General features: G+C 44.9%; 107 protein-coding genes, 1 tRNA gene and 2 pseudogenes (2 of these 110 running past the window's edge). 68 read left to right on the forward strand and 42 right to left on the reverse strand.

Going from position 1 to position 115,343, the window contains the following annotated elements:
• Positions 1-98, reverse strand: the start of a protein-coding gene (locus SEDOR53_RS0106780) for an anhydro-N-acetylmuramic acid kinase (protein WP_026769049.1). 1,102 nt of this gene lie to the left of the window's left edge; the window shows 98 of its 1,200 coding nt (coding positions 1-98); the start codon lies at positions 96-98; its stop codon lies off the left edge, out of view.
• A 110-nt stretch (positions 99-208) separates the two neighbouring features.
• On the opposite strand from SEDOR53_RS0106780, the gene SEDOR53_RS0106785 reads away from it, so the two are divergent.
• From SEDOR53_RS0106785 to SEDOR53_RS0106810, 6 genes are all read left to right on the forward strand, one after another.
• A complete protein-coding gene (locus SEDOR53_RS0106785; protein WP_026769050.1) occupies positions 209-952 on the forward strand; it encodes a DeoR/GlpR family DNA-binding transcription regulator in 744 nt (247 codons plus the stop codon).
• Positions 953-972: 20 nt separating this feature from the next.
• The gene (locus SEDOR53_RS0106790) at positions 973-4,086 is read left to right on the forward strand and encodes a SusC/RagA family TonB-linked outer membrane protein (protein WP_037360719.1); all 3,114 of its coding nucleotides are present in this window, start codon (positions 973-975) and stop codon (positions 4,084-4,086) included.
• A gap of 18 nt (positions 4,087-4,104) precedes the next feature.
• A complete protein-coding gene (locus SEDOR53_RS0106795) occupies positions 4,105-5,400 on the forward strand; it encodes a RagB/SusD family nutrient uptake outer membrane protein (RefSeq protein WP_026769052.1) in 1,296 nt (431 codons plus the stop codon).
• Between the two features lie 73 nt (positions 5,401-5,473).
• Complete coding sequence (locus SEDOR53_RS0106800) at positions 5,474-8,848, forward strand: response regulator (protein ID WP_026769053.1); 3,375 nt, start codon at positions 5,474-5,476, stop codon at positions 8,846-8,848.
• A 1-nt stretch (position 8,849) separates the two neighbouring features.
• Positions 8,850-9,674, forward strand: a complete 825-nt coding sequence (locus SEDOR53_RS0106805) for a protein-glutamate O-methyltransferase CheR (protein WP_026769054.1) — start codon at positions 8,850-8,852, stop codon at positions 9,672-9,674.
• Between the two features lie 19 nt (positions 9,675-9,693).
• Positions 9,694-10,806 (forward strand): ATP-binding protein, encoded by a 1,113-nt coding sequence (locus SEDOR53_RS0106810; protein ID WP_026769055.1) that lies wholly within the window; start codon positions 9,694-9,696, stop codon positions 10,804-10,806.
• Position 10,807: 1 nt separating this feature from the next.
• On the opposite strand, the gene SEDOR53_RS0106815 is transcribed toward SEDOR53_RS0106810, so the two are convergent.
• Genes SEDOR53_RS0106815 through SEDOR53_RS0106835 form a run of 5 tightly spaced genes read right to left on the reverse strand, consistent with a single transcriptional unit; the run spans position 10,808 to position 16,050 of the window.
• Positions 10,808-11,419: an ATP-binding cassette domain-containing protein gene (locus tag SEDOR53_RS0106815; protein ID WP_026769056.1), complete on the reverse strand. Its 612-nt coding sequence runs from the start codon at positions 11,417-11,419 to the stop codon at positions 10,808-10,810.
• A gap of 25 nt (positions 11,420-11,444) precedes the next feature.
• Complete coding sequence (gene lpxA / locus SEDOR53_RS0106820) at positions 11,445-12,242, reverse strand: acyl-ACP--UDP-N-acetylglucosamine O-acyltransferase (RefSeq protein ID WP_026769057.1); 798 nt, start codon at positions 12,240-12,242, stop codon at positions 11,445-11,447.
• A gap of 52 nt (positions 12,243-12,294) precedes the next feature.
• A complete protein-coding gene (locus tag SEDOR53_RS0106825) occupies positions 12,295-13,701 on the reverse strand; it encodes a bifunctional UDP-3-O-[3-hydroxymyristoyl] N-acetylglucosamine deacetylase/3-hydroxyacyl-ACP dehydratase (RefSeq protein WP_026769058.1) in 1,407 nt (468 codons plus the stop codon).
• 39 nt (positions 13,702-13,740) lie between these two features.
• Positions 13,741-14,796: a UDP-3-O-(3-hydroxymyristoyl)glucosamine N-acyltransferase gene (gene lpxD / locus SEDOR53_RS0106830; protein WP_026769059.1), complete on the reverse strand. Its 1,056-nt coding sequence runs from the start codon at positions 14,794-14,796 to the stop codon at positions 13,741-13,743.
• 39 nt (positions 14,797-14,835) lie between these two features.
• Complete coding sequence (locus SEDOR53_RS0106835) at positions 14,836-16,050, reverse strand: HD domain-containing protein (RefSeq protein ID WP_026769060.1); 1,215 nt, start codon at positions 16,048-16,050, stop codon at positions 14,836-14,838.
• A 120-nt stretch (positions 16,051-16,170) separates the two neighbouring features.
• On the opposite strand from SEDOR53_RS0106835, the gene SEDOR53_RS0106840 reads away from it, so the two are divergent.
• From SEDOR53_RS0106840 to SEDOR53_RS0106860, 5 genes are all read left to right on the forward strand, one after another.
• Positions 16,171-17,730, forward strand: a complete 1,560-nt coding sequence (locus SEDOR53_RS0106840; RefSeq protein WP_026769061.1) for a bifunctional response regulator/alkaline phosphatase family protein — start codon at positions 16,171-16,173, stop codon at positions 17,728-17,730.
• A gap of 65 nt (positions 17,731-17,795) precedes the next feature.
• Positions 17,796-18,065 carry a hypothetical protein gene (locus tag SEDOR53_RS0106845; protein ID WP_026769062.1) on the forward strand — a complete coding sequence of 90 codons (270 nt, stop codon included), beginning with the start codon at positions 17,796-17,798 and terminating at the stop codon, positions 18,063-18,065.
• A complete protein-coding gene (locus tag SEDOR53_RS0106850) occupies positions 18,062-18,841 on the forward strand; it encodes an MBL fold metallo-hydrolase (RefSeq protein WP_232214731.1) in 780 nt (259 codons plus the stop codon). Before SEDOR53_RS0106845 ends, SEDOR53_RS0106850 begins: the two co-directional genes overlap by 4 nt.
• Before the next feature lie 54 nt (positions 18,842-18,895).
• Positions 18,896-19,564, forward strand: coding sequence for a helix-hairpin-helix domain-containing protein (locus SEDOR53_RS17300; RefSeq protein WP_051416530.1), 669 nt, complete (start codon positions 18,896-18,898; stop codon positions 19,562-19,564).
• A gap of 116 nt (positions 19,565-19,680) precedes the next feature.
• On the forward strand, positions 19,681-20,823 hold the full coding sequence (locus SEDOR53_RS0106860; protein WP_026769064.1) for an acyl-CoA dehydrogenase family protein: 1,143 nt from the start codon (positions 19,681-19,683) through the stop codon (positions 20,821-20,823).
• A gap of 52 nt (positions 20,824-20,875) precedes the next feature.
• Here SEDOR53_RS0106860 and SEDOR53_RS19225 read toward each other — a convergent pair whose 3' ends face one another.
• From SEDOR53_RS19225 to tig, 5 genes are all read right to left on the reverse strand, one after another.
• Positions 20,876-21,037, reverse strand: a complete 162-nt coding sequence (locus SEDOR53_RS19225; protein ID WP_198018829.1) for a hypothetical protein — start codon at positions 21,035-21,037, stop codon at positions 20,876-20,878.
• A gap of 25 nt (positions 21,038-21,062) precedes the next feature.
• Positions 21,063-22,304 (reverse strand): ATP-dependent Clp protease ATP-binding subunit ClpX, encoded by a 1,242-nt coding sequence (clpX, locus tag SEDOR53_RS0106870; protein ID WP_026769065.1) that lies wholly within the window; start codon positions 22,302-22,304, stop codon positions 21,063-21,065.
• 84 nt (positions 22,305-22,388) lie between these two features.
• Positions 22,389-23,012 carry a ClpP family protease gene (locus tag SEDOR53_RS0106875; protein WP_232214732.1) on the reverse strand — a complete coding sequence of 208 codons (624 nt, stop codon included), beginning with the start codon at positions 23,010-23,012 and terminating at the stop codon, positions 22,389-22,391.
• Between the two features lie 30 nt (positions 23,013-23,042).
• Entirely contained in the window at positions 23,043-23,735 is a 693-nt protein-coding gene (locus SEDOR53_RS0106880; protein WP_026769067.1) for a ClpP family protease, read from the reverse strand.
• 150 nt (positions 23,736-23,885) lie between these two features.
• Positions 23,886-25,247 carry a trigger factor gene (gene tig, locus SEDOR53_RS0106885; RefSeq protein ID WP_026769068.1) on the reverse strand — a complete coding sequence of 454 codons (1,362 nt, stop codon included), beginning with the start codon at positions 25,245-25,247 and terminating at the stop codon, positions 23,886-23,888.
• A 228-nt stretch (positions 25,248-25,475) separates the two neighbouring features.
• Here tig and SEDOR53_RS18515 point away from each other — a divergent pair, with 228 nt between their 5' ends.
• The 8 genes from SEDOR53_RS18515 (at position 25,476) to SEDOR53_RS0106925 (ending at position 34,005) form a co-directional block, all read left to right on the forward strand.
• Positions 25,476-25,877, forward strand: coding sequence for a hypothetical protein (locus tag SEDOR53_RS18515; RefSeq protein WP_051416531.1), 402 nt, complete (start codon positions 25,476-25,478; stop codon positions 25,875-25,877).
• 217 nt (positions 25,878-26,094) lie between these two features.
• The gene (locus SEDOR53_RS0106895; RefSeq protein WP_026769069.1) at positions 26,095-26,445 is read left to right on the forward strand and encodes a heavy-metal-associated domain-containing protein; all 351 of its coding nucleotides are present in this window, start codon (positions 26,095-26,097) and stop codon (positions 26,443-26,445) included.
• Positions 26,446-26,662: 217 nt separating this feature from the next.
• The gene (locus SEDOR53_RS19365; RefSeq protein WP_026769070.1) at positions 26,663-27,955 is read left to right on the forward strand and encodes an efflux RND transporter permease subunit; all 1,293 of its coding nucleotides are present in this window, start codon (positions 26,663-26,665) and stop codon (positions 27,953-27,955) included.
• A 10-nt stretch (positions 27,956-27,965) separates the two neighbouring features.
• Positions 27,966-29,900 (forward strand): efflux RND transporter permease subunit, encoded by a 1,935-nt coding sequence (locus SEDOR53_RS19370; RefSeq protein ID WP_026769071.1) that lies wholly within the window; start codon positions 27,966-27,968, stop codon positions 29,898-29,900.
• Positions 29,884-31,134, forward strand: coding sequence for a TolC family protein (locus SEDOR53_RS0106910; protein WP_037360723.1), 1,251 nt, complete (start codon positions 29,884-29,886; stop codon positions 31,132-31,134). Before SEDOR53_RS19370 ends, SEDOR53_RS0106910 begins: the two co-directional genes overlap by 17 nt.
• Complete coding sequence (locus tag SEDOR53_RS0106915; RefSeq protein ID WP_026769073.1) at positions 31,112-32,230, forward strand: efflux RND transporter periplasmic adaptor subunit; 1,119 nt, start codon at positions 31,112-31,114, stop codon at positions 32,228-32,230. The genes SEDOR53_RS0106910 and SEDOR53_RS0106915 overlap by 23 nt, the downstream gene beginning before the upstream one ends.
• Positions 32,227-33,429: an efflux RND transporter periplasmic adaptor subunit gene (locus tag SEDOR53_RS0106920; protein ID WP_026769074.1), complete on the forward strand. Its 1,203-nt coding sequence runs from the start codon at positions 32,227-32,229 to the stop codon at positions 33,427-33,429. The genes SEDOR53_RS0106915 and SEDOR53_RS0106920 overlap by 4 nt, the downstream gene beginning before the upstream one ends.
• Positions 33,430-33,501: 72 nt before the next feature.
• Positions 33,502-34,005 (forward strand): DUF4251 domain-containing protein, encoded by a 504-nt coding sequence (locus tag SEDOR53_RS0106925; protein ID WP_157576726.1) that lies wholly within the window; start codon positions 33,502-33,504, stop codon positions 34,003-34,005.
• 8 nt (positions 34,006-34,013) lie between these two features.
• Here the strand turns inward: SEDOR53_RS0106925 and SEDOR53_RS17310 are convergent, their stop codons facing one another.
• Positions 34,014-34,703: an RNA polymerase sigma factor gene (locus SEDOR53_RS17310; RefSeq protein ID WP_051416532.1), complete on the reverse strand. Its 690-nt coding sequence runs from the start codon at positions 34,701-34,703 to the stop codon at positions 34,014-34,016.
• Between the two features lie 146 nt (positions 34,704-34,849).
• Here SEDOR53_RS17310 and folE point away from each other — a divergent pair, with 146 nt between their 5' ends.
• The 5 genes from folE to SEDOR53_RS0106955 all read left to right on the forward strand — a co-directional run bounded on the left by folE (position 34,850) and on the right by SEDOR53_RS0106955 (position 37,519).
• Positions 34,850-35,551 carry a GTP cyclohydrolase I FolE gene (gene folE / locus SEDOR53_RS0106935; RefSeq protein ID WP_026769076.1) on the forward strand — a complete coding sequence of 234 codons (702 nt, stop codon included), beginning with the start codon at positions 34,850-34,852 and terminating at the stop codon, positions 35,549-35,551.
• Positions 35,552-35,565: 14 nt separating this feature from the next.
• Positions 35,566-36,234, forward strand: coding sequence for a flavodoxin reductase (locus SEDOR53_RS0106940; RefSeq protein ID WP_026769077.1), 669 nt, complete (start codon positions 35,566-35,568; stop codon positions 36,232-36,234).
• 67 nt (positions 36,235-36,301) lie between these two features.
• Entirely contained in the window at positions 36,302-36,844 is a 543-nt protein-coding gene (locus SEDOR53_RS0106945) for a DUF4142 domain-containing protein (protein WP_026769078.1), read from the forward strand.
• Complete coding sequence (locus SEDOR53_RS0106950; RefSeq protein ID WP_026769079.1) at positions 36,841-37,158, forward strand: plastocyanin/azurin family copper-binding protein; 318 nt, start codon at positions 36,841-36,843, stop codon at positions 37,156-37,158. The genes SEDOR53_RS0106945 and SEDOR53_RS0106950 overlap by 4 nt, the downstream gene beginning before the upstream one ends.
• Positions 37,159-37,180: 22 nt before the next feature.
• Positions 37,181-37,519, forward strand: coding sequence for a hypothetical protein (locus SEDOR53_RS0106955; RefSeq protein WP_026769080.1), 339 nt, complete (start codon positions 37,181-37,183; stop codon positions 37,517-37,519).
• Between the two features lie 5 nt (positions 37,520-37,524).
• Here the strand turns inward: SEDOR53_RS0106955 and SEDOR53_RS17315 are convergent, their stop codons facing one another.
• The 7 genes from SEDOR53_RS17315 to SEDOR53_RS17325 all read right to left on the reverse strand — a co-directional run bounded on the left by SEDOR53_RS17315 (position 37,525) and on the right by SEDOR53_RS17325 (position 48,146).
• Positions 37,525-38,604, reverse strand: coding sequence for an efflux RND transporter periplasmic adaptor subunit (locus tag SEDOR53_RS17315; RefSeq protein ID WP_198018831.1), 1,080 nt, complete (start codon positions 38,602-38,604; stop codon positions 37,525-37,527).
• A 13-nt stretch (positions 38,605-38,617) separates the two neighbouring features.
• Complete coding sequence (locus SEDOR53_RS0106965; protein WP_026769081.1) at positions 38,618-41,758, reverse strand: efflux RND transporter permease subunit; 3,141 nt, start codon at positions 41,756-41,758, stop codon at positions 38,618-38,620.
• A 3-nt stretch (positions 41,759-41,761) separates the two neighbouring features.
• Positions 41,762-43,150 carry a TolC family protein gene (locus tag SEDOR53_RS0106970; RefSeq protein WP_026769082.1) on the reverse strand — a complete coding sequence of 463 codons (1,389 nt, stop codon included), beginning with the start codon at positions 43,148-43,150 and terminating at the stop codon, positions 41,762-41,764.
• A gap of 66 nt (positions 43,151-43,216) precedes the next feature.
• The gene (locus tag SEDOR53_RS0106975) at positions 43,217-44,476 is read right to left on the reverse strand and encodes a sensor histidine kinase KdpD (RefSeq protein ID WP_026769083.1); all 1,260 of its coding nucleotides are present in this window, start codon (positions 44,474-44,476) and stop codon (positions 43,217-43,219) included.
• On the reverse strand, positions 44,473-45,147 hold the full coding sequence (locus tag SEDOR53_RS0106980; RefSeq protein WP_026769084.1) for a response regulator transcription factor: 675 nt from the start codon (positions 45,145-45,147) through the stop codon (positions 44,473-44,475). Before SEDOR53_RS0106980 ends, SEDOR53_RS0106975 begins: the two co-directional genes overlap by 4 nt.
• A 54-nt stretch (positions 45,148-45,201) precedes the next feature.
• Entirely contained in the window at positions 45,202-46,701 is a 1,500-nt protein-coding gene (locus SEDOR53_RS17320) for a sulfatase (RefSeq protein WP_037360728.1), read from the reverse strand.
• A gap of 26 nt (positions 46,702-46,727) precedes the next feature.
• Positions 46,728-48,146 (reverse strand): arylsulfatase, encoded by a 1,419-nt coding sequence (locus SEDOR53_RS17325; RefSeq protein ID WP_084220394.1) that lies wholly within the window; start codon positions 48,144-48,146, stop codon positions 46,728-46,730.
• A gap of 215 nt (positions 48,147-48,361) precedes the next feature.
• On the opposite strand from SEDOR53_RS17325, the gene SEDOR53_RS17330 reads away from it, so the two are divergent.
• From SEDOR53_RS17330 to SEDOR53_RS0107005, 3 genes are read left to right on the forward strand one after another with little or no spacing between them, the layout of a single operon-like run.
• A complete protein-coding gene (locus SEDOR53_RS17330; RefSeq protein ID WP_037360731.1) occupies positions 48,362-48,601 on the forward strand; it encodes a type II toxin-antitoxin system Y4mF family antitoxin in 240 nt (79 codons plus the stop codon).
• Positions 48,598-48,930, forward strand: a complete 333-nt coding sequence (locus tag SEDOR53_RS0107000; protein WP_026769085.1) for a HipA N-terminal domain-containing protein — start codon at positions 48,598-48,600, stop codon at positions 48,928-48,930. The genes SEDOR53_RS17330 and SEDOR53_RS0107000 overlap by 4 nt, the downstream gene beginning before the upstream one ends.
• Positions 48,923-49,873 carry a HipA domain-containing protein gene (locus tag SEDOR53_RS0107005; protein WP_026769086.1) on the forward strand — a complete coding sequence of 317 codons (951 nt, stop codon included), beginning with the start codon at positions 48,923-48,925 and terminating at the stop codon, positions 49,871-49,873. The genes SEDOR53_RS0107000 and SEDOR53_RS0107005 overlap by 8 nt, the downstream gene beginning before the upstream one ends.
• A gap of 64 nt (positions 49,874-49,937) precedes the next feature.
• Here the strand turns inward: SEDOR53_RS0107005 and SEDOR53_RS0107010 are convergent.
• The 8 genes and pseudogenes from SEDOR53_RS0107010 to arfB form a co-directional block, all read right to left on the reverse strand.
• Positions 49,938-50,019 (reverse strand) — tRNA-Leu (locus tag SEDOR53_RS0107010).
• A 51-nt stretch (positions 50,020-50,070) separates the two neighbouring features.
• Entirely contained in the window at positions 50,071-51,291 is a 1,221-nt protein-coding gene (locus SEDOR53_RS0107015; protein WP_026769087.1) for a serine hydrolase, read from the reverse strand.
• Between the two features lie 40 nt (positions 51,292-51,331).
• Positions 51,332-52,597, reverse strand: coding sequence for a DEAD/DEAH box helicase (locus SEDOR53_RS17335; protein ID WP_037360734.1), 1,266 nt, complete (start codon positions 52,595-52,597; stop codon positions 51,332-51,334).
• A 164-nt stretch (positions 52,598-52,761) separates the two neighbouring features.
• Positions 52,762-53,232, reverse strand: a complete 471-nt coding sequence (locus SEDOR53_RS0107025; protein WP_026769088.1) for a GAF domain-containing protein — start codon at positions 53,230-53,232, stop codon at positions 52,762-52,764.
• A 98-nt stretch (positions 53,233-53,330) separates the two neighbouring features.
• A complete protein-coding gene (locus tag SEDOR53_RS0107030; protein WP_026769089.1) occupies positions 53,331-54,836 on the reverse strand; it encodes a lipopolysaccharide biosynthesis protein in 1,506 nt (501 codons plus the stop codon).
• Positions 54,837-54,975: 139 nt separating this feature from the next.
• Complete coding sequence (locus SEDOR53_RS0107035) at positions 54,976-56,049, reverse strand: cytochrome-c peroxidase (protein WP_026769090.1); 1,074 nt, start codon at positions 56,047-56,049, stop codon at positions 54,976-54,978.
• Positions 56,049-56,783, reverse strand: a complete 735-nt coding sequence (locus SEDOR53_RS0107040; protein WP_026769091.1) for an MbnP family protein — start codon at positions 56,781-56,783, stop codon at positions 56,049-56,051. The genes SEDOR53_RS0107035 and SEDOR53_RS0107040 overlap by 1 nt, the downstream gene beginning before the upstream one ends.
• Positions 56,783-57,190: pseudogene (arfB, locus tag SEDOR53_RS0107045) on the reverse strand (alternative ribosome rescue aminoacyl-tRNA hydrolase ArfB); the annotation flags it as partial. The pseudogene arfB and the gene SEDOR53_RS0107040, both read right to left, overlap by 1 nt.
• A gap of 34 nt (positions 57,191-57,224) precedes the next feature.
• On the opposite strand from arfB, the gene dtd reads away from it, so the two are divergent.
• The 3 genes from dtd to SEDOR53_RS0107060 all read left to right on the forward strand — a co-directional run bounded on the left by dtd (position 57,225) and on the right by SEDOR53_RS0107060 (position 59,643).
• Positions 57,225-57,677, forward strand: a complete 453-nt coding sequence (dtd, locus tag SEDOR53_RS0107050; RefSeq protein WP_026769093.1) for a D-aminoacyl-tRNA deacylase — start codon at positions 57,225-57,227, stop codon at positions 57,675-57,677.
• Between the two features lie 148 nt (positions 57,678-57,825).
• A complete protein-coding gene (locus SEDOR53_RS0107055; protein WP_026769094.1) occupies positions 57,826-58,152 on the forward strand; it encodes a nucleotide pyrophosphohydrolase in 327 nt (108 codons plus the stop codon).
• 27 nt (positions 58,153-58,179) lie between these two features.
• Positions 58,180-59,643, forward strand: a complete 1,464-nt coding sequence (locus tag SEDOR53_RS0107060) for a glycine--tRNA ligase (protein WP_026769095.1) — start codon at positions 58,180-58,182, stop codon at positions 59,641-59,643.
• Between the two features lie 100 nt (positions 59,644-59,743).
• On the opposite strand, the gene SEDOR53_RS0107065 is transcribed toward SEDOR53_RS0107060, so the two are convergent.
• Entirely contained in the window at positions 59,744-60,472 is a 729-nt protein-coding gene (locus SEDOR53_RS0107065; RefSeq protein ID WP_026769096.1) for a ferredoxin--NADP reductase, read from the reverse strand.
• Positions 60,473-60,679: 207 nt separating this feature from the next.
• Positions 60,680-63,214, reverse strand: coding sequence for a zinc-dependent metalloprotease (locus SEDOR53_RS0107070; RefSeq protein ID WP_026769097.1), 2,535 nt, complete (start codon positions 63,212-63,214; stop codon positions 60,680-60,682).
• A 277-nt stretch (positions 63,215-63,491) separates the two neighbouring features.
• Between SEDOR53_RS0107070 and SEDOR53_RS0107075 the strand changes: the two genes are divergently transcribed.
• From SEDOR53_RS0107075 to SEDOR53_RS0107110, 8 genes are all read left to right on the forward strand, one after another.
• The gene (locus SEDOR53_RS0107075) at positions 63,492-64,361 is read left to right on the forward strand and encodes a MotA/TolQ/ExbB proton channel family protein (protein ID WP_026769098.1); all 870 of its coding nucleotides are present in this window, start codon (positions 63,492-63,494) and stop codon (positions 64,359-64,361) included.
• A gap of 86 nt (positions 64,362-64,447) precedes the next feature.
• Complete coding sequence (locus SEDOR53_RS0107080) at positions 64,448-65,098, forward strand: biopolymer transporter ExbD (RefSeq protein ID WP_026769099.1); 651 nt, start codon at positions 64,448-64,450, stop codon at positions 65,096-65,098.
• 41 nt (positions 65,099-65,139) lie between these two features.
• A complete protein-coding gene (locus SEDOR53_RS0107085) occupies positions 65,140-65,691 on the forward strand; it encodes a biopolymer transporter ExbD (RefSeq protein WP_026769100.1) in 552 nt (183 codons plus the stop codon).
• A 25-nt stretch (positions 65,692-65,716) separates the two neighbouring features.
• Complete coding sequence (locus SEDOR53_RS0107090; RefSeq protein ID WP_026769101.1) at positions 65,717-66,550, forward strand: energy transducer TonB; 834 nt, start codon at positions 65,717-65,719, stop codon at positions 66,548-66,550.
• Between the two features lie 142 nt (positions 66,551-66,692).
• Positions 66,693-67,523, forward strand: coding sequence for an energy transducer TonB (locus SEDOR53_RS0107095; RefSeq protein WP_026769102.1), 831 nt, complete (start codon positions 66,693-66,695; stop codon positions 67,521-67,523).
• 96 nt (positions 67,524-67,619) lie between these two features.
• Complete coding sequence (mnmE, locus tag SEDOR53_RS0107100; protein ID WP_026769103.1) at positions 67,620-68,999, forward strand: tRNA uridine-5-carboxymethylaminomethyl(34) synthesis GTPase MnmE; 1,380 nt, start codon at positions 67,620-67,622, stop codon at positions 68,997-68,999.
• A gap of 427 nt (positions 69,000-69,426) precedes the next feature.
• Positions 69,427-70,335: a hypothetical protein gene (locus tag SEDOR53_RS0107105; protein WP_026769104.1), complete on the forward strand. Its 909-nt coding sequence runs from the start codon at positions 69,427-69,429 to the stop codon at positions 70,333-70,335.
• A 123-nt stretch (positions 70,336-70,458) separates the two neighbouring features.
• Positions 70,459-70,782 (forward strand): hypothetical protein, encoded by a 324-nt coding sequence (locus SEDOR53_RS0107110; protein WP_026769105.1) that lies wholly within the window; start codon positions 70,459-70,461, stop codon positions 70,780-70,782.
• Positions 70,783-71,126: 344 nt separating this feature from the next.
• On the opposite strand, the gene SEDOR53_RS0107115 is transcribed toward SEDOR53_RS0107110, so the two are convergent.
• Positions 71,127-71,390, reverse strand: coding sequence for a hypothetical protein (locus SEDOR53_RS0107115; protein WP_037360740.1), 264 nt, complete (start codon positions 71,388-71,390; stop codon positions 71,127-71,129).
• Positions 71,391-71,509: 119 nt separating this feature from the next.
• Between SEDOR53_RS0107115 and SEDOR53_RS17340 the strand changes: the two genes are divergently transcribed.
• The 4 genes from SEDOR53_RS17340 to SEDOR53_RS0107140 all read left to right on the forward strand — a co-directional run bounded on the left by SEDOR53_RS17340 (position 71,510) and on the right by SEDOR53_RS0107140 (position 76,348).
• Positions 71,510-71,872 carry a helix-turn-helix domain-containing protein gene (locus SEDOR53_RS17340; protein ID WP_051416534.1) on the forward strand — a complete coding sequence of 121 codons (363 nt, stop codon included), beginning with the start codon at positions 71,510-71,512 and terminating at the stop codon, positions 71,870-71,872.
• Between the two features lie 746 nt (positions 71,873-72,618).
• Complete coding sequence (locus SEDOR53_RS0107125) at positions 72,619-73,563, forward strand: site-specific integrase (protein WP_198018835.1); 945 nt, start codon at positions 72,619-72,621, stop codon at positions 73,561-73,563.
• A gap of 359 nt (positions 73,564-73,922) precedes the next feature.
• Positions 73,923-74,198 (forward strand): helix-turn-helix domain-containing protein, encoded by a 276-nt coding sequence (locus SEDOR53_RS17345; protein WP_051416535.1) that lies wholly within the window; start codon positions 73,923-73,925, stop codon positions 74,196-74,198.
• Positions 74,199-74,200: 2 nt separating this feature from the next.
• Entirely contained in the window at positions 74,201-76,348 is a 2,148-nt protein-coding gene (locus SEDOR53_RS0107140; protein WP_037360744.1) for a BT4734/BF3469 family protein, read from the forward strand.
• Between the two features lie 306 nt (positions 76,349-76,654).
• Here the strand turns inward: SEDOR53_RS0107140 and SEDOR53_RS19460 are convergent, their stop codons facing one another.
• Positions 76,655-76,885, reverse strand: coding sequence for a helix-turn-helix transcriptional regulator (locus SEDOR53_RS19460; RefSeq protein WP_198018837.1), 231 nt, complete (start codon positions 76,883-76,885; stop codon positions 76,655-76,657).
• A gap of 89 nt (positions 76,886-76,974) precedes the next feature.
• Between SEDOR53_RS19460 and SEDOR53_RS0107150 the strand changes: the two genes are divergently transcribed.
• The 5 genes from SEDOR53_RS0107150 to SEDOR53_RS0107170 all read left to right on the forward strand — a co-directional run bounded on the left by SEDOR53_RS0107150 (position 76,975) and on the right by SEDOR53_RS0107170 (position 81,456).
• The gene (locus SEDOR53_RS0107150) at positions 76,975-77,631 is read left to right on the forward strand and encodes a hypothetical protein (protein ID WP_026769110.1); all 657 of its coding nucleotides are present in this window, start codon (positions 76,975-76,977) and stop codon (positions 77,629-77,631) included.
• 54 nt (positions 77,632-77,685) lie between these two features.
• Complete coding sequence (locus tag SEDOR53_RS0107155; RefSeq protein WP_026769111.1) at positions 77,686-78,915, forward strand: hypothetical protein; 1,230 nt, start codon at positions 77,686-77,688, stop codon at positions 78,913-78,915.
• Entirely contained in the window at positions 78,881-79,594 is a 714-nt protein-coding gene (locus tag SEDOR53_RS0107160) for a hypothetical protein (RefSeq protein ID WP_026769112.1), read from the forward strand. The genes SEDOR53_RS0107155 and SEDOR53_RS0107160 overlap by 35 nt, the downstream gene beginning before the upstream one ends.
• Positions 79,595-79,684: 90 nt before the next feature.
• Entirely contained in the window at positions 79,685-80,608 is a 924-nt protein-coding gene (locus tag SEDOR53_RS0107165; RefSeq protein ID WP_026769113.1) for a GIY-YIG nuclease family protein, read from the forward strand.
• 458 nt (positions 80,609-81,066) lie between these two features.
• Positions 81,067-81,456 carry a hypothetical protein gene (locus SEDOR53_RS0107170; RefSeq protein WP_026769114.1) on the forward strand — a complete coding sequence of 130 codons (390 nt, stop codon included), beginning with the start codon at positions 81,067-81,069 and terminating at the stop codon, positions 81,454-81,456.
• A gap of 274 nt (positions 81,457-81,730) precedes the next feature.
• Here the strand turns inward: SEDOR53_RS0107170 and SEDOR53_RS19045 are convergent.
• Positions 81,731-82,797, reverse strand: a pseudogene (locus SEDOR53_RS19045) (IS3 family transposase); the annotation flags it as partial.
• Between the two features lie 191 nt (positions 82,798-82,988).
• Here SEDOR53_RS19045 and SEDOR53_RS0107185 point away from each other — a divergent pair.
• The 5 genes from SEDOR53_RS0107185 (at position 82,989) to SEDOR53_RS0107215 (ending at position 86,888) form a co-directional block, all read left to right on the forward strand.
• Entirely contained in the window at positions 82,989-83,189 is a 201-nt protein-coding gene (locus SEDOR53_RS0107185) for a hypothetical protein (protein ID WP_026769116.1), read from the forward strand.
• The gene (locus SEDOR53_RS0107190; RefSeq protein WP_026769117.1) at positions 83,186-83,449 is read left to right on the forward strand and encodes a type II toxin-antitoxin system RelE/ParE family toxin; all 264 of its coding nucleotides are present in this window, start codon (positions 83,186-83,188) and stop codon (positions 83,447-83,449) included. Before SEDOR53_RS0107185 ends, SEDOR53_RS0107190 begins: the two co-directional genes overlap by 4 nt.
• Positions 83,450-83,638: 189 nt before the next feature.
• Complete coding sequence (locus tag SEDOR53_RS17355; RefSeq protein ID WP_051416536.1) at positions 83,639-84,295, forward strand: bifunctional 2-polyprenyl-6-hydroxyphenol methylase/3-demethylubiquinol 3-O-methyltransferase UbiG; 657 nt, start codon at positions 83,639-83,641, stop codon at positions 84,293-84,295.
• Positions 84,296-84,952: 657 nt separating this feature from the next.
• Complete coding sequence (locus tag SEDOR53_RS0107205) at positions 84,953-85,411, forward strand: DUF6036 family nucleotidyltransferase (RefSeq protein WP_026769119.1); 459 nt, start codon at positions 84,953-84,955, stop codon at positions 85,409-85,411.
• Positions 85,412-85,820: 409 nt separating this feature from the next.
• On the forward strand, positions 85,821-86,888 hold the full coding sequence (locus SEDOR53_RS0107215; protein ID WP_051416537.1) for a Fic family protein: 1,068 nt from the start codon (positions 85,821-85,823) through the stop codon (positions 86,886-86,888).
• Positions 86,889-86,891: 3 nt separating this feature from the next.
• On the opposite strand, the gene SEDOR53_RS0107220 is transcribed toward SEDOR53_RS0107215, so the two are convergent.
• Positions 86,892-87,764, reverse strand: a complete 873-nt coding sequence (locus SEDOR53_RS0107220) for an alpha/beta fold hydrolase (RefSeq protein ID WP_051416538.1) — start codon at positions 87,762-87,764, stop codon at positions 86,892-86,894.
• Positions 87,765-87,930: 166 nt separating this feature from the next.
• On the opposite strand from SEDOR53_RS0107220, the gene SEDOR53_RS0107225 reads away from it, so the two are divergent.
• On the forward strand, positions 87,931-88,503 hold the full coding sequence (locus tag SEDOR53_RS0107225; RefSeq protein ID WP_026769122.1) for a dihydrofolate reductase family protein: 573 nt from the start codon (positions 87,931-87,933) through the stop codon (positions 88,501-88,503).
• Between the two features lie 171 nt (positions 88,504-88,674).
• On the opposite strand, the gene SEDOR53_RS0107230 is transcribed toward SEDOR53_RS0107225, so the two are convergent.
• The 4 genes from SEDOR53_RS0107230 to SEDOR53_RS0107245 are packed head-to-tail and all read right to left on the reverse strand — an operon-like array spanning position 88,675 to position 93,059.
• Positions 88,675-90,825, reverse strand: coding sequence for a TonB-dependent receptor (locus tag SEDOR53_RS0107230; protein ID WP_026769123.1), 2,151 nt, complete (start codon positions 90,823-90,825; stop codon positions 88,675-88,677).
• A gap of 48 nt (positions 90,826-90,873) precedes the next feature.
• Positions 90,874-91,239 carry a hypothetical protein gene (locus SEDOR53_RS0107235; RefSeq protein ID WP_157576729.1) on the reverse strand — a complete coding sequence of 122 codons (366 nt, stop codon included), beginning with the start codon at positions 91,237-91,239 and terminating at the stop codon, positions 90,874-90,876.
• 7 nt (positions 91,240-91,246) lie between these two features.
• The gene (locus SEDOR53_RS0107240; RefSeq protein WP_026769125.1) at positions 91,247-91,960 is read right to left on the reverse strand and encodes a hypothetical protein; all 714 of its coding nucleotides are present in this window, start codon (positions 91,958-91,960) and stop codon (positions 91,247-91,249) included.
• A 31-nt stretch (positions 91,961-91,991) separates the two neighbouring features.
• The gene (locus SEDOR53_RS0107245) at positions 91,992-93,059 is read right to left on the reverse strand and encodes a TlpA disulfide reductase family protein (protein ID WP_026769126.1); all 1,068 of its coding nucleotides are present in this window, start codon (positions 93,057-93,059) and stop codon (positions 91,992-91,994) included.
• A 156-nt stretch (positions 93,060-93,215) separates the two neighbouring features.
• Here SEDOR53_RS0107245 and SEDOR53_RS0107250 point away from each other — a divergent pair, with 156 nt between their 5' ends.
• The gene (locus SEDOR53_RS0107250; RefSeq protein WP_026769127.1) at positions 93,216-93,782 is read left to right on the forward strand and encodes a dihydrofolate reductase family protein; all 567 of its coding nucleotides are present in this window, start codon (positions 93,216-93,218) and stop codon (positions 93,780-93,782) included.
• Between the two features lie 418 nt (positions 93,783-94,200).
• On the forward strand, positions 94,201-95,250 hold the full coding sequence (locus SEDOR53_RS19295) for a GNAT family N-acetyltransferase (protein ID WP_084220482.1): 1,050 nt from the start codon (positions 94,201-94,203) through the stop codon (positions 95,248-95,250).
• Positions 95,251-95,322: 72 nt separating this feature from the next.
• Here SEDOR53_RS19295 and SEDOR53_RS17365 read toward each other — a convergent pair whose 3' ends face one another.
• The gene (locus SEDOR53_RS17365) at positions 95,323-95,739 is read right to left on the reverse strand and encodes an alpha-galactosidase (protein WP_037360750.1); all 417 of its coding nucleotides are present in this window, start codon (positions 95,737-95,739) and stop codon (positions 95,323-95,325) included.
• A gap of 120 nt (positions 95,740-95,859) precedes the next feature.
• Between SEDOR53_RS17365 and SEDOR53_RS0107270 the strand changes: the two genes are divergently transcribed.
• The 4 genes from SEDOR53_RS0107270 to SEDOR53_RS0107285 all read left to right on the forward strand — a co-directional run bounded on the left by SEDOR53_RS0107270 (position 95,860) and on the right by SEDOR53_RS0107285 (position 100,351).
• Entirely contained in the window at positions 95,860-96,066 is a 207-nt protein-coding gene (locus tag SEDOR53_RS0107270) for a hypothetical protein (protein WP_037360753.1), read from the forward strand.
• Entirely contained in the window at positions 96,063-96,524 is a 462-nt protein-coding gene (locus tag SEDOR53_RS0107275) for a hypothetical protein (protein WP_026769130.1), read from the forward strand. The genes SEDOR53_RS0107270 and SEDOR53_RS0107275 overlap by 4 nt, the downstream gene beginning before the upstream one ends.
• Before the next feature lie 166 nt (positions 96,525-96,690).
• On the forward strand, positions 96,691-99,123 hold the full coding sequence (locus SEDOR53_RS0107280; protein WP_026769131.1) for a hypothetical protein: 2,433 nt from the start codon (positions 96,691-96,693) through the stop codon (positions 99,121-99,123).
• 10 nt (positions 99,124-99,133) lie between these two features.
• Positions 99,134-100,351 (forward strand): carboxypeptidase-like regulatory domain-containing protein, encoded by a 1,218-nt coding sequence (locus SEDOR53_RS0107285; RefSeq protein ID WP_026769132.1) that lies wholly within the window; start codon positions 99,134-99,136, stop codon positions 100,349-100,351.
• 6 nt (positions 100,352-100,357) lie between these two features.
• Here SEDOR53_RS0107285 and SEDOR53_RS0107290 read toward each other — a convergent pair whose 3' ends face one another.
• On the reverse strand, positions 100,358-101,233 hold the full coding sequence (locus SEDOR53_RS0107290; RefSeq protein WP_026769133.1) for a creatininase family protein: 876 nt from the start codon (positions 101,231-101,233) through the stop codon (positions 100,358-100,360).
• Between the two features lie 190 nt (positions 101,234-101,423).
• On the opposite strand from SEDOR53_RS0107290, the gene SEDOR53_RS0107295 reads away from it, so the two are divergent.
• A complete protein-coding gene (locus tag SEDOR53_RS0107295) occupies positions 101,424-102,212 on the forward strand; it encodes an MBL fold metallo-hydrolase (protein WP_198018838.1) in 789 nt (262 codons plus the stop codon).
• Positions 102,213-102,216: 4 nt separating this feature from the next.
• Here SEDOR53_RS0107295 and SEDOR53_RS0107300 read toward each other — a convergent pair whose 3' ends face one another.
• On the reverse strand, positions 102,217-103,089 hold the full coding sequence (locus tag SEDOR53_RS0107300; protein ID WP_198018840.1) for a carboxypeptidase-like regulatory domain-containing protein: 873 nt from the start codon (positions 103,087-103,089) through the stop codon (positions 102,217-102,219).
• A 203-nt stretch (positions 103,090-103,292) separates the two neighbouring features.
• Between SEDOR53_RS0107300 and SEDOR53_RS0107305 the strand changes: the two genes are divergently transcribed.
• Complete coding sequence (locus SEDOR53_RS0107305; protein ID WP_026769136.1) at positions 103,293-103,754, forward strand: hypothetical protein; 462 nt, start codon at positions 103,293-103,295, stop codon at positions 103,752-103,754.
• Positions 103,755-103,937: 183 nt separating this feature from the next.
• Positions 103,938-104,369, forward strand: a complete 432-nt coding sequence (locus SEDOR53_RS0107310; protein WP_026769137.1) for a putative quinol monooxygenase — start codon at positions 103,938-103,940, stop codon at positions 104,367-104,369.
• Positions 104,370-104,444: 75 nt separating this feature from the next.
• Here the strand turns inward: SEDOR53_RS0107310 and SEDOR53_RS0107315 are convergent, their stop codons facing one another.
• Both SEDOR53_RS0107315 and SEDOR53_RS0107320 read right to left on the reverse strand, forming a co-directional pair.
• Positions 104,445-106,217, reverse strand: coding sequence for a RagB/SusD family nutrient uptake outer membrane protein (locus SEDOR53_RS0107315; protein ID WP_026769138.1), 1,773 nt, complete (start codon positions 106,215-106,217; stop codon positions 104,445-104,447).
• Between the two features lie 26 nt (positions 106,218-106,243).
• On the reverse strand, positions 106,244-109,495 hold the full coding sequence (locus tag SEDOR53_RS0107320) for a TonB-dependent receptor (RefSeq protein WP_026769139.1): 3,252 nt from the start codon (positions 109,493-109,495) through the stop codon (positions 106,244-106,246).
• A 250-nt stretch (positions 109,496-109,745) separates the two neighbouring features.
• On the opposite strand from SEDOR53_RS0107320, the gene SEDOR53_RS17370 reads away from it, so the two are divergent.
• The 6 genes from SEDOR53_RS17370 to SEDOR53_RS0107350 all read left to right on the forward strand — a co-directional run.
• On the forward strand, positions 109,746-110,963 hold the full coding sequence (locus tag SEDOR53_RS17370) for an acyltransferase family protein (RefSeq protein ID WP_051416539.1): 1,218 nt from the start codon (positions 109,746-109,748) through the stop codon (positions 110,961-110,963).
• Between the two features lie 21 nt (positions 110,964-110,984).
• A complete protein-coding gene (locus SEDOR53_RS17375) occupies positions 110,985-112,016 on the forward strand; it encodes a sensor histidine kinase (RefSeq protein WP_051416540.1) in 1,032 nt (343 codons plus the stop codon).
• Between the two features lie 2 nt (positions 112,017-112,018).
• Positions 112,019-112,714 carry a LytTR family DNA-binding domain-containing protein gene (locus tag SEDOR53_RS0107335; protein ID WP_026769140.1) on the forward strand — a complete coding sequence of 232 codons (696 nt, stop codon included), beginning with the start codon at positions 112,019-112,021 and terminating at the stop codon, positions 112,712-112,714.
• Positions 112,715-112,758: 44 nt separating this feature from the next.
• Positions 112,759-114,021 carry a multidrug effflux MFS transporter gene (locus tag SEDOR53_RS0107340; protein ID WP_051416541.1) on the forward strand — a complete coding sequence of 421 codons (1,263 nt, stop codon included), beginning with the start codon at positions 112,759-112,761 and terminating at the stop codon, positions 114,019-114,021.
• A gap of 119 nt (positions 114,022-114,140) precedes the next feature.
• Complete coding sequence (locus SEDOR53_RS0107345; protein WP_026769142.1) at positions 114,141-115,133, forward strand: aldo/keto reductase; 993 nt, start codon at positions 114,141-114,143, stop codon at positions 115,131-115,133.
• Between the two features lie 36 nt (positions 115,134-115,169).
• On the forward strand, positions 115,170-115,343 hold the start of the coding sequence (locus SEDOR53_RS0107350) for an NAD(P)-dependent alcohol dehydrogenase (protein WP_026769143.1). The gene runs 879 nt beyond the window's last position; only the first 174 of its 1,053 coding nucleotides appear in the window; the start codon lies at positions 115,170-115,172; the stop codon falls past the right edge of the window.

A 115,343-nucleotide genomic window follows, 5' to 3' on the forward strand; every position in this document is an offset into this window, starting at 1 on the left:
AGGTCCAGTCCGTCTACAGAAGTGCCACTCATCAGCCCGAGGATAAGCCGCTCTTCTTTTCCTGATATATGATATAATTTCTCAATATTTTGATTCATTTGCCTATTTTTTGCGCTAAAAAACGCATATTTTATGCGCTAATTTGCATATTTTTTTGTGTTTTCGCGCTATTATGCATTATTTTTAAAAGCCCAATTGCCATACTACCATGCTGAAAACAGAACGACAGGCTTATATCCTGAGGAAAATCGACCTCCATAACAGGGTATTATCCTCCGATCTGAGTACTGAAATTAATGTATCCGAAGATACTATCCGCCGTGACCTGAACGAGCTGGCAGAGCTGGACAAGATCATCAAAGTATATGGAGGAGCTTTATCCAAATCTTTCCACAGCTCTTTTTTGCGATCCAATGTATACAAAGCCGATGGTAAAAAGATCATTGCCGAAAAAGCGGTATCACTGGTACAGCATGATATGTTTATCCTTACCACGGGCGGCACCACTGTTGTAGAAATGGCGCGGATACTACCACCGGGCCTGCAGGCCACTTTTTTTACGGGGAGCATTCCTGCAGCTTATGAATATGCGCAACATCCGAACATACAGGTCATTTTCATGGGTGACAGAATATCCAAAAGTTCACAGATAGCGGTTGGAGGAGAAGCCATTTCCAGGATAAACAGTATCAAAGCCGACTTATGTTTTCTGGGCATCAACGCGATAGACGGTGCGGGTGTGTCTGACAATGATTGGGAAGTAGTACAGGTAAAGCAGGCCATGATCAAAGCCTCGAAGAAAACGGTGGTCTTGTCGATCACTGAAAAGATCAATACACGCCAGCGTTTTGCGGTATGCGGACTGGATGAGATAGACACCATCATTACGGATTCTGAGCCTGAGAACCCTTTATTCGAAGGTTTTGTGGCAGCCGGGGTTAAACTTTTGTAAACTTAAACACTGCAATAATTATGAACATCACACTTTCAGGCAAACGGGCCATGCCCTGCATGTTGCTACTGCTGTGTCTGGTGGCGTCAGTCACTTACGCGCAGGTTCGCATCAGCGGCAAGCTAACCAACAAAAGAGGCGCCGGTATTGAAGCGGCCTCGGTTGTTATCAAAGGAACGAGCAACGGTATTGCTACCGATAACAGTGGCGCTTATCATTTTTCCGCACCATTGAAACCGGGAAAACATACAGTGGTATTTTCAAGCACAGGATATCTTCCCCAGGAAATATTACTTACTGTTTCAGAAGGCAATAATAATTATACCCTCAACGCAGAACTGAATGAAGACATTGGTAAACTCGATGAAGTGATTGTTACCGGTACATCCCAGGGAACCACCAGGAGACAACTGGGTAGTTATATCAGTTCGGTTTCGGCTGACGAACTCACCAAAGGTGCTACGGGTAATGTACTGGCAGCGCTGCAAGGAAAAACAGCGGGCGCGCAGATATCGCAGAACTCCGGTGATCCTGCAGGTGGGTTGTCGGTACGGCTGAGAGGTATCAGCTCTATCTCATCCGGTTCTGATCCTTTGTACATTGTTGATGGTGTGATCGTAAACAACGCCACTACCCGCGTAACCAATACGTCGGGCAATTACGATGGCGGCAATTTTGTGGGATCGATTGGCCAAAGCAGGCTCACAGATATCAACCCCGAAGACATTGAGCGGATAGAAGTACTGAACGGAGCTGCTGCAGCTGCCATCTATGGTAGCCGGGCTAACGCAGGTGTGGTGCAGATATTCACTAAAAAAGGTAAGAGCGGCGCACCGAAAGTTAGTTTCTCTACCAGTTATATTTCGAGCAGTCTCCGTAAGAAGCTCGACGTGAACCAATCGCCCACCAAATTCGGCGGACCTACCGATGGCCCCGGTGCACAAACACAGGATGTGCTTATTACAACACTCACCAATACTACACCTGTAACGCGTTACGATTACCAGGATTATATTTTCAGGAATGCCGGCGGAACCGATAACAATGTTTCGGTGAGCGGTGGTACCGACAAAACCAAATACTATGTATCGGGCGCTTATTTTTTCAACCAGGGCATTGTGCGTAATACCGATTACCAACGGTTCAGCTTTCGCAGTAATGTCGACCAGGTGCTGAACAAATGGGCGACTTTTAACATCGGACTGAATTATATCAACAGTACATCCAATGAAAAACCCGATGGCAACTCGTTTTTCTCACCCACCAACTCGGTTACCATCATTGGTAATTTTCACAACATCTGGGCCAGGGACGCATTGGGCAATATACAGGCTGTGGGTGAAAGAGGACGTGTTAACCCGGTTTCGGTGATAGAAGACATCAAACAGAAACAAACCACCAACCGCATCATTGCAAATCTGGGACTGAAATTGAAGCCCATTAAAAGGCTTACGGTAGACTATGCCATGGGTATCGACAATTATACGCAAAACGGTACTACTTATATCCCGCCGTTTGCCTATAATGTAAATACGGCTTTCTACGGCGGCGGCCCATCACTCGATGCTACTTTGAATGGGTATGCGAGCACCGGCAACGATAATTTCTTTGCCATCAACCACGATCTCAACGCCACATATAATATTGACATCACCCCTAAGATCAATTCTGTAACACAAGTAGGTTTCTCTCAGCAATACGAGAAGAACAGCTATTCCCTCTTACAGGGTCGCGGGTTGGCGCCTTTTGTGCAAACCGTTAGCGGTGTGAGCACGAAGATGGATGGAGTAGATAGCAGATCGGAATTATCGGTATACGGAACATACATACAACAAAATTTCAAATACCGTAACCAGTTCTTTGTAACAGGCGCGGTTCGGGTAGACGGATCTTCTGTGTTTGGTGAAAACCAACGCAACCAGACTTACTATAAAGCCAGTGGAAGCTATGTATTGTCGGGCGCCGATTATTGGAACAAATGGGGCGTATCCAAATGGTGGAACCTGATGAAACTGCGGTTGGCTTACGGACAAAGCGGTAACCTCACCGGGATAGGTGCGTATGACCGCTTCAATACTTACCTGCCTTCTTCTTACCTGGGCAGGACCGCTTTGAATTCACAATCGGTGCTGGCCAATGAAAATATAAAGCCTGAAAGACAGGAAGAAACAGAGCTGGGTATGGACCTTTCTTTCTTTTCAGGAAGACTGGGCCTTACAGTAAATGTTTACAACAAGAAAGTAAAGGACCTGCTCATCGATCGTTTCATTGCACCTACTTCGGGCTTCTCCAGTCTGCGGGATAATTTCGGCTCTTTGGAAAACAAAGGATATGAGTTGGTGCTGACCGGCAAACCTGTTGTGAAGAAAGATTTCAACTGGGACCTGACCGCTATCTTCAATCACAATCGTAACAAGGCGGTGAGCATTGGCCAGGCGTTGATACTGCTCAGTACCAACGCAGGCGCACCCGTTGCCATTATTCAGGGGCAGCCGATCGGTGTTTTTTACGGAACCTTCTTTGCAACGGACCCCAATGGTGCATTGGTGAAGAACGGCAGTGGTTTCCCTCAAACAGAAAGAGGCACGCAGAATTCCGTGTTGAGTTATACTACGGGAAGAGATGCAACAACCGGATTGCCTGTGGGAAGCGTGCTGCGTAAAGTGATTGGTAATCCCAACCCGGATTATACAGGAAGCCTGGTGAATGAGTTCTCTTATAAAAAACTCAGCCTGCGCGTGCAGGTAGATGTGGTGCATGGTATGAATGTTTTCAATGCCGACTTCCGTACAAGGCAGGGTGTAGGTAATGGTAAAGTGGCAGAACAGGAACAAAGAGGTCTTCTTCCACGAGGGTATGTCAGCAGCATTTATGCCATCGAACAATGGCGCATCGATGATGGATCATTTATCAAACTGCGCGAGGTATCGCTGGCATATCATCTCGGTAAGGTGAAATGTTTCAGCGACCTGAGCCTCAGCCTCAGCGGCCGTAACCTGATCAGTTGGGATCATTACAACGGGTACGATCCGGAAGTAAATGCAGGAGGACAAAGCACCATTCTCAGAGGAATTGATTTTGGTTCAACGCCCATACCCAGGACTTTCAGTTTTGGTATACAGGCAAAATTTTAATTCCTAAAAACTAATTACATGAAAAAGATAATTTCCATCACCATATATAGCAGCCTTGCAGCCTTATTGATCCAGGCAACGGGTTGTAAAAAAGATTATACAAACCCCAATGCGGCTACGTCAACACAGGTATTGAGTTCGGCAAAGGGATTGGTTGGCGTAGTAGTGGGTATTCAAAAAACATATACGGCGAACGTAGCTTACGGAATGTCCGATGCAACAGGATTGGTTACCAATGAAACTTTCCTGCTCAATCCGGGTAATACTTCCGAACTGCAGTTTTCAACCGGCGGCACGGCAGTGGATGGTACCAATGGTTTGTTGGGTAATGTATGGACATCGGCATCTAAAGTGATTTACGATGCCAATAATGTGATCATTGCCGCCTCACAGTTGAGTGATAAAGGATATGCCAGCGGACTGATCGGCTATGCTTCGATCCTGAAAGCGCTCTCTATCGGATGCATGGCTGGTTATTGGGAGAAAGTGCCTGATACCATTGGCATCAACAATACTACTTTCTCTGATCGCATGACAGGTTATGCACGCGCTATCGCTGCGATCGACAAAGCGATCACCACCATCAATGCCAATGCGATCAGCAATACTTTCCTTACCGATTTACCTGCGGGCGTTGACATTGTAAATACCCTTTATGCGCTGAAAGCCAGGTACCAGTTGTTCAGTAATAATTATGCAGGTGCATTAGCTGCCGCCAACATGGTGGATCTGAGTAAAAAATCGGTCTTTAATTTTGAAGCGGCCAATCCGAATCCAGTTTTCAATGCGGTTACTTCTACCAATAACGTGTATCAGCCGGTAGATTCCACGTTGGGGTTGCCGGCTTCCATTGTGCCTGATCTGAGCGATAAGCGGGTTTCGTTCTATACTACCGTCAATGCTACCATCAATCCACGTTTCCGTCTCAATGGTTTTTGGAACAGCGCTACTATGGCCATACCATTGTATTATCCAGGTGAAATAAGCCTCATCAAGGCAGAAGCTTATGCCCGCCAATCGACCCCCGACCTGGTCAATGGTATCGTTGAGTTGAACAAGGTGGTTACCAAGAAGCCTGCTAATGATGCGTTGGGTATAGGGGCAGACCTTCCCCCGGTAGCGCCTGTAACGGCGGCCGACCTGTTGCTGCAGATATACCGGAACCGTTGTATTGAGTTATACCTCTCGGGTATGAAACTGGAAGATATGCGGCGTTTTGGAAGGCCCACCAGTGAACGTAAACGCAACCTGTTCCCTTATCCTTTCCGTGAAAGAGACAGCAATGCGAATACGCCGGCTGACCCGGTATTCTAAACGAAACAGGAAGAATCATAATAAAAAGAGCTCTTTAAAGGGCTCTTTTTATTATTTGAAGTAATTTCCCTCCATGTTTAGATCAATGCCGTTTAAATTATACTTAGGCCTGGGCATAGCCGTTTTACTCGTGCTGACAGTAGGATATGTGTCCATTACTTCCATGCAACGGGAAGAAAAGGAAGCAAAATTGGTGACACATTCCAATAAGGTGATCAATTTGGTGAGGCAGATACGTCACGAAATATCCCAACTGAGGAGCGCACGCAGGGTTTACTGGGCAACCGGCGACTACCATTATATGGAACCCTGGGAAAAAGTAAGTACCACTATTCCAACGCAATTGGACCAACTGGCAGAAATGGTTTCCGACGATGCAGTACAGACTCGGAATGTACAACGCCTCGATGCCCAGATATCCCATGTATTGACTTATTGGGCTCATGAAGGGAAAGTGGATCTGAATGCCGGAAAAGATGCTGAAGTGCGATTGCTGGTAGAAGAAGAAAAAAGACTGGATGATGTATACGCACAGTTCGAGCTGACGAAAGGAGAAGAGCAAAGGATACTGTTGATGAGAGAAAATGAAGTGACCCAATACAACCGGCAAACAAGAACGATCCTGTACGTTGGGGTCGCTATACTGTTGCTGATTGTATTACTACTGGTTAATTCCATTCTGCAGGTACTCAGGAGCCGTTACAAGGCAGGCAAAATACTGCAAAGCAACCTGGATGAAATGGCAAAACTCAACCAGGTGGCATACGATAAAAACTGGACACTCGAGGGCTTCAGTTATGTGAATAACAGGATACAATGGGTTGAGTCCACACAGGTGCTGGCTGATAAAATCATTCATGCACTTGTTGAATACCTGGAAGTGCCTGCCGGCGCTATTTATTTTTTCAAAGAAGAAGAGCAGGAGCTGGAGATGGTAGCGGCCGTATCTGTAGGAAGGGCTTCCATCAAAAAATTCAAACTGGGCGAAGGCATTGTAGGAAATGCCGCCATGCAGAAAATGCCCAGCCTCATCAAACATATCCCTCCTTCTTATTGGCGGGTGGTTACCGGTTTGGGCGAGATCACCGGTAACGGACAGATCATGTGTGTTCCCTTATGGGTAAATGGAGAGTTGAAAGGATTGATTGAACTGGGTTGTTTCGATAGTTTCACACCGCTTCAACAAACCTTGCTGAATAATATCGGCGATATGCTGGGAACTGCCATCAACTCTGCCCAGGCCCGCGATAAAATAGAGACCCTTTTACAGGAAGTGCAGGAGCAGCAGGAAGAATTACAGCAAGCCAACGACGAATTGAGCCGGCAAACCGAAGAGTTGCTGGCTTCTGAAGAAGAACTACGAGCGCAGGAAAACGAGCTCAAGCAGGTCAATATTGAATTGAATGAGCGCAACAACTTAATAGAAGAAGCCAGGAAAAACCTGTCGGTCAAAGCAAAAGAACTGGAAGCATCGAGCCGGTATAAGTCGGAATTCCTGGCCAATATGTCGCACGAACTGAGAACTCCATTGAACAGCATCCTGATACTGGCCAAGCTGATGTCCGATAATAAAGATGGGAACCTTACCAACAAGCAGGTAGAATACGCTACGATCATTGGTAAATCGGGTAAAGATTTGTTGGCGCTGATCAATAACATACTGGACCTATCAAAGATCGAAGCGGGTAAAATAGAACTGGAAATAGAAGATGTAGTCTTGAAGGATGTAAAGTCAGACCTGGAACAACTGTTCAAAATAGTGGCTTCGGAGAAAAAAGTGCAACTGAACATTGAGATGGCCAAAACAGCGCCCAAACAAATTCGTTCCGATAAACAAAAACTGGAACAGGTATTGAAAAACCTGCTCTCCAATGCCTTTAAGTTTACTCCGGCAGGCGGATCTATTTCGGTTGCAATCGGAAACAAGAACCAGTTCCAGGAAGATTGGCTGGAGATCAGTGTATCAGACACAGGCATAGGCATATCAGATGATAAACAACAACTGATCTTCGAAGCTTTCCAGCAGGCAGACGGTTCTACGAGCAGGAAATACGGCGGTACCGGATTGGGATTGTCGATCAGCAAGGAGCTGGTAAGACTGCTGGGCGGTAAAATTGAAGTGTTCAGCGAAGAAGGGAAAGGAAGCACTTTTACCTTGATGCTTCCGCGCGTATTTGAAATGAAAAACGAGGAAAAAGTTCCTGAAGAAGTAGCGCTGTTGAAGGCTTATGAAGCCAGCGAGGAATCACAACTGGAAGACGATAAGACCCATATCGGTCCGGACGATAAAGTGATGCTCATCATAGAAGACGATGTGAATTTCGCAACCATCACCCGTGATTTCGCCCGGGAGAAAGGATACAAAGTGATCATGGCACTGAGAGGTGATATCGGGTTCTTATATGCCAAACGATTCAAACCAACGGCCATCATACTCGATATCCAGTTGCCCGTCATGGATGGATGGACCCTGCTTAAAAAATTCAAAGCAGATGCCGAATTGAAAGATATTCCTGTACACATCATTTCTGCTTTTGATGATAACAGGCTCAAACATGCCGGCGTACTGGCTTACCTGAAAAAGCCGGTAGATATGGAAGGCCTGGAGCAGGCGTTCGGATTGATATCGAAGCACATTGACGCGGATGAGAAAAAAATACTGATCGTATCTGACAATCATTTCCATGAAGAAGAACTGGAGCACCTGTTCAAAGAAAAAGACCACCAGGTTTCTTTTGAGCAGGTACGCTCGATACAATCGGCTGCAGAGAAGATTGCCGTGAGCAAGTATGATTGTGTGATTGTGAATGTAGAACAAAACATCGATATCCATGCAGCACAGCAGATGAGCGAACAACTGCATAACAAGGAACTGCCACTGATCATTTACCTCGATGAGGACATCAGTTCGGAAGAAGAACTGCAATTGCGGAAAATATCGGATGTTATTGTAAGGCATTCCGGAACAGCCAACAGCAGGCTGATCGATGAGCTTGAGTTGTTCCTGTATAAAATGCATGAGTTAGACCATAAAACAACGCCGGCTGTGCACACTTCCGTTGCTGCGAATGTTTCCCTGCAACAAAAAAAGATATTGGTGGTAGACGATGATATGCGCAATGTATTTGCATTGAGTGCGGTACTGGAATCGAACCAGATGGAAGTGGTCATTGCCAGTGACGGTAAAGAGTCGCTCGACCAATTGAAAAAACATAAAGACATTGACCTGGTATTGATGGACATCATGATGCCGGAAATGGATGGCTATGAAGCGATGAAATTGATCAGGAACGATTTGAAATTGACACTTCCCATCATAGCGGTTACCGCCAAAGCCATGGTGGGCGACAGGGAAAAATGTATTGCAGCAGGTGCATCGGATTACATAGCCAAACCATTGGATATGCAAAAACTGCTTTCACTCATGCGGGTTTGGTTAACCAAATAATATGCTATCCAAACTGCAGATAACCCATACAGAGATAAAGACCGTACTCGACCTGCTGTACCGGCAGTATGGGTACGATTTTTCGAATTATACCAAAGCATCTTTGCGCAGGCGATTACAGAAATTGATGTACGATAAGAAAACGGATACGGGGGCAGCGCTGATAGCCATGCTCACAACGAATCCCGAAACCTTCAGCGACCTGCTGGAAGTGCTCACGGTGAATGTAACAGAAATGTTCCGCGATCCCCCCTTTTTCAAAACTTTACGGGAGAAAGTGATACCGGTACTGGCGTCTTATCCAGCCATCAAAATCTGGCATGCCGGCTGTGCCACGGGGGAAGAGGTATACTCTACGTGTATCTTGTTATACGAAGCAGGGTTACTGCATCGCTCCCGCATTTATGCAACGGACATTAACCCGGCGAATGTTGAAAAAGCTGCATCAGGCATTTTGTCGTTGAGTCGGATGAAGGGAAACACTTCGAATTACCTGCAATCCGGAGGTATTCACGATTTTTCCGATTATTATACTGCCATGTATGATAAAGTGATCATTAGAAAAGATATCAGGGAAAGGGTAGTATTCCAGCAACACAGCCTGGTTACGGACGGCTCTTTCAACGAGTTCCAGCTCATTTTCTGCAGGAATGTAATGATTTATTTTGATAAGGCTTTACAGAACAATGTGGTGAAACTTTTTTATGACAGCCTGATACCGCTGGGATTCCTGGCGCTGGGTATGAAAGAATCCCTGCTTTTTTCAGAGGTGCAGGACTGCTTTGAAATGTTTGATGCGGGAGTTAAAATATTCAGGAAGCAATAACTATTTTATGTTTTGAAATATGCAATCAAAAGAAACCTTGCAAGAATTCACTATCCTGTTGGTAGACGACCGGCCGGAAAACCTGATCTCACTGGAAGAGTTACTCATACAACCCGGACGGCGCTTCCTCAAAGCGCAATCGGGCAATGAGGCTTTGCGGCTGGTCTTGAAACACGAAAACATCGGCCTGATCATGCTCGATGTGCAGATGCCTGATATGGATGGGTTTGAAGTGGCACGTATTCTCAAATCGAATGCAAAGACAAAAGATATCTCTATCATCTTTGTAACGGCTTTGAGCAGGGAAGAACATTTTATACTGAAAGGTTTTGAAGAAGGCGCTGTTGATTATCTATCCAAGCCACTCGATATTAACGTGGTAAGGGCTAAAGTGAATGTATTCGAACAACTGTATTTTCACCAGGTAGAATTAAAGTCTACTCTCTCGGAACTCAAGCGGATCAACAAACGACTGGAACAATTCGTTTACATCGTTTCCCATGATCTCAAGTCGCCCCTGTCTTCCATGATGCTCCTGATGGAACTGATCAGGGAAGATGAACTGGTAATGGCCAATCCCGAGTTAAAAGAAAACATCGACCTGTTGCACGGCGCATCCGGGCGCTTATCGAATATGATCGCTTCCTTGTTGGAACATTCACGTACCAGTCTGGCAAATCATGCAATCGAGGAAGTGAACACCAGCGAGTTGGTGCGGGAAGTAGTGGCGCTCCTGTTCCCACCCGATCAGATGACCATTAACATACGGGAACCCTTGCCTGTAATCAATACCCATAAGATCGGCTTGCAACAAGTATTCCAGAACCTGCTGAGCAACGCCATCAAATACAACGACAAAGAAAAAGGAATCATCGAGATAGGCGCGTCTGACAAAGGTCATTGGGTAGAATTCTATGTCAAAGACAACGGACCGGGCATCGCTGATAACGACCAGGAACGGATCTTTAAATTATTTGAAACGACGGCACATCATTCTTCGCGCGACAGTAGCACAGGCATCGGATTGAATCTCCTGAAAGTATTGGTAGAAGAGCAGGGAGGAAAGATCTGGGTAGACTCGGTGAAAGACGAAGGCAGCACTTTTTATTTTGAATGGGAAAAGAACCACTGATCTACTTGTAATCAGACATCTGCAACCGCTCATTACAAAAATCATATTCCAGCGGATCGTTACTGCTTACAATAACGAGTTTGTTACCGGCATATTCGCCTATCAGCCTGTGATATAATGCATAGCCGGCCTTGTCGAGATTGGTACAAGGCTCGTCGAGCAACAGCAGCGGAACATCGGAAAAAAAAGCCTGCGCCAGTTTGATACGTTGTTTCATGCCGCTGCTGTAATAGCGGATCTGTTTGTGTGCCGCGTGTGGTAATTCCACTTTGTCCAGTATCGTTGCTGCATCCAATGCCATGGGTTTGAAAGACGCATGAAAAGAAAGAAATTCCAGCGCCGTCATTTCTTCTATCAATTCCAGGTAGGGTGCTGCCATGGCCAGTTGCTGGTAGATGGTATCACCGGCTATGTTTTTGTTCTGCTGTGTATAAACGCAGTCGCCGGTGCTGAGGGTAATACTTCCGGCAATGGATTGGAGCAAGGTACTCTTACCGCTTCCGTTAGCGCCGGTAATCGCATACGCACTACCGGTCTCTAACCGGTAGTTGACGCCACGAAATATCCAATCCCGGTTAAACCTTTTTCCAGCATTGGATAATTCAATGATCATATCTGTATTTGCTAGTTTTCTAACGTTAGTCTTCGTCGCTACCACCTTTTACATAACGTTTGATGATACCTCTTCCGCTTTCCCGGATAAACGTTACGATCTCGTCGCGCTCATCGCTGGCTGTCACTTCTTCTTCAATGAATTCGAGCGCCTGTGTGGTATTGAAACCTTTGTTGAAAATAATGCGGTAGATATCCAGTATATGGTTGATGCGTTCCAGTTCAAAGCCGCGGCGCTTGAGGCCTACGCTGTTCACACCACCATAACTGAGCGGGGTGCGTACAGCTTTGATATAAGGAGGTACGTCTTTACTAACAAGACTACCACCGGCAATATAAGCGTGCTGACCAATATTTACGAACTGGTGAACCGCACTCACACCGGCAATCCACGCCCAGTCGCCCATCACCACGTGGCCGGCGAGTTGAACGCTGTTGCTGAGTATACAGTTGTCGCCAATGATGCAGTCGTGCGCAATATGGCTGTAGGCCATGATAAGGCAATTGCTGCCTACCCTGGTTTTCCAGCGGTCGGTAGTACCGCGGTTGATGGTCACGAATTCGCGTATGGTAGTATTGTCGCCTACCTCGGCCGTTGTTTTTTCACCACTGAATTTCAGGTCCTGCGGAATACCGCCGATCACAGCGCCGGGAAAAATACGGGAGTTCTTTCCAATCCTCGACCCATCCATGATGGTAACATTGCTTCCAATCCAGGTGCCTTCTCCGATCTGCACATCACCATGTATCACAGTGAAAGGATCTATTTTCACATTAGGAGCGATCTTGGCATTAGGGTCGATGTAAGTATAAGGATGCGTCATTATTGTTGCTTCTTGTTTTGGGCAGGGCAGATTTAAAAATTTGATAAAACCATTAAGGGCGTTTCACTACCTGTGCCACCAGGTCGGCTTCCGTAGCTACCTTACCTCCCACATACACAGTTCCCCTCATTTCACAAATACCTCTGCGGATGGGGCCTGCAAATTCCATTTTCAATACCATGGTATCACCTGGTCTTACCATCTGCTTGAATTTGCAATTGTCTATTTTCAGGAAATAAGTATCGTATTGTCCTTCCGGCATGGAATTGATACAGAGGATGCCACCGGTTTGCGCCAGCGCTTCTATCTGCAATACACCCGGCATAACAGGGTTGCCGGGAAAATGTCCGGGGAAAAACCATTCATTGAACGTAACATTCTTCACACCCACTATATAAGTATCGGTAAGTTCAATGATTTTATCAACGAGCAGGAAAGGGTGTCGGTGCGGTAAGGTTTTCTCGATCTTTTCCAGCGTAAAAACAGGCGGCATGGTATGATCGTACACCGGCACATTCTTAACGTGCTTATTCTTTTTGATGTATTGTTTGATCTTTTTCGCAAACTCCACGTTGGTACTATGGCCGGGCCTGTTCGCAATGATCCGCGCTTTGATGGGATAACCGATCAGTGCCAGATCACCTACTACGTCGAGCAGCTTGTGACGGGCAGGTTCATTGGGGAAACGCAGCTCCAGGTTATTGAGATAACCTTCACTCTTCACCTCTATCTTATCGCGCTTGAACACTTTGGCCAGCCGGCCCATTTCTTCATCAGTCACCGGCTTGTCTACCACCACAATGGCGTTGTTGATATCACCGCCTTTGATGAGGTCGTTATCGAGCAACATTTCCAGCTCATGCAGGAAACAAAAAGTGCGGCAGGGCGCTATTTCTGTTTTGAAATCTTTGATGGTTTTCAGTCCGGCATGTTGGGTACCTAACACCGGGCTGTTGAAATCGATGAGTGTGGTTATCTGGTAGTCGATCGAAGGAAGGGCTACCATTTCAACGCGCTTGGCTTCATCGTAATGATAAATATTCTCATCGAGACTGTACCATGCTTTGGTGGCTTCCTGTTCTACCACCCCTGTTTCGGCAATCAGTTCTATAAAAGGACCGGAGCTGCCATCCATGATGGGGATCTCGGGGCCGTTGAGTTCAATCAAAGTATTGTCGATACCCATACCTACCAGGGCGGCCAGTACATGCTCCACAGTGCTCACTTTGGCATCGCCCACTTGTAAAGTGGTACCGCGGCTGGTATCGGTTACCAGGTCGCAATCGGCTTTGATGATGGGTTGGTTGGGAAGATCGATACGCTGGAACTGGATACCAAAGCCGGGATTGGCTGGTTTGAGGGTCATATCAACGGTAATTCCGGTATGTAATCCGGTACCACTGATATTGATAGAGCTATTAAGGGTATGTTGCTTATCCGGGTTGAAATGATTATCCATAGTCCGCAAAAATAGTACTTCATAAGCGTTTAATGCACCTTAAGGCACATTAACACGTTCAGCGAGCAACTGTTGTACCAGTTTTTCGAGTTCTTTTACCCTTTTTTCCAGTTGGGGGAGGTTACGGCTGATGGCCTGGCTGCGGATGGTACTGGCGTATTCATAGGCAGGGGTGCCGGTAACAGCGGTATTGGGTTCTTTGATCGATTTGGTTACCCCGCTTTGTCCGTTGATGCGCGCGCCATCGGCAATGTTCAGGTGGCCTGCGATGCCTGACTGGCCGCCCATCATCACATTCTTACCCAGCTTGGTGCTGCCGCTCACGCCTGACTGCGCTGCAATAACCGTGTTATTGCCTACTTCCACATTGTGTGCTATCTGTATGAGGTTATCCAGTTTAGCACCCGAGCGGATGATGGTAGAACCCATGGTAGCCCTGTCGATCGTAGCATTGGCGCCGATTTCCACGCAGTCTTCCACTACTACATTGCCTATCTGCGGTACTTTTTTAAAGCTGCCATCTTCCTGTGGCGCAAAACCGAATCCATCGCTTCCGATGATGGTTCCTGCATGGATGGTAACGTTACTACCTATAACGCAATCATGGTAAATCTTTACGCCTGCATGCAGCATGCAATTGTCGCCTACCTGTACGTTGTTGCCCAATACCACACCCGGGAGGAGTTTTACATTGTTACCAATGTGTACGTTCTCACCAATATGCACAAAAGCGGCTACGAATATATTGTCGCCCATTTTGGCGGAAGGAGCAATATAACTGGGCTGCTGGATACCGGTCAATTGCTGGGTCATCAGCTCCTGGTATTTGGCCAGCAGGGTGGCGAAAGCGGAATAAGCATCGGGAACGCGGATCAGGGTAGCATTCACCGCCTGCTTCAGTTCCAGCGATTCATTGACGATCACAATAGATGCCTGTGTCTGGTATAGGTATTCTTCGTATTTAGGGTTGGCAAGGAAGGAAAGCTGGCCGTTGCGGGCCTCTTCTATTTTTCCGAAACTACCCACCTGGGCATCGGCATTACCCTCCAGTTTGCCATTGATTATCAATGCTATTTGTGCGGCGGTAAACTGCATATCGAGATAGGGTTTATGGATTCAGCGGCAAGATTCGTGCTATCTGAACAGGCAAATGTAATTTTTTTTGACCGGGGCGGAAAGATTTTGATGGATGAGTGCATTATCTATCTCCGAAATATCCCGTACCGATCCATCCTTGAACAATATGTTTATTTTTTCGTCGATGGTCTTGTAAAGCGTATTAGTGGCTTCGCCGGTAAAACAGAGATAACTGCTTTCTTCGGCACTGATATGGAAGCGTTTGCTTACCTGATCCAGCTGGCTGGCAATATAAGCAGGTTCAAAAGGAGCGGTCTGTATCCTGGTCTTATACAGTTGCCGGTTCAGCATGCCGTGGCAGAGTAATGACAACACCTTATCGGGATGGAGGCTCCATCGTTTGATGGCGTGCATGATGTCGTGATCGTCGAGCGAGCAGAATTTGTCCAGCGCCGCTGCATTCATCACCCCATTGAATTCACCCAGGAAAAAGTCAACAGCCGATTGGGTATAGAGGGCATCATCTCCCGGCCGGTAAATGGCCCGCACCCTTTCCAATATCTTCACCAGCATTTTTTCGGCAGCCAGCACGGTTTTGTGCAGGTACACCTGCCAGTACATCTGCCGGCGGGCCACCAGGAATTTCTCAACACTGTAAATGCCTTTTTCTTCGATCATCAGCTGACCATTGTGCACCACCAGCATTTTTAAAATGCGATCATAACCAATCACCCCTTCACTCACACCGGAATAAAAACTGTCGCGCGTGAGGTAATCCATGCGATCTACATCGAGTTGTCCGCTGATGAGCTGGTGCAGGAAAGGTTTATGGTATTGATCGGTAAAGATCTGTATGGCCAGGCTCAGCTCACCGTTGAATGTTTCATTCAGCGTATGCATGATCTGTAAGGAAAGCTGCTCGTGGTGCACATCGGGCACCAACACCTGTTCCAGGGCATGTGAATAGGGACCATGTCCCACATCGTGGAGCAGGATGGCTGCTTTTACAGCCACTTCTTCTTCCGGGCTGATATCCACTCCCTTGCTTTTGAGCTCGATCACTGCATTGTTCATGAGGTGATAAGCGCCCAGCGAGTGATGCAGGCGGGTATGCACGGCCCCGGGGTACACCAGTTGGGCCATGGCCATTTGTTTGATGCGCCGCAGGCGCTGGTAAAAAGGATGTGAAATGATAGAAAAGATCAATGGGTGATTGATGGTAATAAAACCATATACCGGGTCGTTGATGATCTTCCGCTGGATAGCCGCCATGCCTGTTGTTGAATTGTTAAATCCTGGCAGATGCCAGAAGCAAAAGTACAAAGAGAACCCCGATCGGGCAGAATTGAAATAGATTTACAGACAGTTTTCGCATTAAAATCCCAATTCCCTATGCCTATCGCCAAAATTTTATGGATAGACGATGAAATCGAGAGCCTTCAGTCCCAGAAAATGTTCCTGGAACACAAAGGCTATGAAGTGCAAACCCTTACCAATGGGTTCGATGGCATCGAATATGTAAAAGACAATTTAGTAGATGTTGTGCTACTGGATGAAACCATGCCTGGTATCTCCGGATTGGAAACTTTATCAGGTATCAAAGAAGTGAATATGGGCATTCCCGTAGTGCTCATTACCAAGAATGAAACGGAGAACCTGATGGATGAAGCCATTGGCAGCCAGATCAGCGATTACCTGATCAAGCCGGTGAACCCCAACCAGGTATTGCTGAGTCTGAAAAAAATCATCGACAACAAAAGACTGGTGGCCGAAAAAACGACCACTGCATACCAGCAACAATTCCGTGAATTATTCATGGCATTGAATGATGATCCGGATTACAACGGCTGGATGGACATTTATAAAAAACTCGTGTACTGGGAGCTGGAAATGGAAAAGAGTGATAGTCCCGAAATGCGCGAAATACTGCAATCGCAGAAACAGGAAGCCAATGCCGCGTTCTTCAAATACGTGAGCAAGCATTACAGTTCCTGGGTAGACCCCAAAGCCACTTCGGCGCCCATCATGAGCAACCAGTTGTTCCGTTTCAAAGTGTTGCCGCACCTGGAAAAAGGGAAGCCTGTGTTTTTCATCCTCATCGATAACCTGCGTTTCGATCAGTGGAAAGCCATCCAACCCATTTTTGCAGAGAGCTTCCGCATTTTAGAAGAAGAAACTTTTTATTCCATTCTGCCCACTGCCACACAATATTGCCGCAATGCCATTTTCGCCGGACTCATGCCGGTAGAAATTGAAAAACTGTTTTCAGAACAATGGCGCAATGATGATGATGAAGGAGGCAAGAACCTGTTCGAAGAAGAATTCTTCCGTGCCCAGTTGAAGCGGATGAAGCGAGAAGACATCCGCTTCAGTTACCACAAAATTTTGCATCACCAGGATGGGCAACAATTGGTGAACAACATGCACAACCTGCTCGAAAACGATCTCAACATCATCGTATATAATTTCGTAGACATGCTGAGCCATGCGCGTACGGAGATGGAAGTGCTGAAAGAGTTGGCCAGCGATGAAGCCAGCTACCGGAGCATTACGCGCAGCTGGTTTGAACACAGCCCGCTGCACCAGGCGCTGAAAAAAGTAGCCGATAAAGATGTGAAGCTGGTGCTGGCCACCGACCATGGCAGTGTGCGCGTCAAAACACCGCATAAAGTGGTGGGAGATAAGCAGACCACTACCAACCTGCGTTATAAGCACGGCCGTAACCTGGCTTTTGACGCCAAAGATGTACTCGCTTTCCGTGATCCGCGTGAAGCGGGACTGCCGGTCCCTACGGTGAATTCTTCTTTCATTTTTGCGAGGGAGGATGGCTATCTCTGTTATCCCAATAATTACAACCATTATGTGAACTATTACCGCAATACTTTCCAGCATGGCGGGGTAAGCCTGGAGGAAATGATCGTTCCCATTGTAAAGATGGTGAGCAAGGGTTGAGAATGTGAATAACTACTGCCATCCGGCACCCGCCGTGGGTGGCAGTTTCGGTATATTTGCTTATTATGAAGTATACGCAATCGACATTAACGAAACTGGAAGCCGTGTTGGGAGAGAGTGGTTATGTACTCCGTTATGAAAGGGGCACTTTTCAAAGCGGATGGTGTGTGCTGGAAGCGAAAAAAGTAGTGGTGCTGAACAAGTTTCTCAACGTGGAAGGGCGTATCAATACTTTATTGGAACTGATCCCGCAACTTCCCATCGATTTCGATAAATTGACCCTTGAGTCACAGAAGCTTTACGAAGAAGCGGTAAAGAAACTGGAAACCGCGTGAGTAGTCATGTACCACTGACGATTACTTTTTTGGGAACAGGAACGAGTACGGGTGTGCCCATGATCGGATGTACCTGCGTCGTTTGCACCTCACCCGCCCCCCACGATAAACGCCTCCGGAGCAGCATACTGGTTCAATCACCCACTACAGCTATTGTGGTAGATACCACACCCGATTTTCGTTACCAGATGTTGCGCACGCATACCAACCACCTCGATGCAATATTGTTCACGCATTCGCACAGGGATCATTTAGCGGGACTGGATGATGTACGGGCTTTCAATTTCTTTACCCGCAAAGCGATGGATATATATGCCAGTCCGCAAACCGCCGAAGCCATCTACCGCGATTTTTATTATGCTTTTGCCGATACCCGCTACCCGGGCGTGCCGGAACTGAACATGATCACCATCGAGGATACGCCTTTCACCATTGGGGATATTGAAGTCATTCCTATTGAAGTGATGCACCATAAAATGCCGGTGTATGGTTTCCGCTTTGGTCCCTTCACTTATATCACCGATGCGAATAAGATAGCGCCTGCATCCAAAGAAAAGATCAAGGGCTCATCGGTATTGGTGTTGAACGCACTGCGCAAAGAAGCGCATATCTCGCATTTTACGCTCGATGAAGCGGTGGGCCTCTCACAGGAACTAGGCGTGCCGCAGGCTTACTTCACGCACATCAGTCACCAGTTGGGTACACACGAAGCCGTTAACAAAGAATTGCCCCCGAATATACGCCTGGCTTATGACGGGCTGGAGCTGCATATCTAAATTGGGTATAAACACCTGATCGACATAGCGGCTGCATGCATTTGTTTTGTATGCATGAAAAAATTACGCAGCGATTATTTCAGTTTCAGTAAAAAAGAACGTATAGCAGTAGTGGTGTTACTAACGCTTACGGGCATTTTCCTTGCATTGCCGTATTTTTTCAGGAAGGATGTATCGCCACCTGCGTCGATTCCTGTTCCTGCAAAAGATTCGGTATTGGCGAATGGAATAGTAGATAAGCCGGTGCCGGCGCCGGTGCCACGAAAGCTTTTTTATTTCAATCCGAATACGATCACTGCAGAAGAATGGAAGGCACTGGGATTGCGGGATCGAACAGTGAAAACGATTTTGAATTACCGGGAGAAAGGCGGCCGGTTTCGGCAGGCAAGTGATATTCGTAAAATATGGGGACTGGCACCAGCAGAAGCGGAAATATTGCTTCCTTATGTGCGGCTTCCAGCCTTGCCTTCGAAACAGGAAAAAGAAATCGTTGTTGCTCCCAAGCCGGGAAAACTGCTGCACAATATTGATGTGAATAAAGCTGCCGTGGAAGAATGGAAAACATTACCGGGCATTGGGGAGGTACTTGCCAACCGGATAGTGCGTTTCAGGGAAAAATTGGGTAAATTTAATACAGTAGAGCAGGTAGGAAAGACCTATGGATTGTCAGATTCTGTGTTCCGCCAACTGAAACCATACCTGCAACTGGATACCCTGCATTGATGTAGTGAAAGATTATTTGTTTTAAATACTAACAAACGGTAGTTTTGTTTATAAAGGAGGCTGCCCGAATTCGATTGCTCGGTAAAGGTAGCCTCCGTCTATTTAAAAAACAGGATATGAACTTTCAGCCGAGTGAGGTTACACTAGAAGTGGCCCGTGCAGCGCGGGACTTCGCTGCACGGGAAATCAGGCCTTATGTGATGGAATGGGATGAACAACAGCATTTTCCATTGGAAGTACTGCAATCATTGGGCAAACTGGGTATGATGGGGGTGTTGGTACCAGAACAATACGGCGGTGCCGGTCTGGGATACTTTGAATACAATGCCGTGATACAGGAGATTGCCAAAGTATGCGGCTCTATTGGATTGAGTGTGGCGGCGCATAATTCACTTTGCACCAATCATATCCTCAGCTTTGGTTCGGAAGAGCAAAAAAAGCAATGGTTACCTAAGCTGGCAACTGCAGAATGGATAGGGGCCTGGGGACTCACCGAGCCCAATACAGGCAGTGATGCCGGTAACATGAAAACTACGGCCGTAAAAGATGGTGATCATTGGATATTGAACGGTACCAAGAACTGGATCACACATGGCAGAAGCAGTCACCTGGCTGTGGTTGTCTGTCGCACCGGTGAACCACGCACCCGCTCCAATGCAACGGCTTTTGTGGTGGAGAGAGGTACGCCGGGTTTTACAGGCGGGAAAAAAGAAAACAAGCTGGGCATGCGTGCCAGTGAAACGGCAGAAATGATCTTCGAGAATTGTCGTATTCCCGATTCGCATCGGCTGGGTGTTGTTGGAGATGGCTTCAGGCAGGCATTGACCATACTGGACGGCGGACGTATTTCCATTGCCGCCTTATCTGTAGGGATTGCCAAAGGCGCGTTCGAAGCGGCCAGGCAATATGCGCAGGAACGCCACCAGTTCGATCAGCCGATCGCGAACTTCCAGGGCATCAGTTTTAAACTCGCCGATATGGCTACGGAGATCACGGCGGCGGAGTTGCTGGTAGCGCAATGCTGCGATCTCAAGGAGCGGCATGAAAAAGTGACGAAACAAAGCGCCATGGCCAAATATTATGCGAGTGAAACAGCGGTTAAAGTAGCTACCGATGCGGTGCAGATATTTGGCGGGTATGGTTATACCAAAGATTTTCCTGTAGAGAAATATTACCGCGACGCCAAGCTATGTACTATTGGGGAAGGGACTTCAGAAATACAAAAAATAGTAATTGCCCGGGAAGCGTTACAAGGGTAGTTTTTCGTTTGCTTGCTCATAAAAAAGCCCTCGAAAGAGGGCTTTTAATTTTTTACTGGTTGTCTTTACTGCCAGCGGCAAAGATCTGGTCTACCGCCCCACCCAGCATGGGAAATTTTTCTTTTACAAACCCGGCGATGGTTTCAATGGCTTTCTGGGCTTGCTCAGGGCTTAGTCCGGCTTCTGCAGTGAGGCGTTGAATTAATTCGTTCATAGAGTTGCTAGTTGTGAGTCATTATTTAAGCTACTTTGAGTATGCCCATTTTACTCTTACCAAACATACGCTCTGCATAATCAAGCGTGATATGCAGTTTTTTGGTATCGGTTCCAGGCAGTTCAAACATGGCATCGGTGAGGATGCTCTCACAGATGCTGCGTAAACCGCGGGCGCCCAGTTTATATTCGAGTGCTTTCTTCACCATAAAGTCCAGCACCCCATCGTCTATCTTCAACGCAATATTTTCCAGTTCAAACAAACGGGTGTATTGTTTGATCAATGAGTTCTTTGGCTCGGTGAGGATACTTCTCAGCGTTTCTTCGTCGAGCGGATCGAGGTGGGTAACTACCGGCAAACGACCCAGCAATTCAGGTATCAGGCCAAAGCTCTTGAGGTCGGTAGCGTTTACGAACTGTAACAGGTTTTTGCGCTGCATTTCCTGTTCTTCTTTGTTCACGCTGAAACCAATAGCATTGGTATTAACCCTGCGGGCAATGACCTTATCAATACCATCGAATGCACCTCCACAAATAAAGAGTATGTTCCTGGTATCTACCTTGATCATCTTTTGCTCGGGATGTTTACGCCCACCTTGCGGAGGAACCAGCACTTCAGTGCCTTCGAGCATCTTCAACAATCCCTGTTGTACACCTTCTCCGCTCACATCGCGGGTAATGGAAGGATTATCACCTTTGCGGGCGATCTTGTCTATCTCATCCACATATACAATACCTCTTTCTGCAGCAGCTACATCGTAATTGCAGTTCTGCAGCAGGCGGGTGAGCATGCTTTCTACGTCTTCACCTACATAACCGGCTTCGGTAAATACCGTAGCATCCACAATAGCAAAAGGAACATTCAACAAACGGGCAATGGTTTTGGCCAGTAAGGTTTTACCGGTACCTGTTTCGCCCACCATGATGATGTTACTTTTTTCGATCTCCACTTCATCGGTCTGGTTTTTATTGGTAACCCTTTTGAAGTGGTTGTAAACGGCAACAGACAATACCCTTTTGGCATCGTGCTGACCGATCACATATTCGTCGAGGAATTTTTTAATTTCTGCCGGGCGGCGCACATTCAATTTGAAGCCCGAATTGGTTACATTGCTCTCCTGCTTCAGGTTTAATTCCTGCGCAATGATCTCCTGTGCATGCTCCACGCAATTTTCACAGATATGACCTTCCTGGCCGGCAATAAGGATCTTTACCTCATCGCGGCTACGCCCACAAAATGAACAATGTAAATGAGTCTGTTTAGCCATTATTTGCTGATTTTCTTCTTTCGCACTGACTTCCTTACATAGACAGGTTTCAGCAGCAATCTGTTGCAAAGGTACTAAAAGGCGCTATAAAACAGCGTCTACTATACCATAAGCCACGGCTTCCTTGGCATTCATCCAGTAGTCGCGGTCGAAATCACGCATGATCTGGTCTACCTTTTTACCACAGTTCTCGGCCAATATTTTGGCGCCGATCTCCTTGGTTTTGCGCATTTGTTCGGCCTGGATCTCAATATCGGCGCTGGTAGCCTGGTAATAACCACCGAGGCTGGGCTGGTGGATCATCACTTCGCCATGCGGATAAATATATCTTTTGCCTTTGGCGCCCGCGCTTAGCAGAATAGAGCCCATACTGGCCGCAAGCCCCATACAAATGGTAGAAACAGGGCTTTGTATCAATCTGATGGTATCGTACATAACCATGCCGCTGGTAACACTGCCACCCGGGCTGTTGATATAAAACTTGATCTCTTCGCCGGGTTTGTCGGCATCCAGCAACAACAGTTTGCCTACTATATCTTTGGCCGATTTATCGTCTACCACGCCCCAGAGATAAACCGCTCTTTTTTCAAAAAACAGCTTCTCCATTTTCTTCGCCATGAAACCATGCTCTTCTTTACCATTCTTCGGTTCGTTCTCTTCTTCCTCATCCATTCTGAAAGGGTTCACAATGTATTTTGTATGCGTCATAATGATATTGTATTGATGTTTTGCTAATGATTAGTCTTTCCTTTCTTTCCTCGGATTGGTGAGCAATACTTCGTCTACCAGTCCATAAGCTTTGGCATCTTCTGCGGTCATCCAGAAATCACGATCGCTGTCTTTGGCAATGATCTCCGGTGTTTTGCCGGTGTGATGCGCAGTGATGGCATAGAGTTCCTGCTTTACTTTTTTGATCTCACGCGCAGTGATCTCGATATCGGAAGCTTGTCCGCCGATAGCGCCGCTGGGCTGGTGCATCATAATGCGACTGTGTTTGAGCGCAGTGCGCTTGCCTTTAACACCTGCGCAAAGCAATACCTGTCCCATGCTCGCGGCCATGCCAGTACAGATGGTTGCTACATCCGGACCAATGAATTGCATGGTATCGTAAATGCCGAGTCCTGCATAAACGCTGCCACCGGGACTGTTGATGTACATCTGGATATCCCTGCTTCTGTCGGTACTTTCCAGGAACAGCAATTGTGCGGTAACGATATTGGCTACATAATCGTTGATGCCTTCACCAAGGAAAATGATGCGGTCCATCATCAACCGGCTGAATACATCCATGCTGGCCACATTCAAGGGCCTTTCTTCAATAATATAAGGTGTGAGGTTGGTCACGTGGTGTTGTTGGTAATTGTGCAGGGTACCGCTGCTGATGCCCCTGTGTTTTACCGCGTATTGCTCAAATTCTTTTCCAAGGTTCATATTTAGCTAATTTTCGCTTTGAAGATAAGTGATTTATGACCGACAAATATTGTGCAAAGGATGAATTGCGACAATCAGTCAGTCCCTCGTATGAAAAAACCGGGCCTTCAGGCCCGGTTTCCCGTTTATCGTTATCAACCCATTACCAGGTTAGTGGTGATGGTGGTGCAGTTTCTCGGCAAAAGCTTCGGCACTAATGGCTTCTTCTTTGGCGCTTACCTGGCTTTCCAGCAGGCTGAACATCTTTTCTGTGCTGATGCGATGGTAGCTGTCTTCCACGAACTTCCTGTCCTGCATCATACGGTTGGCGTAGTCTTCTACCCATTGCTGGCTGTCGCCCAAAGCGGTCAGCTGACCGCCCATATAGCTGAACAGTTGCTGTTTAGCGAAGTCGCGGATATCATCGGGTAACACTTCAATTTTATTGTCCTGGATTACTTTGCTGCTTACCAGGGTCCATTTCAACTGGTTGGCGAAAGTAGGATAGTCCTGCTCTGCCTCTTCGGCAGTTTTGGGCTGTTCGCCACCGTTTTGCAACCAGCGTTTCAGGAAGCTCTCGGGGAACTCCATGGTGGTGTGGTCTACCAGGTGGTGGTAGATCTGGTCGTGTATCTGGTTACGTGATTGCTGTGCATAATAAGCTTCAATCTCTTTTTTCACTTCTGCACGAAACTCTTCTTCTGTTTTGATCTCTTTGTTAGGGAAAGCGGCCAGGAAGAATTCTTCATTGAGTTCAGATTTCTCTACCAGTCCAACTTTGGTGATTTCCAGTTTGAAATATTTATCACCATCTTCATTGGTCAGACCCAGGTCGGCCAGGATGGCTTCTTTTTCTTTGTCTTCAAAAGCTTTGGAAGGCTGCAGTACAACAAAGTCGCCTTTCTTTTTGCCAGTCAGCTTTTTGCGGAAGTTTTCCTTAAAGTATTTCACCAGCAAAGAGTTGTCTTTGTTGATGCCACCTTCTACAGGATTGCCGTCTTTATCGCTTTCAACAAATTTTACATTCAATACATTGTCATCACCGGTTACTTCTTCGGGTTCGGTCATTTTACCGTTGCGCACCTGCTGGCGCTCGATCTCTTCCTGTACCATTTCATCGGTCACGGTAACATTGTAACGGGTAACTTTTATTTTCGTCACATCCAGGTCAAACGCGGGTTTCAGACCGATCTCAAAAGCAAATGCATAGTCAGAAGGGTTGTTCATGTCCAGTGCACGGGCATCATTGTCGAGCGGCAGAGGCTGGGCGAAGATCTCCAGTTGCTCTTTGCCGAGATAAGCGTTCAGTTCTTTCTCCACGCTGCGCAGTACTTCATCGGTAAATACACTCTGACCATACATTTTCTTTACCAGTCCGGCCGGCACCATTCCTTTGCGGAATCCAGGGATATTGGCGGTTTTGGCATATTTCTTCAGGCTCTGTTCAAAGCCGCTATAATAATCTTCTTTGCTCAGGTTCACGGTCAGCTTATCGTTCAGCAAACCAATGTTCTCGCGCGTAACACTTGCCATTTTGATGTTTTTAATGCTTGAAATTTGGGCTGCAAAGGTAAGGGATTATAGGAAACTGACCGAATGCGGCAAAGTAGCACCTCAATTTAGAAAATAGTGTTATCTAATACCTGTTGCTCCCGGATACCTTATTGATCTGGCTAACAGGCAGATATTATATAAATCCGAATGGGAATTTTATAAAAGGATTGACATACTGATTGTAAAAAATAATGATAGCTTTGCCTTGTGAAGAAGTTCATCGTAGCCATAATATCTGTTTTCTACCTGGTTTCTGCTTCCGGGGCTACTGTGCAGTTGCATTACTGCATGGGCAAGCTGGTGGAAGCGGGTATCTGGCACCATTCGCAGTCGGACAAGTGTTCTTCCTGCGGTATGAAGAAGAAGGCCGGTAAGAAAAACAACTGCTGCCGCGACGAGCAAAAGAAACTAACGCAGGTCAACGACCAGAAGCTGGCAGAACAAGCTTATACAGCATTGCAAGCTGCCAGTGTTGCATTGCCGGTACAATGGACTTTTCAACTTGCTGAACATTTGTTCAGTGCGGTGGTTGCTTACCCTGTTTCCCATGCCCCTCCCCGAGGCATTGTTCAGCCCATCTATTTGCTGAACAGCAATTTCAGAATTTGATTTCGTAATGGTTATTAGAGCCAGGCATTACTACATGCCCGGCTATAGGCATTTGTGGCCGTCATCCTGAGCGGGCGCAGCGAGTCGAAGCACGTCATCCTGAGCGAGCGGAGCGAGTCGAAGGAGCTGCTGAACACTCGGTCAGATGCCTCGGCTGCGCTCGGGATGACGATCAAATCAATCAATACATTATTCTTTATTTATTAAAACGATAAACATGAAAAAGATCAAAGTACTGCTCGCAGCAGCGTTCAGCGTATTCGCTATGGCGGTATTCGCCCAGTCTAAAACAGAAACCTTTAAAGTGTATGGCAATTGCGAGATGTGCAAAAAGCGCATCGATAAAGCGGCTGCTGTAGATGGCGTTAGTAAAGCCAGCTGGAACAAAGACACCAAGATCATGTCGGTAACCTATGATGCTTCCAAAGTCAGCATGGACGCTATCCAGAAAAAGATCGCAGGTGTTGGATACGATACGGAAAAGTTTACTGCAGATGATAAATCATACAATCAACTGCCCGACTGTTGCCAATATGATCGTAAGAAGACTGCTAAAAAGAGCAAGTAAAACGTTCTTCCGTCATCCCGAGGGCTTTTTGCGTCGTCATCCCGAGCGCAGTCGAGGGATCTGCCTGAAATTACAGCGGCTCCTTCGACTCGCTACGCTCGCTCAGAATGACGTGCTTCGACTCGCTACGCTCGCTCAGAATGACGTGCTTCGACTCGCTACGCTCGCTCAGGATGACGAACTCAGGATGAAGTTTCAAAAACATTAAGCCAACGCTATGGTACATCGCATCATTGAATGGAGTTTACGCAACCGCTTTATTGTGCTGTTGCTCTCGGCCGGTTTGTTTGTATGGGGCTATTTTTCTGTGAAGAAAAATCCCATCGATGCCATTCCCGACCTGTCTGAAAACCAGGTGATCGTTTTCACGGAGTGGATGGGCCGGGCGCCGCAACTGATCGAAGACCAGGTTACTTATCCGTTGGTAACCAACCTGCAGGGATTGCCCCGCATCAAATATGTGCGTGCGAGCTCCATGTTCGGCATGAGTTTCATCTATGTGATCTTCGAAGACAATGTAGACATCTATTGGGCGCGCGAACGGGTGCTGGAAAGACTCAGCACCGTAAGCCGTTCCCTGCCGCAGGGCGTAACACCACAACTGGGTCCGGATGGAACAGGCGTGGGGCATGTACTCTGGTACACGCTCGATGCGCCTGGTATGGATCTGGGCGAGCAGCGTGCGTTGCAGGACTGGTATGTAAAATTCGCGTTGCAGAATGTATCGGGCGTTAGCGAGATCGCTTCTTTCGGCGGCTTCCAAAAGCAATACCAGGTAACGGTTAACCCCGATAAGCTCCTCTATTACAAACTACGCATTTCCGATGTGATCAATGCCGTTAAATCGAACAACAATGAAAGCGGTGGAAGGAAATTCGAGATGAGTGATATGGGTTATATCATTAAAACAGATGGTTACCTGCGCTCCACACAGGAAATAGAGAACCTGGCGGTCACGAATCAAAATGGCATACCCGTACGTGTGTCGGACCTCGCCTCGGTACAAATGACAGGTGAAAGCCGGCTGGGTATTTTCGATCAGAACGGAGAAGGAGAACGGGTAGGCGGTATTGTGGTGATGCGATACGGAGAGAATGCCGCAGCTGTGATCGACAAAGTGAAAGCAAAAATGAAAGAAGTTGCCAAAGGCCTGCCACCGGGCGTGAAGTTCGATATTATTTACGATCGCGGAGAGCTGATCAAAGAATCGGTAGACAGCGTAAAGCGAACATTGATAGAAGAGATGATCGTGGTATCGTTGGTGGTATTGTTGTTCCTGTTTCACTGGAGGAGTGCGCTCAGCATCATCATACAGATACCCATCACACTGGCCGCCAGTTTTATCCTGCTCAATGCTTTTGGTATCAGCTCTAATATCATGTCGCTCACCGGTATTGCACTCGCTATTGGAGTGATCGTAGATAACGGCATCATCATGAGTGAAAACGCTTATAAACACCTGGCAGAGAAATACGAAGCCTGGCAAAAGCAATCATCTGCACAATCTTAATGTACCCATCATGAAAAAACGAATTAACCTATTCCGGAAAAAAGAAAGCTGGATCAGCGAAGAAGAAAGGATGGCTACCATTGAGCAAAGCAGCAAGCAGGTAAGCCGGGGCGTTTTCTTTGCCACCGTTATCATCATCACTTCTTTTCTTCCGGTATTCATGCTCACCGGACAGGAAGGCAAACTGTTCCATCCGCTGGCTTTTACCAAGACCTTCATCATGATCGTGGATGCATTACTGGTGATCACATTGGCGCCAGTGCTCATCTCTTTTTTCATGAAGGGCAAGTTCAGGCCGGAACACAAGAACCCGGTGAACCGCTTACTGGAAAAAGTGTACACGCCCATCATCCGTTGGGTATTGAAATGGCGCAAAACCACTATCGCCATCAATATCATTGCATTGGTTATCACTATTCCCCTGCTTAAAAGCCTGGGTTCTGAATTCATGCCGCCGCTCGATGAACAAAGCATCCTGTTCATGCCGGTTACATTGCCCGATGTGAGTAACACAGAGATCAAACGCATTTTACAGGTGCAGGACAAACTGATCAAATCGGTTCCGGAAGTGGATAAGGTGCTGGGCAAAGCAGGAAGGGCCAGCACTGCTACAGACAACTCACCCATCAGCATGATAGAGACCATCATTGTACTCAAGCCAAAGACGGCGTGGCGCAAAGGCATCACGAAAAAAGATATCATCAATGAATTAGATAACAAGTTGCAAATCCCCGGTGTGGTGAACGGGTGGACACAGCCCATCATCAACCGCATCAATATGTTGTCCACCGGTATCCGTACCGATGTGGGCATCAAAGTATTCGGACAAAAACTGGATACGATCGCTTCGGTAAGTGAACGGGTAAAAAAAGTATTGGAAGGAACGCCGGGTATTCAGGATCTGTATGTAGAGCCCATTACAGGAGGCAAGTACCTCACCATACATATAAACCGCGAAGCCTTGAGCCGGTATGGACTGAATGTAGGCGATGTAAACCAAACGGTGGAATCGGCTATTGGCGGGGCGCCGGTAGCACAAACCATTGAAGGAAGACAGCGATTCAATATCAGCGTAAGGCTGGCACAGGATTATCGTAACAGTCTCGAACGCATCAAGCGCATACCATTGATGAGTCCTTCTGCAGGCACCATAGCATTGGGTGAAGTAGCGGATGTGGCATTGGAAGAAGGCCCGCCCATGATCAGTTCAGAAAACGCATTGCTCCGTGGCGCCGTGCTGTTCAATGTACGCGAACGTGATCTGGGTAGCACTGTGCAGGAAGCCATCCAAAAGATCAATGCATCGAAAGATATTCTGCCCGAAGGGTATTTCCTGGAATGGAGCGGACAGTATGAGAACCTGATCCGCGGCCAGCGAACATTGTTATGGATCGCCCCGATTGTACTGGTGGTGATTTTTCTTTCACTCTATTTTGCCTTTCATTCTATCCGCGAAGCATTCCTCAGCCTCATCACCGTGCCCTTTGCTCTGATCGGCGGCGCTTATGCTATATACCTCTACCAGGTGCACTTGTCTGTTGCCGTTGCGGTAGGGTTCATCGCGTTGTTTGGTATTGCAGTGGAAACAGGTATTGTAATGGTCATCTACCTGAATGATGCTATGAATCAGTTGATCAAAGCAAAAGGCAACAGCAGTGAATCAATTACGCGGGCCGACCTGAAGGAGTATGTGATCATGGGCGCCGCCAAACGTCTCCGGCCCAAACTCATGACGGTTTGTGTATCACTGTTCGGACTGGTGCCGGTAATATGGGCTACAGGCGTGGGCACCGATGTAATGAAACCCATTGTGCTACCCATGATCGGCGGTGTACTTACTTCATCAACACACATCTTGCTGGTAACACCATTGATCTTTTTACTCACCAAAGAATATGAATTGCGCAAATACGGTAAACTCGAAGTATATGCAACGAATCACTAAATATATATTGGCTGCTGCCACGGCATTGCCCTTGTTCTCCCGCGCACAGCAGGCGCCGGTATTAACGCTCGACAGCATCCTGCAACGCATCGACAAACAAAATATACGCCTGCAATCTTATGCATTGAAAGCGCAGGCTTATGCGTCCAGCGCAGAAGCAGCTACGACCTGGATGGCGCCGATGGTGGGTGCCGGTACTTTCATGACGCCCTATCCTTTGCAATCGGTGATGGAACCCCGCGATAAGGGACAGCTGATGTTGCGCATAGAACAGGAGATACCCAATGCCGCTAAGCTGAAAGCAAAAAAAGAATACATCGCTTCACAGGGTGCCATTGCTAATGCTGGCAGGGATATTACGCTGAATGATTTCAGGGCCAGGGCAAAAAGTTTGTACTATACCTGGTTGGTGAATACGGAAAAGATCAAAGTGGCGGGCGAAACAGAGCGGTTGATACTGGTGATGAAAAAGATGGAAGAAGTGAGATATCCGTATAATCAGTCACAACTCAGCAGCATTTTCAAAGCCGATGCAAGAATAGAAGAGAACCGGAACATGGTAAAAATGTTCGAAAGCGAAATTGCGAAGAGCAGGGCCTGGCTCAACGGCCTGATGAACCAGCCCGGGGATTATATGTTCAGTATTGATACAACGGATATTCCTGAATACAAGGAGCAGTTGCATGATACCGCTTTGCTTGCAGGCAAACGAAAAGACATTGTACAGATGGATGCCGCGATCAATAGCCTGAAATTGAATATCCGGAGCATGGAGCTGGAAAAGAGGCCTAATTTCAAAATACAGTTCGATCACATGTCGCCTTTGGCGGGTATGATGCCACAGGCTTTCAGTGTCATGGGAATGGTATCTATTCCCATTGTGCCATGGAGCAGCAAAATGTATAAACAGGAAACCAGGGCCATGCAATACAATGTGGCGTCCATGCAAAAAGAAAGAGAAGCCATGCTGAATGAAACACATAGCATGTTGATCGGCATGCAATACGAGATCATTGCAACGCAGCAACGGATCAACAATTTTGAAAACAGGATCATCCCTTCTTTGCAAAAAGTGTTCGATGCCGATTTCCAGTCTTACGAAGAAAATAAGCAAACTGTTACTACTGTATTGAGCGATTGGGAATCGTTGATTATGATGCGGATGAATGTATTGGATGAAAAATTGAAATTGTATCAAATGATCGTCAACCATGAAAAAGAAGAATATCAATAAATACATGATACCAGGTTGGATGCTGCTGGCATTTGCCTGCAAACAACCTACTGATATCAAGGGCCACGAACACCATGCGCATACAGCCATGCGTTCCACTACTGCAGATACCGGTATCTCGCATTTGATCAGGCCTGTAAACGAAGAAGTGCTTTCCAAAGTGCTGGTGCTCACACCATCTAAAACCAGTAAAGCAATTACAGTGAAAGTGCAAGGTGTGGCAGGATATGATACCAGGGAAAACACCAGTCTTTCTGCAAGGGTCGGTGGAAGGATTGAGAAATTATATGTCAAGTACAATTACCAGCCTGTACAAAAGGGACAACTGGTATTAACCATTTATTCGCCCGACCTGGTAGCTGCCCAGAGAGAACTGATTTTGCTGGTAAGAACAAATGGAGAAGATCAGCTCGTTAACTCTGCCAGGCAACGACTGCGATTACTGGGCATGACAGAAGCACAGATAGAAACCATCGCCCGAACAGGTAATCCCGTTTACAGCATACCGGTATATGCTAATGCCAGCGGATACATACTGGAGCAGTCTGCACCTGCCAATTCAGTCATCGCTACCCGTGAAGGGCAGTACGTTACAGCGGGGCAAACACTGTTTACCATTTATACCAACCAGTCATTGGTAGCAGACTTTTCTTTTAGTCCTGCTCAGTCTGCCTCTATTGCAAAAGGGAAAGAGTTATCCTATTACCCGAGCAGCAATCCCAATCTCAGTTATACGGGAAAGATCGGTTTGGTGCGGCCTGTATTGGCATCGGGACAAAATTTCACACAAGCAAGGGTGTACCAGGTGCCAAGGAATTTTAAGCCCGGTCAGCAGCTTACCGCTGAAATGACCATCGTCACCGGATCGCATTACTGGCTGCCACAGGAAGGAGTGTTGGATATGGGGAATCATCAAATGGTCTTGTTCAAAAAAGAAGGACCGGTATTTACGCCTGTATACATTCAAACGGGTATAAAGGCAGATGGACAAATAGAAGTGCTGGACGAGATCGGCAACTGGCAGGTTGCTGCCAATGCTTATTATTTGGTAGACAGTGAAGGCTTCATACCTCAAACACAAAAACAAACCCCATGAAAAAATTTGTTCTCTTATTCATAGTGTTGTTCCCGCTTTTTGTTTTTGAATCCTGCAAGGAAAAAAAAGAACAGCCCGCTGCTACAACTGTTGAGCAGCCTATCTATACCTGCTCTATGCATCCCCAGATCAAACAACACCGGCCGGGCACTTGTCCTATTTGCGGGATGGACCTGGTGCTCTTCGATAAGAATAACCAGACCCCCTCACTAACACTTAATAAAACGCAGCAAACCCTGGCCAATATACAGGTGGCCGAAATAGGATCTGCTACTTTCAATGATGCCATCAGATTGAACGGCCGGCTGGTGGTAGATCCGCAACAAACAACAGTCATCAGCAGCCGGGTGGCCGGGAGAATAGAAAAATTATTCGTGAAAGAAACTGGTGTACGTGTTACAAAGGGGCAGCCGCTTTATGAGATCTATTCAGAACAATTGCTTACGTTGCAACAAGAATTGCTGGTAGCGAGCGCGCAGGCAACTGCTTTTCCCAATAACAACCGTTTTGCAAAAATGACGGAAGCAGCCATGCAAAAGCTGTTATTGTATGGACAGTCGGCCAATGATATAGACAAGTTGGTGCAAACCAGGCAAACACATCCATACATCCTTTATACCGCCCCGGCATCGGGTGCCGTGTCAACACTGGATATTACACAAGGACAATATGTTGCCGAAGGAGGCATGATCATGCAACTGGAAAACTATGCACAGTTATGGGTGGAAGCAGACCTGTATCCCGGCGAAGCTTCACTCATTAAGCCGGGCGAAAATGTGCAGGTAATCATACCTGGTTTTGAGCAGGAGCCTCAACAGGTAAAAATCAATTTTACACAACCGGCTTTACCGGCCGGAACGCAGTTATTGCAGGTGCGTGGCGCCATTGAAAATAAGGGTGGAAGATGGCAGCCCGGTATGCAGGCCCTCGTCATCGCGCAGCGCAGCAGCGGCAAAAAAGACATGGTATTGCCTGTTGATGCTGTAATACGCAATGGGCAAACCAATCATGTATGGGTAGCAGTAAGCGATGAGCAATTCGAACCGCGGGAAGTAAGCCTGGGTGCAGAAAATGCCGACAGGGTTGAGATCACCGACGGACTAAAACCAGGCGATAAAGTAGTGGTCAGCGGAGCCTACCTGTTACACAGTGAATTTATATTGAAGAAAGGATCCAGCCCGGAAATGCATCATCATTGAGTGCGAAAGAAGCTGTATGTGATCTTGCATTGTTTTTGTAATTTTATAGGAGATCATTCAAATTCTACTATTATGTCTCGCCATATTGTAAGGGCTATTGTATGGTTGCTGATAATGACCATTCCCTTTGCCAGCCAGGTTTCTGCACAGCAATCGAAACAGGAAAAACAGGCTGCAAAAGAGGCGCTTATAAAAAAGAAAATACAGGATAGGCGATTTACGTTCATAGCCGAAACGGCATTACCCATGCGGGGAAGCATGCGGATGTTGACACCCGGTTATGATCTCTGTGTTGCGGGAGACAGTGTAGTGGCTTATCTGCCTTATTTTGGAAGAGCTTACTCAGCACCGCTTAATTTAATGGGAGGCGGTGTTCAGTTCACGTCTGTAAAATTTGATTACAAAATAGAAGAACGCAAAAAAGGCGGCTGGAACATCATCATCAAACCCAACGATGTAGACGATAATCAGCAATTGAACCTCACTGTATTCACAAATGGCAGCGCTTCGGTACAAGCTACCAGCAATAACCGGCAAGCCATCCAGTTCAACGGATACATCTCAATGGGGAAATAAAGCCCGTTTTATATGGACGTATCCTTGAGATTTTTATGTTTTGCTATTTCCGTCATCACTGCATTAACGATCCTGTCGCACTTGCTCAGGTGAAAGTGAAGGATATCTTCTTTTTTATAATAGCCCGAAAGAAACTCGCGGAGCATTACTTTTGCGCGGTTGAAACGAACTTTAACGTTGACCTCACTGATGTTTAAACAATCCATGGTTTCGGCAACATTAAGGTCTTCAATCTCCCGCATCACAAATACCGTCCGGTATATCTCCGGCAGCTTACGGATCGCATCGTTAAGGATAGAGGCCAGTTCTGTATTCATAGCAGAATGCGCAGGGGTTTGAATATGATTGATATGTTGTTGATGTAAAGCGATCTCCATGTCGCTATCGCTCAAAGCAATGGATTTCCCTCTTTGTTTGAGCCGATGAATGCATTCGTTGATCAATATACGTGTAAGCCAAGTTGAAAAACCCGCCCTGAAGCCAAACTTTCCAATGTTTTCATAGGCATTGATATAGGCCGTCTGCATGGCATCTTCAACCTCCGATTCATCATCAATGATCGATATCCCAATCCGGTACAGCCGTTGGTTGTACCGCCGGATGATCACTTCGTAGAGATGGGTCTCCCCTTGTACGATCCTGGTAACCAATTCATTATCTGATATTCCAACAAACAGCAACAGGTCTTCATTTTTCATGACTGAGGATACTAATGAGAATGGATGATAGATTAGAGTAAAATGAACAAATAAGGTTACAAAATTACTGCCTATTTTTTGTAACCTTTTGATTTGCAGGAAATCAAATGCTAGAGAAAACATCTTTCATATCAAAACCCATTTACATGACATTTAATGGAATAGCAAACGACCTGCATGAAACAACGGACCACCTATTGCTAAACGGCATTACAGTGATGCCGGGAGAGAGCAAGGAAGATATTAGTTATGAACTTACCATAAGACCCGATGCGTTTGACAAAACAGATGAGGAAAAAATAGAGATCATCGCCAGGCACTTCAGAAGCATTATGCATACACTCGGACTCGACCTTGAAGACGACAGTCTCCAACATACGCCTGTACGGGTTGCCAAGATGTATGTAAATGAGGTCTTCAGCGGTATGAACCCGAAGAACAAACCGGCTGTGACTTTGTTTGATAATAAATACAGGTACAATCAAATGCTGGTGGAGAAAAATATTACCCTTTATTCTTATTGTGAACATCATTTTGTGCCCTTTATGGGTAAAGCACATGTTGCTTATATATCATCGGGTAAGGTAATCGGGCTGTCTAAGTTGAACAGGATCATACAATATTATTCCCGCCGCCCGCAGGTACAGGAAAAACTCACGGTACAGATCGGAAGGGAGCTCCAGCGCATTCTTAATACCAAGGACGTGGCAGTAGTCATAGATGCTGCCCATTTATGTGTAGCGTCCAGGGGTGTGCAGGACACCCAAAGCAGTACCGTTACTGCTGCATTCGAAGGAAGGTTCCGGAACGAAGAAATAAGAAAAGAGTTTTTGTCATATATAAAGTAAAATCAAAGAGCACCATGGAATCATATATAGTTACCATTATACAAACAAAAAAGCTTACGCATGATGTGATAGAGATCAGGACCGAAAAGCCAGCAGGCTATTCATTTATTCCTGGTCAGGCTACCGAAGTGGCCATCAACAAAAAGGGGTGGGAGCAGAAAACAAGGCCATTTACATTTACATGCCTTCCATCGGACGAATACCTCGAATTCATCATCAAGAGTTATCCTTCGCATGAAGGTGTAACCAAAGAAATGTGGAATGTGCAACCTGGTGATTCCCTGATCATCGGGGAGTCCTGGGGAGCGATCAACTATAAAGGCAAGGGGCTGTTCATGGCCGGAGGTGCAGGCATCACGCCATTTATATCAATTTTTCGCCAATTGGCGAAGGATGAGCAACTGGATGGCAACAGGCTGCTGTTTGCTAATAAAGCCAGTGAAGACATCATCCTGGAAAAAGAACTCGGCAGCTTCCTTGGAAACAATATTGTTCATGTTTTATCCAACGAAATGGGTGGCGGATACAGATCAGGTTTTATAACCGAATCACTGATAGGAGAATATGCAACTGGCACGTCAGATCGCTTTTATGTATGTGGTCCACCACCTATGATGGATCAGATACTGCATCATCTTCAGCACCTGGGTTTCGGCCAGGATGCGATAACCGTAGAAATTTAGCAGCACATTATTGTAACCTTTTGTTTTCTGTTCACTCAAATAAGTATTCACCACCAAAATCAAGAACATGAAAACAATGAAACAGCATTTCAGCAAACTGTTGCTGACAGGATATGTATTATTCCTTGCTTCGGGAGCCATGGCACAGCAAAGCAACAAATTATCCGATCCGGAGATAGCTTCTGTAGCCGTTACAGCTAATCAGATCGATATCGATTTTGCACAGATCGCTCTGTCGCGTTCGAAAAATGCAGAAGTGTTAAATTTTGCGAAGACCATGTCACGCGATCACAAAGGCGTCATCGATCAGGCCGTGGCCCTTGTAACAAAACTGAAAGTAACACCTAAAACAAACGACCTCACAAAGAAACTTTTAGAAGACGCTTCGAAAACAAAGGAGAAACTGAAAAGCCATAAAGGCGCTGCTTTTGACAAAGCTTATGTTGATAACGAAGTGGCCTATCATAAGGCAGTGATCAATGCAGTTGAAAATGTTTTGGTTCCGCAATCCACGAATGCAGAACTGAAAGCGCTCCTGGAAAGTGTGGTGCCGGTATTGAAAACGCATTTGGCGCATGCCGAGATGGTTCAAAAAATGATCAGTAAATGAAAACGATCATATTGTTAACCGCAATATTGCTGGCAGTTTCCTGCTCAAGTCCATCAGTAAAAGGTCACAAGACCTATACCGTTGAAATTGCCCAGATGAAATTTTCGCCGGCAACTATTACAGTGGACAAAGGAGATAGCATCCTGTTTGTGAATCACGACCTGGTGGCACACGATGTAACGGAACAATCGAAAAAAGCATGGTCCTCTTCTGTTTTGCAACCAGGTGCATCCTGGAAAATGGAAGCTGTTTCGTCGGCAGATTATTATTGCAGCATCCATGTTGTGATGAAAGGAAAAATAACAGTGAATTGATTAGGTTATAATCTGTTTGTTTATGAAATACAGGAAAGGAACTGTTGTGGTTTTGGCATTTTCCGCGCTGGTTGGATTTGCACAGTGCAGGAAAAATATGGACGAAAAGCCCCCGGTGGATCTGACAAATCCCCAAACGATTGCCGACGGAAAAGAAAATTTCCGACATGATACTTTTGGTGATGAGGATTTTTGGAGTGGATTGCTTCATATTGACAAGGCAATTGCGGGCGGGAATAATGGCGGATATGGACCGGGGGTAAGTCCTAAAACTGCATTGGCCGTAGGCCTGAAAGTAGATGCTGATGCGCTTCCCGCGGCAGAAAAACAAGACCTGGTGGAATACCTTAAATCGCTGTAAAAGAATTACAACCTGGCAATGATCTTTGTGCCATCTTTCAGTTCTTCATTGGCTTTTACAACCAGGGTATCACCGGCTTTTATATCGCCGAAGAGTTCCTGTTTGTCGCCCATGTTGAAGCCGGCCCTTACATCTATCCAGTGAACAGTATTGCCTGTTACTTTGATAACAAATTTTCTTTCCTGTGTAGTAACAATCGCAGATACAGGTGCTGTCAATGACCGGCCGCTTCTTATGAATTGAAGCTTCACATCGGCATAGCCACCTGCTTTGAGTTCTCCTGTGGTGTTGGGTATTTCAAACTCCCATAATTCGCTGCGTGTATCGCTGCTAATGCTACCCGATTTGCGCACGAGTGCGGCTTTGAATTTTTTATCGGGTAAAGAACGGGTGGTCAGCTCTCCTGTATTGTTGAATAATGCAGCGTTGGTGTACACTTCTGGAACCGCTACCTGTAATCTTAATTTGCCATTGTTTTCCAATTCAAATAGGGGCTTGTCGGCAGGATTGCCTACGAACGAGCCTACTACTACATTCCTTTTGGTGATGGTGCCGCTATAGGGAGCAATGATGGCCAGGTAATTGCCCACCTGCCGGTAAGACTTTGCCGCCAACACTGCTGCATTGTATTCGGAGCTGTCGGCCATCATTTGGTTTTTGATCCTTTCCAGTTCCAGCGGAGCTATTACACCATCTGATTTAGAAGCAAGTGCAATGCGATCGAAATAATCTTTGCTGGCATGATAACGGGCCATCGCCGCTTTCACTTTTTCATTCAGTTCAAGCACACGGGTGTTTATTTCCGGTGCATCGATCAATGCCAGCACCTGTCCTTTATTTACTTTGGAGCCAATGTCTACAGAAAGCTGGCGTACATATCCTTGTATTTTAGATCTTACCTGCGCGTTTTCATAAGGTAATAATTCGCCGGGCAGCGAAATGGTTTTTTTTGCAGAATCCAAGGAGAGTACCAGCACTTTTACCGTATCGGTTTTGGCACCTTCTTTAGGTATGCCGGCTGCTTCCTGTGGCTGGTTACAGGCCGTCGCCGCGCTCAACAAAACAGCGGGAATAAGGTATTTCATTCCTATAGTATGTTTATTTACGCTTGTCATAATGAATGGAATTTTCGTCGTTGGGATCAAGTGATACAGGAACCGGTTTTTTACGGCCGGTCAATCGATCGTATACAATGGGTACCAACCAAAGGCTGGTGAAAACGCTGAACAATAATCCTCCTACTACTGCAATACCCAATGGAGCAGTTTGTTTACCGGTATCGCCCAATCCCAGTGACATGGGCAACATACCGGCAATCATTGCAATGCTGGTCATGATAATCGGACGGAAGCGGTTGAATGCAGCCTGTGCTCCCACACTCATACTGCGATCGGGCAGTTGGCGCAGTTGCTCGGCCTTTGATACCAGGAGGATGGCGTTCGATACGGCCACACCTATTGCCATGATGGCTCCCATGAACGACTGTATGTTCACCGTATTACCCGTGAGCCATAACAGTAATAATGAACCGGCCAGTACGCCGGGAAGAACAGACAGTACCACCAATGCTGTTCTGAAAGACTGGAAATAAGCGGTGAGCATCAGGCAAATCACCACAACTGCCAGCAACAGGCCGGTAGATAATTCAGTATTGATTTGCGTTAATATGTCGGACTGCCCGCGGAGATAGACTTTTACACCCTGCGGCAATTCTCCCAATTTTTTAATCGCGCCATTTACTTCTTTGATGGTATTGCCCAGGTCTTCTTTGTAGATATTTGCTGTGAGTGTAATGAAACGTTGCTGGTTGATGCGATCATATTCGCCAATGGAGTTTCCTTTTTTCCAATCGGCAATATCTCTCAGGTAAATATTGCGATCGCCTGTTTTTCCCACGGGTATCTGTTCCACTTGTTCCGGGCTGTTCATGGCCAGCTGCGGATATTCTACCTGCACCTGGTAAGAGTTGCCGGACGATTTATCGAGCCAGTACACAGGTTGTACCAGGCGGCTGGATGAGGAACCTTCGGTCACCGATCTGCCGGCCTGCTCCAGGTTCAAGCCCATCTGGCCCAGCCTGAGCCTGTCGTAATTGATTTGTATGGTTGGATAATCGAGCGGCTGCGATACCTGCACATCGCGCAGGTAAGGAACCGTATGCAGTGATTGTTTGAGTTTGTCAGCAATATCCCTGCTCTGTTGTATGTTTTTTCCCTGCACTACTATTTCAACCGGGTTATTGGCGCCCATACTCATAACCTGGTCAACAAGGTCGGCCGGTTCGAAAGAAAGCAATATGCCGGGATCGGTTTTAGTAACGGCAGCGCGCAATTGTTCTTTCAGTGTTTCAATGCTGATGTTTGCATGCTGAACAAGGTTTACTTTGATCACAGATTCATGCGGGCCGCTTGTATAGAGGAAGATGGGATTGATGGCATACGATTGTCCTTGCAGTCCTACAAAAGCCGATGTAATAGATACGTTTTTCTTGCCAGCCAGGCTATCGATGATGTTCAATACTTTTTTCGTTGCGTCTTCTGTCCGTTCAATTCTTGTACCAACGGGCATCCTTAACCGTACCTGCATTTGTCCGGCATCTACTTTAGGGAAGATCTCCGTTCCTGCATTCCTGTAACCAATAAATGCGAGTAACAATAAAACGATGATCACAAGAGGGACAACAATTACATTTGTTTTTTGAATACCAGATACAAGGCGTTGCTTTAATTTTTCAAACAAACCATCACCTGCTGCTGCATGGCCGGCTTTCATGATCCAGTTAGCTAATACCGGTACCAGTGTTTGCGATAACAAGAATGAAGCGATCATAGCAAAAGCTACTGCCATGGAAAGCGGCATAAACATTGACCTGGGCACGCCCGACATGAACAGGGCGGGTACAAACACGGCCAGTATGCTGAACAATATCAACAATTTGGGTATGGCTATCTCTCCGCAGGCGTCCCATATGGCCCGCGACCTGGACTTGCCCATCTCCACGTGGTGATGAATGTTTTCAATAGTTACCGTGGACTCGTCTACCAAAATACCTACTGCCAGCGCGAGACCACCAAGGGTCATGATATTAATGGTTTGTCCGGTGAGGTAAAGGCATACGACCGAAGTAAGCAGCGCCAGTGGAATGTTGATGATGACAATAAAAGCGCTGCGCAGGTCTTTCAGGAACAGCCACACCATTAACCCGGTTAACAAAGCGCCCAACAACCCTTCAAACAAAAGGCTTCGCAAAGAGTTGACCACATAGCCCGATTGGTCGAATTCGTACGACACTTTGATATCGCCGGGTATCGCGGCCTGCATGTCGGGCATGGCTTTCTTGATAGATTGTACCACATCCCAGGTAGAGGCATCGGCTCTTTTGGTAACCGGTATGTACACGGAACGTTTGCCATTGATGAGTGCATACCCTGCGGTAATATCTGCGCTATTATCAACACTGGCCAGGTCCCTCACCAGTATAGGTGTACCATTGACATCCCTCACAGTTACATTTTCGAGTTCCTTGAAATTATCTGCCACACTGTTTGAAGCAGTGATGATGGCTTTATCGGCTACACGGATATTACCGGCAGGGAGGATGGGGTTGTTTTTTGCAATGGCAGTAACCAGTTCGTCTGCCGTAATATTATAACTCCTTAACCTGTCGGGATCGGCTTTCACTACAATGGTCCGTTGGTTGCCACCAAAGGGCGGAGGAGCAGATACCCCGGAAAGGGAAGCAAACATCGGCCGTACTTTGAACAGCGCCAGGTCCTGTATCTCATTCAGTGAACGGGTGCTGCTGCTGAAAACGAGCTGACCAACCGGCACAGACCCGGCATCATACCGCATGATAAACGGAGGAAATGTACCCGGCGGCATGAATGAGCGGGCACGCGTGGCATAAGAAACTACTTCAGCCATCGCCGCTGCCATATTGGTGCCTTCGTGGAACTGTAATTTGATCAGTGATAAACCCTGGATCGATTTACTTTCTACCGCTTTGATGCCGGTGATATAAAGAAAGTGGTATTCATAATAAGAAGTAATGAAACCTTCCATCTGCTGGGGCGATAACCCGCCATAAGTTTGCGCTACATAAATAGTAGGTGCATTGACCGCCGGGAAAATATCGATAGCCGATTTGCGAATAGCCAGAGTGGAAAACAACATCACGCCGAATACCAGCACGATGATGGTAACAGGCTTACGAAGTGCAAATTGTATGAGACGAAGCATGTATTACCTGGTTTCATTTAAAAAAATAGACAGATCTCCTTTTACCGCAGCCTGTAGTAATAAGGCTTTCCAGGCATCCCAATAAGCTTGTTTAACATCCAGTTCTGCTTTTAAAAGATTGTATTGCGATTGTATCAGATCGGCAAAGTTCACCAGCCCGGTATTGTACCGCACCTGCATGGCATTGAAAGCATACAGGCTCGATTTGTGCTGCTCTGTTGTTTCGGCAGCTACCGCCAGGCTGTTCTGGAAAGTAGTATTGGCAATGTGTTGACGGGTAGAGAGCGCCGATTTATTTTCCATCAATCTTTCTTCGGCGGCTTTGGTAAGTAAGTTTTGCTGCTGTAATTGCCGCTTCACTTCACCATACTTCATAATGGGGAAAGCCAGTTGCAGCCCGGCGCCATAATTATAACGGCTGAGGCCCAGTCCGTCCCAGGTTTTAACGGAACCATCTGCCAGGAAGCCTGACCCCCGTGCAAACGCAGTGCCCCACACATTCAGTTTGGGCAAGTACGATTTTTTCAGCACTGCTTCTTTTGAATTGTTCAGCAATACCTGGCTCTGTGCATATTGAATGAGCGGGTGATTGGAAAAAGCGGAATCGGTTCCCGAAAAGGATGGGGGGAGCCGATCCAGGAAACCGATATCTGCCGGTACCGGCAACGTGTCTGTTACGATAAGTTGCGCCAGTAACCATTGTTGTGTCTCTAATTGTTTTTGCGCATTTAGCCGGTCAACTTTCGCTTTGGAAAGTTCCGATAAGAAAAGTGCGGTATCCACGCCCGGCTTGATGCCGGTATGCGCCAATACCCGGCTTTGCTGCAGGCTGGCCTGCACTCTTTCAATGTTGTGCAGGTGTATAGCTACCATGTCCTGCGCCAGCAATACATCGAGGTATTTGCTGATGACATTGATGGTGTGGTTGAATAAGTTCTGCTTGTAATTGGCTTCCTGGCTGCGTGCTTCGGCCGCGGAAAGATTGATTTTGGCATTGCGTTCTCCAAATGTAGATGCCTGCCAGTTCAATAAAACGCTGGCGGCGCTGCCCGTAGCGGGACTATAATTATTGTTTGCAGAAGGCGGACCTGTCATGGGCACTAGACCATTGGGGTAAAATACACCAATGAGGTTGTTGGCTGTAGCAAAGCCGGCCTGGTAGGTGGCATCGATAGAAGGCAACCTGCTGTATTTGGTAACGGCTACATTTTGTGTGGCAGCCTCTGTTTCATAGCGTCCTGCCGCTAAGAGGTGGTATCTGCTCTCCGCCATCTGCACGGCATCTTTCAGGTGTAAAAGGGTGTCGGCAGTTTTTTGTGCTGCAACACCGGAACAGATCAACGAAGTGAAAACAGGTACTAATCCATATATCATGCGGTATCTCTTATTCATTGAACCGGGTGATTTAAACGAAACGTAAAGCTATTGCAGGATTTTGGAGAAATTTAGACGCCTGATTTACCGAAAAGTTACTTTTATCGTGTGCCATCCATCCAGGTACTGGTAACTGATTTGATACTGGTACAACAACACGATCTGTTTCACCAGCGACAGTCCCAGTCCCGTTGTTTTCGTTTGATAAGACCCTTTTTTGAATCGCTCAAACAGTTCCATCGGATCAATATCCGGTTTGGGCCCTGTGTTTTGTATGAGGAGATGGGATGATGAAAGGATAACATTCATTTCTCCATTCTCTTTATTGTGTATGATGGCATTGTTGACAAGATTGGAGAGGAGTATTTCTATCAATGATCTGTTTGCCTGTAATACAACATGGTCTTCAATGTTGCAGGTGAGCGCCGGAAAATATTCATAATGCTCCTGGAAGCTATTCAGTAAATGACGGAGCACTTGCGATACATCTATGGGGCCGGCATCGGGAAACTGGTTGTTCTCGATCTTGGACAATAAAAGCAGGTTGCGGTTCATCTGGCTCAGGCGGTCATTGGCTTCTGTAATATCCTGCAGCATAGAGGCGCTCTTTTCTGTTAGGCCGGGTTGGTTGATAAGCAATTCCAGTTTTGAACGGATGATGGCCAGTGGCGTTTGCATTTCATGCGAAGCATTTTCTACGAACTGTTTCTGATTGAAATAAGCCGTATTGGCATTATTGACGAAGCTGGTCATGCTCCCATTCAATTCGTCGAACTCGGTTGTACCCGTATGAGTGGCTAATGCAAGCGGCTGGTTGCGGGCGATATCATAATCGTTTGCTGCCCGCAGGGTAGAAAAAAATGGCTTCCACAACAACTTTGAACTTTTACGGTTCAGCATTACAATGGCAATCAGTAACAGCAATAGAATAAATGCCTCCGTAATGAACACTTTGATGATGAGGTGGGATATTTCTGTGGATGAAACATAAGTGGTAAGGTTATAAGAAGTATTGTTCCACTGCATACGACCGGTGAGGGTCTCAAAAGGGAGAGACTTCTTTTCATCGGCATAATAAACGAGGGTATCCCTGGATGCATTCAATGCAACAGGCTGCGTTGCTTCAACGATGTCGTATTCTCCGATGATATGCTTTTCAATATTGCCCTTTTTGGCTACAAAAGTTTTCCAGACATTTTCTTGTTTAAGCAGCAGTTGCTTTTCCTGCATGTGATGCGTCTGCATGAGCAACATCACGTAAAATAAAAGAGAGCAGAACAGCAACACAATAGGCAGCCATGTGAGCAGGTAGCGGGTATTTCTTTGCAGCAACGGTTTGCTCATAACGATAATTTATAGCCCAGTCCGTATACGGTTTGTATCAGGTCATCACATCCTTTTTCTTTCAGCTTTCTTTTGAGGTTCTTTATCTGCGAATAAACAAAATCGAAAGAAGGCATATTGTCAGACTGGTTTCCGTAAATATGCTCTGCGATGGCCTGCCTGCTTACTACACGGTTCGGGTTATTCATCAGGTAAGCCAGCAGATCGAACTCACTTTTGGTAAGCGATAATTTTTGCTGGCCGCAACTGGCGGTACGTGAAAAGAGTTCTATTTGCAGGTTGCCCAGTTCCAGTGTATTGCTGCCATGCACGTATTTGCGGCGCAACAGCGCTTTTACCCTGGCGTTGAGTTCTGAGAGGTGAAAGGGTTTGGTAATATAGTCATCGGCCCCGTAGTCGAGCCCTGTGATCTTATCCTGCAAGGAATCCCGTGCAGAAATGATGATCACGGCGTCGTGTTTTTTTTGCCTGCGCAGGTGTTGCAGCAGGCGGAGACCATTGCCATCTGGCAGGTTGATATCGAGAATGATGCAGTCGTAACTGAAATCTTCTATTTTATTAAGAGCGTCGGCATAGGTGGCAGACCCTTCGCAAAGGAATTCTTCCTGCGTAAAATATTCCAGGATACTTTGCAGCAGTGTGTGTTCATCCTCTACCACCAATAACTTCATCTGCCAATTTTAACACTAAAGTACTGTGTAAATTTGGAGAAATTTAGGGGCCTATCACTTGGTATCACGTTTTACTACTGCTGCGGGCCGCACGCCTGTACCGGTTTGTTTAGTAAGGTCATCACCCAACTCTTTCCTGTATTGATCGGCCAATGCACTTAGTTGTGCTACGATGTCTTTGTGCTTTTCCTGAACATCGAGTGTTTCTCCCGGATCTGTTCTCAGATCGTACAAAGCCAATTGCACCGAATCTTTGGCGTATTTACCGGGCCAGCCATCGTTGCCAATAGCAGATAATTTTTTGTAGGTCTGTGATATGCAGGGGAAAGTGAGTTTCCATTGACCTTTCCGGATGGCTTTAAGACTGTTGTTGTCGTAATAATAAACAAACTCATCGCGAGGATCGGCTCCCTGCTGTTGAAAGAGCAGTGATTTAATATCTACTCCGTCGATCTTTTTAGCAGGCTTACCGGCTCCGCAAATATTCACCACAGTGGGCAATATGTCCATGGCAGCTACCATATTATTGCAGATGGTGCCTGCTGCAATTTTGCCCGGCCAGCGTATAATGCAAGGCACTTTCAAACCACCATCCCATGCTGTTCCTTTGCCTTCGCGCAGAGCGCCCGAATTGCCGGCATGATTACCGAAAGTGAGCCAGGGACCATTATCACTGGTAAAAATAACCAGTGTGTTTTTGGTGAGGCCTTGCTCTTCCAATGTTTTCATAACGGTTCCGATGGACCAGTCCACTTCTTCCATTACATCTCCAAACAGACCGGCACCGCTTTTACCCCTGAATTTTGCAGAGGCAGCAATAGGAACATGCACCATGGCATGTGCCAGGTACAAAAAGAAGGGGCGTTGTTTGTTTTGTTTGATGAACTGCACAGCCCGCTCTGTATAGAGGGTGGTCAATAACGACTGGTCTTCCAGTGTATTGATCGCCTTTATTTTTTTATTGCCTTCGTATAAGGGCAAGGGCGGATATTTAGATTTCCAGTCGGTGGTGTCGGTGATGGGTTTGCCATCATAGTTGATCGGCCACATATCATTCGAATAAGGCAATCCGAGGAATTCATCAAATCCCTGCTGCAATGGGAGGAATGGTTCTTTATCTCCCAGATGCCATTTTCCTATTATTCCTGTTCTGTATCCTTTGGCTTTCAGCAATTCTGCAATGGTTTCTTCTGAAGGGTTCAGCGCTTTGGTACTCCATGGATTCAATGCCCCTGAAATGCCTAGGCGATTGGGATAACAACCGGTCAGTAAGCCTGCCCTTGAAGCGCTGCAAACAGCCTGGGCAGCATAATAATTAGTGAAACGCATGCCCTGCGCAGCAAATTGGTTGATATGGGGCGTGTGATAAGGAAAACCTCCATAACATTCCAGGTCGCCATAGCCCATATCATCCATCAAAATGATGATGATGTTAGGAGGTGTATTCCCTTTGCCGGTGCCTGGCAATGGCTGGTGGTAACTGCTGCACAACAAAAACAAAGGCAGCAGGAAAAACAAGCTGCTTTTCGATTGAAAAATGACAAGTCGTTTCATGAGATATGCTATTGATGATAATAATGCTAAAAATTCCATTCATCTATTGTGGAATGCGTGTGTGCATGCTTTGCCAACCCGCTGATCTTTTTTACCAGATTCGGATGTTGTGCTGCTATGTCATGCGTTTCATGTGCATCGGCGGCAAGATCATACAGTTCCCAGCGGGCGTTTTTATCTTCTTTTACGCGATACTTCACTGCTTTCCAGTTACCCATCCGAATGGCCTGCCGGCCTCCGTTCTCATGGAATTCCCAGTACAGGTATTCATGCTGTTGCTGGCGGCCTTTGTTCAGCAGTGTTGGCAAAATCGAAATACCATCTATCTTATGTTTTACCGGCACGCCTGCCAGGGCCGCGAATGTTGGGAAGAAATCCCAGAAAGCGCCTATGAAGCCGGATGTTTCTCCTGCTTTGATCATCCCCGGCCATCTTGCGATCATAGGTTCCCGCATTCCTCCTTCATACAGGTCTCTTTTGATGCCCCTGAACCCACCGCTACTGTTGAAGAAAATGGGATCGTTGCCGCCTTCTGCATGCGGACCGTTATCGCTGCTGAAGATCACCAGCGTGTTCTCGTCAATGTGTAAGGCTTTCAGCTTCGCCATCACTTCACCCACATAGTTGTCGAGCTTCGCTACCATTGCCGCATAAGCTGCATGCGGGTATGCCTGGGGCTGGTAGCCAATTCCATTCCATGCTTTGATGGTTACAGGCTGCTCGTTGAATTTGTGCTTATACCATTCAAACAAACTGTCGCCTGCGGGCAGTTGAAGGCCTGCATGTGGCAATGTATAAGAAAGATAGAGAAAGAAAGGGCGGGACTTGTTGTCGTCTATAAAAGAAAGGGCTTTTTGTTGTATAAGATCACCGGCATAGGCAGGCTGCCTGCCGGGTGTATTGGGCAGATCGATTTTTGTATCGTTATCCCATAAATGATCCGGGAAATAATTGTGCGCCTGCGCCTGGCAATTGTATCCGAAGAAACGATCAAAACCCTGTTTCACTGGATCGCCTTCAGAGCCAACATAACCCAACCCCCATTTGCCGAAATCACCGGTGATATAGCCGGCTTTTTTAAACATTTCGGCCATGGTATAGGTACTGTCGGGAATAGGCCACTGACCTTCGGGCTTCACTTCACGGTTGCCGCGTATCGGTGTATGACCTGTATGCAGGCCGGTCATTAATGAAGCGCGCGAAGGAGCGCATACCGATGTGCCCGAATAGAACTGCGTAAACCGCATACCGGACGCGGCGAGCTGGTCGATATGAGGTGTTGCGATCAATTGCTGCCCGTAACAACCCAGATCGCCATAGCCGAGGTCATCTGCCAGGATAAAGATTACATTGGGACGATTGGCTGCTTTTTGAGCAACTGTTTTGCCCGAATGGAGTGATAGGATGAAGATAAAAGCAAGCGATCGCGATAAGTATTGTTTCACTGGATGCAATTGTTTGAAGGCGGTTTAGATGATGGGCGTCAAATGCGCTAAAACTACTTAAAAATCAAACAAATACTTCAGTATGGATTCGCTGTAATTATCTATACTTTATATGTAATTAGATATAAAAGTGGGTTTTATTTATTTTTATATGTAATTGAATATAATTATTGCTATTTTTACACTATTATATCTTTAAGCATATAAATACAAAAATGGAGCGACTAGCTGAATTTGTCAAACGCAGGCGTAAGCAGACGGGGATGAGCCAGCAGGAGTTCGCCGAACGCTCGGGCGTAGCCCTTACTGTTGTGCGCAAAATCGAGCAGGGGAAAGAAACCCTCCAGTTGGAAAAAGTGAACCAGGTACTTAAAATGTTTGGGCATGAACTGGCCCCGGTCAGCAGCCGTGAGCTCGGTAACCTGCCTGAAAAAAATGAAAACCCGGCGACATGAGAAAAGCGGCCGTACTATATGGTACCATCATGGCTGGAACGCTCACAGAGACGGATGAGGGAGAATATATCTTCCGCTATGACCGGGCTTACCTGGCATTACCGGCGGCAGCACCCATCACGCTTACCATGCCACTTCAAGCGGAGCCCTATGTTGCTAACCGCCTGTTCGCTTTTTTTGAAGGCCTGATACCAGAAGGCTGGTTGCTGGATATTGCAAGCAAAAACTGGAAGCTCAATCCCAATGACCGCATGGGCCTCTTGCTGGCCTGTTGCAGGAATTGCATAGGCGCTGTCAGTATTCAACCGATCGAAGTCAACAATGAATAAGCGTTGTCTATATTGTTATAAGGAACTACCGCCGGAAGCGGAAGGTGATTTTCATGCCCATTGCAGTAGCAATTTTTTCGGAACAAAGGATGCGCCACAGTTCGACTATACACTGGATGATATGTCTTCGCTGGCACAACAGGTAGTAGCAAGAAGCATTGCCGTACCAGGTGTTCAACCTAAACTTTCGCTGACCCTTGTACGGCAGTCCCTTGCCGAAGGCGGATATAACCGGTTAACGGTTGTAGGTGCTTTGGGAGGCAATTATATTTTCAAACCCCCATCCGATCATTTTCCTGAGATGCCGCAAAACGAACACGTAACGATGCGCATCGCAGCGGCCTTTGATATACGGGTGGTGCCTTCAAGCCTGATGCGGTTGAAAACAGGCGAATTGTGTTATATCACCCGGCGGATCGATCGTACGGAAAAAGGTGAAAAGATCCACATGCTCGACATGTTCCAACTCCTGGAAGCTGTAGACAAATACAAGGGATCTATGGAAAAGATAGGTAAGGCGATCAACACCTATTCTGATAACACGTTGCTGGATCAATTGTATTTTTTCGAGATTGCCGTCTTCAGTTTCCTAACCGGCAACAACGATATGCACCTAAAGAATTTTTCGCTGATCTATACGCAAGGGCAATGGCAGCTTGCGCCTGCTTACGACCTGCTCAATGTCAGCATCGCCAACCCTGTTGACAGCGAAGAACTGGCTTTGACACTGGAAGGAAAAAAGAAGAAGTTGCACAGGGAACATTTCGAACGGCTTGGGCAAGGGCTGGGGTTAAATACCCGACAAGTGACGAGTGTATTCCGTCGGTTCGGAAGAAAACGCGCGCTTACACTTGATTGGATCGAGCGCTCATTCCTGTCCCGGGAAATGAAAGATGCTTACCTGAACGTGCTCAATGAACGATACCGGCGATTGGGAATCTAGGATTGTATTAAAAACACAAAACCCACCGAAGCGGGTCTTGTGTAAGAGATTGAAAGTCTATCGGTGCGGATGATAGGAGTCGAACCTACATGCCGTAAGGCGCTAGATCCTAAGTCTAGTGCGTCTGCCAATTTCGCCACATCCGCAGAAAGCGGGAATGATCTCCCACCGGGACGCAAAAGTAGGGGTTTTAGTCGTTAGTTGGGCAATGCTTCCAATACGGCTTTCACCACGTTATCCATTGCATTTCTTTCAATCCAACGCATCACTACAACCAGGTTGTGCTCGGGGTCTACATAGATTACATTGTTGCCGTTGCCCAGGTGCGCAAAAGCAGTAGCGGGTGCACTGGGCAGGAATTTTTTATCGGTATTGAGAAAAAAATTCATGTACCCATAGTCTGTTTTAACAGGTGTGGGTGTCAGCGCCTGTTGTATCCATTGCCTGCTCAGCAATTGTTTGCCGTTCCAGTTGCCTTTGTGCAGGGTCAGCAATCCAAACCGCGCCATATCATATGCGTTGATAAACATACCGCCGCCCCAATGCCCGCCGCCGCTCACACTTTGCACCGGCTGGCCGTCGAGCACGATCCATGAATTGCGATAACCCGTCCAGCGCCAGGTGTTGGAAGCGCCGATGGGGTCCATGATGTATTGTTTGAGCACTTGTGGCAAAGGCCTGCGCCATACACTTAAAGCTGCCAACGCCAGCGCGTTTACCCGCACATCGTTGTATTCATAAGTAGTGCCAGGTGCATTCCTTTTACGGATCCATTGGTTGGGATCGGGGTCGGGCCTGTCGGCCCATTCGGGTTTGCCCCATAATGTGCCTTCCCAATCGCTGGTCTGGCGCAGCATATCGTCCCAGGTGATGGTACGATTATGGGGTGTGTTGAAGGGCTCCAGCAATTGTGGCTGGCCAATCAACTCGGCGGGCCTGTTCACGGGTTGTTGTGCAAAAACTTCGATAGGAGGAACATAAGGCGCTACTGTGTCGCGCACATTCCTAATCAACCCCTGGTCAACTGCCACACCTACCACACTGGATAAAAAACTTTTGGTTACGCTATGTGTCATATCGCAACGCTGCGGCTCACCCCAGGTAGCAACAATATAACCTTTGTAAACGATCACACCGGTTGGCTCGCCACGTTCGGCAAAAGGGCCGATGCCCTCACCAAATGGTTCTTTGCCAAACGTGCGGTAATGGTTGATCTCCATACTGCGGGGGTTCTTGCTCTCACCCGCCCGGGCCAGTTGAATGGCTTTGGAAATACCTGCTTCGTTCAATTGCAATGCAGCAGGTGTTCTGCGATCCCATTGTTGTGCTGTGGGAAAATAATCAGCAGTCTGGGCATGTACCTGTGCAGAAAAAAGACAGAAACATGCCAGCAGGCGGTAAATAGTTCGCTTAGTCATGCAACTAAATTAGGCGAAATATTTTTGGCACAGCAGTATGTTAATACTGCCTCCGCTGCTGGTTATTGCCACTATATCGCCTGCTGTCACCACCCCTGAAAGACCTGCGCTGCGGCCGATGTTCGTTCTGCACCGGCGCTGGCTTTTTCGCTTCTTGAAGTGAAGTATTGTGCATGGCATAAGGCTGTTCTGTAACAACCGGGATGCTCATACCAATCAGTTTCTGGATGTCTTTCAGGTAAGCTTTTTCTTCCTCATCGCAGAAGGAAAAAGCAATGCCCGCCGCGCCGGCCCTGCCTGTACGGCCGATCCGGTGTACATAGGTTTCGGGAACATTCGGCAATTCGAAGTTGATCACATGCGAAAGATTATCTACATCAATACCCCTCGCTGCAATATCTGTGGCTACCAGTACACGGGTCTCGCCACTTTTAAAATTGGTCAATGCCCGCTGGCGCGCATTCTGCGATTTGTTACCGTGAATGGCTTCGGCTTTGACGCCTGCTTTGTGCAGGTCCTTCGCTACTTTATCTGCCCCGTGTTTGGTGCGTGCGAATACCAGTACCGATTTGATGGATGCATCCTGCAACAGGTGTTTCAGCAATAAACGCTTGTTCTCTTTTTCAACAAAATAAACAGACTGCTGAATGGTTTCTGCAGTGGATGATACGGGTGTTACTTCTACTTTCGACGGATGCTTCAGAATGGTATTGGCCAGTGAAGCAATCTCGGGAGGCATGGTAGCAGAGAAGAACAGGGTCTGTCTTTTAGCCGGTATTTTGGCAATCACTTTTTTTACATCGTGAATAAAACCCATGTCCAGCATGCGGTCTGCTTCATCCAGTACAAATATTTGCAGTTGGCTGAGGTTGATGAATTGCTGCTCTATCAGGTCCAGCAGCCTGCCCGGTGTGGCGATCAGGATATCCACGCCATGTTTTAATGCACTCACCTGTGGTACCTGCGATACACCGCCAAAGATCACCGTATGTTTCAGCCCGGTATGGCGTCCATAAGCCGCAAAACTTTCGTCGATCTGTATGGCCAACTCGCGTGTAGGTGTAAGTATCAATGCCTTGATACCCTTGTTGTGATTGCCCGCTTTCCTGTCTTCATGCAATAATTGTAATACGGGAATGGCGAAAGCGGCAGTCTTGCCTGTGCCTGTTTGTGCACAGCCTAAGAGGTCTTTGCGCTGCAATACAATGGGAATAGACTGCTCCTGGATGGGAGTAGGTTCTGTGTAACCTTCGGTCTGAAGGGCTTTAAGAATAGGCTCAATAAGGCCTAATTGATCAAATGTCAATGGAATGAAATTTATTGTAAAAACACCCAAAATGGTATCAGGTGGTATATACCTTGTCCGTTATTCTGACTTGATGAACTTTGTCACGGAAGGAAATCTAAGTCGCGTAGAAAGCGTATATGAATGGCGCAAAGGTAAGAAATAAACGCCAAATGGTCTTTTGATCAGGGGATCAGGGCTACGATGGTCTCAAGAAAATGCCTGTCGGTCTCGTCGAACTGATCCAGTTCATCGCTGTCTACATCGAGCACGCCGATCACTTCATCGCCTTTAAACAGCGGCACTACGATCTCTGATTTGGATAAGCTGCTGCAGGCAATATGCCCTGGAAATTTTTCTACATCGGGTACAATGAGGGTGCTGGCCTGCGCCCAACTGGTACCACAAACGCCGCGCCCTTTGCGGATGCGCGTGCAGGCTACGGGTCCCTGAAAAGGCCCGAGTACCAGCTCATCACCCTTCACCAGGTAAAATCCTACCCAGAACCAACCAAACTGTTCTTTCAGTGCGGCGGCTACATTGGCCAGGTTGGCTACCTGGTCGGGCTCGCCTTCCAGCAAGCCTTTGATCTGGGGAATCAGCGACTCGTATTGTTCCTGTTTGGTGCCCTGTGCAATGCTGAGATCTTCTGCCATAGAAGCAAAGATACGTCATCCCGAGCGCAGTCGAGGGATCTGTCCGAATATGCAGCAGGTCCCTCGACTCGCTGCGCTCGCTCGGGATGACGGGTGAATTAATGAATGTATTTACCGATGACAGGTAATTTCTGGAATTCTTTTTTCTCCACTTGTAAAATGAACCAACCATACGCGCCCGACAATAACAATCCCAACATGAGTTGAAACCAGATTTTCGGATAGAGCAGGGTAATGCCTTTGTGCAGGAAGAATAACACCACCACAATCACTATATACGCCATCAGTTTTTTAGTGGCGTAGGGGATGCGGTATTCTTTTTGTCCCCATTGATAGCAGATCACCATCATGGTACCATAACAAAGGAAAGTAGCCCAGGCGCCCGCCATATAACCGATGTGTGGGATGAGAAAATAATTGAACGCGAGCGTGATGGCTGTTCCCGTAAGCGTGATATAAGTGCCGGCAATGGTTTTATTGCTCAGCTTGAACCAGATGGTGAGGTTATAATAAATGCCCAGGAACATATTGGCGAGCAAAAGAATGGGCACAATCTTCACCCCTACGCGGTATTGCGGACCAATCAGCTTCTCCCAAACTGGTAGGAAAAGACTCACCGCCAGGAACATGAAAGTGATCACAATTACAAAGAATTTCATTACGCGGGCATACGTGCGTTGCGGGTTCTGTCCCTCTGCCTGTTTGAAGAAGAACGGTTCGGCGCCCATGCGGAATGCCTGTATAAATAGAGTGATGAGCAACGAGAGTTTATAACAGGCGTTGTAGATACCTACCTGCTCTTCGCGGTATATTTCGGTTCCGGGAAGCCATGCTTTGAGCATGAGCCTATCGAATGTTTCATTTACAATGCCACCCAGGCCCACGATCAGCAATGGCAAAGCATATACCATCATCTCTTTCCAGAGCCGGGTATCGAACTGTAGTTTTACCATGCGAATCTCTTTCGAGAGTAGGAGCAAGGTGAGAATACTTTGAATAAGATTGGCTAATACCACATACACAATGGGATTACGATCCGGGTTAAAGAAAATGCTTACCCAACTGTTTGGGTTTTGTTCATACTTAGCCGGACAATAATTCACAAAAAACCACACCAGTAAAATATTACAGAGGATACCCGTAATGTTCACGAACGCATATTTCATGGGCCGGTCTTCCTGTCGCAATTTGGCAAAAGGAATACGGCTCAGGGTATCAATAGCGATGATGAAAATGGTAAGCTGGATGATCAGCGGCACATCGGTAAAACCTGTAATTTTTTCAAACGGTGTGCGGAACTGCCAGAGCACCAATGAAAGCAGGATAGTGCTTACGAAGATGGACAAAAAAGACGTACTGTAAATACTCTTCTTGTATTCCTCTCTGCCTGAGAACCGGAAATAAGCTGTTTCAAAACCATACGTGAAGATCACGCTCAATACCGGTATGGCCGAATACAAAAGACTCTGCCTTCCGAAGTCGGCCGTTTTTACAAAACTGGAATAAGTAAGTAAAGGTGTGAGTAAATAACTGATGAAACGGGCCGCAATGGAGCTGAGCCCGTACCAGATCGTTTGTCCCGCTAATTTCTTTATGCCGCTCAAATGATTTTCTTTTTTGCGTCATCCCGAGCGTAGCCGAGGGATCTGCCCGAGTGCGCAGCAGGTCCCTCGACTCGCTTCGCTCGCTCGGGATGACGACCTCGCTTGGGATGACGGAAATGCAAAGTAACGAAACAGAGCCTTACAGATGTATATCAACTGGTGCTTTACCAATGTTTTCACTACCGGGCGGAGCAAAACGCGGGTTGGTAAGGAAGCTGGAATCGGTGAGGGTATAGAGAAAAGCCGTGAGCTGACCGATCTCGAAATTCGACAGGGCCAGCTTGTGTTGCAGCAATGAATCGGTATTGTGCATCACCGTCATCCCGTTGCGGTAGTGTTCAAACACACTGGAGAGCGAAAAGAAACGTCCATCGTGCCCATAAGGAAAAGTGCGGGCCACATTGCGCAGGCTGGGCACCCTGAACTTGAGCGAGTCGGCCGGGTTGCCGGTGATCTTCATTCGGCCAACATCGTTGAGGTAAGGGTCTGCTTTGAGGCCGGTATTGCGGTAAGAAAAGTCGGTAAACAGCGGCTCGGTGTGGCAGCTGTTGCATTTCTTTTTGAAGATATCATAGCCCAGTTGTTCCGGTAAGATGAAACTGGCTTCGCCGCGTTTTACCTTATCGTATTTGCTGTTGCTGCTCACCAGTGTGAGCACGAACTGACTGATGGCTTTGTTCATGCGCTGGGTATTGATGGTTTCATCGCCGAAAGCGGCTTTGAACAGTAACCGGTATTTTTTATCGGCCTTGAGTTTGGCCATCACGTTCTCCAGGGTTTCCGCCATTTCATTGGGTGCCGTGAGGGGCGCCAGGGGTTGCAGGTCGAGGTGGTTGATGCCACCATCCCACATGAATTCTTTTTGCCAGGCCAGGTTGAAGAGACCCGGCGCATTGCGGGTGGTAAAAGAGTTGTCGAACCCGTGGCTGAGGTTGTGATCATAGGTATCGAAAGCGCCGAACTGCTGGTGGCAACTACCGCAGGAAAAATTACCGTCCTTGCTCAGCCGGCCATCGTAAAACAGTTCGCGGCCCAGTGCAATGCCTTCCTGTGTGAGCGGGTTGCTTTTAAAATCATAGACAGGTTGTGGCCACCCGGCCGGCACTGTAAACTTCACAGGCCTTGGCCTGAAATAAGCATTATCGGCTGCAACCCATGCGATGCCTGCAACCAATAGCAGCGCTACTACCCCTATGGTCTTACTGAGCTTCATTAACGAACAGATGAAATGGAAAATAGGTGGCTGTAATTATCAGCAATTTGTACGGCCAACCCACCCGGACTATGACATATCGGGTGCTCTGCAATCTTAAGTAAAAAGCCACCTTTGAACCATGCATTGATATCTGCCGCAATGTTGATCTCATCAACCGGTGCCGTGCCTGGCGGCAGGTCCAGTGTAATAGCCCTTGCGGTATTGTCCGCCGCTTTGAAGCCACCCACATGATAAGTAAATCGTTGTCCCGGCACGTGCGCACTGCTGGATACGCCTTCCAGTTTAGCCATGATATACCCGCTGTTCCATGTCCAGAACATACCATGTAATGGATCAAGTGCACCGGTTTGTACGCCCGATACATTGCGGATGCTGTCTACACCCAACGTAAAGCGTACTTGCTTCAAGGGTAGTGCGGGTATTTTCAGTTGGATAGATTGAGAAGCGCTGTCCTCCGCATCTACCAGGTAATAACGCCGGGGAAATAAATAAACATCCTTGCCAACTGCATCAGTAATAACGATGTTGGATACATAGTATTTGAACCGCTGCACGGCAATGGTATCTCCCAGCGCATTCACATACGAACGGCCTAGTTCCAGCGGATGATTCCCTATTACAGAATGAAAGCGTAAGGTTACTACATGAGGTTCCTGTGGATGTTTGCCGGTAAAAGACAACAACAGGGCCAGGCAACCGGTAAAAGCAAAGTATTTGGCAAAGCGGTTCATCAGTAATCGTTGCGGTTGATCTTTTTGCGCATGTCTTTATTGAAAGTATTGCGTTTCTTGGTATCCAGCCTTTTTTCTTTGGAAGCCTTGGTAGGACGTGTAGGCCGGCGGATCTTTTTCTTCACCAGCGCGGAAGCCAGCAACTGGTGCATTTTGCGAATCACTTCCTGTTTATTGCCCAGTTGCGATCTTTCTGTTTGTGATTTCACCAGCAACAAACCTTCATCGGTGATCTTGTTCTGCAGCCGCTCCCTGATCTGTTCTTTTTGTTCGGCAGAGAACAGCGGCGATGCATCGATATTCCACCGGCCCTCTACCATGGTCTCCACTTTGTTCACGTTCTGTCCGCCTTTGCCGCCACTGCGGGCGGTCTGAAACTGTATCTCCGGTGTAATGTCTATCTTCATCAAAATAAAGTTCGCATAAAAATCGGTAACAGCTATGAGAATTGTGATCCAGCGCGTAACGGAAGCATCGGTAACGGTAAACGAACAAATCACCGGCGCTATTGGAACAGGATTATTGGTATTGATGGGAATTGAAGATGCCGATAGGGAAGAAGACATCCAATGGCTCAGCAACAAGATCGTGAACCTGCGCATTTTCAATGATGAGAACGGCGTGATGAACCTGGGCATCAAAGAAGTGAATGGCGATGTATTGCTGGTGAGCCAGTTTACGCTGCACGCCAGCACCAAAAAAGGCAACAGGCCTTCTTATATCAAAGCATCTAAACCTGAAACGGCGATACCGATGTATGAAAAGATGATCAAACAACTGGAGACCGACCTCGGCAAAAAAATACAGACCGGCATCTTCGGCGCCGACATGAAAGTGCGGTTGCTGAACGACGGACCAGTAACCATTGTCATCGATTCGAGAAATAAAGAATAATTTTCTACGTCGTTCTAAGGTCGTCATCCTGAGCGAGCGAAGCGAGTCGAAGGAGCTGCTGAATATTCGGGCAGATCCCTCGGCTGCGCTCGGGATGACGATCGTGAATGCTCAGGATGACGAAAGAAAAAACTTAAAACATTGCATTATGACAATCCTGGAAGCGCAAGAGCAGGTAGATACATGGATCAAAACAGTGGGCGTGCGGTATTTCAACGAACTCACCAACTTGGGCATCCTCATGGAAGAAGTGGGAGAACTGAGCCGGTTGATGGTGCGGCAATACGGCGAACAATCTTTCAAGGAATCGGATAAAGGCCGCGATATTGCCGATGAGATGGCCGATGTACTTTGGGTGCTCATCTGCCTGGCCAATCAAACAGGGGTGGACCTTACCGCCGCGCTGCAAAAGAATTTCGAGAAGAAGCATATCCGCGATGCTAACAGGCATAAGGATAATGAGAAATTGCAGTAAGGCTAAAACCCATATTTTTGCTGCGTTATGAGCACGCAACAAGAGAACAAATTCCAGGCAATTATTTCCCACGCCAAAGAGTATGGCTTTGTATTTCCCAGCAGTGAAATTTACGACGGCCTCAGCGCCGTTTACGATTATGGTCCGAATGGATGTGAGCTGAAGAAAAACCTCCGCGACTACTGGTGGAAGAGCATGACCCAACTGCACGAAAATATCGTAGGGGTAGATGCGGCCATTTTCATGCACCCTACTACCTGGAAAGCGAGCGGCCACGTAGATAATTTCAGCGACCCCATGATCGATAACAAAGACAGCCAGAAGCGCTACCGGGTAGACCACTTGTTGGAAGCCAAGGCCGATGCGTTGCGTGAGAAAGGCGCCGAAAAAGAAGCCGACGCATTGATCGCTGAAATGGACCGTTTGCTGGCGGCAGAAGATTTTGCCGCGCTCAAACAACTGATCGCCGATCAACAGATTGTCTGTGCCATCAGTGGTACCGGCAACTGGACCGATATCCGCCAGTTCAACCTCATGTTCTCTACCCAACTGGGTTCTGTAGCGGGAGAGGCCGATACCATTTACCTCCGCCCCGAAACCGCGCAAGGTATATTCGTGAACTTCCTCAACGTGCAAAAAACAGCCCGGATGAAAATTCCTTTCGGCATTGCACAAACAGGTAAAGCTTTCCGTAACGAGATCGTGGCCCGTCAGTTCATTTTCCGCATGCGCGAATTTGAGCAGATGGAGATGCAGTTCTTCATTCGCCCCGGCACACAGAAAGAATGGTACAATTACTGGAAAGAGACCCGCCTGCAATGGCACCTGAGCCTGGGCATACCGGCCGAAAAATACCGTTACCACGACCACGTGAAGCTGGCGCATTATGCCGATGCTGCGCTGGACATCGAATACGAATTTCCTTTTGGTTTCAAAGAAGTGGAAGGCATTCACAGCCGCACCGATTTCGACCTGAAGAACCACCAGGAGTATAGTAAAAAGAAACAGCAGTATTTCGATAATGATATAGACGAAGCTACCGGCAAGCCCTATGGCAACTATATCCCTTATGTGATCGAAACATCTATCGGGTTAGACCGTATGTTCCTGCTCATCTTAAGCCAGTCTTACGAAGAAGAAACCCTCACCAAGGAAGACGGTACTGCCGACAGCCGCGTGGTGATGCGTATCCCGGCTAAGATCGCCCCCAATAAACTGGCTATCCTGCCGCTGGTGAAAAAAGACGGACTCCCCGAGATCGCGCGTGAGCTGATGAATGAATGCAAGCAGCATTTCAAATGTTTCTATGAAGAAAAAGATGCCATCGGTAAACGTTACAGGAGACAGGATGCAATCGGCACGCCTTTCTGCGTAACCATCGATCATCAAACCAAGGAAGACAACACGGTAACCATTCGCCACCGCGATTCCATGTTGCAGGAACGAATACTCATTTCGAAGGTTAAAGAAATCGTGCAGGCCGCTTTATAAACATAACGTCATCCCGAGCGAGCGAAGCGAGTCGAGGGATCTGCCCGAATGTGAAGCAGGTCCTTCGACTCGCTTCGCTCGCTCAGGATGACGGAGCTATTTATCCATACAGCTCTTGGTGGATGTCTTTCTTTTCATACCCCATTGCAACGATCCGTTGCTTGGCTTCATCGATCATATTCTTCCAGCCGCATAAGTAGAAATTGGCGGGGCGTTTGTTTTGTTGTAGGATGGATTCGTACACGGCGTGCACATAGCCTTTATAAGCGCCTTCTCCTACATTTTCTTCTCGGGAGAAAACGGGATGGTAGTAAAAATGGCGCTCGTCTTTTTGTAATTGTTCCAGCTCCTGGCGATATAGGCAGTCGCTGAATTTGCGGCAGCCGAAAATGAGGTGAATATCGCCGTGCGGTATTTTGTGCTTATGTAAATAATGAGCCATGGAACGGAAGGGAGCCACACCGGTGCCGGTGCAGATCAGGAACAGGTCTCTCTCCAGCGGATCGGGCAGGGTAAAAACACCCTGTGGTCCGCGCAGCACCAGCTCGCTGCCTTCATGTACTTCGTTGAAAAGATAATTGGTGCCCAGGCCGCCTTCGAGCAAAACGATCACCAGTTCAATAATATTGGTGCCATCCGGTGCAGAAGCGATGGAGTAGCTGCGCCATCTTTTGTTTTTCTTTTCGTGGATGGGCAGGTCGAGCGTAACGAACTGGCCCGGTTTGAAATCGAAAGAAGCGGCATCGGGAATTTCAATCCAGAAGCGACGAGTAGAAGAATTGGCATTTTCAATTTTAATCACCTTGCCGGTGCGCCATGGTTCAAGCATCGGTTATATTTTACACAATATAAAGAAATGTCCGGTTATTAAACGTCATCCCGGCTACCCCTCGATTCGTCATCCTGAGCGAGCGAAGCGAGTCGAAGGACCTGCTGAACATTCGGTCAGATCCCTCGGCTGCGCTCGGGATGACGATCGAAGAACGCTCAGGATGACGAATCGAGGGGTGCTCAGGATGACGTTCTGATCAGATATTTATTGCTTGGGATCCAATGCACGTTTGATCCTTTCAGACACATCCTGCAAATGATACTTACTCATGCGATCTCCAGTGCCGGGAATGGCAGCGTTGATCTCGGCTTGCAAAGCCTTGAGCTGACCTCTCGCAACAGATGTTACATCGGTATTCCTGGTTTCTGTTGTGGTTATCTGAACGCCGGATGAAGTGAGGCCGGTTATTGCAGTGATAACATTCGGATTCAGCAGGCTGATCAGTTTATCTGCATACGCTTTCTGCAAATTGCGGCGATAAGCGTCGATGGGTTTGTGCGAGCTCAATTCACTCCACACACCTTTTTTCACATCGTCGATCATTTCATCGATGCCGTAGGTGTTGGCCACCCCGTAACGGTTGCCGGCGATCACCATGCGGTACAGCCGGGCGCCATCGAGCAAACCATTGAGGGCATTCACCTGGATGGTCTGCACCCTTTCATTGGCAACAGGTGAAGCGATCTTATTGAGGATATTTTTATCGAGCAGCCAGTTGGGTGTTTCAAACACTTCTTTGTTCAGGTAAGCCACCGCACTTTTCTGAATGGCTTTGGGTGTGGCTTCGTACACATCGCCGGGCTGTTCTATGCTTTTGAAAGTCTCGTACACACCTCCTACGTTTTTGAGCACGTGGCCGGTATAGCGACTGAACTGGCCTACTACCTGCATGTACATGTCTGACAGGTTCTCGTAGCGATCGGCTTCTTCTTTGGTCCATTCGGGCAGTCCTGCTATTACACGCTTGAGGTTCTTGATACCGTATTCGCTGGCTTTAACACTGTTATCACCCAGGTCTTCCATTTGTGCACGCGGGTCGGTATTGTACGATTCACCACCAAACCACAGGCGGGGATTGGCGCCCAGGCGATTAACGATCCACTTGTTGTTGATGCGCTTGTCTTTCTCCACATCGCCTTCGCCGGTATAGCGGTAGCCCCATTCAATGGCCCATTTGTCGTAATCGCCAATGCGTGGGAAGAGACCCACTTCAGAGATATTGTCTTCAGGCTGTGCTACGTAGTTGAAACGGGCATAGTCCATGATAGAAGCCGTATGACCGTTGGCTTCCACCCATGCTTTGTTGCGCAGGTTCTCTACAGGGGTTTTGCTGCTGCTACCCATATTGTGGCGCAGCCCCAGGGTATGTCCCACTTCGTGGCTCGATACAAAACGGATGAGCTGACCCATCAGTTCATCATCGAATTTCATTTTACGGGCTTTGGGATCTACGGCAGCGGCCTGTACCATGTACCAGTCGTGCACCAGCTTCATCACATTGTGGTACCAGCCGATATGGCTTTCGAGGATCTCACCACTGCGGGGGTCGTGCACTTGCGGACCGTAAGCGTTCTCTATATCGGAAGCGAAATAACGGATCACAGAATAGCGCGCATCTTCCAGGCTCATAGTGGTATCGTTCTCGGGCCATTCTTTGCCTACGATGGCATTTTTAAAACCGGCTTTTTCAAAAGCTTTCTGCCAGTCGTTGATACCGGCAATCAGGTAAGGCCTCCATTGTTTGGGCGTGGCAGGATCGATATAGTACACGATCTGTTTGGCAGGTTCTACCAGCTCTCCGCGCTTGTATTTCTCCATGTCTTCGGGCCTGGGCTCCAGGCGCCAGCGAACGGCGAAAGTCTGGTTGTCTACTTTCTGCTGGTCGTCGCTGTACACGGTGAAGTCATCGGCAAAGTAACCCACGCGCGAATCGAAGAGGCGGCGGTGCATAGGCACTTTGGGCAGCAATATCATAGAAGTATTCAGTTCTATGGTAATAACGCCCGCGTTGCGTGCGGCCGGTAATGAAGGCGTAGGGAAAGGGGATGGCATACCCATGGGCGAAGGAGCGATGGCGCCGAAAGTCTTCACCGTACGGATCTCTGTATTGATGGGGTAGGTGTTGATGCTTTGTATGTACGACCTGTCGGGCATGAGACCGGTGAGACCGAACTGCCTTTTATCGTTGGGGTCGAGGCCTACGATCTGGTTATCGCCTTTGAAAAAATCTGTCACGTCGATCACATAACCGGAAGAATCTTTTCCCAGCGATTTGATATCGAATGCCGCGGCGATGGGATCGAGGTAAGAATTTTTAACAGCTTTGGAAATCACGTTGGTTGAATCGGCCGAGCTGATCAGGGTTACCACCCTGATGAAGATATTGTTATTGGGACCTTTCTCGAATTTGAGCGATTGCTGGTTGATCTCTTCCCCGCCATACTTCCGGGCGCCGCCGGGAACTTTCACCAGGCGTGTAACGGCCAGGATCTCGCTGCCCAGCAGGTTTTCGGGGATCTCGAAATAAAATTTATCGTCTACTTTATGAACAGTGAACAGTCCTTTTTTGGTGATGGCCTTGTCGGTAATGATGTCCTTATAAGGCTTGGGACCGGGTTTGGGGATGACAGGCGCTACTGCGGGCGGACCAGCTTTGGCACGGGTTGTGTCTGGATGTTGCTGTGCCAAAGCCGCTACGGCAAATAGCAGCGCAGAAACGGTGGTAAAATGTTTTCTCATAATAGTATGTCTATAAATGTTTTAGAATGACCGCTAAATATAGCCGAGTATTCCATATAATGGAATTTTAAGGTGAAGAAATGGATGAGTGGTTGAATAATGGGATAATGCCCCCGGAAGATCAAATTTGTGGTTTTCGGGAAAACCGCTAATTTGGAGGCCCCTTAGGAAACTTTTGAACGAATGTTTTGATATTTCAAAACTTTTTTCATTAGAATTGCGAGGACATTTTTTTTTAAATCAACTGTAATTTCTAAAAAACAAAAACAATCGAATCATGGCTGAGACAAAACCAATCGCAACAGCTGTTGTAAAAAGCTCATCTTCCGCTCAACCGAAGAAAGGCTCCAACACAATTTCATGGCTTGCGCCAATTTTATGTATTGCTCTGGGATATACCATCTGGCGTTTTGTGTTGGGTGCTCCGAGTAACTTTACACAACCCGATCTTTCTGGTGGTTTCTGGCCACAGCACAAAGGACCCAAAGCCTCTGCTACATTTGCCAAAATGTATGAAGGTGGTATCATCGTTCCTATCCTGATCGGTTGTTTCTTCATTGTACTGACTTTCGCTATTGAAAGGCTGACTACCATCACCAAAGCTGCCGGTTCCGGTAACATTGCCGAGTTCGTTCGCAAAGTGCAGTTCCATCTTGCTAATAAAGATGTGGACAAAGCCATTGCTGAGTGCGACAAGCAAAAAGGTTCTGTAGGTAATGTAATGAAGGCTGGTCTGAAGAAATACAAAGAGATGATCAGCAATGCAGAACTGAGCACCGACCAGAAAGTACTGAACATCCAGAAAGAGGTAGAAGAAGCTACTGCGCTGGAACTGCCTATGCTGGAAAAGAACCTGGTGTTCCTGTCAACCCTGGCGTCTGTATCAACCCTGCTGGGTCTGCTCGGTACCGTATTGGGTATGATCAAATCGTTCTCTGCACTGGGTGATGAAGGTGGTGGAGACGCTGCCCGCGAACTGTCGAAAGGTATCTCAGAAGCGTTGTTTAACACCGCCCTGGGTATCGGTACTTCAGCAGTAGCGATCATCATGTATAACGTATTTACTACCCGTATCGATGCCATCACTTATGGTATTGACGAATCTGGTTTCACACTGACTCAAAGTTTCGCCGCCAACTACAAATAACCTTAGGAATAATTTCCTCAGGAATTTGTATGGAAAACGGAGCATTTTGAATCTTAATTAGTGATAATCAATATAAATAATTAACAATGGGTAGAGCCAAATTACCACGGAAGAGTACCATCATCGACATGACGGCGATGTGTGACGTGGCTTTCCTGCTGTTGTCGTTCTTCATCTTAACAACAAAGTTCAAGCCGGCTGAAGCCATTACGGTAACCACCCCTAACTCGGTGGCTGCCAAGATTGCTCCCGATAAGAATTTTGTGCTGATAACGATCGACAAGGACGGGAAGGTATTTCTTTCGATGGATGATAAACAAAAGAAAGAAACCATAGCGAATACCTTGAATACCACCAAGAACCTGGGCCTGGACGTGAAGGCTTTTGCCGCAGCTGATTTCATCGGGGCGCCGCTTGCGGGCCTGAAATCATTCCTGGCAATACCGAGCGACCAGCGTAAAGGGGCGGCGTTACCGGGTATTCCTGCGAAGGATTCCACCAATAATGAAATGACCACCTGGATGCGCCTGGTAAGTGATGCTTATATGGGGCAGACCGCGCCGGCTTACCTGGTGAAGGGCGATAATGCAGCCAAATACCCTGCTTTTAAAGGGGTGGTGGATGCATTCAAGAAAAACGACATCCTGAAGTTCCAGATGGTAACGAACCCGCAGAATGTACCCCAGGGGTCTGAATTGTATAAGAGTGTTATGAAAGGAGAGAAGCGTTCAGACTAAGGTCTGCCGCGAACTATTATTAACTAAAAAAATCTACCGCAATGGCAGAAATGGATACCTCGAGTGGCGGTGGCCATAAAAAAGGCCCCGGGGTCAAGAAAGGGAAGAAGCTGTCTACCAGGGTTGACCTTACACCCATGGTGGATCTGGGCTTCCTGCTCATTACTTTCTTCATCTTCACCACTACGATGAGTCAGCCTACGGCCATGAGGCTCTTTTTACCGAAAGATGCCGATAAGCCGGAAGACCAAAATAAGGCGAAGCAGTCCGGTGTTATCACCCTGCTCCTGGGAAAAGACAATAACGTCTTTTACTATGAGGGCGAGCTGACCAACAACGGTTCAAACTTCAAGTCATCTAATTTCAAAGAGATCCGTAACGTGTTGCTCGACAAAAAATCGCGCACGCCTGAGAAGGACCTGGTGATCATCCTGAAGCCATCTTCAGAATGTACCTACCGGAACGTGGTGGATATCCTGGATGAGATGACCATCGACGTGCTGAAGCGTTATGCGTTGGTGGATATCACCGACGTGGAAGAGAAGCTGGTGGTAGCATCGGAGAAAGCGAGCGCGCCAACAGCAGCAAACTAAGTATTACTTAAAAAAATCCATAATAATGGACGTAAACAAAATTTTATCCGCGGATATACTCGATATTATATTCGATGGCAGGAACAAGGAGTACGGGGCTTACGAGCTGCGCAGGACCTACAATAAAAGGATGGTGACTGCACTCATTGCTACCGTAGCTGTTTGTTTGCTGTTTCTCGCGGGTTCCATTATTGCCAACTCTACCAAGAAGAAGACCACTTCATTGGTAGTGCAGGCGGATGTGCAGCTGGAGAAGGTGCAGGAAGAGAAAAAGCCTGAGCCACCACCACCGCCGCCACCGCCCAAGCAGGAGCCCCCGAAAGTGGAGATCACCAAGTTCACTCCTCCCAAAATTGTGAAGGATGAAGAGGTGAAACCTGAAGAAGAGATCAAAGAAGTAGAAAAACTGCAAGACACCAAGATCGGTACCATCAACCAGGAAGGTACCAAGGATGAGGGAATCGTTGCACCGCCCGTTGAAGCCAAGGGTACCGGTGTGGTAGCGGCTCCCAAGCAGGAAGAAGACTACGATAAGGTATTTACCGTAGTACAGATACCCGCTGAATTCCCCGGTGGTATTGCCGGCTGGACCAAATACCTGGAGCGTAACCTGAACAGGGATCTGCCTGTTGAGCAGGGCGCGCCTCCCGGCAAATACACTGTGTACGTTTCCTTTACCGTAGACAAAACGGGTAATATCAGCGATGTAAAAGCTGAGAACGACCCCGGTTATGGTACCAAAGACGAAGCGGTACGTGTAATCAAGAAAGGCCCGAGCTGGAAGCCTGCCGTGCAAAACGGACGTAATGTGATTTACCGCCACAAGCAGGGTATCACATTCGTGGTAGCAGAAGAGTAAGCTGACTTATTCTTACGAACGAGTATATAAATCTCCCGTAGCAATACGGGAGATTTTTTTATGATTTTTTGCGAAATGTTTATGGAATTTTTCCTGTGTGGAATTTTTTTGGGGCGGCGTCCCATTTAAAAACCTACACATCATGGAAAAGAAAGACATTCTTGCTGCCGATTTTCTCGACCTGTTGTTCGAGGGACGCAACAAAGCCTATGGCGCTTATGACCTGCGCAAAACTTACAACAAACGGATCACGTATGCATTGGGAGGGACCACGCTTATTTGTTTGCTCTTTATTGCGGGCTCTATCTGGGCACATGCAAAGAAGAAAAGCGATGCGGTGCTGCTCGTTGGCCCCACAGTGGTGCTGGAAAACATCAAACCAGATGAACCCAAGCTGGAAGAGATCAAGCCGCTGAAGCCCGAGCAGCAGAAAGTGGCTACTACGCAGTATGTGGTGCCCAAGATTGTACAGGACGACCAGGTAAAGCCCGAAGAGGAAATGAAAGATATGGCGGTGCTGGAAGACACCAAGATTGGAACAATGACTGTAGAAGGAACGAAGGATGATAATATCATAGCGCCGCCAGTGGAAAAAGGTACAAGTAAGATAGAGGCTCCCAAGAGCAAGGACGAAGATTTGGACAAGATCTTCTATTCAGTACAAATACCGGCTTCATTCAATGGGGGCGAACAAGCCTGGCGCAAATACCTCGAGCGCAACCTCAATAGCGATGTGCCTGTTTCCAATGGTGCTCCTCCTGCAAAGTATATCGTGATTATTTCTTTTGTGGTAGACAGGTTCGGCAAGATCAGCGATGTAAAAGCTGAGAACGATCCAGGTTATGGCACCAAAGAAGAAGCGTTGCGTGTAATACTGAAAGGCCCCGATTGGGTACCAGCAGAGCAAAATGGAAGAAAGGTAGCATACCGCCACCGCCAGTCGATTGGATTCGATCTACGCGAAGCCAATTAATTAGAGAGGTTCTTTGTTGGCTTGCTTGCCCACCGTAGCTTTAGCGTAGGTGGGCCCACCCAATTTTGTGTTATTTTTGGCGAAACGAACAAGTGCATGAGCCAACAACTGATGGGCTGGGACGATACGATCGTGGCGTTGGCTACCCCTCCGGGTATCGGCGCCATTGGCGTGATAAGGGTAAGTGGTAAGAAGGCCATTGAAGTGGTAAATGCATTGTTCCCTTCCAAAGACCTGCAGCAGCAGCCTTCACATACGCTGCATGTAGGTTTGCTCAAAACCGGCGCTACCGTATTGGATGAAGTGGTGATCTCTCTTTTTAAAAACCCGCGTTCTTATACGGGTGAAGATGTGATAGAGATCAGCAGCCACGGTTCACCCTTTGTGCAGGAAAAGATCATACAGGCCATTGTTTCGCATGGTGTGCGCCTGGCCAAACCCGGTGAGTTCACGCAGCGCGCTTTCTTAAACGGCAAGCTCGATCTGGCCCAGGCCGAAGCAGTGGCCGATCTCATTGCCAGTAATACCGAAGCCAGCCGCAAAGCGGCTTTGCACAATATGCGGGGCGGTTTTTCTTCAGACCTTTCTGAGCTGCGGGAACAACTCATTCGTTTTTCTGCAATGATAGAATTGGAACTCGATTTTTCGCAGGAAGATGTGGAGTTCGCCGATCGTTCGCAGCTCAATACATTGATAGGTACGTTGACACTGGCGGTGCAAAAACTATTGCATTCTTTCCAGTTGGGTAATGTGATCCGCAATGGAGTACAGGTGGCCATCATTGGCAAGCCCAATGCGGGCAAGTCTACTTTATTGAATACATTACTGAATGAGAACCGCGCCATTGTAAGCGATATCGCAGGCACTACGCGCGATACAGTAGAAGAAGTGCTGAACATCGATGGCATCTTGTTCCGTTTGATCGATACGGCCGGCATCCGCGAGCACACGCATGATGTGATTGAAAGCATTGGTGTAGAAAAGAGCCTGGAGAAAATGCGGGCGGCTGATATTGTGTTGTATCTTTTTGATGTGAATGATACTACTGTTGCCGAACTGGAAGCCATTGTGCAACAGTTCAGGCAGGAGGCTATACCTTATTTATTGGTGGGTAACAAAGCAGATATGAACACGCAGGCTTCCGCTGCATTTACAACTTTCCCTGATGCTATTTATATTTCAGCGAAAGCGAACAATGGAGTAGATGCGCTCAAAAAATCCCTGGTGGCCCGCACCATCAGTGGCGACATCTATACCGAAGCCACCATTGTAACCAATGCCCGGCATTATGAGGCATTACAAAAGCTAGCAACTGCCCTCAACGATGTACAACAAGGCCTCGATGCTCATGTACCCGGTGACCTACTAGCCTTGGATATTCGGCAGTGTCTTCACTACCTGGGTACTATTACGGGGCAGATCACCAATGAAGATCAGTTGGATTTCATCTTTTCTAAGTTTTGCATCGGCAAATAGCCGCCTCACTATCCACCCATGTTCTACAGGGTTTACATTGATTGTCAATGGATTTCATTTGCCTTTACTTGCCCTTTCTTGCCTTTAGTAGCCGCATACCCGTTACTATTCCGTTACTACTCTTGATTCGTAACAGATTTGGAAGATAGCAGACAAATTATGGGTAACAATGATGCAGTATGATACACAAACAGATACTGGTGATACGCAAAGTATTGGCTGGAAGTGAATAAAAAACTTGTATATATCATTTTTTATTCGCAACTTGTTAATCCCCCTCAAAGTAAACTCCAATTCAATATTCCTATCGATGTGTGTAGTGACAGCATGTTGTGAATAGGTATTGCATAGTATGGTGATTTGACTAGCACATAAATATCTTTCCTGATAGAGCCTATTTAGTATGTTTTATTGCTAAGCAAGACGAATGAGAAAATTTAGATTAGACAGCGAGTTATCTGAGAAGCAAATCGAAGCTGATGTTGCAACTTTTTTTGGATGGATAAGCCCCGAGGGCCAAATGCCATTTCAGTTAATTGATACAAATGAACAAATTTATGGCGCAGACAAAATTTTTGATTATGTAATCCCTATTTATATTCAATTTAAGGTAGCACGAGGCTTATCTCCTATTCCCAGATTTGATATGACGCCATCGCCATTAAAGAGGATTCAGAGATTTCGACAGCAGAATAATTTATTTCATAATCCTACTCTTTACTTTAAGCTTAATAATTTAGCAAAGAATGCCGCTGAATATCAGCATAATATTCTTTATGAGTTGGCGCATACTCCAAATGTTTATGCCTTTTATGTTGCGCCATTGACTTTAGACAAAAATGAATATAATCAATTACTATTTGATAAGGATCATCGATATTACACTCATCCGTTTTACTATGAACTTGAGCATAAAATAAGAGCTTCCCAGAGCGTTACAATGATTAGAGGGATGCCTTTTTTGCGCGCGCATATATCTATTTTTCCGCATGAACGAGTAAGATCGTCAAATCATTATTACTCTTTTTCACCAAATGGAACTGAAATAGCTTGGCACTCACCACAAAATTTGGCAAACCGGATAAATAGACTTAGTGATGTATTATCAGGGATATTGAATATTAGTTTTGCATATAAGAACCGATGGTTTTTCATTGATGAATATGCCAGAGTTACTGACAGTTTAAGACGCGGATTAGTCATAAACGAGAATAATAACAATGCGGAGAATTCGATGGATAGGATAACCGAATTTGGACGAGAGCTTTATGTGAAATATGACATTCGACAGATTCTATTGGTAACAACAAATGAAAGTCTTTCAAGACAACAATAGATTAAGACATGCTAAATAGAATTGGTGACAATATCGTTTCTTATGAAAACTGTACTTATTCAAAAGTTATTTAGCTGAAGATATCTGCTTAAAGTAATCTGAACGGATTTAAAATGTATTATAATGGAAAAAGAATGGGATAAAACATGCGATCGGTTTGTTGCTTTTTTTGATATAATGGGATTTAAGGATATGGTACAAAGAAGTGATCATAACGAAGTTTTGCAGCAATTAATAGCGTTAAAAGGAATGCTTAAACAGTTAGAAGGATATTCTGCCGAAAATCATGATGAGCTTAAAAAAATAAATGTGTCCAAAAACCAAGTTCGTTCCGTTACATTTTCTGATTCAATTCTACTTTTTTCAAGAAGTAATGAACTTCCGGATCTTCAAAAAATTGTTCTTGACTCCTATACTATTCTAGGTAATTCAATACAAAAAAAATAATATTATCGCCAGTATCCGATTATGGATTAGATTTTGACTACAATAGCCAATTAGATTCGTTTGTAGTAACGAGAATTTTTGACTATTACAAAGAAAAGAAAGGCTTTTATATTGGGCAAACTATTCGATCAATTAATGGCAGATCACCACGGGATTTTAATAATGAATGTTCCATTAATTCTTATATATTAGGATGCAGAACATTAAAATCATTTAGTATTGTTACAGATAGAAATACTAACCACTCTTTGGTGAGAGAGAAAATACCTTTTAGTAAACTATATGGACCGACTTTACTTAGATGAGGGAACCTGACTGTTAACTGTTAAGACCAATAAGCTCTTTTAGGTTATTAAAGGTACCGCCTCCACCATCTTCTCCAACTGCTTAATAAAACACAAGACAGCATCCCTCTCCCTTGAGTCATCATAGATATTATTCGGGGTAGTCAACGCCACCTCCAGCAGATTATTCAGGTATCCGCGTACTTCAATCAGCTTCACATCTTCAAAAAACTGCTTAATAACCGCCATTGGGTTCTCTTTCTCTTCTTGAGTTAACCAAATGGGTTGGCTGTAAAACTCTGGGTGTAAATCAAAAGGTTGCATGATTAGTGGTTTTGACTGCACTATCACACAAGGAATGGAACTGGCAAAAAAATGTTGTGGTGGGTGGTTGGGTACAGGAACTTCAGATTAGTAACTGAAACAGAAAATACCCAAACACAATGAGTAGCAACATCTATATTGAAAGAGTTTGCCAGTGCTGCAACAGTAAATTCATCGCCAGAACAACCAAAACGAAGTATTGCTCCAATAAATGCAGTAGCAGGGCATACAAGCATGCAGCAAGACGGGAAAAATTGGAGATCGCAAAGATTGAAGCCAGTATCACAGGAAAGATAAGAACAAAGGTAAATTTCCCGGAGCTGGTGGGAAAGGAACTGTTAACGATAACGGAAGCAAGCGCACTGCTGAATATTACCCATGTAACCCTGAGAAGGTGGATAAAAGAGAGCCGTATTATTAGTTCTAAGATAGGAAAAAAACATTTAATAAGACGTGAATATTTGGATGCGTTGATCCAATAACGAACATCTTTAAAAATCTGAGATTATTTCGATAGGGTGGGTAGCCCCTAACCCCGCAAGTGCTTGTGAGTTAGCTTATGAGACATCAGATCGTAATGTAAAACATGATTTTGCATCTTTTGCAACATTGCAATATTCAGCAACACATCCTTTGAAAAAAACGCGATTATTTTAATGGGGTGGGCAGGCCCCAACCCGGTGTCCCCTACAATTTTAACTCTCACAGCATGCGATCACATTATAAACCATGATTTTACGCTTTTGCAACATTGCAATATTGCAAGTGTGCATCTTTTATTGATTTATTTATTGGGTTGTATACACCAGTATGCAGTGTATACTCTCGTAAAACGGTTTTAAATCGATTTTAAACACTGTTTTGAAGAGTAAATACCAGTTTTGATGGTATAGGAACCGGGTATTTTCGTGTATAGAAAATACCTTTTGGGGTATTGGAAAATAACAACCCGCAAAAACAGTGGTTACTGTTGGTAGTTCCAGTTACTAATCGGATGGTTAGTCCATCATTTAGTAACAGAAAACGTAAAAACAGTATGAAAGTCCATCTTAGGAAGAGGGTAGGTCGGTTATCCACCGAAAATGAAAAAAAAGGTAAAAAACAAATGGCCAGCTTGTACTTGACGTGCATCCCCAGACCAGGAGCAAAGGTTCAATATGAATGGCTTAACCTTCACGTTTACGAGAACCCAAAGACAAACATTGAAAAAGACCACAACAAAGAAACCATGCTGCTGGCGGAATCTGTCAAAGCGCAACGGGTATTAGACCATCAAACAACTGGTCATGGGTTTGTAAGCAGTATAAAAGGTAAGGTTGGTTTCCTTGATTATTTTAAGAAACTGGCTGACAGGAAGCGGGAAGATTCCAACGGTAATTATGGTAACTGGCAGAGTGCTTACGAACATCTGAAGACATATACTGGAAGAAAGGAGTATACGCTGGATCAGATCGATGAAAACTTCCTCGAAGGGTTCAAACAATACCTGCAGGGTAATATCGTAAGACGGGGAACCGGTAAACTGGGAGCAAACTCTTCCCTCTCGTATTATAACAAAGTAAAAGCAGCATTGCGGGAAGCATACATGAACAAAATGATCAAAGAAAACCCCAGTACTCGTGTAAAGGGATTAAAACCGGGAGAATCACACCGCCAGTACCTGACTTTGGAGGAATTACAGACATTGGCTGGAACGCAGTGTGATAATTCATTGCTCAAGAAAGCGTTCCTGTTCAGTGCATTAACAGGTTTGAGATGGAGTGATGTAAAGAACCTGTGTTGGAACAAAATACGGTATACAGAGAATGGTGGATGGAGTCTTGAATATGTACAGAAGAAGACAAAGGCGGCAGAGATATTACCATTATCAGATCAGGCGGTAAAAATACTGGGAGAGAAACTGGATATGAACACAGCGGTATTTAAAGACCTGTGTTACCACACCCACATGAATAAACAACTACAGGACTGGATCAACAGGGCTGGAATCAATAAGAAAATCACTTTCCACTGTGCGAGACACACTTTTGCAACGTTGCAGCTTTCTATGGATACTGATATTTACACGGTCAGTAAACTGTTAGGACATCGACACCTGAAAACAACCGAAATCTATGCGAAGGTGATTGATAAAAAGAAGATCGAAGCGGTACAAAAACACTCTTTTTTATAATTTTAAATACTAATATTTTTATCATTTTCTGAATTTCGATTACCTGTATCCCTTTATGATAAAGGGTTCTAGCCAAATTTTATTGTTTTCTGCAGTTGCAGTGTATTCACAGTTTTCAGAAATTGACAAAATGCAATGCAGCAAAGGGTTTCGCTTAATTTTCCATAACCCCCTGCTGCAGTCATTTTTGCATAATAAATTGATAATCATATCATATTAAAAAATAAAAAGTAGAAACGAACGCATCAGTTAACATTCAGCGAAAAATCTAGTTTTGTCGCGGCCTCCGCGATTGATGGGGACGAGAGATATAAAATGTTCAATCAGAACATTATTTAATCACTCAAAAACCATCAAAAATGGAAAAACAAATCCTACAGGAGTTGCAAGAAATAAAACGACTCCTATCACTTCACAAAGAAGTATTCACTCTTGAAGAGTTCTGCACCTATGCAGGTCTTTCACAAAATCAAGGCTATCATTTAACGTCAACCCGACAGGTACCCTTTTACCGACCCTTTGGTAAAAAGATTTACCTGCGTAAAGATGATGTAATGGACTTTCTATTGAAAAATCCAGCAGGTACTCGTGCAGCAATCGCAAAGAAATCAGTATTAAAAACAATAAAACAATAACAATGAAACAGACAATTTCAAATTTCAGGAACATGTCAGTTCCCACAGGAGTAATGAGTTTACAACAAGTTTATGACCTTATCATAGGTGATGATCTGATGGAACAAACCAATCAGTTGAGAACCCTATTAAGAGAAGGAAAGAAAACGGAGTTCGATGAACAAAAAAAGAAACTACCTGCTGTTACCTTTTCAGGAGAGTTCGAAGGGGGTAGAAAGACTGAAAATCTGGTCAGGTATACCCAACACGTTTGTCTTGATTTCGATAAAATACCTACTCCGGAAGAATTGGAGCGTGCAAAAGCAATAATAAAGGACGAGGTGATAACGAAGCTGGTGTTTGTAAGCCCTTCAGGTAAAGGGTTAAAAGTTGTTGTTGAAGTCGAAGCATCGGTGGAAAACCATAAAGATGTGTATGCACAGGTTGCAAAATACTATGCGGATAAAATCGGGTTCCCGGCAGACCACACTTCTGATGTCCCACGTCTTACATTCCTTTGTTGGGATAAAGATGCATTTTTCAATGAGTTGTATGAAGTGGTTGCTTATCAACCAGTAGAAAAGAAACAGGAGGTAAAGAAACCAGTGGAAAGAAATGGATCCCCTATTGACTGTCAGGTGAGAGAGATTTTCGAATACGCGATCAGTTTTACTGAAAGAGTATGCAAATTCGAGGAAGGGAGCCGGAATAAATTTGTGCTCACGCTGGCTAGCAACTGTAACAAATGGGGTCTATGTAAAGACTTTGTAATTGATTTGTGTATTGATCGTTATACTGATAGTGGATTCGATGAAAAAGAGATCGAACGAGTAGTGAACAACGCTTATAAAAACACTGAACTTTATAACACATGGAACAGACCAGTTATAATACAACCCGAGGTTTTGATCTCAAAAGAAACACTTCCCATTGTAAATGAAATTGCAGAGGATACAACATCATTCTTTAATGATGATGTGTACGACAACCTCCCGGGATTAATACGCGATGTAACCGATGTGTTTACAGTGAAAAGAGAGAAGGATATGTTCCTCCTGTCTTTCGTCACAATTATAAGCGGACACTTGCACTCTATAACTGGTTGGTATATTGATGATCTTTTGTATGCAAACATTTATTCACTTCTTATTGCTCCTGCTGCATCTGGTAAACGGATGATGAGTAAAGCAATGGATATATTTTCATGGGTAGATGCTAATAAAAAAACAAATTACGCGCCACTGATTTCGATCAATGGTACCTTTAAATCTATCATAAGCCAACTGAATAACAGTGATGGAACAGGGGTATTATATGACGAAGAGATTGAGGCGTTGAGTAAGTTACTGAAGTATGATAAGAATGGAATGAGTTTTATTTTAAAACAGGGATACGATAACAGAGTGTTGCGAAATGGCAGAGTTGCATCGAACCAGGAAATAGTGCAAACACCTAAGTTTTCGTTTTTGACTGCCGGTAACCCTCACCAGCTTCCGAATGTAGTTCCGGTTGTCAGTGATGGAGCGTTTAGTAGAAACCTGTTTTATACCTACAACGACGTAACACCATTCTATGATGTGAGACCTGGTGGATGGAAACACTTTGTTGAACAAAAAGAAGAGTATACAGAGCAGTTATCCACCCTTATTGATTTTACACTTTCACATCCATTTGATTTCACATTTACTGATGATCAATTCGATCGTATCAGAACTAATGGGTTGGAACTACAACAACAATATAATGTTGCAAAGGAACAACACATGGATCAGGTGATAAAACGGAATGGACGTGCAATTTTCAAAATTGCAATGCTGCTCAGCGCATTCCGAAAGTGGTCAGAAAGGAACAGTGATAATAAATATATCTGTCACGATACTGATTTTAATACTGCTTTCTCGATGATCGAAACATTGACTGTTCATGCCTACTTCGCCGGACAAATCTTAAAGGGTGAAGGAAAAACCACAGTGTCGAGTGTTGTAGATAGGAAAACCAAGATGCTGGAAGCGGTTCCTGATTGTTTCACCAAGGACGATGCCGAACAGGTCATTAAAGACCTTGGATTTAATGTTCATGAACGAACTGTATATAATGATCTGCAGAGGTTGGAAAAGGATGGTGTCCTAACCCATGAACACAATAAATATTGTAAAAAAGCGACTCTGTAGTCAAAATCAATAAAAGACCGGTCAGAACTTCTGGCCGGTTTTTTTATTTCGAAATTGCAAATTGCAATATTGCAACGAGATGTTTCTTTGTTCCCGCTATATAAATAATAAAATACAGATTCGGGGTGATATTTCCAAAGGGTACAGATTCCAATAATTCCACTCTTATACCTGAATAGTATAAAGGGTGGAAGATTCTTCACACATAATGGGAAAATTCGACTCCGATCTTAAAATAAGGGAAAGGTACCGCCAGACAGTTTGAATCAAAAAAAGTACACAATGTGGAGGTGAAAAACGTTACTCTTAGAATTTAACATCTACCAACACTTTCAAATCAACTTTAAGCGCTTTCGCAATAACGTATAGAGTGGATATGGTGGGATTGTTCTCACCGCGTTCTATGCGACCGATCTGTGACAGGGGGACGTCAGCTTCATTGGCAAGGTCTTCCTGGGATAGTTCTTGCTTTAACCTTAGGCTCCGTATTCGTTCCCCTAGGGCTGTTACCAACTTCTTGTTTTTCACGTTAATCACGGACCCAAATTGGGTCAAATGAATATTTTGAATAGACGCATATATGCGTTATTTTTGGAATACTGCACATAAAATGCAGTGATAAAAGCATGGAACTGGCAGCTTATACGAACCTAATCAAACAGATACCTTACAGGGAGCATTCTTTTGAGACAAAGAGAAAGGTATGGGAGCCATATCGGAATAGACAACAGTTTATTCAGTTTTATAATGATACTTTATTGAATAATGAAGTGGTGACCTTTTCTAGGGGTGAATTATTTTCCATAGTAAAAGAGGACCCTTGCAAGGCAATATTTGCAACCATTTTATGGGGGTATCCTAACGGGTACACGTTAGGATTCAATATGGCAACCCTGTTTCCAAAGTTCCTTAAACAAGTCAAATTCTTATCAAAACAGTTGCCAATTCAAAAGAGCATTACAGAGGACGAATTAAAAAATATGCTAAAAAGCTGTAATGGTATTGGGTTGAGTACCCTTACTAAGCTGCTGTATTTTTTTAATATAAAGATGGATGGAAATAGGTGCTTGATAATGGACGCAAGAATTATTCGTATTCTCAATAATACAGAGTTTAAAGAACTGCGCTCATTTTTTGGTATGGGTACTAATGAACAAAGTGGTATACGACATTATGCTGACTATTTGCGAGTGTGTTCTCAATTATCCAAAAAATACGGATATAAACCCGATCAACTGGAGCTATTCCTCTTCCTGTTCGGAAACAATCTGAAAAATCAATAGAAATCCGTTGTAACCCGAGTAATCGGTCTGATTTTCAGGAAAAATACAAACACAATGAAAAAAGCAATTATCCTGACTATACACCTTTTGTGTATAGTTAATTTCTACTCAAAAGCCCAGAAATTTGGGGATGCAGCTGAAAAAGTGAAATTTCTTGTTCAAATGCATATGCAAGAATCTTATAATTCGCAAGGCCCTCACTCGGTTCGAGAAGACTACAAAGTAGTAATGGCCAACGGTAGCATCAGCGAAGTAATCTTGCAGCAAGAAAATGTTCCGGAAATGTTTTTACGGCGACCTATTTCTTTCAGGACAAGATATGTAATGAACGCAGGTGTATTAAGTCGTGTGGTGAAGGAATATTTTGATGTAAGCGTGTCAGACCTTATGAGGTCGTTTAAAGCAAATTATAATGGTAATAAGATAAACGATTACTATTTCAATGATGATTATTCGGCTTATACGAAGATATATTTAGGCTCAAATCAGTTAGCTACCGCTGAAACAAAGACAACGAAGTTGAGCGACTTCCCACCGAGTGTACGAGAAACTGTAAAAAAGTCAATGAATGAAGCAAAGAGCCGAATTACACTGCAACAGGAAAATGAAAGAATCACGCAAGCGCAAAGAGAAGTTGAAGATTACAACTTCAAGCATACACGTTATGATCTTGGAAAATATGATACTACAATGTTCAACCGGTTTCTGAACGTGTTAAAGAAGAATTTCTTGAACTATTGCAGAGGTGATGCTCCTGAGTATAAGGATTTGTGGTATGGGTATAAAGGTGCTTCAAATGGCTTCATCAGTTATAATAATGTTTATAATGTTTTGTACGAAATGAAAGATAATAGCAGGGAGACCGAACAAAGAGGAAATGTTATTATAGCAGGTTCTAATGATATACGCACAGTTGTATCCGGTCAATTATTATCAGGAACCGATAACGATATGAAAATAGTACGGACAAGTAGTGTTCCGCTTCCGATGATAACCTTGTCTGGAAAAAAGGTTCTTACAAAGGCCCAAATAGATTCTATGCGAATATCCTTTGTTAAAGGGATTACTATTGCGAAATGCGGGAAAAAGGGAGTTGAGTTTACGAAGTTTCCGCCACAGGAAAATATTAAGCCATACATTGAAGGGGTGCTGGCGGAGAAGAAAGGGCGGTTCATTATAAGATATGAAGTGGCAAATATTCTGAATGAGAATTTCACAAGTATCACTTTCAAACCTTACATAACGCTTTTTGGAGAATATCAAGAAGAATATAAGGGAAGGTGAGCCCAGCTTAGAATTGGTGGAGATGACAATTCCTTTTGTGATAGGCAAGAACAGCAATGGGGAAGATAAGTACATTGACCTTGCAGCAATTTCATTATTGATGGTTTCTTACAGCAAGGATAACCAACTGACAGAAGTGGTTGGTAGACTGTTGCAATTGAACTGTGACCGCAACCAAATGAATTATATCATCGCAACGTCAAAGATTGTTCAACAAAACCTGCATATAAATAATGATGTTGTTTTCTTAAAGGACGACCCTGAAAAATCAACCGTTAAGTCAAGACTGCATTTATTGAAAAGGGTACAGAGGGAAATAAAAAAGAGAGAGAATGTCGCAGACAAACAGGAACTACCACATCAATTCTTAATCATTGATGACGTATGGGATTTGGTTACAGCGAAACCCAAATCAGTTGGTTTATCCCTGATGAACATATTACTGGACGGGGTAGCTATAGGGGTTCACACGATCTTGGCCAGTGGACTTTCTTACCGGAACCTGTTGCAGCAGCTTGTACAAATAAACCCATCATTGACTACCGAACTGGAGCGGAGATTTGGTAAACCCATCCCGAAACAAATGAACGTATTGGGTACAGAGCTGATATACACCCCGGATGATTTGATCTTCCTAAAGGAAGAAGGTGAGATGGAAATGAAGCGATTTTTTAAATAAAAAGCTGCATTTGATATTTTTAATTACATTAGTATTAGATATAATAGGAGGAATTTGCGATAGAAATTGAATGCTTTAACAGGTACAGCTATGGAAACTTTTGGGAAAAACATACGAATCTATTTAAAAGATGGTACGGTTACTGGAATAAAATTCGGTGAAGTTGTGAATCATACAATCCAAGCAGTATCATTTCCCAGATCAAGAGCATCTGAAATAGGTAATTATGCAGAAGCAAGGAAACCCGGTGTGTACTTCCTTTTAGGCATAGATGAAGACACAAATGAACCGATGGTTTATATTGGAGAAGCAGAGAACGTGTTCGACAGATTGCAAAACCATATCGCAAACAAAGATTTTTGGAATGAGGTTATCTTTTTTGTCGGTAAGGACGAAAACCTGACTAAATCGCACGTAAAGTATTTAGAGAGTCGTCTTATTAACATAGCGTTTTCTACAAAACGATATAAAGTAGGTAATTCCAATCAACCCCAACAGTCATCCTTACCGATGGCAGATCGTGACGCGATGGAGGAGTTTTTAACATTTATGCGACTTCTGTTGGGTGTGTTTGGCCATAAGTTAATGGAAGATGTAACCCCCCAAAGCAAAAAACAGCTTATGGAAAGCTTGGCATCACCTTCTGTCATTACAAAGCCTCAACAGGTAAATGATGGTTATTTGGAGTTGTCACTGTCTGTATCAGGATTAAAAGCTTCCGCTATCCAAACGGATGAAGGAATTGTTGTTTTGAAAGGATCAGAGGCTGCAAAAGAACCTACAAACGGTTTACAAGCAGGTTATGCTGCTTTAAGAGACAGGCTCATTAAAAACGGTGTTTTAGTTCTGATAGGTAGTAAATATATATTCCAAAGTGATCATTTATTTGATGCTGCTTCTCCTGCAGCAGCCGTTATAGTGGGTTATAATATCAATGGGCGCCATAACTGGCGAGACATAAATGGGAAATCATTGAAGGAGATAGAGAAGGAGAAATTGTTATCTGCGGTATAATGTTACTATTCCTGGACTAATCTCTCTGAAACCCACTAAAATCAACCCAAGTCATTTTCTGCATCGGCAAATAGCCGCGTCACTATCCACCCACATTCTATACTGTTCATATTGATTATCAGCGGATTTCATTTGCCTTTACTTGCCCTTTCTTGCCTTTAGTAACTGGATTCTCGTTACTATTCCGTTACTACTCTTGATTCGTAACAGACTTGGGAAATCGCGAACAGATTATGGGCAACAATGATGCAGTATGATACGCAAAGTGATAGGTTTGATACGTGTTAACACGTAAAATAAAAAAACTTGTATATGTCATTTTTTATTTGCAACTTGTTATCCCTCCCCCCTCAAAGTAAATTTCAATTCAATATTTCTATAGACGTGTGCAGTGGCAGCATGCGAGTGAGTAGATTTTGTCATAAAGATGTACGAGAAAATTTAGAAAATCATTGTTTATGAATAAAAAATTAGAACATTCTTTTGAGGAAATTATTAGAAGAAAAGATAAACAGGTTGCTTTGAGTAAAACAATTCCAATGAAAGATATTGGTCGAAAAGGTCAGCATACTTTCATATGCGAAGCATACACTCATTTGCAGCAACATAATAATGAGGAAAAGCATTTCTTTTTTGAACGATTGAAACGAGTAAAGATCACAGGGAAGACTTCAAATTCAAAGCTAAAAGAGAACGATATTGAATACCGTATTTCTTATTATATAGTCGGTAAAAATGGAACAAAGAAGGATAGATGGATATTCGGCCAATTTTGCCCATTAATCCCTCCGATTGATTTTGAAAAATTAATTAATAAGGCAAGGAGAGAAAAAGTGATTTTAAAATAATTGTAGTTGACGAAAAGTGAAGCCTTATCATTTTTAGGACATCGCTAATTTAGACTTTTTGTTGTTTTGACCTCCCTCCGGATTTCGGGCACTCCTAAGTTGGAGAATTCGGACTGTTTGAAGGATAAAAAAACTCTTTATGAAGGTATGTATTTTCCGGTGAAGCCGACAGGTTTTCTGTAGCTGCAAAATACATCCCTTCATGAAGAGGAACCTTGGGTATGTTTTTTTCCTTTCGCTCTTTTGATTGTTTTATCAGTTGTTCATCTACTACTTCAGCAGGCGTCTTACCATTTAAAGAACTGTGCGGTCGATAGTGATTATATTCCGCTACCCAGCCACTTATTTTCTCATAAGCATCCTCCAGAGATAGGAACCAGTGCGTATTTAAGCATTCATCGCGGAATGATCCGTTAAAGGACTCGATGAATGGATTGTCAGTGGGCTTTCCAGGTCGGGAATAATCCAAAGTGACTTTGTTTTCATATGCCCATTTATCCAGATCCTTACTGATAAACTCACTTCCGTTATCTACCTGGATTCTTTCCGGAACGAGTTGATTTTGTTTTTTCAGCGCTTCCATTACTTCCACGACGTCTGTTCCTTTTAACGACTTTCCCACTCGTATCGCCTGACAAAAGCGACTAAAATTATCCACTACAGTTAAGCATCGGAACCGGTTGCCATTAAAGAGATTATCTGAAACGAAATCCATGCTCCAACATTGGTTTAAACTGTTGTTTTCCACTCGTTCCAGCCGATGGCGGGCTGCTTTGTTGCGCCTGGGGCGTTTACTTCTTAAATTCAATCCTTCTTCCTTGTAAATCCGGTACACGCGGTTAGCGCCGTCCTTCCATCCTTCTCTTCGAAGAACCATAAAAATCCGCCATAGACCATATCGGACACGAACAGCTGCAATCTCTTTAATCCTTTGTCTCAACGGACCATCAGGCCTTCTATGCGCTTTATAATACCAACCCGAGCGATGCATGCATACCACTTTGCAGGCACGTTGAACAGACACACGATATTGATCACGCAGTCGCTGAACACATACTTTAAGCTGTCGCAGCTTCAGGGATTTTTTTTTAACACGTCCTGAAGCATCTGCTTATCCAGGGTCAGGTCTGCCACTATCTGCTTTAAGCGGTAGTTCTCTTCTTCCAACTGGCGCAGCCGCCGAAGTTCAGACATCCCAAGACCACCATACTTTTTCTTCCAGTTGTAAAAGGTCGCTTCTGAAATGCCTATCTTACGACAAACCTCATCCACCCGTGTGCCTGTATCGGCTTGCTTGAGCGCGAAGGCAATTTGCTGCTCGGTAAATTTTGTCTTTTTCATGGCCGTATTGCTTTTAAAAGTTACGCAATTTTGGCCCGATTCTCTACTTTATGTATGCCCGGTTTTTTGGGGAGAGGTCAAAAACACGGAAGGCTACACTTAAAGGAGGAAGGTGACATGGAAATGAAGCGGTTTTTCCGGTAGAGTATTGAAATGGGAAGATTTCCCGATAAAATCTTTAAATTTGGGCTATGACACTTATCATTAATCCACGGAATAAGCAGCAGGAAAAGGTAGTAAAAGCTTTTTTGAGCAGTCTTGATATTGGTTTCTATTCTGAAGCTGAAGAAGATGCTGCTTTGGTTAATGCTATGCAGAAGGGAAAGAAAACTGCGCTGCTTACTAAAACGGAGAAAGCTGATTTCCTAAAGCGTTTAAAGCAGGCTAAGTGAATATAGAAATTCGCAAGTCCTTTGAAAAAGATGCACTGAAACTCCCGGGTGCAACTCAGGTTCAGCTTGCCAAGGTGATAGATCAATTATCACGTATTGAAAAGCTATCAGACCTGATTTCGTGTAAAAAACTCTCCGGATTTAAAAATGCGTATCGTATCAGGATGGGTGAATATAGGATTGGATTCATTTTTGAAAATGGAACTGTTGAATTGGTACGTGTTCTGGGAAGAAAAGAGATTTATAAGTACTTTCCCTAAAGCATAAGGACTCTTCTCAATACATTCAAAACCAGTTACTATTCCTGGACTAATTCCTCTGAAACCCAATAGAATCAGCCTAAGTCATTTTCTGCATCGGGAAGTAGGCGGTACAATATTCATCGCAGTTCTAGAAGTTTTTTTCTTATGATGTTAAGGTATAGTCGAAAGAGAACTATATTAGTGGCGATGAGAAAAAAAACAATAAAATGGTCGCTGGCTCAATCGCTTGAGATCCGATGGTGGAAAAACTATTTGATTGGTAAAGATCCGGAAGCATACCTGATTAAGAAAAAAGCTTACTGGCATAAGGTATTGTTGCTGATACAACGCTGGCAACCGGCAGAAGGCATGGCTGTATTGGATTGTGGATGTGGTCCTGCGGGGATTTTTATCGCATTGCCTGTTAACTTATCTGTGGATGCGGAAGATCCTTTACTGGATGCTTATATTCAGTTGCCGCATTTTAAAAGGGAGTGGTACCCGAATGTTCATTTCTTTTCTGTTCCGTTGGAAGATTTCGTTCCATCCCGCTTATACGATACCATTTTCTGTATGAATGCTATTAACCATGTAAGTGATATCCATTTGTGTTATGATAAACTGGCAGGTTGGTTAAAGCCAGGTGGTAAATTAATCATTACGATCGATGCACATAACCATACTTTTTTTAGGCAACTCTTCCGTTTTACTGGGTTTGATGCCCTGCATCCGCACCAGTATAACCTTGCAGAATATGGACAAATGTTAACCGAGCGCAAATTATTACTTGAACAAACTATCTTGATTAAAAAAGAATTCTTTTTTAATCATTACCTGCAGGTGGCCGTAAAACCTATTGCATAATAGTTTTGCCTGCACTATCCGCATCGAAAGAGTTTGCCAGTTCTCTGTAACAGCAAATTCATAGCAAGGACAACCAAAACCCAGTATTGTTCCAATAATTGTAGTAGTAAGGCTTATAAGCAAGCAGCAAGGCGGGAAAAAATCACGATTGCCAAGGTTGAGGCAACTATTACAGATAAGAACAACGGTATGAATCGGACTCAGGTGGTCAATCGAATTGGATTTTGCATTCGAGTAGTAAATTCATTAAAATCGTGATAAAAAGCACTTGCTGATTATAAACCCTAACACAACGGCCCTAGTAGTGACGTTGCCAAAATTGGCTGAGGAGTATAACTAAGCATTATAAAAGAATCGCCGCCTCCAGCATCCTCTCCAACTGTTTAAAGAAGCTATATAACGTACCCTTTAAAAAGGACCAATAATAAGAATGAAAATAATAATTAACTTTGTATATGGCATCTTTTAAATTGGATAGGACATCATTTAAGGCCCAAACAGCTGCCGCAGCAGCTGATCACGCTGCATATTATAAGAATCTAAGTTGGCAGGAACGATTAGAGGTGTCTTCGTTTCTTAATAGTGTTGCCTACAACTATCCAGAGAATACCCCCCTAAACTTGATCGAACGAAGTTTTTAGCTAAATCCAGACCCGCTTGAGCAACATTTTCAACGACGATTTCAGAGACTTCCTGTCTGCACTTAATAACAATGAAGTCCGTTATTTACTTGTTGGCGGGTTCTCTGTGATATTACATGGTTATTCCCGCACAACCGGCGACATAGATATATGGGTTGAACGTACGAGTGAGAATTATCAAAAGCTAAAAAAAGCTTTTTCTGAATTTGGTATGTCGGTTTTCGATATGACGGAAGATAACTTTCTGTTTCATCCGAATTGGGACGTATTCACATTTGGAAATCCGCCTGTAGCAATCGATGTTATGATACGTGTGAAAGGGTTGGATTTTGAAACTTGTTTCAATCAATCAGTATTATTTGAAGATGACGAATTGAAGATCAGAACTATTCATAAGAACAATCTGATTGAAGCCAAAAAAGTATCGGGTAGGTCAAAAGACATCAACGACCTTGAAAACCTTCAGCCTGAATGATGAAAAGAACTTCGAATAAATATAGCAGCAGGGTATATAAGCAAGCTGGAAAGCGGAAAAATATCATTCAGCTGATAGAGAATTTGAAAAAACCTGATATTGCCCCCAATGCTGACCTCAAAGCCCTTTACTACCAGGATAAAGCAAAGAAGCATAGCTTTTGAAACATGTCTGGATGTCAACATTTTCCAGTTACTATTCTGTCACTAATTCTTCTGAAGTCCGATTGAAGCCTTATCATTTTTGTAGCCTTCCGTGTTTGATAAGGCTTCAAAAACACGGAAGGCTACATTACAAATAAGCAGCATATACACTGCAAACTTATATATAGATAAAATAAGGGTAAAATAAGGATATTTTGACAGAAATAGCTATCTTTATAGATAAAATAAAGATAAATTAGGGATATATGCATACTTCAAAACTGGATTTCAATAGCAAGGATATGCAAAAGGTCATCCAGTTAATTGGCAAGATAGATGCTTTTAAAGGACGATGGGGGAGCATTGAAAACAAGAGCGATCGTTATTTACGGGAACTAAGGAAAATTGCCACCATTGAAAGTATCGGTTCCTCAACGAGAATCGAAGGAGCTGTTTTGACAGACGAAGAAGTGCAACAATTGGTAAATAATATCAGGATCACGGAATTTAAAAGCAGGGATGAAGAAGAAGTATTCGGCTATTATGAAGCCCTGGACATTATTTTAGATAATGCATCCAGCATTGAATTATCAGAGTCATACATACTGCAAATGCACGCCATTCTATTAAAGTATAGCAGCAAAGACCAAAGACATAAAGGCGCATACAAGAATTTGCCCAACTCCGTTGTTGCTAATTACCCTGATGGTAATCAAAGAACCATATTCAATACAACTGTACCCCACCTGACACAAAAGGAAATGCAGGAAATGATTGATTGGGTGAATACAGCTTTACAGCAATCGTCTGTTCATCCATTATTGGTCATTGGGCTATGCGTGTATGAATTCTTATCTATCCATCCTTTTCAGGATGGCAATGGAAGGACGTCGCGGTTACTTACAACATTATTATTACTGAGAACAGGATATGAATTTGCACAATACATCTCATTCGAACATATCATTGAAGAAAGAAAAAAAGAATACTACCGTGTATTAATGCACGATCAGCAGCTCAGGGGAACTGATAAAGAAATTATCAGTGAATGGATGCTGTTTTTTTTAAGTAGCCTTGAAATATTGATAGAGAAACTGGAAGCTAAGTATGCTTCTTACAAAGAACGGGGTAACTACATAAATGAAAGACAGCAACAGATCATACAATACATTGAAGAAAAACAACCCGTTAAGTTGAATGATATTGTAAAAGGACTCCCCGATCTTTCCGTTCACACCATTAAAAAAGACCTGCAATTGTTAGTTCAGCAACAGATGATTAGCAAAGCTGGTGAGAAGAAAGGCACGGTTTATATAAAACGATTAAATACGTGATGTTTACTTTAAAAAATCATTCAGATAGCCTAATATAGTTTTCGTTTGCATCATCAGGGTAACATGCCCTTGTGAAGGAACAATGGCCAAATGCGATTTTGGCATCGGTGCTAAATCAGCAGCAACACCACCTCCCAATAATTGGTATGTTTTTGCCAACTCAATTTTATCCAGTCCGTCGTTGTCACCGGATATGATTAATACAGGGGCGGTAATTTTCGCAATCCTGGAATCACCGACATTGAATGGAACCTGGGCGAAAGCAAACATCTGCGTTAAAAACTTTCTCCATTTTGTTTTATCAGGCGCCACTGCATCGTATGCATCTTTTATGGGTGTGTTATCAAAAAATTCAGGCTTAAAATTTTTAAACCCGCCGTTTACTATGGGGAGCCAACCATTGCTTTTATAGGTAGAAGAAATAATCACTAATTTTCTTAACCGTTTAGGACTTTGGACAGCAAACTGATAAGCCACAGAGCCACCCATACTATATCCTGCTACATCGGCACTGTCTATTTTCAGGTAATCCATCAGTTTTTCCACGTCACTTGCTAAAGTAGTTATTGATAATGCCCTGTCTGAAAACGGCGTATGTCCATGTCCTTGCATTTCAATGGCAATTACTTTCCTGGTTTTCGACAACTCAGGAATCAATTGGGCCCAGTTCATTTCAATGGTATAAAAAGCGCCATGCAGTAAAACAAGAGGTTTGCCCTCACCATATACTTCGTAATAAACTTTGATGCCATTCACAGGTGCGTAGCCACTAGCGGAAGGTTTGGTTTCTTGTCCGTTCGATTGAAAGGCTGCAGCTATAATAATTGCAATTAGCAATATTGATTTAAGTGAATTGGTTTTGAGTAAATTTTTCATAACACAGATTAACTTATAGTTTGAATTTTATTTACGGTACAAATATGGAAGATATTTGAGGATTTGGCGCTGTGTAAATACGACAAATTTAGGGCTGAATGCGACAGGGTTATTTGGAGGTATTTGCGAAAGTGTTTATCTTAAGTTTTGTAAAAGCAAAAGTTATATGAGAAAGATAATTTCATTCATGCACATATCGCTTGACGGTTTTGTAGCAGGACCGAACGGAGAAATGAACTGGATCAAAGTTGATGAAGAAGTTTTTGATCATGTAGGTAAGCGGATTAGTGAAGGCGACACTGCATTATATGGCCGGGTAACTTACCAGATGATGGAAAATTACTGGCCTACCGCAGGAGACAAGCCGGGAGCCTCCAAACACGATATTGAACATTCAAAGTGGTACAAAAAAGTTCACAAAGTTGTTTTATCAAAAACAATGAAAGATGCGGATTTGACTAACACAACAATTATAAGCGACAATCTTCCGGAGAGCATAAATGAAATAAAACAACAGCCTGGTGCAGACATCTTGCTTTTTGGCAGCCCAGAAGCAACACATTCATTGATTCAACTGGGCTTAATTGATGGCTACTGGCTGTTTGTTAATCCAATTGTTCTTGGAAAAGGCATTCCATTGTTTGTAGACATCAAAGACAAAATAAAACTAAAACTATTGTCTACCCGGCAATTTACTTCCGGGGTAACTGAACTGAATTACACAGTGGACAGACCATAAAAACATACGCAATCGTTTGTGCAAAATAGTACAATAGCGATTCCAATGCCGTCAGCGAACTTTTTATTATTTAATAGGTACCTGTTTTCGTCTTGTTCGTCTTAGTGTTTTTAACACTCAAAAACACAAAAAGATGAAAACACTTCGATTGTTAAGCCCTTGCAATTAAATTTAAAGCCTGATCCTTACTCCCCCATTGGCAACAAAACCTTCAACAGGCGCATAAATATCCCTGAACGATGGATTGGCAAGTGTGCCCTGGTAAATGGTATCGAACCTGGTCTGCCTGGTATCGGTAATGTTCTCAAGGTTGAGAAAGACAGCAAAACGATGCCATGACCGTTCTCCCATCAATCCAATTGTCCAGTAAGATTTACCAAGCATCCCATCGCCTAATTTTTGCGGACTGCAATAATACGCCTCCGCTCCAATCTTGAATTTTCCTTCTTTCTCATACATCAATACATTGTTCAGCCTGTGCCGGGCTGTTAAAGGATACCAGCTCTTTACATGATCGAAATGCGTATTCACATAAGCATAAGTATAACCCAGGAACAACTTGAAATCTCCATAAGTAATGCGCACATTGCTTTCTGTTCCTTTGGTATCTATATACCCGTTGGCATTGATGAATTGGTAACTGCTGGCGCCCGTTGCAGTTAATACCAATGGCTTGTTGAGCCAGGTGTAAAAGAACAATTGATTAAATGAGATACCGGCATCGCCGATCTTTGTACGATAGTTCACATCCAGGCTGCCGCCTGATGAGCGTTCATTGACGGTGGTATTTTCATTGATGGGCAGGATATGCTGAAACTGCATGCGCTCTGCTTCTTCGGTGAACAGCGTAGGATTTTTGTAACCCATGCCGCCTCCCAGTCGCGCTGTGAGTGCAGGAGAAACTTTGAACAGAACAGCGACCCTGGGCAACCATTCAAAACCAAACTGCTTTACATAATCGCCCCGCAAACCTGTTTCAAAGGAAAGCTTTTTGATGGGTGTCCAGGTGTTCTGAATAAATGCGCCAAGGGTATGGTAATCATAGTTACGCAAGGGATCGTTGCCTTTCTCTTTAAAATCGTCGGTCAGGAAATTGGCTCCTGCTATCCATTGTGTGTATGCTCCTGAACGGTTGTAAACAGCTTCTGAAAAGGAAGATTGCTGCAAGCCGCTGAAAGCGTATGCGGGAATTTGAATCAAGCGGTTGAACCGGGTATAACTGTATTTGATAATCAGTTGTTCTTTGTTGCTGAGTTTATGTGTCAGCTGTGCCTGCGTGGAGAATCGGTCGGTGTGGTTCTTTTCAAAATAACTTGGCGCTCCTTTTTCAATATAATCCATACTGCCGCCAGTGCGGTTTTCGGTGATATAGCCAAAGCCAATATTGGCAGTTGTTCGATCACCATAAAAGAACAGGCGCGGTTGAATAGTATAACGTTCCGATTGAGGAATAGCTGTTAAGCCGATACCGGCGGGATCATACGCTTTGCTGGTATTCCCGGACCCAAAAACGGTTACGCCAATCTTTTTGAATCGCTGGCTGTAAAAACCACTGAGGTCAATACCTCCGGCAGAAGTTGCATTGCCCAGAAATGAGTGTTCTCTTTTCGCTGTGGGTGTTTTGGAAACCAGGTTCACCAGGCCAGCAATAGCGCCACCGCCATAAAGTGTAGAAGAGGAGCCCTTGATTACTTCTATTTGTTTGAGATCAAGCGGCGCTACCTGCATTAAACTCAATCCGCCGGAAAAGCCGGAATAGAGCGGAAACCCATCCCTGAGTATTTGTGTGTACCGGCCGTCCAGCCCCTGTATGCGGATACTGGAATTGTAAGAAGTGGCCGATGTTTGCTGCGTTTGGATACCGGTGCTTTCATTCAGGAGCATCCGGATATCGCCGGGTTTCATGTTGCCTTTTTCTTCCAGTTCTTCTCCTGAAATGGTTTCCACCCTTGTGGGTATATCGCTGATGGTTCTGCTGGTTCGGGTAGCGGTTACCACCACTTCCTGTTCGTTGGCTTCCGCTTCTTTCAGCAGTATTTCCGTAAGTGTTGCAGCCGGTTGCGGAACAGCAACGGTGATGGATCGCTCTTCGAACCCCACAAAAGAGATGGTTATTTTGTAAGATCCTGCTGCTATATTGGTAAAGACGGCAATACCGCCGCTGTCAGATACAACGGATTTCTTAAGTGAGGGAATAGTTGCTGTTGCTCCGGCAAGCGGTTGCTTTTCTTCGTCTTTCTTTATTTGTAACCTGATCGTATGCTGCGCATAAATACCTGTACAGGCCAGGAACAACATACACACTAATAATGTGTGCCTCATATTTATTGTTAAGGAAATTAATGGAATAAGGTGTACTGCAATGAGATACTATGCCATTCGGGGAGGTTGTAAAAGCGAAGTTGTATAAGTGGAGAGAGCCGGATCAACGATCCTGGTATAATGTACCATTTTTTCTTCTGTGACCCTTGGGATCTCAACAAAAGCGGCGGCTGTCAATGTAAACCCTGCACAAGTGCCACAGGTAACGAAAGGAGAGCAATTGCATGCCGGTTTTTGATTGTTGCGGTTGGTGGGTTTTGCAGATAGTTCATCCCTGCAACAATCTTCCCTGCTGCAAGGATAAAAAGTTGCTGCAACGGTAACCAACAGTAAAAGGAATGCCATCCACTTTTTCATTTCAGGGCAAAAATAGTTGAAATTGATCTGATGTAACGCTTTTAGAAAGTCGGGCATGATCATTTTAATAATTTAGATCAAAAACATTTGGTCCATTTTTAGTACATATTAGAGAGTCGGTTTGTTTTTTTGATGGCCCGGCAACAATTGTTTTCCACCAGGCTATTCTTGTATAAATACCTACAGGCGTGGTTACGCTAAAAGTTGTGTCTTTTGCAAATTGCGGCCCTCTAATAATATAATCTGTAGAACTCCAATTAAGGAAAGAATGATCGACTGAAAAATAATCGAAACTATCGGAAAATATTCTATGAAGCCTGATGGTTAAATACGTTTTTAGATAGGACCCAAATTTTAAATCTTGTAGTCCATTTAAATTGAAGTCATACATATCTTCTTCATGAAAATTTTGCCCGCCGAGACCATATGGACTCATTAAATAGCTTGTGTCGATAGGGGCCCTGACACTTAAAAAATAATTTCTGAAAAAAGTGGTGTCGATTGTTCTATTGAAGTTAAACCTTCCATCATTATCCGTTTCTCCTGAAGCTACTTTGTATACTATACATCCCCAACAATAAGCTTTACGAAACCAACTTACTTCCACCGGAACGTTTGCTAAGGCAACATTACTTGTCTTTACATAAATTCTACCACTTATGTTGATGGTTACACAATTTCCTCTGCATGGGGGTTGATCTTTTTTGCAAGTGCCTTTGAGTGAAGCCAGGACAATAAAAAATATAAGTACTTTAAAATATTTTGTTTGTAGAGTCATACTAAATAGATACTGGAAGTTTTTAAAATGCTCATGGGAATAGTTCAACCAGCTTTTGATCAAGTTTACTGTCATCATCAGACCCCAGGTATTTGCCGATGATCTTACCGGAAGGATCTATGAGGAATTTAGTAGGAAACGAAGTGACAAAATATTGGTCGGATATTTTTTTATAAACAGGATCGTTTTTTAACTCAGACCGCACATGAATAAACATTTGTGTGGCATCTTTTGCAATGGCCTCTTTCCAGGGTTTGTCAGACTCATCATTTTCATGTGCTACTGCTATAACTGCCAGTCTCCGATCTTTATATTTTTTATACACCTCTTTCATGTGCGGCATGCCTTCCCTGCAGGGGGCACACCAGCTTCCCCAGAAATCCAATAATACATACTTTCCTCTGAAGTGCTCGAGGTTTACTGTTTTCCCATTAACATCAACCGTTCGGAACAGGCCGGCCGTTGTTCCAACGGCTGTCTCCATTTTTTTTCTTATGAAAGTGCTCAATTCCACCCCTGTATGGGTTCCTTTAAAAGTCGGAGATAATATGTTGAATAATGAAATAACAGAATCAATAGGCCACCAGCCTTTATATCCATTAAGATTGGAAAGACTGACAAAGGAACCTGGATGATCCCGTATGAAAGCCCTGGTGGCGTTTGAATAACTCTCAAATTTCGTAGGGCTATTGGACTTGATTGTATCACAATACCTGCCCAATAATTTTGTTTCGTTCTGCGTTTTTGATCCGGTAAATTTTGCTTTTAAAAATTCGTTGTAGGTAACATTAACTTCCATCGTTACCGGTTCAAGATAAAAGGAAATGATGTTGAGATTTTCATCATCAGGAATGATTTGTTTGTTCGCTTTAAAAATGGCAAGTGTGGGCTCATTGATATGCCCTCTGAACTGAAATTGCCCGTTTTGAATGGCCGCGCTGTCTAAAATAGAAACCCCTTCATTGTTGGTATAGCGCAGGTATAAATGAGAAGTTTGTGGGTTTTCGATGATGCCATTTAAAATAAACTCGCCTGTCTTTTTTTGTGCTTTGAGAACAACGGCAAACAGGATAAAGACTGACAGCAATAGTTTTCTCATAACAGTATCGATATGTTCTTAAATATAAATCATTTCTGGCAAACGAGGCTAGATAAGAATCTGTCAATCTCCTTATGAAAGCCGATAAATATTCATTAGCTTTTAAGCGTAAAAAACTGATACTATACACTCATTTAACCTTACAAAAAAAGGTTTATGCGAAAAATTATCGTAACCGAATTCATCACCCTCGATGGTGTTGTGGAAGCGCCCGGCGGTAATGAAACGCCGCATCCTCATGGTGGGTGGCAATTTAATTACAATGCCCCGGAAACCGGACAGTACAAGGTAGATGAGCTTGCCAGTGTAGACACCTTATTGTTGGGTAAAAACACCTATGAATTATTCGCCGGATACTGGCCCAGCCAGACTGGCGGCGGATTTGCCGACTGCATCAACCGTTATCCGAAATATGTGGTATCTCATAGCCTGCAAAAAACAGAGTGGAACAACAGCCATATCCTGCGCGACGTTGCCAAAGATGTTGCCGCACTTAAGAAAACCGATGGAGGAGATATCCTTGTTTATGGAAGTGCCACACTCGTAAAAGCGTTGCTTCACCACGATCTTGTAGACGAGTTACGGCTGATGGTATTTCCACTCTCGATAGGCGGTGGATTGAGGCTCTTCGAAGACAACCGGGCATTAAAGAAATTCGAACTCAAACATTCACAAACGATCAACAACGGCGTTCTTATCCTAGAATATCAACCGGTCAAGTGATCCAACATATAGAGGTCATCAGCAGGCAGTGACTTTTATTACCCATGATGAAAACTATTTTGAAGCGCGCCGGTAATTAATGCTGTTAAGCCTGCTAATGCATGTGGAAGTATCCACCATCTTACATTAAAATACTATTTCGCTAAATCGGAAGCCGGGTTGAAAAGGAACCTGTCAACAGTAATAAAGACAAAGACAAATGCTATACCCAGTAGCAATAATAGGAAGTGCTTGGTTTTAAAGGAGTAGGTTGTCATAATCAGGGTTATTTGTAATTATAATAAATTTATTCAGTATTTTATAGCATACAAGTGCTGGCTGGCTTTAATTCGCAATTCACGAATCGTGAATTAGCTTTGAGTTAAGAGCTTCATTGTCAAATAAATAGAAGATTATTCAGGTGAAATTTTAAATGAACATGACAGGTATAGAAGTAAAAAAGGCAACACGCAATGATATTGAGCAATTGCAAAGCATTGGCAGGCAAACTTTTTATGAAACATTCTCGGTATGGAACACCGAAGAAAATATGACGAAATATTTGGAAGAAAATTTTTCTTCGGAGAAGCTGACTGCCGAATTGAACGATAAAAATGCTGAGTTTTATTTTGCCCTGCTTGACAATAAAGTGATTGGTTATCTGAAACTGAACTTCAGGCAATCACAGACAGAGATAAAAGACGCTGACGCACTTGAAATAGAACGAATCTATGTATTGCAGGCGTTCCATGGCAAGAAAATCGGGCAAGTACTTTACGAAAAAGCAATCCAGGTAGCTGACCTGATGAATGCTCATTATGTTTGGTTGGGTGTTTGGGAAGAAAACAAAAAAGCCATCAGTTTTTACAGGAAAAACGGCTTTGTGGAGTTTGATAAACATATCTTCAAACTAGGCAATGATGAGCAGACAGATATCATGATGAAAAAAATGTTGATCCCGTTCAACATGCAACCTGTATTAGAGAATAAACAAATAGCCCTTTACCCATTGCAGGATGATGATTTTGAAGATCTATATGCGGTAGCTTCCGACCCCAAAATATGGGAGCAACATCCCAATAAGGACCGTTGGAAAAAGGAGGTGTTCAAAATATTTTTTGATGGTGCAATACGAAGCAAGGGCGCATTTAAAATAGTAGACAAAACCACAGGAAAAGTGATCGGCAGTACCCGGATATATGATTACAATAGGCAGGAAAGCAGCTTGCTGATCGGATATACTTTTTACGGAACAGCTTATTGGGGAAAAGGCATCAACCATGCTGTTAAAACAATGATGCTGGATTATGTTTTTAAGTTTGTTTCAAAAGTATATTTCCATATTGGCGCGGGCAATATCCGTTCTCAAATAGCCATTGGCCGTTTGGGGGCAACCAAAGTAGCCGAGCAGGAAGTGGCTTATTTCGGTGAAGCGCCCAAGTTGAATTTTGTATATGAGATCACTAAAGAAAACTGGAATTTGAATTAAATGAAGTTGTAGAAGATCGGTTCTTCTGAAAGACATTGAACGGCGAAGCTACTCCGGAGATCTGTAATACGACTACCCCATGCCTACACCAATGGTATCTTTATCCCAGATAGAAGCGCATGTATTGATGCCTGCATCTGAATAGATCCCGGCTTTCAATCCTTTTGCATGAATATAATCGGCTAACTTTTTCATTCCTCCCGGGAAGCGGACAGGATGCGGTTTGATATTTCCCTTTTCATCCCTTCCGCCAAAATAACCATCATCTATATTGATGAACGAATAGCCGGCCTGCTTCATACCGCTGGATACCAAAGCATCTGCCTGCTTTTTGATAAGCGCTTCATTGATCCCCACCCTGAAATTATTCCAGCTAGACCAGCCCATGATGGGAGTCAGTCGATGGTGATAATCCGGCTGCACCTGCGCGAGGGAGCTATTGAATATTGACAGGCCTAGCAGGAGTGAAGTAACAGAAGCTATTCGCATATTTCTTTATTGATGGTATGATTGCGAAAGGTACTTAATTGGCCATGAAGCTAAAAGTTCAGTTTTTGAGCCCCTTTCCAGTGGAGCAAAAATGTTTATCAATAATAATTAACTTTGTGTATGGCATCTTTCAAACTGGACAGGACATCTTTTAAGGCTCAAACCGCAGCCGCTGCTGCGGATCATGCAGCTTATTATAAGAACTTAAGCTGGCAGGAACGATTAAAAGTGTCTTCGTTTCTTAACAGTATTGCATACAACTACCCTGAAGACACCCCGCCAAAACTTGATCGAACAAAGTTTGTAGCTAAATCCAGACCCGCTTGAGTAATATTTTCAACGAAGATTTCAGAGACTTCCTCTCCGTGCTTAATAATAATGAAGTGCGTTATATGCTCGTTGGTGGATTCTCTGTAATACTCCATGGTTATTCCCGTACAACCGGCGACATGGATATATGGGTTGAACGTACGAGTGAGAATTATCAAAAATTAAAAAAAGCTTTTTTTGAATTTGACATGCCGGTTTTCGACATGACGGAAGATAACTTTCTGTTCCATCCTAACTGGGATGTGTTTACATTCGGAAATCCGCCTGTGGCAATTGACATTATGATACAGGTGAAGGGATTGGATTTTAAAACCTGTTTCAATCAATCGGTCTTATTTGAAGATGATGGATTGAAGATCAGGACCATTCATAAGAACAACCTGATTGAAGCCAAAAAAGCATCGGGTAGATCAAAGGATCTTAACGATCTTGAAAACCTTCAGCCCGAGCCATAATCTCGATGGCAGCCTGCAGTAATCATTTGTCATCCCCCAACGTAGCAATATATTCGGCTTTTAGCTGACCAACCGGTCTGAAAAATATCCATGAATTAAGGGTTGATACAGAATATTATTAGTAAATTTATTAACATGACTCCCCCGGCATTTTTAATGAATCAGCATGATAAATTCTTTAAAAACCTTATCGGTATTAATTATTGCAGTAGTAATAAATTCAAAGACGGAAGCGCAAAATATTGATGCTGCTCTTTCTACATTTCGGAAAAATGCGCCCTTTGAAAAAGCCTATGTGCAATTTGATAACAACAGATACGCTGCCGGTCAAACGATATGGTATAAAGCCTATCTTTTATCAGGGATTGAGCCATCATTGATTTCAAAGAACTTTTACATCGATTGGTATAACGACAAAGGACAGCTCATCAGTTCAACAGTTACTCCTGTAATATATAGTTATTCGGCCGGCAGTTATACGCTGCCGGAAAAATATGATGGCAGATTTGTTCATGCAATCTGCTATACAAAATGGATGCGAAATTTTGACTCATCCTATTTTTACCGGCAAACATTTCAAATTGTTTCAACGGCTTCAAAAGAAGGGAAAAGGGATTTTGAAGCCAATGAAACCACTGTTCAGTTCTTGCCGGAATCAGGAACGCTGCTGTCAAATAAATTGAATGTGATTGCATTCAAAGCAGTGAATAAATCAGGACTTCCGGAAACGATCGATGGAATCATAAAAAATGGTGAAGGCGATTCGGTTGCTTCATTTAAATCGGTCCATGATGGAATGGGAAAGTTCTCTTTCGTTCCCAATACCGGTGAAAAATATACGGCTGAATGGATAGACTTACCCGGAAATATGCACAGCACCCATTTGCCAGTTGTAGAAGAGAACGGTGTTAACCTGGTTGTAGAATCAGGAAGCGGAAACAGAAAGTTCCATGTTCAAAGAACAAAAGCGGTTCCTGACCAAATGAAACAATTAATGCTGGTTGGGCAAATGAATGGCACCATTCTTTTCAAAGCAAACCTGGATTTATCAGACAAGGAATCCATTACAAGTAGTTTGCCAATCAGCAAACTGTTATCAGGTATCCTTCAATTAACAATATTCGATGCCAACGGACAGCCTCTTTGTGAGCGGATTCTTTTTGTAAAGAATGATGATTATGCCCTGAATGCAACTATCCAGGTAGATACTTTGAGCACAACGAAACGTGGAAAAAATGTTGTTGAGGTTGACCTCAAAGACACTACTTATGCAAACTTGTCTCTTTCTGTTACTGCCGCCGGCACCAATGATGTTCCTGATAATACCATTATATCGCAACTATTGCTGAAAGGCGATCTGGCCGGAAATATTTACCAGCCTGCTTATTACTTTGCCTCAAAGGCAGATAGTGTATACGGTCATTTAGACCTGGTAATGCTAACAAATGGATGGAGAAGATATCAATGGGAGGAAATACTCAAAGACCCGATTCCCGCATTGAAATATCCTAAAGATTCTGGCTATCTGTCGATTAAAGGAAAAATAGATGGTTATGCGGCGAAAAAGGGTAAAAAGCCTGAGGCGATCAATTTGATCCTGATAGCAAAAGATTCCACCAATACCATGCTCACGCTGCCTATACTAGAAGATGGCAGCTTTGCAAGTAAAAATGCTATGCTCTTTGATACTACGAAGGTTTACTACAAAATAAACGGCTTAAAAAATCTGCCTGATCGTGATTTGATGATTGAGAATGATTTATTCAAGGCAGACCCTCAGGTAACGCAAAGTGTTATTTCATACGGGTTTGATACAGCAGGGCTTGGCAAATTTCAATACCTGGCTGAAGAGCAAAGGAAGTTGGATAGTTTAAAACGAAGAGCCACACTCAAAGAAGTAACAGTTCATACCAAAGAGTTAACAAGAATCAAGCAGTTGGATTTTAAATACGCCAGGGGTATTTTCAGCGGCGATGCAGCTAAGGCATTTGATATGAGCACTTTGCAAAATGCAAGCCATACAGAATCGATTTTTGATTTTCTAACCGGAAAGGTTCCGGAACTGGAAATTGGAAATAACATTGGAGCCACTGCAACTGAAAACGTTGTTGAATTCAGAAAAGGCGCAGTCACATTTTACTTAAATGAAACTCCAATACCCGCTTCCGAAGTACAGCGAATTGATGTAAGTAATGTGGCATATATTAAAGTCTTTAACCCCCCTTTTGTGGGAGGTCTAAAAGACAATCAATGGCAAACTGCAAGCGGAGGCGCCATTGCTATTTACACTAAAAAAGGGGTAGACAATAATTCCGGCACCAATAATTTTGAGACCAGTGGTGCTGCATTTAAAACGTTGAGCGGCTATACCCCTGTCAAAGAATTTTATTCGCCCAATTATGCCGAAGCTGAACAAGCTTATGCCGGCTTGGATTTGCGATCTACATTGCTCTGGAAACCCTGGATCAGCCTGGATAAGCATCAACAAAAACTAAAGATCATTTTTTACAACAATGATGTTACGCACTCTTTTCGTTTGGTGCTGGAAGGAATGGATAGTAAAGGAAGACTGCTTCATGTCAACAAACTGTTGAAATAATCATCATGCAATGAAGCCTATACTAACTGCCCTTTTATTGGTTTTGTCGATAGCTGCTATCGCACAATACAGCATTCATGGGAAGGTAGTGGATGATAAAACTAAAAAGCCATTGGAAGGGGTGAGCGTATTTTTAGCCAACACTACAGCAGGCACCGTTACGAATGACAAAGGGGAATTCCAATTGAAGTACACAAAGCCTGGAAAGTGCGAGCTTGTTGTAACATCTTTGAACTACGAAAATTATGTCGAGTGGGTACAAATGAATCAAACAGCCGATCCGTTGATCGTAAATCTTAAACCCACGGTTAATATATTGAAAGAAGTAGTGGTGGAGCCGTATGATCAAAACGGATGGGAAAAATGGGGAAGCAGTTTTGAATCTTATTTCATCGGCACACCTCAATTATCAAAAAAATGCATCTTGAAGAACCCGGAAGTGGTGAAATTCAGGTACAATAGCAATACCAATAAACTAAGGGCATTCAGTGATGACAAGTTGATCTTTGAAAACAAGGATTTGGGATACAGTATCATATACCTGTTGACGAGGTTTGAAATTGATTTTAATACCAATACTTTTTCTTACGGAGGGTATCCTTTATTTAAAGAGTTAAAGCCAAGGAATGCAAGAGAAGCTGTCAGGTGGAACCAATTGCGGAGCAATGTATATAAGGGCTCTTTGCGAAACTTTGTAAGGAGCCTGTATTTTAATCAGTTGACAAAAGATGGATTTGAAGTGAGGGAAGTGAAATGGATCAGTGATGGGGAAAAGCACAGGGTTAAAAATGTACTGAAGCAGGTACATGATAATGAGGGTATAGCTAGCAGTTTGAAAACCAACACAGATTCGATGGACTATTACGTAAAAGTTAAAAGACTGGCTGATAACGAGAATAAGTTAATGCTGGATCATGTTGTACCCCGGGATAGTATCATTGTAACCAATACAAATGATCCGAATTCGAAAACGCTCTATTTCAGTGATTATTTACAGGTTGTTTTTTTGAACAAAAGAGTACCACTCGGATTCGCTAAAACGCTCCCTGCATATAGAAGCAATGAGTTCATCCGGAGTGAAATTAATTTGAGATTCAATAATCCGGTTTTCATATACCCCAATGGTAATTATTATAATGGACTGGATTTAATAATAGAGGGGTATTGGGTATGGTCTGAAAAAGTCTCAACGATGTTGCCGAGTGATTATACTGTAAGCAATTTGTAAAATTGCTTATTTCTTCACCCTATCAAAATATTCCTCCTGCAGTTTCAGTGTTTGTGTATCTGCCTTCACTGCTTTCAGCGCCCTGGCCAAAGAAGTAATCGTATGTTCTGTTACCAGTTCTCCCAACTGTCTGGTGGCTTTGGCGCCTTCTCCTGCATAATGGTTGGGGTAATTGGCATACCACCAGATGGCTGTATACATATCGGGAATCGATAAACGTTTTTGGTTGGCGCCCGATTCGTTGGCGGCACTATCCATTTTTACGAGGTCGGGCCGGAGGTATAACAATTCAGAAGTTTCCCGCTCACCTGCATGGGCATCATTTTTCGGATCGGACTGGTGCAGTTGGGCCATCCTGGCGCTAAAAGTAGAATCTGATGAAGGTTGGAAAAAGAACACAGCATAATTACGCCGCTTCTCCAGCCGCGTCTGGATAAAATATCGCAGAAAATCCGGGTTGCCACCATGGCCATTGATGATAACGATTTTATTGAACCCATTACGGGCAATTTCATCACAGGAGGCTTCAATCATATCCCATACTACCCGTTCGGGGAGGGCAAAAGTGCCTGGCTGGTGTCTTGCTTCATTGATCTGTCCGTAGAAATAATCGGGGAATACCACGGCATACTCTTTTTTTGTAGCCCTGGCAGCCCATTCCCGCACTTTTATCAAATCAGAACCTATGGGCACGTGCGGGCCGTGCTTCTCAAGAATACCAATGGGTAATATACAAGTGCGCGCAGATTGCTCTATCGCCCTGGGCCAGTCGCTGGCCGTCAGTTCGTCCCATCGGCTCGGTAAACTGTTTTGTGCTGTAACGCTATTGCCGTTAAGCAGCAGGAATAGTGTACCCAATAAAAGAAAAAACCTATTTCGCATGGTGGTTGTTTATACAGGGAAATTACTTCTCTTTTTTCTAATTGTACTGGATATTATTTAGGGGTTTTAGGGAAATTCTCAATTGTTTTTTTTCTTTGTGTGGGCTTTGTGAAAATAAACATTTATGAATCGGAAAGACTTTTTACAAATACTCGCTCCAATTGGGCTATTCCCGAAATTATCAAAAAGCATGTTTATAAAACGAATGAAAGGCAACCATATCCAACTCGTCAGGCATGCCACGCTCATCATTACATTGGGTAACACAAAGCTATTGATAGACCCAATGTTATCAGCGAAGGGTGCTATGGACCCGGTTCAAAATTGTGGTAATGATACCCGGTTCCCGATGGTTGATTTGCCTTTTGATGAAGCGGCATTGGATAAGAAGCTGAACGAGGCAGATGCAGTGTTTGTTACGCATTTGCACAGGGATCATTGGGATGCAGCAGCCCAGCAACGCATCAATAAAGACAAACCTGTTTTTTGTCAACCCAGCGATCTCCCAAAGATCAGAGAACAAGGATTCACCAATGTAACACCTGTTGAATCAACACTTCAGTTCAAGGATATTAAGATCAACAGAACTGGTGGTCAGCATGGAACAGGAGAGATCGGTCATAAAATGGGTACAGTTTCCGGCTACGTGTTTTCTCATAAGGATACTGTCATATATGTAGCAGGAGATACTGTTTGGTGTGAAGAAGTACAGGCAGCCCTTCATGCGTATAAACCTGCTGTTAGTGTTCTCAACGCAGGAGGAGCCAGGTTCCTGACAGGCGACCCAATCACTATGACGCCTGACGATATCATTAAAGTACAGGAGGCGTTTCCTGCAACACAACTGGTAGCTGTTCATATGGACACGGTGAACCATTGTTTCATCAAAAGAACCGATCTGAAAGCACAGTTGGCCATGAAAAGTCAATCCTTCCAATTGATGATCCCTGCAGATGGTGAGACGTTAATAATAAAATAAAGCTTCAATAGGCAATGGTTACAAAATTGCTCAGGTTCACGCCCATCCTTTTCCACTGATCCTGGCTTGCTATTCTTACATAGCAATTTTTTGAGAACGGTGTCACTGCAACAGGTAAAAGCGTAACAGGATTTTCTTTCCTGTCCATTCTGCTTTCAATCCATTGAATGGCTACCACAAATTCTCTGTCTACTTTTATATTGTATTTTTTCAGGTCAATTTTTGTCCAGCCGGTTTTAAAATTCTCTATCGCGGCAAAAATTTGTTTATCATAGATCAATGTGTTGGGTACATCTTTTTTCAAACTGTAAACATTGATCCTGAACTTGATGTAATTGAAGTTATTGGCAGAGACATAAAAGTTGAAATTCTTCAGAATAGCATTCTTCCTGCCTGTTTTATAACGCATGCCCATTTCAGATCCTATTGTTTCATCTGCCGATGTTTTGTGATGGACTGAAACCTGTACGAGTTTGCTAACAGCCTGCCTGCCAATGATTGCTGAGTCAGCTCTTACCGAAGAATTGGTAACAGTTACTTCAGCAAGTTGCTCGATCCTTACTGTTAATTCAATTTGTTTTTTGGAAGAAACTAAAAAATGGCTTACGGGAATTCGTAGCGTGTTGTATCCAACGATGCTCACTTGTAATGTATCGGAAAAATCTTGGCGATTGATAGTAAATGAAAAATACCCCGTGGTATCTGTAACGGTACCTTTTGGCTTGTTCAAAACCCCAATATTTACATAGGCTAAAGGCAGATGAGTTCCTTTTTCAACAATTTTTCCATCAAGCACTATATTTTCCGGCGTGGATACCTGGGCAACAACAGATCCGGTAATAATTAAAAAGGGAATGAAGATTAGTAAAGTTTTCATCTTCATAATCATCCATTTTAGTTGGTAAGATTCATAAAGGAACAAAACGAAATGTCAATAAAAATGTAAATCTCAATGCTTTATCCATTGTTCCATGCAGTTCAGGACAAGGTAAAATGATCTTAAATTAACCTTAACGAAAATTATTGGCATCATACTTGCCTACACCTAATTGATCATTTATCAATTTAAATTAGCTTAGTATGAAACGGAATGTATTTCAAGCAATTGCATCGATTTTTTTAGCAGCTACGGTTTTTGTTGGTTGCACTAAAAACGATAACAACTCTTCTTCTGCTACTGCCCAATACCAGGGAAACTGGTCGGGTACCTATTCCAGTTCCAGGAGCGATAGCAGCAATACCAAGGACAACGGTACCTGGACGATGACTGTTGCTGCCGATGGCAAGACATCTGGTACCATTACATCATCTGTAATTGTTGGCCAGACATTTGTATTCGTTGGAACAGTCAATGCAAGTGGCGCCCTGAACACTGTGATCAGCACTTCTGCATCAGCCGCCGCCTTCGCCAACAGCTTCCTGAACGGAACACTGGTAATGGTCAACAATACCGGTTCTGTGAGTGGTAATTTCGGTGGTATACCGGTTACTGGGGCCGCAAGCGCTACATGGGCAGGTACTTTTACCGGATCGAAAAAATAATCTAAACCTCAGTGTGAGTATTTAAAGCAGCATTTCTATGCGTGAATGACCCTGCACAAGGGTCATTCCTTATTTTCAGCCAATCATGATTTGAATTTTGTAATTGATAGATTGAAGTTTGTAAACAACTCTTTGTATTTTTTTTGAATTTTACAGGTACGAGACGAACTAAAACAACCCGGCATGACAATCAACACCATTACTCATACCCATAGAAACATACGCCGTTGGTACTGTTTACTGACTGCTGTTTGCATGCTCACTGTATTTTCATACACAACCGTTTCTGCACAAAAAAAAGACCGTATGATGCGCCTGGCAAAAATTGTAGTAGACAGTACGCAGTTGGAAAACTACAGAGCGGCCCTCAAAGAAGGCATTGAAGCAGCCGTGCGCCTGGAGCCCGGCGTGCTCACGCTGTATGCAGTGTACGACAAAAACAACCCCACCCATGTAACAGTGCTGGAAATATATGCCAATGAAGAGGCCTACAAAGCACATTTACAAACCGCGCATTTCAAAAAATACAAAAGTGCCACCCAAAAAATGGTGGTGTCTCTCGAACTGACAGATGTGGTTCCTATAGGTCTTGAAACAAAGCCCTTGGTCCCATAATCGAATAACACCGCATACAAACAAAGAAGCCGGGAGTTAACTCCCGGCTTCTTTTATTTCATAATAATGGATCAATCAATATCCCGGATTCTGTACCAGGGTTGGCTTACCATCTTTTTGTGAGTTCAGGATCTCATCCTGCGGAATAGGGAAATAATTATTCTTGGAAGTGAACACTTTTCCCGAGAGGTAAGTGCGTTTGTTGAAATGCCTGCCCGAAGGTTCTGTACCGGGAACAGATTCTTCCTGTACATATTTATTCAGGTATTTCTCTGCAATACCCCAACGAACCAGGTCGAAGAAACGATGGCCTTCCATCGCAAACTCCAGCCTTGTTTCCATGCGCACGGCATTCCTGGCATAGTCGGCACCGTTGGCAACAAAAGTACCTACCGGATAAGGTTCTACTTTATAACTCACACTAGCATCCTGCACAGAACCTGCTTTGGCACGAGTACGGATCATGTTTACATAACCTTCCGCAGAACCCAGGTTGCCCAGCTCCACTTCACACTCAGCCAGCCAGAGGATCACATGCGAGAGTTTCAGTAAACGGTAGTTATTGTTCACGCTGCGGCGGTTGGTGGAATGCGTACTGCTGTTTTCTTCGGCCAGGTAGTACATCCATTTTTTACCGGTAAAAGGACCGGCATAGTTCTGGTCCCTGATCCAGCTGGAGCCCGGCATCGGACCCCAGTCGAGGAAGTTCACACTGCGGCGGCCTACAGTCCAGTCGAGTCGCGGATCTACAGCTATCGTCTTATCGAGTGTGAACGGATCACTGCTCTTGATGCCCTCGTCGTTGGGCAGGTCGATCTTATTGAAAGTATCCTGCGTTCCGTCGGCAGCAGCGCCGATCATGGGCAACCCGGTAACGGGGTCGGTCTGGAAAGCATTCACCAGGTTATGAGAAGGCTGATAAAAACCGCAACAACCCCTTCCCGGTGCAGTGGAAGAATAAGGCCAGTTGAGGTTATCGCCCTGGTTACCATTGTTGCCGGTGGTTCCGTCGTTCACAGAGAACTCCACTTCGAAAATAGATTCGGCGTTGTTGTTGGTAATCGTGCGGTAATTTTCATGGTAATTGGCCATGAGCGTTTTACCGGAATTCTGTAAAATGTCTAACAACAACACTTTGGCCTGCGCCCATTTTTTCTGGAACACATAAGCTTTGGCCAGGTAAGCTTCTGCAGCCCACTTGGTAGCCCTGCCTTTCTGCGATTGTACCGCAGGCAGGTTCTTGGCAGCAAAATCGAAATCGGCTTCGATCTTGGGCCAGATGTCTACATTGTTGGGCACTTTGGTGGAATTGGGATCATCCCTGTTGTAGATCGTTTCATCGATATAGGGAACCATGTTCCACATTTTCTTGGCTTCAAAATGATAATGCCCTCTCAGGAAGCGCGCTTCGGCAACCACCTGTGTTTTCTCGGCATCGGTCATATCTGTTACTGCTTTGCTGTTCGCGATCTGTATCACTTCATTACAACGTGAAACACCGGCATAAGCATGCTGCCATTTGCCCAGGAAATAAGAGTTGTCGGCCAGCCAGTTGTATTGTTCAATGAATGACTGTTCGGGCTGGTCACCTGCATCGGTACCTTTTACGGCATCACCGCTGGTGATACCACCGAACACATAATTGGAGATGGCGGAAGTACGCCCCGTATTACCGGCTCCTACGCCGTCCATCAGCGAATAAGCGCCGATGAGCAAACCGTTCACCCCGTTCTTATTGCTCAGCTGGTCTACCGATGCACGACCCTGCGGCTTGAGATCGAAGAAGCTCTTGGAGCAGGAAGCACCTGCTACTGCAATCGCTAAGGTGATGATGAATATTTTTTTCATGATTGATAAAAGTTTAAGTCAATGGGTTAAAAACCGATACGCACACCTACCAGGTAAGATTTGGCCACCGGATAAGCGCCTTCATCGATACCCATATGGATATCCTGGTTATCGTTTCCGGAAGTTCTCAGGTTGATATCAGGATCCAGTCCTGTGTACTTGGTGATGGTGAACAGGTTCTGACCCTGTATATAGATCTGTCCGCTGGTAAGACCCACCCGCTTCAGCCAGGAAGAAGGTATGGTATAAGTGAGCTGGATATTCTTGATACGCATGTAAGAACCGTCTTCGATAAAATAAGAAGACACTTGCTGACTGGTCGCATCTCCTGAATTCAGGCGGGGCAGTTTGGCTATATCGCCTTGCTTTTTCCAGGAATTGTACAGGATGTCTTTGGAACGGTTACCCTGGAACGTATTGAAATCGGTCCAGTACCTTACATAGTTGAAGATCTTATTGCCCTGCGATCCCTGTCCGAATACAGTCAGATCCCAGTTCTTATACCCGAAATTCAGGTTCAGGCCATAAGTAAAATCAGGATGCGGACTACCCAGGATGGTACGGTCTGCAGCAGTGATCACACCATCGCCATTCACATCCCTGAACTTAAAGGTTCCTGCACGGGTATAGGTACCGAATTTAGGTGCAGTGGCGGCTTCTGCATCGTCTTTGATCACACCATCTACAATATAACCGTAGAAATTGGCAATAGGCAGACCTCTTTTAGTAGCGGAGATGGGCGGGAGACGTGTGCTGAAACCAAACAGTGTGGCGTTGGGATCATTGTTCAGTTTAATCACTTCATTCTTGTAATGACTGATGCTGGCGCCTACCTGGTAACGGAAATTACCGATCTTATTCTTGTAGTTGATACCCAGGTCGAAACCTGTGTTGCGCATCTCACCGATATTGGTGTAAGGAATGGTAGCCGTTCCCATGGTGCGTGGCATAGCAATCTGCGCCAGCATGTCGGAGGTGGTGCGGGTGTACCAGTCGAACACAACATCCATCTGGTTATTCAACAGCGACGCATCGAAACCAACGTTGGTGGAAGTAGTGGTTTCCCACTTGCCATTGCGGTTACCAAACTGTACCAGGCTGAAACCACCCACGATGGATGATCCGGTACCATTGATATCATACGCATTGTTGTTGGGATCGGATGCGTACAAAGTATAAGCGTTGTACACATTGGGGATGAGCTGATTTCCGGTTCTTCCCCAGCCGCCGCGAACTTTCAGGTCGTTCACGAAATGCAGTTTTTGCATGAAGGGAAACTCGGTGAGGCGCACACCCAAAGAAAACGCCGGGAAAATACCATAACGGTTGCTTTCAGAGAAACGGGAAGAACCGTCGCGGCGTAATGTGAAGTCGGCGAGGTAAGTACTCTTGTAAGAATAGTTCACTTTACCGAACTGAGAGAACAGGGCGCTTCGCGTAGCGCCTGCACCGCTGTTGCTGAGGCCTGATGCAGAACCTGCATCGAGGTAGCGGTAGTCGAGGTCATCGAATGCAAAACCGCTCCTGCTGGCAACGGTAGTGGCAGCATAGGTTTTCACCGCTTCAGTTCCTACGAGCACATTCAACAGGTGATCGCCGAAAGCTTTGTTATAGTTCAATGTATTGAACCAGGTGAGTGACCGGTCTACAGAATTGATCACGTTCAGGCTGTTGGTATTCCGGGGCTCGGCCGCTTCAATATCGCGATGAAAATATTCATTGCGGTTGTATTGATTGATCTCCACACCCAGGCTGGACCTGGCTTTCAGGTTCTTGGTGAGTTGCAGTTCTGCAAACACGTTACCGAAAATGTGGATGCCCTTGGTGATGTTATCTTTCTCGCGATACAAACGTGCAAAGGGGTTGGGTGCATTACCCAGGTTACTACCCCGGCTGCCCGCGAAGCCATTGTAAGGAGAGGTATTGGTTCCGCCCAACTCGGGTGGACCGCCGGTAATATCGAACACCGGTATGATGGGGTGCACACGGATAGCGAACATGATGGGGTTCGACTCGTTGTTGTTGTCGATACCCTGTCTTTCATCATAAGAAACCGTAAGGTTTTCTCCGAAGGTCATCACGCCCTTGGTGAATTCAGTGTTGGCCCTTACAGAATAACGCTTGTACTTGGTGTACTTGAGGATACCTTTCTGATCGAAATAATTACCGGAGATCGCATAACGGCCGCTCTTGCCACCGCCGGTAGCGCCTAGCTGGTAGTTGGAGATGGTAGCCGGACCGAAGATCACATTCTGCCAGTCGGTACCATCTTTGTTGGCCTTGGTAATGTTAAAGGCTGTTTTACCCAACTGTGGGTTGTTGATGTCGTTCGTGTACGTGTAATTGGCAGGAAGCGGGCCGAACACATTGGGATAAATATAATCGGCAATGGTTTCTTCTCCGTTCGGACCGAAACGATACTGCGCCGAAGGCGAAGTAACAGATGGGTTCTTGCCTGCACCCAGGTCGGCCAGGTAGAGGTATTGACCCAGTTCCTGCGTGTTCAGCAGGTTGAGCATTTTACCGGGCCTTTGAGAGCCTGTGTAATAATCGAAGTTGATGTTCGATTCACCTGGTTTACCTTTTTTGGTGGTGATGATCACCACGCCGTTCGCGGCCCTGGCGCCATAGATAGAAGCAGAAGAAGCATCTTTCAGTACCTGCATGCTTTCGATGTCGTTCGGGTTGAGCTGGTTCAGGGTTCCCTGCGTAGGTACACCGTCGATAATGTACAGCGGACTGTTGTTGTTTACGGTACCGAAACCACGGATACGCACCATGGTACCGCCGCCCGGTGAATTGTCGTTACCCACGTTCACACCGGCAGCGCGGCCCTGCAACATCTGTGTTACGGAGGCAGCAGGCACGGAAGTGAGCTGTTTGGCATTGACTACGGTTACCGCACCCGTGATGTCTTTTTTACGTTGTGCAGTGTAACCGGTAACCACTACTTCACTGGTCTGGCTTTCATCTTCGGCCAGTACTACCGATAGTTGTGATTGCGTGCCCGGCGCTACTTTCCTGGTAACGTAGCCTACATACGCGAAAGAAACCTGGTCGTCGGGCTTTTTAAGAGAGATGGTGAATTTTCCGTTGGCGTCAGTTGTGGTAAAAGTGTTTGTTCCGGCAACGGAGACGGAAACACCTTGCAGGGCTCGTCCTTTGGCGTCTGTAACAGTACCGGTGATCTGCCGGTTCTGTGCTATAGCCGTGGATGCTAAGCCCCATAGCAAGGTTAACACCATGAGCATTTTGGCAATGCAGAGTCGTGTTCTCATTTGGCAATGGGTTTTAGATAAAAAATAAAATGCAGGTTTTTTAGAACCCGGAGATTCTAGGGGAAAAGATATAAAAAATATTAAAACAAAAAGCAATTCCGCATATCCTGCGGGAATGTTATTTTATTGTTGCCAGATTGTTCGTGTTTTTAGCCGACGCGGAAACGGCATTCGTCACGCATTTTGAACCTTATGTCACAGATATTTTAGCAGGATGCAGCAGAAATTAGTTTAGCATAAAATTCATCGTATGCGAACTACTTCCCGCCAGAGTTATTTAGACTGGCTTCGGTTGCTGGCCATCATCGGGGTCCTTTTCTTTCACGCTGCGCAGCCATTCGCTGCCGAAAGCCAGTGGCATATCAAGAACAACGAAACCAGCAACCTCTACCTCGAATTCAATTTCTGGCTGAGCCGGTTTCGCATGCATTTGTTGTTCTTTATTTCCGGTGCCGTTGCTTATTTCATCATGCAGCGCAAAAGCGGGAAACAGTTCGTTGGCATGCGTTTTCAGCGGCTGATGGTGCCATTATTATTCGGCATGCTGGTAATCGTTCCGCCACAGGTATATATGGAAAGGCTCACACAGGGCTTCAAGGGAAATTTCTTTGATTTCTATCCTTCCATTTTCAAAGGCATCCCTTACCCGAAAGGGAACCTCAGTTGGCACCACCTTTGGTTCATCCTGTACCTGTTCGTGTACGACCTGCTGGCAGCGCCACTTTTCGCCTGGATCATATCTCCCGGAGGAAAAAAGTTTGCCATGGTTACCACCTGGTTATCGCAGAACAAAAGAATGTACCTGCTTTGCCTGCCTGCTATATTGGTTTTTACTTCACTTGTGTTGCGATACCCCGAGAGCAATGACCTGGTAAACGACCTGGCCTATTTGCCTTATTGGTTCCTGTTCATGCTTTCCGGTTTTGTTTGCATCAGCAATCCTTTATTGATGGGCGCCATCGAAAGAAACCGACGCCTGTCTTTATTGGTTGCTTTTCTTTCTGTAGTGATGATCAATTACCTGCGATGGAACCACCTGGAACCTTCCGATCTGTGGACAAACTGGAAAGTTCAACCACTGACTTACTGCTACCTCGCATTGTATCCCATCATCGCCTGGTCGTGGGTGCTGGCGCTGGTAGGTTACGGAAAAAAATACCTGAACAGGCCACACAAAGCGCTTACCTATATCAACCAGGCAGTGTATCCTTTTTATATCCTGCACCAGACGGTGATTGTGATACTGGCCTATTATGTGGTTCAGGTGAAAGACTCGATAGAGGGAAAATATTTTTTCATTGTAGCAGTAACATTCGGTGTCTGTGGCTGCCTGTTCCACCTGCTCATCAGGCCTTATCGCGTGATGCGGTTTTTATTTGGGATGAAAGGACCTGTTGAGCAGAAAAAAGCAATGACAGTATCCGGGCAACAACCCACTGTAATGCCGGTACTGGGAGCATTGGGCTGATAATGTTGTAATTTGTGAAAGATGAAATTCTTCTGGAAATACCTGTTCCCCGGCTGCTATGGCTTACTCGTCTATGCCACCGTGAGGATACTCAATGATACCATCAGCGGTTTCAAATTCTGGCGCCGCGACTGGACGGTGAATGCCATAGAAGTTACCTGTAGTATTATTATGGGCTTTGTAACGATGTTTGTTTTCAGAAAAATGCTTAACAGGTTCGATCGAAAGTTGAGCAGGCCCGTCAGTTATAAAACAGTGATGGGTGAATTGGGCTGGGTGTTCTTATATGTACTGGTCTCATCAAATGCCATCTTCACGCCGATGGCTGCACTCACGGATGATGGCCTTTCCTGGGGCGATTTTGCCACCATCAATATCATTCCCTTATTGTTTTCACTCATTTACTACATGGTGGTAAGGAGTAACAAACTATTGCAGGCGTATGTTGACAATCAATTGCAACTGGAAAAAATGACGAACGATCAATTGCAAACCGAACTCAAGTTCCTGAAAGCGCAATACCACCCGCATTTTTTATTCAATGCATTGAACACGATCTATTTCCAGATGGATGAGAGCGTAGCAGATGCCAAGAAAAGTATTGAGAAATTTTCCGGCCTGCTGCGCTACCAGTTGTACGACCAGCAACAGATGGTGCCCATAAAACAGGAAATAGATTATCTCCGCAATTTCATTGAGCTGCAACAGGCGCGGTCTTCAGAACGATTGCGTTTACAGGTCGACTTCGATGAGCACCTGAACGGAGAACAGGTGTACCCGTTGTTATTTCTCCCGCTGATTGAAAATGCATTCAAATATGTGGGAGGGGACTATCATTTATCCATCCGGTTGCAGAAAGAGAATGAAAACATCCGGCTGGAAGTGTGTAATTCTTTATCAGAGCACCTGCCATTGAAAAAAATAGCCACCGGGATCGGTATTGAGAACTTACGCCGCAGGCTGGCATTACTTTATCCTGGCAGGCACCAGTTGTCATGCCGGAGAAACAACGACAGTTATACGGCATCCCTGAACTTATTACTGAACCAATGACCATGAAACTGAAATGCATCATTACCGACGATGAACCGATGGCCAGGAAAGGGCTTCGCGGCTATGCGGAGAAAGTAGATTTCCTGGAACTGGTAGCTGTTTGCGAAGACGCCATACAACTGAACCAATTACTCCGCCGGCAACACGCCGACCTGCTGTTCCTCGATATCAATATGCCCCTGCTCAGCGGCATTGAGTTCATGAAAATGAATCCAATCGCACCTAAAGTGGTATTCACCACGGCTTATGAAGCATACGCTTTGGAAGGGTATGAACTGGATATATTAGATTACCTGCTTAAACCTATCTCCTTCGAACGTTTCCTGAAAGCCGCCAATAAGGCCTACGATTATTTCAGGCTACAACAATCCAACGATGCCGGTTACCTGTTTGTAAAAACAGATACCCGGCTGGAAAAACTTGTTTTCAATGAGATACTCTTTGTTGAGGCATTGGAAAACTACCTTTCCATACAGTTGCCCGACCGGAAGATCATGATCCGTTCTACACTGAAAACGATGGCGGCGTCGTTACCGGCGCAACAGTTCGCACAAACACATAAGTCTTACCTGGTGAACCTCGATAGAATACAGGCGGTAGAAGGCAACCTGCTGCAAATAGACCGCTTCCGGGTACCGGTGGCCAGGCAACAGAAAGAACAGGTCTTAGAAAAGATATTGAAAAACAAACTGCATTAAAATACACCTGGAACAGGCAAGATTTGATTTTCTATCTTTATGATATGAAGAACAGCCTGGAACCTAGTGCACCCAATAAAAAAATTTACCTCATTCTTGTACTGGGCCTGCTTACGGCTATTGGCCCTTTTTCTATTGACATGTACCTGCCGGCGTTCCCGGCCATTGCAAAAGGATTGAATACCTCCGTATCACAAGTAATGCTGTCGCTCTCGAGCTTTTTCATTGGCATCTCAGCGGGACAATTGCTGTACGGTCCTTTGCTGGAACGTTTTGGCAGGAAAAAGCCCTTGTACCTGGGCTTGAGTATTTACCTGCTGGCATCTGTGGGCTGCGTTATGGTTGGATCGGTGCAGGGGCTGATCGCACTCAGGCTTTTGCAGGCGCTGGGCGGTTGTGTGGGCATGGTAGCGGCAAGGGCCATGGTACGTGACCTGTTTGAAGTGAAAGAAAATGCTAAAATATTTTCCACGCTGATGCTGGTGGTGGCCGTATCGCCTATTGTGGCGCCTACATTGGGAGGATATATTACCGCCGTATTGGGCTGGCGCTATGTATTTGTCATACTTATTTATATTGCGCTCTTCATCCTGGCCGGGATCTATTATTTATTGCCGGAAAGCAAACAACCCGATCCCAACTTTTCATTGAAGCCGGAACCCATCATTAAAAATTTTTACGGTATCATCCGCCACCCGCAGTTCGCCACTTATGCATTCACAGGGGCCGTATCCAATGCCGGACTCTATGCGTACATCAGCGGATCACCTTATGTGTTCATGGAAATATTCAAAGTAAGCGAAAAGCAGTATGGATGGATATTCGCGCTCATCGCCATGGGATTGATCGGTGCAAGCCAGATCAACAATGTATTATTGAAAAATTACAACAACGAACAGATCATCAACGGGGCTTTGCGTTGCCAATGTGTAGTCGGATTGTTATTGGTCGTTATCACCCTGCTGGGCTGGGATGAAGTGTTCCTCATCATTTTTCTCATTTTCCTTTTCCTGAGTTGCCAGGGTTTTATCTTTCCCAATGCTTCTGCACTTTCCCTCGCACCATTCGGACATAACGCGGGCAGCGCTTCGGCTTTGTTGGGCGCTATTCAAATGAGCATTGGTGCGGGTGCCTCGGCCCTGGTGAGCCTTTTACATAATCATACGCCCTTACCTATGACCGGCGTAATGGCCACCTGTACGCTAACGGCCCTGGTAGTGTTATTCCGGGGAAGTAAACGCCTCATTTACAGGGCAGCCGAAAAAGTGGTGGATGAGGGTAAAGTGGAAGTGATCAGTACCTTGTAATTGTAAAGGAGTTTGAATTTTGTAAAGCATGGATTGATTCGCGTAATAACCGGCAATCATTGGCTGTTGAACTTTGTGTCCATTTAGTAAGCTCCAATACAAATGATATGGCAAATACAATGCAAAAACGAAAACTCGGCAAGAGCGGATTGGAAGTATCGGCCCTGGGATTGGGCTGTATGGGCATGAGCTATGGATATGGACCGGCCGCCGATAAAAAAGAAATGATCTCCCTCATCCATTCAGCGGTAGAAATGGGTGTTACCTTTTTCGATACGGCGGAAGCATACGGACCTTTTACAAATGAAGAGCTGGTGGGCGAGGCCCTGGCCCCTTTTCGCAAGCAGGTAGTGATCGCTACCAAGTTCGGGTTCGACACATCGGCAGACCCCGCAAAGCGCAGTGAACTGAATAGCCGGCCGGAACATATCAAAGCAGTAGCTGAAGCATCGCTGAAACGATTGAAAGTAGAGGCCATCGATCTGTTTTACCAGCACCGCGTAGATATCTCTGTACCCATTGAAGATGTGGCAGGCGCCGTGCAGGACCTGATCAAAGAAGGGAAGGTTAAATATTTTGGGCTTTCCGAAGCGGGTGTGCAAACCATCCGTCGTGCACATGCTGTGCAACCGGTTGCCGCCATCCAGAGCGAATACTCTTTGTGGTGGAGAAGGCCTGAAGCTGAACTGTTACCCACACTGGAAGAGTTGGGAATAGGGTTTGTACCTTTCAGTCCGCTCGGTAAAGGTTTCCTCACCGGAAAGATCGATGAGAACACTACCTTCGACAGTAGTGATTTCCGCAATATCGTTCCGCGTTTTACAACCGAAGCAAGAAAAGCCAACCAGGCCCTGGTTGATTTGCTGGGTAAAGTAGCGGCAGAGAAACAGGCCACCACTGCACAGGTAGCATTGGCATGGTTGTTAGCGCAGCGGCCGTGGATCGTTCCCATTCCGGGAACTACCAAACTGAAGCGACTGGAAGAAAATATGCACGCCGCAGCGTTGGAACTCACACCTGACGATCTTCGTGCAATAGAAAATGCGGCTGCCAATATTGCCATACAGGGAGAACGCTATCCCGAAGAACTGGAACGGAGAACCGGTAACTGATTATTATTAAAACCCCTTAGCTAAAAGATAAACAATATGCAAACGAAGAATGTAAAAGCTTATGGTACTGAAGCGGCCGAAGCGCCTTTGAAATCAATGAATATCCAGCGCAGGCAGCCAACACCGCACGATGTAGAGATCGAAATTCTCTATTGCGGTATTTGTCACTCTGACCTGCACACCGCACGGAACGAGTGGGGCGGCACTGTT

Origin of the sequence: Asinibacterium sp. OR53 (assembly GCF_000515315.1) — a bacterium.
GTDB lineage: Bacteria > Bacteroidota > Bacteroidia > Chitinophagales > Chitinophagaceae > Sediminibacterium.

Excerpts from the sequence above, each read along its gene's own strand:
- SEDOR53_RS0106785 (WP_026769050.1), top strand. The coding sequence starts at position 209 with ATGCTGAAAACAGAACGACAGGCTTATATCCTGAGGAAAATCGACCTC.
- SEDOR53_RS0106790 (WP_037360719.1), top strand. The coding sequence starts at position 973 with ATGAACATCACACTTTCAGGCAAACGGGCCATGCCCTGCATGTTGCTA.
- SEDOR53_RS0106795 (WP_026769052.1), top strand. The coding sequence starts at position 4,105 with ATGAAAAAGATAATTTCCATCACCATATATAGCAGCCTTGCAGCCTTA.
- SEDOR53_RS0106800 (WP_026769053.1), top strand. The coding sequence starts at position 5,474 with ATGTTTAGATCAATGCCGTTTAAATTATACTTAGGCCTGGGCATAGCC.
- SEDOR53_RS0106805 (WP_026769054.1), top strand. The coding sequence starts at position 8,850 with ATGCTATCCAAACTGCAGATAACCCATACAGAGATAAAGACCGTACTC.
- SEDOR53_RS0106810 (WP_026769055.1), top strand. The coding sequence starts at position 9,694 with ATGCAATCAAAAGAAACCTTGCAAGAATTCACTATCCTGTTGGTAGAC.
- SEDOR53_RS0106815 (WP_026769056.1), bottom strand. The coding sequence starts at position 11,419 with ATGATCATTGAATTATCCAATGCTGGAAAAAGGTTTAACCGGGATTGG.
- lpxA (WP_026769057.1), bottom strand. The coding sequence starts at position 12,242 with ATGACGCATCCTTATACTTACATCGACCCTAATGCCAAGATCGCTCCT.
- SEDOR53_RS0106825 (WP_026769058.1), bottom strand. The coding sequence starts at position 13,701 with ATGGATAATCATTTCAACCCGGATAAGCAACATACCCTTAATAGCTCT.
- lpxD (WP_026769059.1), bottom strand. The coding sequence starts at position 14,796 with ATGCAGTTTACCGCCGCACAAATAGCATTGATAATCAATGGCAAACTG.
- SEDOR53_RS0106835 (WP_026769060.1), bottom strand. The coding sequence starts at position 16,050 with ATGGCGGCTATCCAGCGGAAGATCATCAACGACCCGGTATATGGTTTT.
- SEDOR53_RS0106840 (WP_026769061.1), top strand. The coding sequence starts at position 16,171 with ATGCCTATCGCCAAAATTTTATGGATAGACGATGAAATCGAGAGCCTT.
- SEDOR53_RS0106845 (WP_026769062.1), top strand. The coding sequence starts at position 17,796 with ATGAAGTATACGCAATCGACATTAACGAAACTGGAAGCCGTGTTGGGA.
- SEDOR53_RS17300 (WP_051416530.1), top strand. The coding sequence starts at position 18,896 with ATGAAAAAATTACGCAGCGATTATTTCAGTTTCAGTAAAAAAGAACGT.
- SEDOR53_RS0106860 (WP_026769064.1), top strand. The coding sequence starts at position 19,681 with ATGAACTTTCAGCCGAGTGAGGTTACACTAGAAGTGGCCCGTGCAGCG.
- SEDOR53_RS19225 (WP_198018829.1), bottom strand. The coding sequence starts at position 21,037 with ATGAACGAATTAATTCAACGCCTCACTGCAGAAGCCGGACTAAGCCCT.
- clpX (WP_026769065.1), bottom strand. The coding sequence starts at position 22,304 with ATGGCTAAACAGACTCATTTACATTGTTCATTTTGTGGGCGTAGCCGC.
- SEDOR53_RS0106875 (WP_232214732.1), bottom strand. The coding sequence starts at position 23,012 with ATGACGCATACAAAATACATTGTGAACCCTTTCAGAATGGATGAGGAA.
- SEDOR53_RS0106880 (WP_026769067.1), bottom strand. The coding sequence starts at position 23,735 with ATGAACCTTGGAAAAGAATTTGAGCAATACGCGGTAAAACACAGGGGC.
- tig (WP_026769068.1), bottom strand. The coding sequence starts at position 25,247 with ATGGCAAGTGTTACGCGCGAGAACATTGGTTTGCTGAACGATAAGCTG.
- SEDOR53_RS0106895 (WP_026769069.1), top strand. The coding sequence starts at position 26,095 with ATGAAAAAGATCAAAGTACTGCTCGCAGCAGCGTTCAGCGTATTCGCT.
- SEDOR53_RS19365 (WP_026769070.1), top strand. The coding sequence starts at position 26,663 with ATGGTACATCGCATCATTGAATGGAGTTTACGCAACCGCTTTATTGTG.
- SEDOR53_RS19370 (WP_026769071.1), top strand. The coding sequence starts at position 27,966 with ATGAAAAAACGAATTAACCTATTCCGGAAAAAAGAAAGCTGGATCAGC.
- SEDOR53_RS0106910 (WP_037360723.1), top strand. The coding sequence starts at position 29,884 with ATGCAACGAATCACTAAATATATATTGGCTGCTGCCACGGCATTGCCC.
- SEDOR53_RS0106915 (WP_026769073.1), top strand. The coding sequence starts at position 31,112 with ATGAAAAAGAAGAATATCAATAAATACATGATACCAGGTTGGATGCTG.
- SEDOR53_RS0106920 (WP_026769074.1), top strand. The coding sequence starts at position 32,227 with ATGAAAAAATTTGTTCTCTTATTCATAGTGTTGTTCCCGCTTTTTGTT.
- SEDOR53_RS0106925 (WP_157576726.1), top strand. The coding sequence starts at position 33,502 with ATGTCTCGCCATATTGTAAGGGCTATTGTATGGTTGCTGATAATGACC.
- SEDOR53_RS17310 (WP_051416532.1), bottom strand. The coding sequence starts at position 34,703 with ATGAAAAATGAAGACCTGTTGCTGTTTGTTGGAATATCAGATAATGAA.
- folE (WP_026769076.1), top strand. The coding sequence starts at position 34,850 with ATGACATTTAATGGAATAGCAAACGACCTGCATGAAACAACGGACCAC.
- SEDOR53_RS0106940 (WP_026769077.1), top strand. The coding sequence starts at position 35,566 with ATGGAATCATATATAGTTACCATTATACAAACAAAAAAGCTTACGCAT.
- SEDOR53_RS0106945 (WP_026769078.1), top strand. The coding sequence starts at position 36,302 with ATGAAAACAATGAAACAGCATTTCAGCAAACTGTTGCTGACAGGATAT.
- SEDOR53_RS0106950 (WP_026769079.1), top strand. The coding sequence starts at position 36,841 with ATGAAAACGATCATATTGTTAACCGCAATATTGCTGGCAGTTTCCTGC.
- SEDOR53_RS0106955 (WP_026769080.1), top strand. The coding sequence starts at position 37,181 with ATGAAATACAGGAAAGGAACTGTTGTGGTTTTGGCATTTTCCGCGCTG.
- SEDOR53_RS17315 (WP_198018831.1), bottom strand. The coding sequence starts at position 38,604 with ATGAAATACCTTATTCCCGCTGTTTTGTTGAGCGCGGCGACGGCCTGT.
- SEDOR53_RS0106965 (WP_026769081.1), bottom strand. The coding sequence starts at position 41,758 with ATGCTTCGTCTCATACAATTTGCACTTCGTAAGCCTGTTACCATCATC.
- SEDOR53_RS0106970 (WP_026769082.1), bottom strand. The coding sequence starts at position 43,150 with ATGAATAAGAGATACCGCATGATATATGGATTAGTACCTGTTTTCACT.
- SEDOR53_RS0106975 (WP_026769083.1), bottom strand. The coding sequence starts at position 44,476 with ATGAGCAAACCGTTGCTGCAAAGAAATACCCGCTACCTGCTCACATGG.
- SEDOR53_RS0106980 (WP_026769084.1), bottom strand. The coding sequence starts at position 45,147 with ATGAAGTTATTGGTGGTAGAGGATGAACACACACTGCTGCAAAGTATC.
- SEDOR53_RS17320 (WP_037360728.1), bottom strand. The coding sequence starts at position 46,701 with ATGAAACGACTTGTCATTTTTCAATCGAAAAGCAGCTTGTTTTTCCTG.
- SEDOR53_RS17330 (WP_037360731.1), top strand. The coding sequence starts at position 48,362 with ATGGAGCGACTAGCTGAATTTGTCAAACGCAGGCGTAAGCAGACGGGG.
- SEDOR53_RS0107000 (WP_026769085.1), top strand. The coding sequence starts at position 48,598 with ATGAGAAAAGCGGCCGTACTATATGGTACCATCATGGCTGGAACGCTC.
- SEDOR53_RS0107005 (WP_026769086.1), top strand. The coding sequence starts at position 48,923 with ATGAATAAGCGTTGTCTATATTGTTATAAGGAACTACCGCCGGAAGCG.
- SEDOR53_RS0107015 (WP_026769087.1), bottom strand. The coding sequence starts at position 51,291 with ATGACTAAGCGAACTATTTACCGCCTGCTGGCATGTTTCTGTCTTTTT.
- SEDOR53_RS0107025 (WP_026769088.1), bottom strand. The coding sequence starts at position 53,232 with ATGGCAGAAGATCTCAGCATTGCACAGGGCACCAAACAGGAACAATAC.
- SEDOR53_RS0107035 (WP_026769090.1), bottom strand. The coding sequence starts at position 56,049 with ATGAAGCTCAGTAAGACCATAGGGGTAGTAGCGCTGCTATTGGTTGCA.
- SEDOR53_RS0107040 (WP_026769091.1), bottom strand. The coding sequence starts at position 56,783 with ATGAACCGCTTTGCCAAATACTTTGCTTTTACCGGTTGCCTGGCCCTG.
- dtd (WP_026769093.1), top strand. The coding sequence starts at position 57,225 with ATGAGAATTGTGATCCAGCGCGTAACGGAAGCATCGGTAACGGTAAAC.
- SEDOR53_RS0107055 (WP_026769094.1), top strand. The coding sequence starts at position 57,826 with ATGACAATCCTGGAAGCGCAAGAGCAGGTAGATACATGGATCAAAACA.
- SEDOR53_RS0107060 (WP_026769095.1), top strand. The coding sequence starts at position 58,180 with ATGAGCACGCAACAAGAGAACAAATTCCAGGCAATTATTTCCCACGCC.
- SEDOR53_RS0107065 (WP_026769096.1), bottom strand. The coding sequence starts at position 60,472 with ATGCTTGAACCATGGCGCACCGGCAAGGTGATTAAAATTGAAAATGCC.
- SEDOR53_RS0107070 (WP_026769097.1), bottom strand. The coding sequence starts at position 63,214 with ATGAGAAAACATTTTACCACCGTTTCTGCGCTGCTATTTGCCGTAGCG.
- SEDOR53_RS0107075 (WP_026769098.1), top strand. The coding sequence starts at position 63,492 with ATGGCTGAGACAAAACCAATCGCAACAGCTGTTGTAAAAAGCTCATCT.
- SEDOR53_RS0107080 (WP_026769099.1), top strand. The coding sequence starts at position 64,448 with ATGGGTAGAGCCAAATTACCACGGAAGAGTACCATCATCGACATGACG.
- SEDOR53_RS0107085 (WP_026769100.1), top strand. The coding sequence starts at position 65,140 with ATGGCAGAAATGGATACCTCGAGTGGCGGTGGCCATAAAAAAGGCCCC.
- SEDOR53_RS0107090 (WP_026769101.1), top strand. The coding sequence starts at position 65,717 with ATGGACGTAAACAAAATTTTATCCGCGGATATACTCGATATTATATTC.
- SEDOR53_RS0107095 (WP_026769102.1), top strand. The coding sequence starts at position 66,693 with ATGGAAAAGAAAGACATTCTTGCTGCCGATTTTCTCGACCTGTTGTTC.
- mnmE (WP_026769103.1), top strand. The coding sequence starts at position 67,620 with ATGAGCCAACAACTGATGGGCTGGGACGATACGATCGTGGCGTTGGCT.
- SEDOR53_RS0107105 (WP_026769104.1), top strand. The coding sequence starts at position 69,427 with ATGAGAAAATTTAGATTAGACAGCGAGTTATCTGAGAAGCAAATCGAA.
- SEDOR53_RS0107110 (WP_026769105.1), top strand. The coding sequence starts at position 70,459 with ATGGAAAAAGAATGGGATAAAACATGCGATCGGTTTGTTGCTTTTTTT.
- SEDOR53_RS0107115 (WP_037360740.1), bottom strand. The coding sequence starts at position 71,390 with ATGCAACCTTTTGATTTACACCCAGAGTTTTACAGCCAACCCATTTGG.
- SEDOR53_RS17340 (WP_051416534.1), top strand. The coding sequence starts at position 71,510 with ATGAGTAGCAACATCTATATTGAAAGAGTTTGCCAGTGCTGCAACAGT.
- SEDOR53_RS0107125 (WP_198018835.1), top strand. The coding sequence starts at position 72,619 with ATGCTGCTGGCGGAATCTGTCAAAGCGCAACGGGTATTAGACCATCAA.
- SEDOR53_RS17345 (WP_051416535.1), top strand. The coding sequence starts at position 73,923 with ATGGAAAAACAAATCCTACAGGAGTTGCAAGAAATAAAACGACTCCTA.
- SEDOR53_RS0107140 (WP_037360744.1), top strand. The coding sequence starts at position 74,201 with ATGAAACAGACAATTTCAAATTTCAGGAACATGTCAGTTCCCACAGGA.
- SEDOR53_RS0107150 (WP_026769110.1), top strand. The coding sequence starts at position 76,975 with ATGGAACTGGCAGCTTATACGAACCTAATCAAACAGATACCTTACAGG.
- SEDOR53_RS0107155 (WP_026769111.1), top strand. The coding sequence starts at position 77,686 with ATGAAAAAAGCAATTATCCTGACTATACACCTTTTGTGTATAGTTAAT.
- SEDOR53_RS0107165 (WP_026769113.1), top strand. The coding sequence starts at position 79,685 with ATGGAAACTTTTGGGAAAAACATACGAATCTATTTAAAAGATGGTACG.
- SEDOR53_RS0107170 (WP_026769114.1), top strand. The coding sequence starts at position 81,067 with ATGAATAAAAAATTAGAACATTCTTTTGAGGAAATTATTAGAAGAAAA.
- SEDOR53_RS0107185 (WP_026769116.1), top strand. The coding sequence starts at position 82,989 with ATGACACTTATCATTAATCCACGGAATAAGCAGCAGGAAAAGGTAGTA.
- SEDOR53_RS17355 (WP_051416536.1), top strand. The coding sequence starts at position 83,639 with ATGAGAAAAAAAACAATAAAATGGTCGCTGGCTCAATCGCTTGAGATC.
- SEDOR53_RS0107215 (WP_051416537.1), top strand. The coding sequence starts at position 85,821 with ATGCATACTTCAAAACTGGATTTCAATAGCAAGGATATGCAAAAGGTC.
- SEDOR53_RS0107220 (WP_051416538.1), bottom strand. The coding sequence starts at position 87,764 with ATGAAAAATTTACTCAAAACCAATTCACTTAAATCAATATTGCTAATT.
- SEDOR53_RS0107225 (WP_026769122.1), top strand. The coding sequence starts at position 87,931 with ATGAGAAAGATAATTTCATTCATGCACATATCGCTTGACGGTTTTGTA.
- SEDOR53_RS0107230 (WP_026769123.1), bottom strand. The coding sequence starts at position 90,825 with ATGAGGCACACATTATTAGTGTGTATGTTGTTCCTGGCCTGTACAGGT.
- SEDOR53_RS0107235 (WP_157576729.1), bottom strand. The coding sequence starts at position 91,239 with ATGCCCGACTTTCTAAAAGCGTTACATCAGATCAATTTCAACTATTTT.
- SEDOR53_RS0107240 (WP_026769125.1), bottom strand. The coding sequence starts at position 91,960 with ATGACTCTACAAACAAAATATTTTAAAGTACTTATATTTTTTATTGTC.
- SEDOR53_RS0107245 (WP_026769126.1), bottom strand. The coding sequence starts at position 93,059 with ATGAGAAAACTATTGCTGTCAGTCTTTATCCTGTTTGCCGTTGTTCTC.
- SEDOR53_RS0107250 (WP_026769127.1), top strand. The coding sequence starts at position 93,216 with ATGCGAAAAATTATCGTAACCGAATTCATCACCCTCGATGGTGTTGTG.
- SEDOR53_RS19295 (WP_084220482.1), top strand. The coding sequence starts at position 94,201 with ATGACAGGTATAGAAGTAAAAAAGGCAACACGCAATGATATTGAGCAA.
- SEDOR53_RS17365 (WP_037360750.1), bottom strand. The coding sequence starts at position 95,739 with ATGCGAATAGCTTCTGTTACTTCACTCCTGCTAGGCCTGTCAATATTC.
- SEDOR53_RS0107270 (WP_037360753.1), top strand. The coding sequence starts at position 95,860 with ATGGCATCTTTCAAACTGGACAGGACATCTTTTAAGGCTCAAACCGCA.
- SEDOR53_RS0107280 (WP_026769131.1), top strand. The coding sequence starts at position 96,691 with ATGATAAATTCTTTAAAAACCTTATCGGTATTAATTATTGCAGTAGTA.
- SEDOR53_RS0107285 (WP_026769132.1), top strand. The coding sequence starts at position 99,134 with ATGAAGCCTATACTAACTGCCCTTTTATTGGTTTTGTCGATAGCTGCT.
- SEDOR53_RS0107290 (WP_026769133.1), bottom strand. The coding sequence starts at position 101,233 with ATGCGAAATAGGTTTTTTCTTTTATTGGGTACACTATTCCTGCTGCTT.
- SEDOR53_RS0107295 (WP_198018838.1), top strand. The coding sequence starts at position 101,424 with ATGTTTATAAAACGAATGAAAGGCAACCATATCCAACTCGTCAGGCAT.
- SEDOR53_RS0107300 (WP_198018840.1), bottom strand. The coding sequence starts at position 103,089 with ATGAAAACTTTACTAATCTTCATTCCCTTTTTAATTATTACCGGATCT.
- SEDOR53_RS0107305 (WP_026769136.1), top strand. The coding sequence starts at position 103,293 with ATGAAACGGAATGTATTTCAAGCAATTGCATCGATTTTTTTAGCAGCT.
- SEDOR53_RS0107310 (WP_026769137.1), top strand. The coding sequence starts at position 103,938 with ATGACAATCAACACCATTACTCATACCCATAGAAACATACGCCGTTGG.
- SEDOR53_RS0107315 (WP_026769138.1), bottom strand. The coding sequence starts at position 106,217 with ATGAAAAAAATATTCATCATCACCTTAGCGATTGCAGTAGCAGGTGCT.
- SEDOR53_RS0107320 (WP_026769139.1), bottom strand. The coding sequence starts at position 109,495 with ATGAGAACACGACTCTGCATTGCCAAAATGCTCATGGTGTTAACCTTG.
- SEDOR53_RS17370 (WP_051416539.1), top strand. The coding sequence starts at position 109,746 with ATGCGAACTACTTCCCGCCAGAGTTATTTAGACTGGCTTCGGTTGCTG.
- SEDOR53_RS17375 (WP_051416540.1), top strand. The coding sequence starts at position 110,985 with ATGAAATTCTTCTGGAAATACCTGTTCCCCGGCTGCTATGGCTTACTC.
- SEDOR53_RS0107335 (WP_026769140.1), top strand. The coding sequence starts at position 112,019 with ATGAAACTGAAATGCATCATTACCGACGATGAACCGATGGCCAGGAAA.
- SEDOR53_RS0107340 (WP_051416541.1), top strand. The coding sequence starts at position 112,759 with ATGAAGAACAGCCTGGAACCTAGTGCACCCAATAAAAAAATTTACCTC.
- SEDOR53_RS0107345 (WP_026769142.1), top strand. The coding sequence starts at position 114,141 with ATGCAAAAACGAAAACTCGGCAAGAGCGGATTGGAAGTATCGGCCCTG.